Source organism: Brevibacillus sp. SIMBA_040 (genome assembly GCF_046535075.1).
Lineage (GTDB): Bacteria > Bacillota > Bacilli > Brevibacillales > Brevibacillaceae > Brevibacillus.
Genome location: NZ_JAWRXI010000004.1, coordinates 57,672 through 173,014, shown reverse-complemented (window position 1 = coordinate 173,014; position 115,343 = coordinate 57,672). Strand labels below are relative to the sequence as shown.

Sequence of the window (115,343 nt, the reverse complement as noted above, 5' to 3'; positions counted from 1 at the left end):
CATCGTGTACTTCCACGATTTTTTTGGCGATATCCTCAGGAGACACAGGATTGAACTGCAGAGCTGCTTCGCCCACAATTTCGGGGATACTGCCAGAATTGGAGCAGATGATGGGAAGCTCCGTCCGCATCGCCTCCACCAAAGGAATACCGAAGCCCTCAAAAAGGGAGGGGAAGCAGAGGAAGTAAGCGTTACGGAACACGTAGGGCATTTCATTTTGAGGAATGTAATCTAGCCACGTGATCTGATTTTCTAAATGATGCTCGGCAATGGAGCGCATCACTTGTCCGTGAGCTTCCTGAGGAGCGCCGGTGAAAACCATATGAATTCGTACCTGATGTACATCGCGCAAATGAGCGATGGCCGAAAGGAGGCTGACGTGATTTTTATGCCACCACGTATTGGCTGGATAAAAGCCGTAATGGTCTGGTAATGCGTACTTTTGCTTGACGCGTTGGTTCATCGCCGAATCATAAGGAAGAGAGAATTCGTGTGCGGAGTCGAGGTGGATGGCATGAACCTGATGGGCAGGTAGCCCGAATTTTTCGATCATGCTTGCCCGGGAAAACTCGGAAAGCGTCAGTACGGCATTGGTCCGCAGCGCTGATGCCTGATAGGTTGTTTTTCTCCATGACAATTGATTGGCATCAAAAAATTGCGGATAGTACTCGTGCTGAATATCCGGAATGTTAATCACACTCGGTATGGACACATCAAATGGATTGAGGACCAGCAAAGGACAGAACCAAAGGTCCAGACGCAGACTGCGAATCCAGCTATGAAACTGGGTCTGGGAATCGATATGTTCATGCATCATGACCTTTTGAATTTTGGGGTGGTTCGGAAACGTATGGTAATTGGTTTTGGTTAGAAAAAGAAACCACTGATTCTGATCATGGGTTTGAATGGAGTAGGAGAGCAAATTGCGTACATATTGCTCCATGCCCCCGATTTTGCCAGGGATGACAGCAAGCAAATTCACACCAATTCTCATGGAGTCTTCACCTCGTTGCCGAGCACATGCTGACAGTACCATTCAATGGTTTTTTGCAAGCCACTGAGCAGCGGAGTACTCGCCTCAAAGCCGAAAGCTGCTTTTGCTTTACGAGTATCGAGCTGCCTGCGTGGTTGGCCATCCGGCTTGCTTGAGTCCCATACGATCTGTCCCTTGTAGCCGCAGAGCTGTTGAATCGTTTCTGCCAGATGGCGAATGGTGGTCTCTTCGCCAGAGCCGATATTGATGGGATCGGAGGAGTTAAAGGATTCAGTCGCGTTTACAATGGCACGGGCTGCATCCTCTACGTAGATGAATTCACGTGTTACTTCTCCGGTTCCCCACAAAACAATCTCCTGTTCCTTTCTTTGCTTTGCTTCGATGCATTTTCGTATGATCGCCGGGATTACATGAGAGGTTTCCAGGTCGAAGTTGTCGTGTGGACCGTATAAATTAACGGGTAACAAGTAAATGGAGTTAAAGTCGTATTGCTCGCGGTAAGCCTGCGACTGAACCAGCATCATTTTTTTCGCCATACCATAAGGGGCATTCGTTTCTTCCGGGTAACCGCTCCACAAATCTTCCTCCATAAAAGGCACCGTTGCAAATTTGGGGTACGAGCAAATCGTCCCGATAGCTACAAACTTTTCGACGCCAAATAGTCGGGCTTGCTCAATCAACTGGGTGCCCATAATGAGGTTGTCATAAAAAAATTTGCCAGGATTCTTTTGGTTGGCGCCGATCCCGCCGACGACAGCAGCGAGATGGATAATGATTTCTGGTTCGAAGGCTTGCAGCATGTGGCGGATGTCGTTTTCTTTGCGTAGGTCAAAGTCGCGACTTCGGGGAACATACACGTGCTGGCATTGCTTTAAGTGAAGCTCTTCCACGACGTGTTTACCCAGAAATCCTGCTCCGCCGGTAACGACGATCCGTTTTTCCGACAGATTCATGTATGCAACACCTTCCTTTTTTAGGCTCATAACGCTGGCACAGGATGACGATTTTTCAGCAGCCAACCAGCCACTTGCTGGGGATTTTTCTTGAACTGCATATAAAATTGCTGCTCCTGTGCGGACAAGGGAAATACATGCTGGACCTGAAAGCTAACTGGTTGGCGGATCGACGCATCCTCCGGGGAAGAGATGAGCTGCTGGCGGCTGCATACGAGTTCAACTGTAGAATTGGGTTCGTGGACGGGGAGAGTGATACACGTCTCAAAATGACCGGCAGGAATGACGTGATAGGCAGCTGGGACATTGTTGATTAGTACATGCACGTGCATGGGTTGGTTGAACAGTGTATTTACACCCTTGATGAGCAGCGCCTGCATCGGGGTGAGTGGATCGACGAACAATGATAAACGGTAGCGCGGTGGAACCCAGGAGCTGGAATAACGATTGCTGTCAACCAAAATCGGCGTCTTTCCGAATACGTAGTGTGCCTTGAACAGATCGAGAAACCAGTGGACACCTTTTTGCGGATAGTGAGTTAAAAAGTGATAGAGCCAGTCGTTCGCCACCGTGCCGAAATGGCGTATGCTCGTCTTGAGAATTTCAGGGAGTCCCAGCTCGACCTCCAGAGCAATGGATTTGCAGGCTGCATGTAAGCGTGAAGCGGCAAGGAAATCGCCGATGTGCCCGACCTGATGGGCTTTGGAGATACGCATCCACAAATCGTAATCCATGCAATAATGAAGGCTCTCATCAACTCCGCCGACAGACTGGAAGACTTCTTTACGCACAAAAGCGGAAGGCTGACAGATGATGCAGAACAGAAAAAGGCTTTGGCGTGAAAACGGTTTGGTAGGATATACACCTATGAATTTATTTTGCTCGTTAATGTGGTAGGCGTTTCCATACACCATCGACCATGCAGGATTCATGGTTAGAGCGGATACGGCTTTGGAAACAGCACCAGGCAAATACGTATCATCCGAATTCAACCAGCCGATGATCTCGCCACTCGCCATGCTCAGCCCTTTGTTTATTGCATCGGATTGTCCGCGATCCTGTTCGGAAACAAAGCGAAAGCGCTCGCCTAAATAACGGTAGCTGTTCAAAATCTCAAGTGTCCCATCAGTAGATCCTCCATCGACCACAATATGCTCGATATGGGGGTAATCCTGCATGAGAACACTCTCGATTGTTTGCTTGATGAAGGTAGCCTGGTTAAAGGAGGGAGTAATGACGCTGATCAGAGGCAGTCCCGGATTCCTCATTTTTTGTCTCCCTCCCTTTGCTTCTTGCAGCGCAGGATGTTTCTCCAATATTCAAGCAGATCCTCCATCGTCTGGTGAAAGGGAATCTCCGGCTTCCATCCGGTTTTTTCCTGAAACAGACTGGAGTCTCCTAGTAGAATGTCTACATCGGATGGGCGAAGCCTTTTGGGATCAACGCGGATCTGGACATTGGCCGTCGTGAAGGTAAGGAGTGTCTGGAGAACTTCTTCGACGGTTCTCGTCGTCCCTGAGGAAATGTTATAGACGCTTCCCGGTTCTCCGCGCTCAAGAGAGAGCCAATATGCTTTGACCACATCTCTGACATCTGTAAAATCACGTCTGGCCTGCAGATTTCCCACATCGACATAAGGGGGCTGCAAGCCTAATTCAATTTGTGCGATTTGCTTGGCGAAATTGGAGGTGACGAAGTGTTCTCCCCGCCGTGGCCCTGTGTGATTAAAGGTTCGTGTACGGACGATTGAGAGACCGTAGCTCTGAAAGTACTGATAGCCGAGGAAATCCTGAGCGATTTTACTCACCGCATATGGACTGAGCGGGCGTAGAGGATTATTTTCTTGAACAGGGATTTCCCCGGGATAAACCATACCGTACTCTTCGCTGGAGCATGCTACCTGAATTTTGCAGTCCACATCCCATTTTCGTACCGCTTCAAAAAGATGCAGCTGGCTGACAATATTGTTCGTGAGTGTATCGGCAGGGGAGTTCCAAGAGGTTGGGACAAAGCTCTGCGCCGCAAGATGGTAAATCTGTTCTGGTCGGATGAGCTTAATCATCTGATCGACCGCATGGGGGTCCGTAAGTTCGCATTCGACCAGCGAAATGCGATCTACTAGATGCGAAATATGGTCCATCCGACTGCGTGTGCGGTATGTTCCATAGATTTCGATATTGCCGCGAGCGAGCAAATACTCAGCTAAATGACTGCCTGCAAAGCCGGTAATGCCCGTAATGAGTGCTTTCAAGAGGCGCCCCCCCTTGTTCATGATGTTCCTTACAAAGCGAGCTGGATAATCATTTGTCAAGGAAGCAGATGTTTTATATATAGTACAATCAAGCGCACACTGGCACGGCGAATGTCTTTTGACTTGCTGAGAACAGCCTTTTTCTGTAAAAAGTAGCAAACGAACACGCCTTTTGGCTATAGACAAAATACGAATATAGAAACGTGCATGAAAGGAAGGGAGGGGCTAGGTCGGATGGAGCGGATTAACAATTATGAAAAACGTATTTTCTCACAAAACGGCGAGGATGGTATCATCGAAGAGCTGTTTTCGCGGATCGGAACCACCAATCGTTATTTCGTTGAATTTGGCGTGCAGAGCGGTCTGGAATGCATGTCCAAAAATGTAGCATGCTCGCATCACTGGTCCGGGGTCATGATCGAGGGTCACCCACTAAACTACCAGCATTTGCGAGCAAACTATGCTGCATTTCCTAACGTCGTTACTCACTATTCTTTTATTACGAGAGAAAATATTGCTGCGATTTTCGCACAGCTGCATGTACCGATAGAATTTGACCTGCTTACTATCGATCTAGACGGTATTGATTACTGGGTGTGGCAAGCACTTGCTTCCTTCAAGCCGCGTGTCGTCATCATGGAGTACAATGCCTCTTTTCCGCCGCCGCAAAAAATGGTGGTCGCGTATGATCCGCAGTTTATGTGGAATGGAACCACCTATTTCGGTGCGAGTCTGACCTCATTGGCCGAATTGGGCAACCAGCTCGGCTATGATTTGATTGGAACAGATTCGAAGGGGGTAAATGCATTCTTTATCAGGCGTGACTTATGCAAGAAATCGGGCTTTCCTGCGCTGACTCCTGAACAAGCATATCATCCGCCGAGCTATGGGCTGAACCAAGGCGGACATCCACAAGGAAGCGGACCTATTGTAGAGATTTAGCTGGGCATAAGACGGCGCAGGAAATCAAGTACGTACTGCTTCAGCGCTGCAAGCTGAGTCTGAGCGGACTCTTCAGACTGCTCCTTGACGCCGAAATACAGCTTTAGCTTCGGTTCTGTGCCAGAAGGGCGGATGCAAAACCAGGCTTCCTTTTCCAAATGGAATTTCAACACGTCACTCGTGGGTAGGGAGTGGCCAATGGTTTCTCCTGACAAAAGGTCATGGCGTAATCCTGTCTTATAATCCTCGAATGTAGTTATGATGCGGCCGCTGAGTGCGTTTGGTGGAGCCTGGCGGATGGAAGTGAGGAGCGTTGTCATTTTTTCCATCCCGTCCCGACCTGTATACGTAATGGAGACTAAATCCTCCTGGTAGTAGCCGTACTTTTGATAAAGGAGTTGTAATCGCTGATAGAGGCTTGAGCCTTGGGAAAGCTGATAAGCACAAGCGTCGGCAAGTAAATAGGCGGCTTGCACACCATCCTTGTCACGGACGAAATCACCGTATAAATACCCGCAGCTTTCTTCCAGCCCAAACAGGAAATGATACTGCCTGGTTTGCTCAAATTCGTACATTTTTTCACCGATGTACTTAAAGCCGGTTAGGGTGTCCACTGTGCCGATATGGTAGGACGCTGCGATCGCACGGACCATTTCCGATGTAACAATGGTTTTTACTACCACGCTGTTAGCTGGGAGACTGCTCTCAGCTTTTTTGTGTGAGAGGAGATAGTCAAGCAGGAGTACTCCGACCTGATTACCGGTCAGGATGATGTGCTGATTGGGCTGTGTGCGAACGGCGACTCCCAGACGATCGCCATCAGGATCGGTACAAATAATCAGGTCTGCTCCCTTTTTTCGTGCATATTTCAAGGCGAGTCTGAATGCTTCGGGATTCTCCGGGTTGGGTGAGCTTGCATATGTGAATTCAGGATCAGGATTGGCCTGTTCGGGTACGACCCTTACTTGTTGGAACCCACGATCTACTAGACCATGCAAGATCGGGTCGTACGTAGTCCCATGCAATGGCGAAAAAACAATACGAGGCTGGTGCGCCTGCAAAACGAGACGCGCAGAGGAAAAGCGAAGCTGCTCCTGACAAGTCAAATACGCGTCAAAAATCTCATTCTCCAACATGCGTAGACGTCCAGATTCGAGCAGCTCGCTTTCATCGGTGACCTCGACAAGCAGCTCGTCTCCCACCTCGTCCATTTTTTCAAGGATGCGGGACGCAGTATGAGGAGGGATTTGTCCTCCGTCACTGCCATAAATTTTGTAGCCGTTGTATTCGGGAGGGTTATGACTGGCAGTAATTACGACTCCAGCACGAGCACCGAGATGGCGTACGGCAAAAGAGAGCAGGGGTGTCGGTGTCAGCTTGGAGAATAAACAAGAGGTGATGCCGTATTTTCCGAGAACCTTTGCTGTTTCCATGGCAAAAGCTTTGGAGTGCTGTCTGGAATCGTATGCGATCACGACTTTGATTGCCGCGACATCGATATTTTGCTCAAGTAAATAGCGGGCAAGACCAGCACTTGCTTTGCGAATGGTGTATATGTTTATTCGGTTAATTCCGGGCGCCATGACACCACGCATGCCCCCTGTTCCAAAATCAATCGGTTTATAAAAGCAATCCTCCAGATGCTTGCTATCCATTTGGATCAAATCTAATTGCTCCCGCAGCGCAGGATCGAGAGCTGCAAACTCATTCCAGCGAGTATAGTTTGTTTGCCAATCAGCTTTCATTGCTCGATTCACTCCTCATCGAAAAAAGTCCTTGTTATGTAAGGTATTACTGCTACCAGAAGGGAGTGAAGCGCAAGAGGTACTTCGACATGAATTGGCGACATGACGAGTATGATTGAAGTATAGAGGAAACCAGATTCTAGCATTGCCCTATCGCTCATGAGCCTTTGTCGTCTCCAGCATTATCCTTGGGCGTTGAACGCATTTGTATGGTTTGGCATATGCTTAAGAGATGATCAATGGAACTTGCGGGAGAGTAAATCTTGACAGAGCCTGAAGGAGGGGAAGTGCCTAATGAAAACGGCTTTCCTAACAGGAATCACCGGACAAGATGGCGCTTATCTGGCAAAGCTATTGTTGGAAAAAGGGTATCGAGTGGTTGGACTGGTTCCTCGTCGCGCTACCATCGACAGGTGGCGGCTGGAGTACTTGGGGATTGCCGATCAGGTGGAGTACAAAGACGGAGATCTGCTTGATGTTTCTTCGCTGACTCGTTCCATAAAAGCATGTAAACCAGATGAGGTTTATCATTTGGCCGCGCAGAGCTTTGTCGGCTCGTCCTGGGAGCAGCCGATTCTTACCGCACAAGTGACAGGGATGGGCGTCCTGCACGTATTGGAAGCGATCCGCGAAACGGACCCAGGCATAAAAATGTACCAAGCGTCTTCTAGTGAGCTGTATGGGCTGATTCAGGAACCGTTGCAGTCAGAAAATACCCCTTTTTATCCACGTAGTCCTTATGCTGTGTCAAAGCTGTTTGGATATTGGATGACAAAGAACTATCGGGAAAGCTTTCAAATGTATAGCTGTAACGGAATATTGTTTAATCATGAGTCACCGCTACGCGGGTTAGAATTTGTTACGAGAAAGGTGACACATGCTGTTGCCAGAATCGCGGGAAGAAAGCAAAAGGAGCTGCGCCTCGGCAACATTCAGGCCAAGCGAGATTGGGGCTTTGCCGGCGATTATGTGGAAGCGATGTGGCTTATGCTTCAGCAGGATAATCCGGATGATTTTGTCATTGCCACAGGAAAAACTTCTACAGTTGAGGAAATGTGCAAGATTGCATTCGACTATGTGGGATTAGACTACCAGGATTATGTAGTAATCGAACCTGAGCTGTATCGGCCAGCAGAAGTTGATCTATTGCTGGGTAATCCGGAAAAGGCAAGGCAGCAATTAGGATGGACGCCCAAAACGAATCTGGAGCAATTGATTCACATGATGGTGGAAGCGGATTTGCAGCGGGTTGCGAGTACCCCATAACCACAAGCATATGAGAAAAAACGAGGCTGCACATCACAGGTGCAACCTCGTTTTTCGTACGTGCTCCGTTCCAAGGAACAGGTGATTATCCGTTAAAATGCTTGCTTGCCGGCAAACCAAGCCACCATACGCTGATTGATTTGCTCCTCACTCAGCTCCTCGAACAGCTTAGCATCTACAATCATGTCGTACAGGCGCTCCATCGGCTCGCGGCCGTCAGCTTTCTTTGCCTTGGCATCATTTTTGAGCAGGTTCCAGGTATTTACTACGAACAGACGACGATCTACTTCGTGCTTGTGGAAAAAGAACTCCATACGTTCCACATGGTCGAGGAAGTCACTACCGAAGCGGCTCTCTACGTTACCGCGAAGCAAAGCGATCTCAGCCTCATACATCGGGCGCTCATTGCCTTTTTCCTTTGAAATCCATGGTGTCTCCAAAATGAGCGGCAAATGGCGAATCTTCTCGTGTTCGACGATGTATTTCATCGCATCAAACCCAATCAAGCCAGCACCTACAGGAGCATGGCGGTCCTTGCCCGCTGCACGGAAATTTTTGCTGTCATTCAGGTGGACGACGGACAGACGATCCAGACCGATGACCCGGTCGAATTGCTCGAGTACTCCATCGAAATCGTTGACAATATCGTAGCCGGCATCGTGAATATGGCAAGTATCCATGCATACGCGCAGCTTGCTGTTGTTTTCCACTTTTTCCATGATCCCCGCTAGCTCTTCGAAGCTGCGGCCAATTTCTGTCCCTTTGCCAGCCATCGTTTCCAGCGCAATGTTTACATTTGTGTCCTTAACGCCGCTAAGCACTTCATTAAGACCTTCGGCGATACGTGCAACGCCGTATTCCGCATCTTTATCGGTGTAGGCACCAGGGTGAAGCACGATGTTTTTCACACCGAGGTAGTCCGTACGGCGTATTTCTTCCTGTAAAAAGCGAACTGCCAGCTCGTAGGTGTCATCCTTATAAGAACCGAGGTTGATGATGTAAGGGGCATGGACGACGATCTCGTTTATATCGTGCTTGTCCATCACTTCTTTTCCTTCTGCGATGAACTGTTCTTCGATCGGCTTGCGACGCGTGTTTTGCGGAGCGCCCGTATAGATCATGAACGTGCTAGAGCCATACGCAGTTGCTTCTTGGGCAGCATTTAGAAGTCCTTTGCCAGAGAAAGATACATGTGAACCTATTTTCAACATAGATTGAGATCCCTCTTTCTATTCATATATATACGCTGTAAAACAAGTGAATGCTCTATACATAAAAGTAACGTAAGATGATCGTTTCGTCCAATAGGAAGAACATAAAAACCTGATTGGTACCCCTATTCCCAGAAATGATTGGGAAAAAGGGGTATTTCTATGCGCGTATCATTAAAAATAAACCTATTAACTGAATGAGATAACCTATTAACATAAGTAGGGTGACCTATTACGAATGGAAAGGTAACTATTCATGAGTCCAGATTATTGATAATAGGCAGAAGATTCGTTTTTGTGGGTGGATTTCATGAGTTGGCACGCCACTTGCTTAGATAGAAATGCACAAACATTCCATCATTCATTATCAAAGGAGACTTCTTATGAACGTGGTAGCCAACGTATACAGGGGAGAAAAGGTAGAAAGCTCCCATCTCGGTCACATCGCTGTCGTCAATTCAGAAGGTACATTACTTTATTCATACGGTGATCCGTATCGGCTGACGTATGCGCGCTCCAGCATGAAGCCGATGCAGGCAATCCCGGTCATCGAAACAGGGACTGCAGATCGCTATCAATTGGAGGCTGCGGACTTGTCTCTATGCTGTGCGTCCCATAGCGGAGAGCCTCGTCATCGCTCGCGTGCCATGTGGATGCTAGAGCGTGCTGGACAGCCAGAGGAAGTTTTGCAGTGCGGCACTCATGTACCACGTGATGAGGAGAGCTACAAGCAGTTGATCCGCGAGGGAAAACCACTCACGCCGATTTATAGCAATTGCTCTGGAAAACACTCCGGAATGATCGCGACTGCAACACATATGGGAGAGGACGTTGCTACGTATCACTTACCGGAGCATCCTGTCCAGCAGCGAATTCTCGACGTCGTAGAAGACATGACAGGATATCCAAAAGAAAAGATTTACATGGGAACAGATGGCTGTGGTGTCCCTGTTCATCAATTGCCTCTGGCGAATTACGCGTGGGCTTTTGCCAAGCTTGCGAAACCAGAGGTCATCTCGAATCCGACGCGTCAGCAAGCGGTTATTCGTGTTACGGATGCCATGACGGCACATCCAGAGATGGTAGGAGGAAACAATCGCTACTGTACCGATTTGATGACAGCCTTTAAAGGCAGAATCGTCGGAAAAGCAGGAGCAGAATCCGTGTACTGTCTGGGAGATCGTCAAACAGGGCTCGGAATTGCTGTGAAAATCGAAGACGGGGGACCACGTGCCATCAATTTGGTAGTCAACGAAGTCCTGCGTCAGCTCGGAATTGGCATCGATGGCCCGCTCAACGATCTTGCAGAATATACAAACCCTGCGATTACGAACATGAGTGGTACAGTTGTCGGTCGTATTGAGGCGGCCTTCACACTCAGCGCGACAGAGAAATCCTTACGTGCATAAATGGCATCTCATTCGGGAGCCGTTTATCTATAACCATTCCTTCACAAAGAAAAAGGGGGTCACATGACATGAAGTTGCAAAAAGGATGGAGGCTTCTCAGCACAGCTGCATTGGTAGCTGTACTGGCAGTGACTGGCTGTAGCCAACAGGCAGCGCCAGCACAGCCAGGAGGCACGGGAGGAGCTACAGGACAAGCACCACAGACAGATAGTGGACAAGCGGACATGACCGCGATGCTCAAGCTCAATTTGAAGACAGAGCCACCTTCTCTTGATCCGCCAAAGGGCTTCGACAGTACATCCAATGAAGTACTGAATGCGACGATGGAAGGCTTGGCGCGTCTCGACAAGGATCACAAGCCACAGCCTGCCATGGCAGAGAAGTGGACAGTAAGTGAAGACGGCAAGACGTATATCTTTACCCTGCGTGATAGCAAATGGTCAAATGGAGACCCGGTTACCGCCCAGGATTTCGAATTTGCCTTCAAGCGTATTCTCGATCCGAACAATGCATTCCCATCGGCTTTCCTCGCTTACTACATCGCTGGAGCGGAGGAGTTTAACAACGGAAAAGGAAATGCAGATGGAGTCAAGGTAAAAGCAGTAGACGACAAGACGCTGGAAGTACAGCTCAAGGCGCCAGCAGGTTATTTCCTGCATATTCTCACGCAGGCAACCTTTTTCCCTGTGAACAAAAAGGTAGCAGAGAGCAATCCGAAGTGGTCTGAGAACGCTTCCACTCTCGTGACAAACGGTCCTTTCAAAATGGAAGATTGGGTACATGATCAGTCTGTAAAGGTCGTGAAAAACGACGGGTATTGGGACAAGGATTCTGTGAAATATGCGGGAATTGATTGGGTCATGGTAAACGATGAAAATACGCAGTACCAAATGTATAAAACCGGCCAGCTCGACATGGTACAAACAGTTCCGAATGACATGAAAAAGAAGCTGATTGATTCGGGAGAGGCAAAGGTAGAATCCGAAGCATCCATCTATTACTACCGTATGAATACCAAGATGCCTCCTTTCACCAACGTCAACATCCGCAAAGCATTTGCGCTGGCAATCGATCGCCAAACTCTGATCGACAATGTGGTACAGGGTAAGCAGGCTCCAGCACTCGCCCACGTACCGTTCGGCTTCCCTGAGCCGACTGGCGGTGATTTCCGCGAAAAAGGCGGAGATTTCATCAAGGATAACGACATTGAACAAGCAAAAGCGCTTTTGAAAAAGGGAATGGAAGAGGAAGGCTGGACGACATTGCCGCCAGTAACCATGACCTACAATACAAGTGATGCTCACAAATCGGTTGCACAGGTTCTGCAAGAGATGTACAAGAAAAACCTCGGTGTCGATGTAAAGCTGGAGAACAAGGAATGGAAAGTATTCTTGTCCGATCAGCGCGCACGTAATTTGCAGTTCTCCCGTTCGACCATTCCAGCCGATTACGGCGACCCGGTCAACTATTTGGAGCTGTTCGTGACTGATCATCCAGGTAACCGGATCAATTACAGCAACAAAGAGTACGACGCACTGGTTGAAAAAATTCGCAACACCGTTGATGAGACAGAACGCTTCCAGCTGATGCATGATGCAGAGAAAATTTTCATGGATGACATGCCGCTCGTACCGATCTATTTCAATACGAAAGTATTCATGGATCAAGAGAATGTAAAAGGCATTATCCGCCACCCAGTAGGAACGCTCGACTACAAGTGGGTAGAGATCGGTAAAAAATAGTAAGATAGACGAAGACAAGAGCTACGTTTCTTTACAGCTCTTGTCTTCACTTTACATCCTGGAGCGAGTGAAATGGAGAAAAAAACAGTCACCTTTGTTGCAAAGATGGATGAGTTTTTGCAAAACGTTGTAAGTCAATGCCATGAGCTGGGCGTTTCTGAAGATATCCACATTGAGGCTATTCGGGTCGACCAGTTGCCGCTTCGGTCGATTAGCCCGGGAGCATTGGTGGTTATTTCGACCAATAGCATCATGCCACTTGTAGAGCCGTACGTACCACAGGGCTCGAAAATAATTGTGGCGATACGGATGCTGCCGTACAACAATTTGCGCGGCGTTCTGGAGATACCAAAGGGAGTCAAGGTGCTGCTCGTCAGCGACACAGAAGAAACGGCCTTTGAAAATGCTGAGCTGCTGCGTGCATCGGGAATGGACTTTGACATCTACCCGTACTATCCGGGTGCGGATTATCCGCCAGATATCGAAATCGCTGTAACTCCGGGCGAGCCTGAGCATGTTCCTGCGCACATACGCAAGGTAGTGGATATCGGTTCGCGCAGCATTGATTTGTCTACGTGGCTGGCAATCTACGCTCATTTTAACAGCGGCAATTTTCAACGAGTGACAGCTCGTGCCATGCAATCGCTCGTGTATATCACCAAGCAATTAAGTCACGAAATCCAGCATGCTCGCCTGCTTGGCCAGTATTTGGAGTCCATCGTCAATCGGATCGAGGATGCGGTCATCGCCTTTGATGAAAAAGAACTGATTCGATTCGTCAATCAAAAAGCGATCGACACTCTCAATCTCGGAGGAAGCCAAGTCGTGGGTGAGGCAGCGGTGAACTGCTTGCCGCAGGATTTCTACGAATGTATTTCGCAATGTGAAGAAAACGAGGATATTTTGGTAGATTGGGCGAACAAAACCTACTTTTTCCGCAAAATGCATATTGTCATGGAAGGCAGTTTTCTCGGGAGTTTGCTGTTGTTTCGCAAGGCGCAAGAGATTGAAAAGCTGGAGCATGATTATCGCATGCGTCTCTACAGCAAAGGATTGGTAGCCAAATACCAGTTTGAAGATATTTACGGGGAAAGCCCTTCCTTTCAAAAAGTAATCCAGATCGCCCGGAAAATTGCCCGTAGCAACTCTACGGTACTCCTTTTGGGTGAGACAGGGACGGGAAAGGAATTGCTCGCCCAGGCTATCCACAATGCCTCGCCGCGCAGACGAGAGCCATTCGTCGGTGTCAACTTTGCAGCGATCTCCGAGACGCTTTTGGAGAGTGAGCTGTTCGGCTATGAGGAGGGTGCTTTTACAGGAGCGAGAAAGGGCGGACACATGGGCTGGTTCGAGCTCGCTCACAAGGGCACGATCTTTCTCGACGAGATCGGAGACGCCAGCGGAGCGATTCAAAATCGTCTGCTTCGCGTACTACAGGAGCGCCAGATCATGCGAGTTGGGGGCAATAAGGTCATTCCGACTGATATACGCGTCATCGCAGCGACGAATCAGGATTTGCCGCGCATGATTCGCGAAGGCTCCTTTCGTGCTGATCTTTACTATCGGTTGAACATTTTGCCAATCCATCTGCCGCCACTGCGCAATCGTCGTGAGGACATCGGCTGGCTGGTTCAGCAATTTGTGAAAAAGTACTCGTTTGATTTGCGGCGGGCTCCCTTTACGTTGTCGGGTGAAGCGCTAAAGGCGATGGAGCAGTATGAGTGGCCAGGAAATATCCGCGAGCTGGAGAATGTCGTGGAATATTTGGCACACGTGGTCGAGGATGAAGCGTATGTGTACCAGCTGCCATTTCTCCGCGAGGTACTGGATTCACCTTTGCCTGCGGATTCTCTCTCAGACGAATGCGCTGCGATCTGTGAAGAATTCGAGAAGCGAGGGTTTCTGGAGGAAATGGTATCGATCCTCCGCAATCTGAAGCGAGGTGGGACGGGCAGATACGTGCTACAGGAGCAGTTGCAGGAGACGGGCCTTACGATGTCATCACAGCAGCTACGCTATCGGTTAAAGCTGTTGCAGCAGGAAGAGCTGATTCACGTCGGGAAAGGAAGACAAGGGAGTCAGATTTCATCCAAGGGAGAGGCGTTTCTTTCCTATTTTCAGATGAGGAAAATGGAGGCGAACTGACATGAAGGAGTACTGGGAGCAGCAAGTGTTATTGCAAAAAGAAGCTTATGTTGCTGATCTGAAAGCGTTTCTTGCGATCAACAGCATCGAAGACATGTCGACGGCAACGAAAGGGAAGCCTTTCGGCGAAGGGGTCGCACAGGCGCTGGAAGCGATGCTCGCACGCGGCGAAAATGACGGCTTTCAGACGAAAAATCTGGAGGGCTATGCAGGAACGATCGCGTACGGGGATGGAGAGGAGGAAGTCGGCGTCCTCGTGCATGTGGACGTCGTGACGGTGGGAGAAGGCTGGATTACCCCTCCATTTGAACCGAGCATACGTGATGGCAAAATTTATGCGCGTGGAGCCATCGACGACAAAGGTCCGGCACTTGCCGCCTATTATGCGCTGAAAATGGTAAAGGACTCGGGGCTGCCATTACAGAAGCGTGTTCGCTTTATCATCGGAACGGACGAGGAAAGCGGCTGGCTGTGCATGAAATATTTTGCCGAGCACGATCAGGTTCCGAGAATCGGCTTCTCTCCCGACTCTTCTTTTCCAATGACACATGCGGAAAAGGGTCAAATCAATCCGACATTGACAATCCCGCATCATGTACCTGCGGGGAAAGCCAATGGCTGGAGCTTGGTATCGTTCGTCTCAGGTGACCAGGGAAATAGTGTTCCGGACAAAGCGGTTGCCGTTATTAACTTCGATCATGAGGCAAAGGATGAAGCAGCCCTCCAGGAGATTGTCGGGCAGTGGAGGGAGTTTCTTCGCATGCATCACGCGACTGGCGAACTGGAGCAAACAGAAGCCGGGCAGCTGCAATTTTCGATAGCAGGCAAGCCTGCACACGGGATGGAGCCATTCCGAGGTGTGAATGCCGGAACACTACTCGCATCGTTTTTGAAAACGCTCTCGTTTGAAGCTTCTGAGTTTTCGTTTCTTTCGCTTCTCTCGGACATTTTGCATGAGGATCATTATGGCGAGCAGATGCACATGGCCTGCGAGGATGAGGTATCAGGCAAGCTGACCGTCAATGCAGGGATATTACGCTATAACCAAAGCGAGGGAGGCAGTGTCCGCCTGAATATCCGCTACCCAGCAACAATTTCCTGTCAGGAATACGTAGAAAAGTTGGAGCGGCGTGTGGACGAGCTAGGCTGGACAATCTCCAATCTGCGAACCTCCGAATCGCATTACGTACCAAAGGATCATCCCGTCATACAAACATTGTCTCGCGTCTATGAGGAGCATACTGGGCTACCTGCTCATCTGTTGTCCTCCGGGGGAGCTACCTACGCGAAAATCATGAGTGCTGGTGTTGCTTACGGACCGCTTTTCCCAGGAAAAGAATCCACCGCTCATTTGGCGAATGAGTACGCCGAAATCGATGATCTGCTGAAGGCGATGGCCATTTACGCCCATGCTATCTACGAGCTGGCGAAATAAAACGAGGAGGACTTCGATGTCAAACTATCTGGTAAAACGCGTTTTGATGATGATCGTCACGCTCTGGATCATTGTGACGCTGACGTTTTCCTTGATGCATGCGATCCCGGGCAATCCGTTTGCCTCTGAATCGGATCAGCTTCCAGAGCAAATTCTCAACAATCTGCGGGCGAAATACAATCTGGATCAGCCTCTGCCCGTGCAGTACGTGCTTTATTTGAAAAATTTGCTTATGTTTGATTTGGGTCCGTCTATTAAATCCGACTCGCGCGGGGTCAATGATATGATCTCCGATGGCTTTGGCGCTTCTGCCTGGCTTGGGGCTCAAGCGATTAGTGTAGCTCTCGTATTCGGCATCCTGTTTGGGATTATTGCTGCACTCAACCGCAATAAGTGGCTCGATTATGTGGCGATGGCACTGGCTGTTATGGGTGTTGCGATACCGAGCTTCATCATGGCGCCTCTTCTGATCAACTATCTTGCAATTAAAGTTACGATATTTCCAGTTGCAACATGGGGGACGTGGATGCATACCGTTTTGCCGTCTCTTGCCCTGGCATTCGGTCCTGTCGCGGTCATCACGCGATACATGCGTGCCAGCATGATTGAAGTCATGAATCAGAACTACATTCGTACAGCGGAGGCAAAAGGCATACCGATGTGGATCATTGTCATTCGCCATGGTATTCGCAATGCGATTTTGCCAGTCGTTACGTTTTTGGGACCATTGATTGCTTCTTTGATTACAGGAACATTTGTCGTGGAGAAAATCTTTGCGATTCCAGGGATCGGGAAGTACTTCGTAGATGGTATTTTCAACCGTGACTATCCGGTGATTTTGGGGACGACGATCTTTTACAGCGCGATTTTGATTGTCACGATCTTTTTGATCGATATCGCGTACACCCTGATTGACCCGCGGATCAAGCTGACCAATAAGGAGAGATAACCATTGGCAATGGAACAAAGAATAGAACCGTTATTTCGCCCTTTGACCAAAAACACGCAGGCCAATGTCATCTCACGGCCGAGTCTTAGCAATGCGCAGCAAGTGATTCGCAAGCTGATCAAAAACAAATTGGCAATGCTAGGACTGGTTATCATCGTATTGCTGGTGGGCATGGCGATTATTGGACCGAGCATGGTTCCTTACAGCTATTCGGATCAGAGCTTGTTGACAAAAAACCAGGAAATTTCCTCGGAGCATTGGTTTGGTACCGACGAGCTGGGACGCGACATGTTTGCCCGTACATGGTATGGAGCGAGGATTTCACTCACGATTGGTGTCGTAGCAGCGTTGATTGACCTTGCCATCGGGGTTACGGTTGGAGGTATTGCTGGCTACATGGCAGGGCGTGGAAAGCGCGGTGATCGCATCGATACGATTATCATGCGTGTCATTGAGGTGCTGTATGGGCTTCCGTACCTTTTGGTTGTCATTTTGCTGATGGTAGTCATGGAGCCAGGAATGCTTACGATTATTATCGCTTTGTCTGCGACTGGCTGGACCGGGATGGCGCGTCTGGTACGCGGTCAAATTTTGCAGCTGAAGAACCAGGAATTTATTTTGGCAGCTCAAGTACTGGGAGCCAAATTTACACGGATTTTATTGAAGCATTTGATTCCGAATACAATTGGTGTCATTATCGTGAATCTGACCTTTACGATTCCCTCTGCGATCTTTGCCGAGTCGTTCCTGAGCTTTTTGGGGCTTGGTGTACAAGCACCTGTAGCGAGCTGGGGAACGATGACAAACGATGGCCTTGGTGTTATTTTGACTGGCGATTGGTGGCGCCTGTTTTTCCCTGCCTTAATGATTTCATTGACGATGTTTGCCTTTAACGTATTTGGTGACGGCTTGCAGGACGCACTGGACCCGCGGTTGCGTGACTAGGGTCGTTTAATAGAGTGCCCACTGGGCGACCAGCAAAGGCGACTAGAGACGGGGGGAGTAATAACGATGAAGCAGCATTTGCTAGAAATCGAGAATTTAAAAGTGAACTTCAAGACGTACGGTGGGGAAGTCCAGGCTGTGCGCGGTGTTTCCTTTCATGTAGACAAAGGTGAAACGGTCGCGATTGTTGGCGAGAGCGGCTGTGGAAAAAGTGTAACAGCACAAGCAATTATGGGGCTGATCCCGAATCCTCCAGGTAAAATAGTGGGGGGCAAGGTGAATTTCGAAGGGAAAGAGATCACACATTTGCCGAAGAAGGAACTGCTTGGTATTCGGGGGACGCAGATCGGGATGGTCTTTCAAGACCCGATGACAGCACTGAATCCGACGATGAAGGTAGGAACCCAGATTGTAGAAGGCTTCGTTCGCAGTCAAAAGGTGACGAAGGAAGAAGCGCGAAAACGGGCAATTGAAATGCTCAGACTGGTCGGCATTCCTGACCCGGAAAAACGGATCGATCAATATCCACACCAATTCAGCGGAGGAATGCGTCAGCGTGTTGTCATCGCCATCGCACTCGCTTGTCAGCCAAAGCTGGTTATTGCAGATGAACCGACGACTGCACTCGACGTAACCATCCAGGCGCAAATTCTTGACCTGTTGAAGCGACTTCAGGAAGAGCAGGAGCTATCTGTTGTCATCATTACCCATGACCTGGGAGTGGTTGCGGAGGTTGCTCACCGCATGGTTGTCATGTATGCGGGAATAGTCGTAGAGACGGGAACTGTCGAAGAGGTGTTTGCCAATCCTCGCCATCCGTACACATGGGGACTGATGCGTTCACTGCCACGTCTGGATGAGGGTGAAAAGCAACGCTTGATACCGATTGAAGGAAGTCCGCCAGACTTATTCCAACCGCCAAAGGGCTGCCCATTTGCTGCGCGGTGTGATTTTGCTATGGAAATTTGCGATCAACAGATGCCGGTAACGAGTGAGTTTGCGAAGGGACATCAGGCAGCATGCTGGCTGCACGACCCGCGGGCGCCACGCATCGAAGAACTGGTTGCAGCAGGGAGGCAAGGAGTATGACGCAGGCACTTGTGGAAGTACGTAACTTGAAAAAGTACTTTTCGATTGGACAAGAGTTTGACCTCAAAGCCGTAGATGGTGTTTCCTTTACGATCAACAAGGGGGAAACGCTTGGTCTGGTAGGGGAGAGCGGCTGCGGAAAGTCCACACTGGGACGTACGATCATCAGACTCTATGAAAATACAGACGGAGAGGTCTTGTTTAAAGGAAAGAATGTGCACAAGCTGAGTGGAAAGGAAGCAGGTCAGTTTAATCGCGATGTGCAGATGATTTTTCAAGACCCACAGGCGAGTCTGAATCCGCGCATGACGGTGGAGGATATCATTGCAGAAGGACTAGATATTCACGGTCTCAACCGGGGAATGCGCCGGGAGCGTGTGGCAGAGCTGTTGCAGCTGGTAGGATTGCATCGTGATCACGCGCAGCGTTTCCCACATGAATTTAGTGGAGGTCAGAGACAGCGGATCGGGATTGCGAGAGCGCTGGCGGTAGAGCCGGAGTTTATTATTGCAGACGAGCCGATCTCCGCACTGGACGTCTCGATTCAAGCACAGGTCGTGAATTTGCTGGAAGACCTGCAGCAAGATCGCGGTCTGACCTATTTGTTCATCGCGCATGATTTGTCCATGGTTAAGCACATATCAAACCGGATTGGTGTCATGTACTTGGGCAAGCTGGTAGAACTGGCAACGAGTAACGAACTGTACGCTCGCCCGCTTCATCCGTATACGCAGGCCCTGCTCTCTTCCGTGCCAGTACCAGACCCGACTGTCAAGCGGGAGCGAATCGTTCTCCAGGGTGATTTGCCAAGTCCGGCGAACAAGCCGAGTGGCTGTGGCTTTCGCACTCGTTGCCCGCTGGCGACAGCACGCTGTGCAGAGGAAGAGCCTGTATGGCAAGAGGCCGAGGCTGGGCACTGGGTTGCTTGTCATATCATTTGAGGAATTTGACCCTGTGAGCATGATAAAAAGACGTTCCGATGCAGGAACGTCTTTTTTGCGTACAGCGTGGAAAAACGAGCCAACTTATTTCGTTTCTGCCCACGCTTCATAAATTTTGTCCGTATACGCACTGATCGCAGAATCGTACATCGGATATGTATACCCCAGGTCTTTTGCAACCGCTTTGGAATATTTTCGAAATAGCTCATAGCTGGTAAACAATGACTCCCACATGCTTTGATAGCTATTTCCGGAGTAGGTGGACAGCAGCACCTCCCAATCTTTCTTTGGAAGATAGCGATCTATAAATTTGTAGTTCTTTCCGACACTAAAGGAATAGCCGTGCTCCGAACCGATTTGCCAAGCCATCATGCGCAGCAAATTGGGCCTGGCGACCTCGTGTAGATGGTCAATCGCAAACAGGATCTCTTTTCTCGCTAATCCTTTGACGACATAAGTCCCGACATTCCAAAATTCATTGCAGCAATCATCAAATTCTCGTGCCGTCGGTTTTTTGATCCAATACTTGCGGTCGCTCGCAATCACTTCCCCTTTGATGCGACTATCTTTATCCAGCAAAACTTCTACTAAACCGTCACTACTGGCAAAATATTCGTCTACCTCGTCACAGGGAATGAGCGTCAGATCCAATTTGTTGCCATCTTCCAAAAAAATGATATAGGAAAACCAGTTGCCTAGTTCTGGCGGAAAAAGCTCCATGTCTTCGGGTTTTTGCATCATGATCCGTTTCCCGAATTGGTCAAGCCAGTGATCATTTTCCCTGAAAGAATCCATATCCGTTACGAAAAAAGAAACGTCATAATCTTGAAATTGGTCTGAGGGAATGTTTTTGTTTGTCCGAGATCCTTCCAGTGTGACCAGGCGGATTCGACCATCCTTCACAGCAAAATCTACAAATAGGCTCATCATTTCATGCTCTATTCTCAACGCGAGGAATCCTCCTTCTCTTTAAGTGTGTAAGTCTCGCAATATGCTTAAACATAGTAGAAGCAGGTAAGAATGAGAGAGAACAAAATCAGACAGGCACCTATCGTCAAAAGTAGATACGTTCCAAACCGTGCGATTGTTTCCTTTTTTTGTTCAAAGGCATGATCATTTGATTGAAACAAATCATTCTCAATCATGCGGGGCTTGCGGAAGAACATGCTTTTCAGCTGTTTGAAGCCTCGCAAGAAGACGACAAAGAAACCGGATCGAACGACAAGGGCAAGGCATCCGATCATCAAAAAGAACAGGCCGAATAAAAAGCTTTGATTAATGATGGATAACAAAAGAGTGGGTTGCAAAGTTATTCCGAGTAGAAGGCTGCTTATAACTGCCAATGCGAGTAGGAGGGTTATCCATTTTTTCACTTACAAAACACGTCCTTTTGAAAATTTGTAGCGATGCGCTCGGCCTCTCGCATAAAAGCGAGCAATGCAGGTGAGGCATTCGCCAGAGTAGGTACAGCTAATCCAATGTGACGGGTCACGGGTGGGGAGAGCTCCATGACTGTTACCTGGGGCAAGGAGGCTGGCAAGGTGAGGGCAGGTATGACTGAGACTCCGACTCCGGCTTCTACCATAGCAAGGATCGTAGCGTTGTCTGCTACCTCATATGCCGTTTGGGGCTCTAAGCCATTCTTTTTAAACTCGCTGCCGATCAATCGTTCACAGCCCGCCATTGGCATGATGAAGGGTTCATCTGCTAGCTGCTTCAATGTCACAGCGGACTTGGTAGCGAGAGGGTGGTGAGCTGGCAATACTGCTTGCAGGTTGTCACAAATCAGCATGGTTCCTTCCAATCCTGCTTCGGGCCAAGTATGAAAACCAACATCGACCACACCGGTCAGCAGCCATTGCTTGATTTCCTGGTAGGAGCCTTCGAACAGCCGTGTCTCCATCTGTGGATAAAGCTTTTGGATGGATTGCAGCAAAGCTGGCAAAAAGCTTTTTGTTACGCTGGGAAATGAGCCGATGCGGATTGTGGCTTGGTGAATGCCTGTAGCTTGGGCTGCGATTCTCTTGATGGCAGAGGTTTGTTCTAAAATGATTCGTGCACTCGCGTCTACCTGTGCACCTGCTGCGGTCAGCTTGACTCCACTGCGACTGCGGGTGAACAGGCTGATGCCCAGCTCCTTTTCCAGCGCATGGATGGTATGACTGACTCCTGATTGGCTCAAGCCGATTTTTTCACCTGCACGGGTGAAGCTGCCACTATCACTGACTGCGACGAGTACCTCCATTTGAAACAAAGTCATTCGACTTCTTCCTTCCATGAAGTTTTATTCATGCTAGATATGCGAAACCTTCAGTTTACTTGGAATCTTCTTGTATTTATGATGAAAGCAAGAACGATTCCATCGGTTCATGAAGGAGAGAAAACGATGAAAGCTGTGAAGGTATACCATGTAGACGCATTTACTAGGAAACCGTTTGCCGGAAATCCAGCAGGTGTCATACCGGATGCAAGTACTTTGACTTTACCGCAAATGCAGCAGATTGCCAATGAGCTGAACCTGCCTGAATCAGCATTTTTGCTGCCGTCTTCGCATCCAGAGGCAGATTATCGCATCCGCTATTTCTCGCCGACCGTCGAGATCCATTTTTGTGGGCATGCAACAGTAGCCTCAACATGGGTGTTAGCAACCGAGTTTGATTGGCTGGAAAAAGGAAAGCGCATCGTATTCGAAACCAATGTGGGATTGATTCCGGTCGAGCTCGAAGCACAGGATGGTCAATTGCAACGGGTAACGATGACACAGATCACTCCCTCCGTCAAGGAAATAGCTTTGGACCCTGCAGCAGTTGCAAGGATGGTAGGGATAGGCACAGATGATATCGATGATCGCTATCCGATGAAGCTGGCATCTACGGGAGGACTGCATCTGCTTGTCCCGGTGCAAACAAAAGAGGCCATTAATCAAGCGGTACCATCACTGGCTGAGCTGGCTGCGATGAACCAGGAGCATGGCATTACGACCACGCATTTGTTCTCCTGGGATGCTCCTGACGGCTACAATCTGTATACCCGTGACTTTGCACCTGCTATCGGGATTCCAGAAGATCCGGTAACAGGCGCTGCAAACGGGGCGCTAGCCGGGTATCTGGCCTTGGAGAATTTGCTCCCTGCAGGTGAGGAGCATCACCTCGTAGTCGGCCAAGGACACGCGATTAATCGACCAGGCACGCTTTATATTACAATCGATACATCAGCCCAAGAGCCGGTTATTCGTGTTGCCGGTGAGGCGCATATAACGATTGCAGGAGAATTACGATTGCCGTTGGAATAAAGCAGCGAGCCAGTCCCCCCTTGAGACCCAAACAAGCAGGTCTGGGGGGATTATTTCTTTTTTTGCCGTTTTACGAAATCAGGACGCGATTCTCATGGAAAAATGTCCGTATTTTTACGTTATAATAGGGGGCAGGAACAAGCAGAGAGAGGGATTTTTAGGTGGAACATCTTAGTGGTTCACATGACTCAGCACTCGTAGTATTATCGTATATCGTTGCAGTTGTGTCCTCCTATACCGTTCTTGATTTGGTTGGGAGAATCAGCACGCTCACAGGGGAAAAGCGATGGTTATGGATTTCATTTGGCGCGGTTGCCATGGGAATGGGGATATGGTCGATGCATTTTGTCGGCATGCTAGCCTTTTCCTTGCCAGTTCCAGTTGCATACGATCTGGTCATTATATTTCTCTCAGTGGTCGTTGCCATTATCGCATCCTTTATTGCTTTGCATATTGTTTGCCGTCAGCAGGTTACTTCGCGTCAGCTGCTAGGTAGTGGACTGTTACTTGCTGCTGGAATTGCCTCTATGCATTATATCGGGATGTCTGCGATGCTGATTAAAATCACGTACGATCCACTTTATTTTTCACTTTCGATCGTAAATGCAATCGTTGCCTCTCTGGCTGCACTATGGTTGGCTATTTCCTTTCGCAGGGGGGAAAAGCAAGGGGCTGTCTGGAGAAAGCTCGCCAGCGGACTCGTCATGGGTGCTGCGATTACAGGCATGCATTACACTGGGATGATGGCAGCGCATTTTTCGCTTGAGGACAGAACTGCGCTTTCCTCAGGAAAACTATTGGACCAGGAGTGGCTCGCTTATTTTATAGCAGCAGGTACCTTGATGACGTTAGGGTTATCGCTGATTGGTATCGTCATCTCCAAGCGTTTGTCCACGAAAGATTCAGAGATCGAAGCAAAGACGAATGAGATTTATCTTATGAATCAGGAATTGCGTGAGCTGAACGAGAATTTGGAGCAGCTGGTCAAGGAACGGACAGCCCAGCTAGAAAAAGCTCATGATGACGCGATACAGGCGAATCAGGTCAAAAGCCAGTTTTTAGCGAATATGAGCCATGAACTGCGTACCCCTTTGAATGCCATTATCGGGTATAGCGAGATGCTGATGGAGGACGCTGAAGATTTGGGAGAGCCTGTCTTTGTAGAAGACTTGGGGAAAATCAATAAAGCAGGGAAGCATCTGCTCTCGCTCATCAATGACATATTGGATATTTCCAAGATTGAAGCGGGGAAAATGGATGTCTTCTATGAAAGCTGCGACTTGGCCGTTTTGATTAGCGAGGTGCAAAACACAATCGCGCCACTGATCGAACGAAATCAAAACCAGTTAATTGTGTCAAAAGTTGAAGGTCAGCTCCGTACAGATGTCATGAAGCTGCGCCAAATTTTGATGAACCTGCTCAGTAACGCCAGCAAATTTACGACAGCGGGCACGATCCGTTTTGATATTTTTCCGCAGGCACGTGACAGTAAATCGGGCTATTGCTTTCGGATTCAAGATTCAGGTATCGGTATGACGCCCGAGCAGATGGACAAGCTATTTCAGCCTTTCATGCAAGCAGATTCGTCAACCACACGAAAATACGGTGGAACAGGTCTGGGGCTTGCGATCAGCAAGCACTTTTGTATCTTGGTGGGCGGTGTGATCGAGGTCGAGAGCGAGCTCGGCACTGGCAGTACTTTTACATGCTGGTTACCCAATCAGTAACACAGATCCACCCCCCCTCACCGGAAAACGGGATAATGGAGGGGTGCTTACATCTTCACCAAAATAATCAATGCGGCTCCCAGCGCAGCTTGCGAGCCTGCGTGTATCGTTCCATGACATACGGCCAGTTTACAATATTCCACCAGCCCTCTACATATTTGTCGCGCTGGTTTTGGTACAACAGAAAATAAGCATGTTCCCATACGTCGAGAACAAGGAGCGGTACGACGTCCCATTGTGAAAGGTTTTGATGCTTTTCAGCAGTGAGAATTTCCAGGTGCTGCGCTCGTGGGGACCAAACTAGGATTGCCCAGCCAGGTCCTTCCACTTTTTCGGCGGCTTGGCTAAATTGCTTTTGAAAAGCGTCGTAGTTACCAAAGTAACGATTAATCGCTTCTGCCAGCTCTCCGGACGGCTCTCCGCCGCCATTTGGACTCATCGAAGGCCAGAAAATGGTGTGCAAGTAATGACCGGCTCCGTTAAAAGCCAGCTCACGCGCCCAGTGGCGAATCAAATCAAAATTGCCGCTGTTTCGGGCTTCGGCCAGCTTGCGTTCAGCTGTATTGAGGTCATCTACGTACTTTTGATGCAGCTTGTCATGGTGAATGTGCATGGTTGCTTCATCAATGTAAGGTTCCAGGGCATTGTAAGCGTAGGGCAAGGGTGGAAGTGTATGTCGACCGACTCCGACAGGCCTGGCGACGCGCACGGGCTCACGAGCAGAAGGATAGGCGATCGGTGTGGGTATGGCGATTATTGCATCGGGTATGACCTCAGGAATAGGTTCTGGTTCCTGAATGCTGGGGACACTTTGAGCAGGCTGGGCCTCGGAGGCAGTGGTTGTCTCCTCGGGAGGCTCTTCCTCCTGCAGCTGGGCCAACCGTAAGAAGTGATGAAATTGTTTTTGCACCTCTTCTGCTTTAAAGAGAAGGGCAGGGAGTTCTTCTTCATTTTTATTTGCATCAAGTAAGGAAGCCTTTCTCCCGATTTGGGTGAACGTCTCCTCGAATTTATGCAAATGCCGTTCCAGCTCTCGGCCCAGCGGTTTGCTTTTTCTCAGATGTTCAATCCATTGGCGGCCCCACTGGCTCCAATCCAGTAAATGTTTTGTTTGCTCATCCAATTTAGGTCCCTCCTTCTTGTGGGCTATTCTCCTCTACAATCTATGGCAGGAGCCCAGAGAAGGTGCGGCATTCGCGGAGTACAAGAAATTTAGGCTCCGCATATGGTAGTAGCACAAATGCCATAGTGGTATGCTGTACTATATTCATTACAACAGGGGAGACACATTTGCATGAGTAGAGAATACGCGATAGCCGTAATTGATTCAGGAGTGGGAGGATTAACCGTAGCCAAGGAAGTCATGCGTCAGTTGCCCGAGGAACGGATCTTATATGTAGGAGATAACGCACGTTGTCCGTACGGCTCCAAGTCACCAGAGGAGATTCGCGCGTTCAGCTTTCAAATGATTGACTTTGTTCGGCAAACACCACTAAAAGCATTGGTCATTGCCTGTAATACAGCAACAGCTGTCGTCTTGGAAGAAGCGATGGCTTATTTACCGTTACCCGTGATCGGAGTAATTGAACCGGGCGCGCGTGCAGCTGTCCAAGCAACCAAAAGCGGACGAATCGGAGTCATCGGTACCGAAACAACGATTCGTACAAAAGCATATGAGCGTGCCTTGCTGCGTGCTCAGCCAGATTTGTTTGTGTCAGGCTTGGCCTGCCCCGATTTTGTGCCGCTTGTCGAAAATCATCAGGCCAGCTCAAATAAAGCGCTGGAAGTAGTAAAAGAGACGCTTGCGCCGCTGATCCGTGAAGAACTGGATACGCTGATTTTGGGCTGTACACATTACCCTCTACTGGCACCGATTATCCAGGAGGTCATGGGAGATCAGGTGCGCTTGATCAATTCCGCAGAGGAAACAGCCCGCGAGCTGTCAAGTCAAATTATTACGGAGGCGCAGAGCCGCAATAGCGTTCAGCCAGAGCATCTGTTCATCACGAGCGGTGACAGAAATCGCTTCCGTTCCATTGCAGAAGAGTGGCTGGATTGTCACGTCGAGGTACAGCACCACTCTCTGGAAAAATCGGTCGAGGCATAACTTTCAGATAGCAGCCGTCAGACAAACTTTCAACGCATAAACCCAAGCCCTGCTCGTATACATGGTAGTACAAAGTGTCTGGAGGAGGCTGGGGATATGAAGAAAAGACACATAGGCAAAATGACGGCTGTGCTGGGGGTCAGCGCCATGCTGTTGTCGGGCTGCGGTCTCTTTGGCCCGGAAAAAGAAACAATCAGTATTGATGCACCGCCGCAATCGGAGGTAGTCGCAGGTGTCGAAAATGGAACTCCGACTGCTGGTACAGCAACGGAAGGAACAGAAGGGACGGAGCCTGCAGTCCAAGCGACCTCAGAACATACTGTGTATCTCTTGGATGCGAATGGATATGTGGTACCCGTTTCGTTGGTTCTCCCTAAAGTGGAAGGCCCTGCCAAGCAAGTATTAAGCTACATGGTGAAAGGTGGGCCAGTAGAGGGAATGCTCCAAGGCGGATTCTCTGCCGTATTGCCACAGGGCACTGAAGTCAAAGGCTTACTCATTAAAAACGGAGTTGCGACAGTCGACTTTTCCAAGGAATTCAAAACCTATGACGAAAAGGACGAAAAGCGGATTCTCGACGCAGTTACCCGAGCAATGACAGAGTTTAGTACGGTAAAAAGCGTGCAAATCTGGGTGAATGGAACCCCGTTGACCGAGATGCCAGCAGCGAATACACCGATTACTCAGCTTGATCGCAATCAAGGGGTCAATCTGGAGCTGGCAGATGGCGCTACCCCTGGAAACACCTCAGCGGTTACGGTTTATTTCCAGGGACAGCTGGATGATGCACGCACCTACTATGTGCCAGTCACTCGTCTGGTTCCCGAAACCGCTGATGTAGCCAAGGCGACGGTGGAGGAGTTGATCAAGGGTCCAAAACAAGGCTCCCAACTGTTCAGCTCGCTGCTCCGTACTACCCGTGTGCTGGATGTCAAACAGGAAAAAGAATTGATTACCGTCAATCTGAGTAGTGATATCCTCAAATACGATGACGGAAAAGAAGCAAGTCCGGAAGCCTTGCAATCTCTCGTTCTTTCACTGACGGAAAGCACCGGGGCCAAAAAGGTACAGCTCCTGGTTGAGGGAAAACCACTTGCCAACACTGACTTTACGAAGCCTGTCAGTCGCCCAATCCAACTCAATTCGATGCAGTTCTAATCCACAAATGTTTCTGTGCCACGCCCGTCCACTCGGGCGTGGTTTTTTGCTTGATTCGCTTTTCCCATCTTCCAGATGGAGCGGCCGACCACGATCGAGAATACCGTAACAAAACATCCTGCGATAAAGCCTACCAAGCGAGGATCAGCTATGGTCAGTACCCAACCTCCGACCAGCATTGATAAGCCGATGAGTACGTTTGAGAGAGTCATCTCCAGTGCAAACACTCTCCCGTGATACTGCGGTCTGATATGACGCATCAACAGTGTGTTCAGGCTGGCATTTCCCATTCCGCCTGCAATCGTAGACAGCGCGTAAAAAAGGGCGGTGACGTAAATCGTCGGGGAGAAGCTGGTCAACAAAAATGCAAATCCTTCAACTGCAAGGCCGACTGAAGCAACCTCATACGGGTAGCGTTGGAGCCGTCCTGCAATCATTCCGCCAACAATAAAGCCAAGTCCGATCGCCCCGTACAGCAGCCCGATTCCCATTTTTCCTGCATCAAAAACTTGATAGGCATATACACTGATCAGCACATTGATAATTCCGCCGCCGATTGACCATAGAGTCGTAAGCAGCAAAACCGAATATACGATGGGAGTCTTTTGAATGAAATGAAGCACATCCTTGTAAGTGGTGGCTTGCTCGGATGCTGTTTGGTTTTGTACATCCTCCTGAATCTGACTCTTTGGGACGTTCAGTCTGACTAATAGGATTGCTGAAGCCAAAAACGACAGGGAGTTATAAAGAAAGGCGATATCGCTCCCCCACAAGGCGATAAACACACCACCGACAAGCGAGCCGATGGCCATGACGATCCCAAATACGCTTTGATCAAGTGCGTTAGCGGAAGCCAATTCATTTCGGGAAACGATTTGTGGGAGGATGGAGAGTCGGGACGGATTATACATCGCGGAAAAGGCAACGAGTAAAAATGTACCCGTGTACACAATCCATAAATCAGCTTCCTTGGAAACGAACAGAAAAGAAAGCGCAATGACAGCACGGGCCAAATCACAAGCAATGAGTACGCCTTTACGGTTGAAGCGATCGGCTAACCAGCCACCGAATGGGCCGAAAATGAGATGTGGCAAGGTTCGAAGTGCCAGTGTGATGCCGATGGCCATGGCGCTTCCGGTAATTTCGAGCAGTAGACTAAGTACAGCTACACTGTTGAACCAATCGCCAATACCGCTTAACAAATTTGCAGAGAGCAGCCTTCGTACATTCGGTTTTTGCAGGACGGAGTACAGTTTCACATGAATTCATCACCTTTTTATTAGTAATTTATCTAATTAGATATTATTCAAATTAAAATCGAGTGGCAAGCGTTTTTTGTGCGAAGGGGAATTGACGATGGTAAAGTCATGCGAATATTTGCAATTGATGTAAATAGAGGATCGGTGTTTGGGCAGTGGCAGATCGTTTCCTGCCTCTGGTATAATGAGCGGAGTGTATCAAAGTGATTTAGGAGGAACTTGGAATGAGAGTGGATGGCCGTGCCCATGACCAGTTGCGCCCCGTTACTATTACGCGCAACTACATTAAACACGCAGAAGGATCGTGCCTAATCGAAGTAGGAGATACCAAGGTGATTTGTACGGCGACTCTGGAAGATCGGGTTCCACCTTTTATGCGTGGTGGCGGGAAGGGCTGGATCACAGCCGAGTATTCCATGCTTCCCAGAGCAACAGCGACACGTAACGCCCGGGAGTCGTCCAAAGGAAAAGTTGGAGGACGTACCATGGAGATTCAGCGTCTGATCGGACGCGCACTTCGATCGGTCGTTCATTTAGAAGCGATGGGAGAGCGTACGATTTGGCTGGATTGTGACGTCATACAGGCAGATGGCGGAACGCGTACTGCTTCGATTACAGGAGCGTATGTAGCGATGGTGGATGCGATGCAAAAGCTGGTGGACAGCGGTACGTGGAAGCAATTGCCCTTGAACGATTTTCTTGCAGCTACTTCAGTCGGTGTCGTCGGTGAAGAAACCGTGCTTGACCTGAATTATAAGGAAGACTCGAGCGCGACTGTTGATATGAACGTTGTCATGACAGGCAAAGGAAAATTTGTTGAGCTGCAAGGAACTGGTGAAGATGCACCGTTTTCTCCCGAACAGCTTCAGGAAATGATCGCCCTTGCCAAAAGCGGTATCGATAATCTCATCCAAAGTCAAAAACAGGCCCTCGCAGGTGTGTCGCTTTCCTTTGCAGAAAACGTAGCGGAGCAAAGCCATGTCTGAGCGCAGAAGGGTCGTACTGGCCACACTCAACCAGGGTAAAGTAAAAGAGTTTAATCGTCTGTTTGCTGATCTCGGATGGGAAGGAATCAGTCTGGCCGAGTTTGAGGGCGTGCCAGAAGTGATAGAGGACGGCGAAACCTTTGAAGCCAACGCATTGAAAAAGGCGTTAGAGATTTCTACATACTTAAATCTACCTGCGCTTGGTGATGACTCCGGGCTGGAGGTAGACGCACTGGACGGTCGACCAGGGGTCTACTCCGCCAGATATGCTGGTGAGGATGCTACGGATGAAAAAAACTGGCACAAGCTGCTGGATGAGCTGGATGGTGTGCCGATGGAGAGGCGTACAGCGCGTTTCCGCTGTACGATTGCGCTCGTGGTGCCTGGCTCTGAGCCTGTAATAACGACAGGCTCATGTGAGGGCTTGATTGCAAAAGAGCCAAAAGGAACAAATGGCTTTGGATACGATCCTGTCTTCTACATTCCAGAAATGGATAAGATGATGGCGCAGCTCTTGCCTGAGGAAAAGAATCAGATCAGTCACAGAGCACGTGCGATGAATCATTTGCTAGAAGCACTCAAATAGGTTGGAGCAGGAACCCTTTAGAGTGAAGAGGAGGACACAAAAGCCTCCAAGGTGAGAGAGAACAGGGGAGTGAGTCGCGATGGGGATTCTCGTAATGAGTGACAGTCATGGACTGGTACGCGAGGTCAGACAGGTGACAGATAGGCATACAGTGGAGAAAATTTTGCACTGTGGAGACTTTTGTGTAGATCACGAGCGCGAGCCGTTTTCGGGTATGACTCTCGTTCGCGGAAACTGCGACACAACCAAGGCAGTGCCTACAGAGCAGCAAACCCATTGGCGTGACCTGAACATTCTCCAGACTCACGGACATTTGTATGGCGTCAAAAGCTCTCTCTTGCGTCTACATTACAGGGCGGAGGAGACAGGGGCCAATGTGGTTGTATTTGGTCATTCTCATGTCCCCGCCTGTGGTGTGGAGAGGGGAATCTTGTTTCTCAATCCGGGCAGCCTGCAAATGCCCCGCGGCTTCGATGTTCCGACGTACGCTATTTTGGAGGAGTCAGGGGTCACACCAAAGGCTGTGAATGTGACGGTTTCTTTCTATGATCATATGGGCAATCCGGTGCGGGATCTGGGCGGGAATTACTCGCTTCGGCGCTGATTCGGCGGCTTCTTGTAAAGTGAAAGATTTGTGCTATACTAGAATGGTTAAAATGGCTAGAATATTATCATCCGAGCCTGCGAAGATTTCACGGCGCGGCTGGCGATGTTCTGTTGATTCGATTTAGGAGGGGAAGTTTACGTGGCAGCAAATTGGGAAAAGGTAGAGAATAACCAGGGAGTCCTGACGGTTGAAGTAGATGCTTCGCAAGTAGACGCAGCATTGGATCAGGCGTTTAAAAAAGTGGTACAAAAAGTTCAGGTTCCAGGATTCCGTAAAGGAAAAATTCCACGCAAAATGTTCGAAGCTCGTTTTGGTGTAGAATCTTTGTACCAAGACGCTCTTGACATCCTGTTGCCAAATGCATACGGACAAGCTGTTCGTGAAGCTGGTATTGAGCCAGTAGATCGTCCAGAAGTAGACGTAGCGCAAATGGAGAAAGGTAAAAACCTGATCTTCAAGGCGACTGTAACTGTGAAGCCTGAAGTGAAGCTTGGCGACTACAAAAACCTCAGCATCGAAGAAAAAGAATTCACTGTAAGCGATGAGAGCGTAGACGCTGAACTGAAGCGTATGCAAGAGCGTCATGCAGAACTCGTAGCAGTAGAAGAAGGCGCAGCACAAAACACTGACCAGGCTGTAATCGACTTTGAAGGCTTCCAAGATGGTGTAGCTTTTGAAGGCGGTAAAGCGGAAGACTACTCCCTGGAGCTGGGTTCCGGTACTTTCATCGCTGGTTTCGAAGAGCAAGTAGTAGGAATGAACGTAGGCGAAGAAAAAGAAATCACGGTAACCTTCCCAGAAGAGTACCACTCTCCTAACCTTGCAGGTAAAGAAGCGGTATTCAAAGTAAAATTGATCAGCCTGAAGCGCAAAAATCTGCCGGTATTGGACGATGAGTTCGCAAAAGACGTGAGCGAGTTCGACACACTGGAAGAGCTGAAAGCTGACACCAAGAAAAAACTCGAAGATAAAACAGCACAAGAAAAAGATCAATATGTGCGTGAACAACTCGTGCTGAAAGCGGCTGAAAATGCTGAGATCGAACTGCCAGAAGTAATGGTTGAGCATGAGCTGGATCAAATGGTATCCGAATTTGGTCAACGCCTGCAATACCAAGGCATGACACTGGAGCTGTACTACCAGTTCTCCGGTATGGATGAGAGCCAATTGCGTGATCAATTGCGTGCAGACGCTACATCCCGTGTTCGCACGTCCCTGACTTTGGAAGCAATCGGCAAAGCAGAAAACATCGAAGCGACTGAAGAAGACGTAACAGCAGAGCTGGAAAAGCTGGCTGCAACCTATGGCCGCCCTGCAGACGAGCTGCGTAAAATCTTCTCCGCTCAAGACGGTATGGCAGCACTGTACCGCGATGTGCAAACTCGCAAAACCGTTGATTTCCTAGTTGCAGAAAGCAAGGTAAATGCATAAGCTTAGGAAGAACGCATGATTGGTCAGTGGGCAGGCTACGCCTGAATGCTGGCTGGAAGACTACAAGGCACGAGAAGATCGTGCCTTGTTTTTCCACCATTGGACTTTTTTTGCGCGATCCTTCTCAAATAAAGGGGAATCCCTTTTACCGGTAAAGGAGGAAGATACATATGCTAATACCTATGGTCATCGAGCAAACCAGCAGAGGCGAGCGCTCCTACGATATTTACTCGCGCCTCTTGAAAGACCGGATTATTCTACTGGGCACAGAGATTGACGACGAGATTGCCAATCTGGTAGTAGCCCAGCTGCTCTTTTTGCAGGCGGAGGATCCGGACAAAGACATATCCCTATACATAAACTCACCAGGTGGTTCTGTAACAGCAGGCATGGCTATCTACGACACGATGCAGTACATTAAGCCTGATGTGTCCACGATTTGTGTGGGCATGGCTGCAAGTATGGGTGCATTCCTACTCGCGGCTGGTGCAAAAGGGAAACGTTTTGCATTGCCGAACAGTGAAGTGATGATTCACCAACCGCTTGGCGGCGTGCGTGGCCAAGCTGAGGATATCCGTATTCATGCGGAGTGGATTCTCAAAACGAAACGCCAACTCAATCAGATTTTGTCCGAGCGCACGGGTCAGCCATACGAGAGAGTAGAGCAGGATACCGATCGCGACAATTTCATGAGCGCAGAAGACGCAAAGGCCTATGGATTGATTGACACGATTATTGAACGCAAAAACTGACCTGTTGTGAGGTGAAGCGCATGTTTAAGTTTAACGACGACAAAGGCCAACTGAAGTGTTCCTTCTGCGGCAAGTCCCAGGAACAGGTGCGCAAGCTGGTAGCTGGTCCTGGTGTATACATTTGTGACGAGTGTATCGAACTGTGCAACGAAATTGTACAGGAAGAGCTGGGCACTGAAGAAGAAATTGATATGAAAGAGATTCCAAAACCGGTAGATATTCGCAAAATCCTTGACGATTATGTAATCGGACAGGACATGGCGAAAAAATCTCTCTCGGTTGCGGTATACAATCACTACAAACGGATCAATTCCGGCGCCAAGATCGAGGATGTAGAGCTGCAAAAATCCAACATCATGCTGATCGGTCCAACTGGTAGCGGTAAAACGTTGCTCGCACAAACATTGGCGCGTATCCTGAACGTACCATTCGCAATCGCGGATGCAACCTCTTTGACTGAGGCGGGTTACGTGGGTGAAGATGTGGAAAACATCTTGCTCAAGCTGATTCAAGCGGCTGATTACGATGTAGAAAAAGCGGAAAAAGGCATAATCTATATCGATGAGATTGACAAAGTAGCACGTAAGTCTGAAAATCCATCCATCACTCGTGATGTTTCTGGTGAAGGCGTACAGCAAGCTTTGCTCAAAATCTTGGAAGGTACGGTCGCGAGTGTTCCACCACAAGGCGGACGCAAGCATCCGCATCAGGAGTTTATCCAGATCGATACCTCCAACATTTTGTTCATTTGTGGCGGTGCGTTTGACGGCGTAGAGCAAATCATCAAGCGTCGTTTGGGCAAAAAAGTCATCGGCTTTGGTTCAGACTTCGGCGATGGTGTCAAAGCAGATCTGAAAGCTGGCGAATACTTGAAGCATGTATTGCCAGAAGACCTGTTGAAGTTCGGTCTGATTCCAGAGTTTGTTGGTCGCTTGCCAGTTCTTGCGACGCTGGAGCCATTGGATGAAGAAACACTCATCCGCATCCTGACCGAACCGAAAAACTCCTTGGTCAAACAGTATCAAAAGCTGCTGAGCCTCGATGGAGTAGAGCTGGAGTTTGACGCTGGTGCTCTCTTGCAGATCGCGAAAGAAGCCATCAAGCGAAACACTGGTGCGCGCGGATTGCGTGCAATCATCGAGCAAATCATGCTGGATATGATGTATGAGCTGCCATCCCGCGAGGATGTCACCAAGTGCGTGATTACGGAAGAAACAGTACGCGACAAAGTGAAGCCGCAGCTTACTACCAAAGACGGCAGAGAGATGCGCGGCGAAACTGCTTAATCAACGAATATATACACACGATACCATCCCGTATATTGCGGGGTGGTTTTTTCTTATTCTGGTTGAATGATTTGGTAACTCCTGTGCTGCACTGGTTTATGGTTTATGACTTCGTTTGCGGGGCAATACTACTTGATATCGTTCAAGAGACGCTTTTACATATCGGTAAAAAGCATCCAGCCGCAATGGGAGGGATTCACATGAACTATACATTGGTCATTGCAGTTATAGAAGTAGTGGTTGGAATCATTATCGGCACCTACTTCTGGAACTTACTGCGAGCGCAGAGAAACAACAAGACCTCAACTGAAAAGGAATCGCGCAAGGACCTCGACACCATCCGAAAAATGAGAATGATTGCTTTGACAGAGCCGCTATCTGAAAAAACAAGACCGAGTACATTGGAAGAAATCGTAGGACAAGAGGATGGACTTCGTGCATTGCGCGCGGCTTTGTGTGGACCAAATCCACAGCATGTCATCATCTATGGCCCTCCAGGTGTGGGAAAAACCGCAGCAGCGAGGGTGGTACTCGAAGAAGCGAAAAAGAATCAGCTTTCCCCTTTTTCAGCTGATGCCAAGTTTATTGAGATTGACGCAACGATTGCACGTTTTGACGAGCGTGGAATTGCGGACCCGCTAATTGGATCTGTTCATGATCCGATTTACCAAGGGGCAGGCTCGCTCGGGCAAGCAGGAATTCCACAGCCCAAGCCAGGAGCGGTTACCAAAGCCCATGGCGGAATGCTCTTTCTCGATGAGATTGGTGAGCTGCACCCTGTTCAAATGAATAAGCTGCTCAAAGTGCTGGAGGATCGGAAAGTGATGCTGGAAAGCGCTTATTATAGCGAGGAAAACAACCAAATTCCTTCGCATATTCACGATGTCTTCAAGTACGGCTTGCCAGCAGATTTCAGATTGGTTGGCGCTACGACAAGACTGCCGGATGAATTGCCGGCTGCACTCCGATCGCGATGTCTGGAAATCTTTTTCCGTCCGTTAAAAGCGGGTGAGATTGGAAGCATCGTTCGCACTGCGATACCGAAAATGCAGATGACGATCGACGATGACGCTGTTTCGGTCATCGAGCGCTATGCCACCAATGGGCGGGAAGCGATAAATACACTTCAAATTGCTGCGGGGATTGCTCTGACCGAACAGCGTAAGGAAATTCATGCCTCTGACGTGGAATGGGTCATGCACAGCAGTCAAAAATCACCGCGCCCAGAGAAGCATGTACACGATACTCCCCAAGTCGGGCTGGTTAACGGACTGGCGGTATATGGGCCAAATATGGGCAGTGTCATGGAGCTGGAGGTCACAGCCTCACTTGCAGAGCTGCCAGGTCAAGGACGTATCGCCATGACGGGGATGGCTGAGGAAGAAGAAGTGGGTAGTCGCAGCCGGACGATTCGCCGCAAATCGATGGCCAAAGGCTCTATCGAAAATGTGATCACCGTTTTGCAGCGGATGGGAGTTCGTCCGTGCGATTACGATCTGCACATTAACTTTCCGGGGGGGATTCCGGTAGACGGTCCATCTGCGGGTATTACCATTGCCACAGCGATTTACTCTGCGATAAAGGAAAAGCCGGTTGACAATCTGCTCGCGATGACGGGAGAAGTCAGTATTCACGGGAAGGTAAAACCGGTGGGGGGAGTCGTAGCAAAAGTAGAGGCAGCCAGACAAGCGGGAGCTACGCGCGTGTTAATCCCGGAGGAAAACTGGCAGAGCATTTTTAACGATATCCAAGGGATCGAGATCATTCCGGTTACCACTGTCTCACAGGTCATTGAGCTAGCATTGCCGGAAGCAACTCAGCAGGAAACCGAAGAGCCAGGGTTCACGCTCCAGCTGCCTGCAGACGATTTGGCTTCCTCGCCTATGTCCCTGTAACAGTCCAGAGCGCCCGTGGATTAGACATCGGATTGTGTTTGCGCTACAATGGAAAAAAGCTTCTGCTTGCAAAGAGCCTTAAGGCCCGTCCGGCTATTGAAATGGGTCCCCAAAAAGTGCTTGGAATGGGCAGGAATGACTCATGAACCTTCACTTTTTGGGGTGTTTTCAATTCTGCCGGCTGGACTTAAAAACGGCTTCAAAAGCCGTTTTTGTCTGTTAACAAGGCTCTTTGTAAGAGGGATAGATCAACAAGGAGAGGTGCATCCGCTTGGGCGAACGTTCCGGTAAAAGAGAACTACCCCTTCTCCCGTTGCGAGGATTGCTTGTATATCCGACCATGGTACTCCATTTGGACGTTGGACGGGAAAAGTCCATCCGCGCATTGGAGCAGGCAATGGTAGACGATAACAAGATCTTACTTGCTACGCAGGAAGAGGTCCACATAGAAGAACCAGATGCTGAGCAAATCTACAGCATCGGTACCGTTGCGCGTGTCAAACAAATGCTGAAGCTGCCAAACGGTACGATTCGTGTATTAGTTGAGGGCTTGCAACGGGCAAAGATTGATGAATATCTGCAACAAGATGATTACTTCGTCGTTTCCATTACATATCTGCAAGAGGAAAAGGCCGATGAAAACGAAGTAGAAGCGTTGATGCGGTCGCTCTTAAACCACTTCGAGCAATACATCAAGCTGTCGAAAAAGGTTTCCCCAGAGACACTGACCTCTGTGACTGACATCGAAGAACCAGGACGTTTGGCAGATGTAATTGCCTCCCACCTTCCACTAAAAATGAAGGACAAACAGGAAATTTTGGAGACGACCAACATCCAGGAGCGTCTTGAAATCCTCCTAACCATCTTGAACAACGAGCGCGAAGTGTTGGAGTTGGAGCGCAAGATCGGCAACCGTGTCAAAAAACAGATGGAACGGACGCAAAAAGAATATTACTTGCGTGAGCAAATGAAAGCGATCCAAAAAGAGCTGGGTGACAAAGACGGGCGCCAGGGCGAGGTCGATGAGCTCAGATCACAGCTGGAGAACTCCGATGCTCCCGAGCGTATCAAGACCAAGATCGAGAAAGAGCTGGAGCGCCTGGAAAAAATGCCGGCAACCTCTGCAGAAGGCTCGGTCATTCGTACCTATATCGATACCTTGCTCGCACTCCCTTGGACTCGTACAACGGTGGATAACCTCGATATTCACAATGCGAAAAAGGTTCTCGATGAGGACCACTACGGCTTGGAAAAACCAAAAGAGCGTGTGCTCGAGTATTTGGCTGTGCAAAAGCTCGTAAACGCCATGCGTGGTCCAATTCTTTGTCTGGTAGGCCCTCCTGGTGTGGGTAAGACATCTCTCGCTCGCTCAGTTGCACGGGCGCTGGAGCGTGAATTTGTACGCATTTCCCTTGGCGGGGTGCGGGACGAAGCAGAAATTCGCGGTCATCGTCGTACGTATGTAGGAGCATTGCCAGGGCGTATTATCCAAGGCATGAAGCAGGCTGGAACGATTAACCCTGTCTTCTTGCTTGACGAAATTGACAAGCTGGCTTCGGACTTCCGCGGCGACCCGGCGTCTGCATTACTCGAAGTGCTCGACCCTAACCAGAACGACAAATTCAGCGATCACTATATAGAAGAAACGTACGACCTGACGAACGTGATGTTCATCACGACAGCGAACAGCCTAGATACGATTCCTCGCCCGCTATTGGACCGGATGGAGGTCATCTCGATCTCTGGCTACACCGAGCTGGAAAAGCTGAATATTTTGCGCGGATATCTTTTGCCTAAGCAAATGGAGGATCATGGACTGGGTAAAGATAAGCTGCAAATGAACGAGGATGCCATGCTCAAGCTGGTGCGTCTTTACACACGCGAAGCAGGGGTTCGCAATCTCAACCGCGAAGCAGCCAATGTATGCCGCAAAGCAGCGAAGCTGATCGTGGGCGGTGAGAAAAAGCGGGTAGTGGTTACTGCTAACACATTGGAAGCATTGCTCGGCAAGCCTCGCTTCCGCTACGGATTGGCTGAGAAAAGCAACCAGATTGGCTCTGTTACTGGTCTTGCATGGACTCAGGCTGGTGGCGATACGCTGAATGTCGAAGTCAGCATTTTGCCAGGGAAAGGCAAGCTGACCTTGACTGGTAAGCTGGGTGACGTCATGAAGGAATCTGCCCAGGCTGCCTTCAGCTATATTCGTTCACGTGCGGATCAATGGGGAATTGACCCATCCTTCCACGAGAAAAATGATATTCACATCCACTTCCCGGAAGGCGCTATTCCAAAAGACGGTCCATCTGCCGGTATCACTATGGCTACCGCTCTCGTATCTGCGCTCACCCAAATTCCAGTTAAAAAGGAAGTGGGGATGACAGGCGAGATCACCCTGCGTGGTCGCGTGCTGCCAATCGGAGGACTGAAAGAAAAATGCATGTCCGCTCATCGCGCGGGCCTCACGACCATCATCTTGCCGAAAGACAACGAGAAGGACATTGAGGATATTCCAGAGACCGTCCGCAATGAACTGACGTTCCACCCAGTAGAGCATTTGGACGAAGTGCTGCGCATTGCATTAACGAAACAGCCAGTAGGTGACAAATCATGAAAGTAACCTCTTCAGAGTTTGTCATCAGTGCTGTAGGACCTAAACAATACCCGGAGGACGGCCTGCATGAGATCGCGTTGGTAGGCCGTTCCAACGTCGGTAAATCATCCTTGCTGAACAAAATGATGAATCGCAAGGGCTTGGCTCGGATCAGCTCACGGCCTGGAAAGACACAGACCCTGAACTATTTCCGCGTAAACCAGATGCTCTATTTTGTAGACTTTCCTGGTTACGGCTATGCCAAGGTTGCGAAAACGATCAAAGAGCAATGGGGCAAAATGATCGAGGGCTATTTGAAAAATCGTGAGGAATTGCGATTTGTCATCCAGCTCGTGGATATTCGCCACGCTCCAAGCAAGGACGATATTGCCATGTACGATTGGTGCAAGCAGATCGGTATTCCGACCGTCGTTGTTGCTACCAAAGGAGATAAGATTGCGCGCGGCCGTTGGCTGCAGCATATTAAAGTCATCCGTCAAAGCCTGAGGCTTCGCGGTGATGATACGATCATCATCTTCTCCTCGGAGACAGGACAAGGCAAGGATGAGCTGTGGGGAGAAATCATGCGACGCTTGCGTGCTGGAGACGAAGCCAGGAAAGAAGCAGCAGCACCTTCAACTGAGCAGTCTGGCGTCAAAACTACGGAACCATCCTAGCAGTCTGACCCCAAACCGGAGGGGAGAAGGGGAGGCAGCTTTCGTGAGCGAGCTGGCGGGCTTTGCCGTTCGCGGTGTGATTGAAGGCTTCTACGGAACGCCCTGGACGCATGCGGAGCGGCTAGACATGATCGACTTTTTGCAACGCTATGGTTACAATGCGTATTTTTACTCTCCAAAGGACGATTTGTACCTGCGAGAGAGATGGATGAAGCCACACCCGGGGTCAGCGCTCGTGCAAATAGAAGAGCTGATCGCAAGGGCAAACAAAGGCTGCATGCATTTTGTATATTGCCTCAGTCCAGGCCTTAGCATGGAGTACAGCAGCGCAGAGCATTTGGAGCAGCTGATAAAGAAATACTCAGAAATGTATCAGCGTGGCGTACGGCAATTTGGCTTGTTCTTTGATGACATCCCGATGCACCTTTTGCACGATGCTGATATTGACCGCTTTAATCATCTCGCTGATGCTCATGTGCAAGTTACCTTGCGTGTATGGGAGCGAATGTGCAGCTGGCCGGAGCAGGTCAAGCTGGTCGTTTGTCCGACGCAGTACAACGGCATCGGCAAGGAGCCTTATGTGATGTATCTGGGGCGCCATTTGCCCCAAGAGATTGACCTCTTTTGGACAGGGCGCTTTGTTTGCTCGCCGTATTTAACTGATGGGGACGCGATTCGCTTTCAGGAGTTTACAGGCCATAAGCCTCTTTACTGGGATAACTATCCTGTTAACGATTTGGCTATGGCGAATGAACTGCATATCGGACCACTGAGGCATCGTGATCCGGACTTGTGGAATCATTCAGCAGGCTATGTGGCGAATGCGATGTCCAGACCAGAGTGCTCGAAGATTCCTTTGATTACGACGGCAGCGTATTTGAGTGATCCGCTAGGATATGAGCCAGAAGATGCGTGGGAGCTTGCGGTGAAGGACATCGTAGGCAAAGAGGACGCTGATGCGTTTTTGTCGTTTGCCGATAATGTCCAGGGCTCGTTTTTGTGTGAGATGGAGTCGCCTCGCCTGCTTGAAGCGTTTCTGACATTTCGCTTTCAATTCCTTCAGGGAGATCGTCAAAAAGCCGTCCAGGAGCTTACACGTTTGTTCCATGAGATGGAGCAAAATGCGCACCAGCTCTTGGGTGGCATGACGAATCAAAAGCTGGCACAGGAAGCGCGGTCGTGGATTGAGAAGTATCGGCACTGGGCGAAGGTAGGCCAATCGGCTGTAGCTCTGATTGAGAACGGAACGAGTGGCCGGATTCCACAGGCGGCCTTTCATTTGCTTAAATTAAAGCAGTGGCTCAAGCGGACGGAGCGTCTGCCAGAAAAAGTGTGCGGCCAGGTCATGAAGCTGTTTGTAGATGCTGTCATGCAGGAAGTTAAGAAGCCGACGTGAAAAACGGATATGAAAAAGGTTCCTAACCCCGCGAGGGAGTAGGAACCTTTTTCTACGCTGATTTGCTGCCGCCGTCTGCCCTTCGTTTGCGGGCGGTTTCGAGCCATTCCTTAATAGGCAGCTCTGCCAATATCATTCCTGTGAAAATCATCAGGCAGCCCGTTAGCTGTCTGCCGTTTAATACCTCGTGAATGAACACGTATGAAGTCAGTGCGGCAAACACAGGCTCTAAAGCAAAAATTAGAGCGACGCGGGTAGAGCTGGTTTGCTTTTGCAGGGCGGTCTGAGCCAGGAAAGCGAGCGCTGTTGCAAAAATAGACGTCACGACCAGTCCTGTGGCGACCTCCGGCAGGAATATGATGGCGGGGTCAAAAGCACGGCTCCAATCCTCGAAGAAAAAGGCGTAAATCCAGCTCATCACAGCAACTGTACCAAGCTGTACAATCGCGAGTGGAAGTGCTGAGAACCGTGGAGCGTATTTACCCGTAAATACAATTTGCATGGCAAAACAGATTGCACAGCCAAAGACGAGAATATCACCCAGATTAAAGGAGAACTCCTGGTTTTGTGTCAACAGGTACAGTCCGGCGGCAGCCAGAATGACTCCGATGACAGCTACCGGCTTGACACGCTCGCGCATCAGCATAAACGAGAACAGTGGTACGAGGACAACAGACAGGCCAGTGATGAAGCCGGCTTTAGATGGTGTTGTGTACAGGAGACCAACTGTTTGCAGCGCATATCCGAGACAGAGCCAAAAACCGAGTATGATCCCTGCTTTGAGTAGTGGGCCGCGCCACTGTTTGAGCTGTTGAGGTGATTTGATCACTAAAATAAGTAAGAGAAACAAGGCCGCAACGGTAAAGCGCACTGCATTAAACGTATTGGGTGGCAACGAAGCGATTGCTTGCTGAACAATGAGAAACGTCGTCCCCCATATAAAAGCGATTAGAAGCAGAGTGATATCTGCCATCCATGGTTTTCTCAATTCCTTCCTCTCTCCTCCCGACGTTTTCCGAATCTTTTACGTAGTTTCTTTGTCTAGTCTGCATGATACGGTATTCGCTGGGGGATGGCAAGATGATTTACATTGCCTTCGACCTTTCTAATTCGACAGGAAATATCGCGCCTATTTTTGACAAATTACACTTGCGTTAATAAACTTTTCACAATTACTCGTGGCTGATTCTGGACATAATGTTATAATGATAGTGCATTTTACATATTGCGATAGCAGGAAAGACAATCTGGGAGGATGTTATGGATATTCTTTTGTTGGGCCTTAACTACAAAACGGCACCTGTCGAAATTCGCGAAAAGTTTACATTCAGCGATGATGGGACCTCCCGCGCTCTTCATCTTCTCTCCCAGACGAAGAGCATTGCGGAATGTATCATTCTTGGAACGTGCAACCGCACAGAAATCTATGTCGTTTGCGATCAGGCTAATGTCGGTCGCGACTATACTCGCCGTTTTTTGGCAGAGTGGTTCGGTGTGGAGAAAGAGCAATTTAAGGATCATCTCTATATAAAAGAAAACGATCAGGCGATTGATCATTTGTTCCGTGTTTCGTCTGGTCTGGATTCAATGGTCATGGGAGAGACGCAGATTCTGGGACAAGTGCGTGATGCGTTTTTGCTTGCCCAAGAACACAAGACGACAGGTACCGTATTCAATATGCTGTTCAAACAGGCTATTACATTTGCCAAACGGGCGCATACCGAAACAGCAATCGGACAAAACGCCGTTTCCGTCAGCTATGCGGCAGTTGAGCTTGGGAAAAAGATTTTTGGCTCTTTCGCAGGCAAGTCTGTATTGATCGTTGGCGCGGGCAAAATGAGCGAGCTGACAGCGAAGCATCTGCACGCAAATGGCTCGGAGCATGTGGTGGTAGCAAACCGGACTTTGGAGCGGGCACAGCTGCTGGCTGAAAAGTTCAAAGGAGACTCCTGTACGATGGAGCAGCTGCCTGAGGCGCTGCTCGTGGCAGACATCGTTATCAGCTCCACTGGGGCAAACGGCTATGTCCTGGGCAAAAAAGAGCTGGCTCCGATCATGAAGCAGCGGAAGCATCGCCCGTTGTTCATGGTAGATATTGCTGTGCCGCGAGACTTGAATCCAGACCTGCACGATCTTGATAACGTCTTTTTGTACGATATCGACGACCTGGAAGGAATCGTTGCCAGCAACGTTGCCGAGCGTTCGCGTGAAGCAGAAAGACTGGATGTCATGATTGCAGAAGAGATCGTAGCTTTCACGACATGGTACCAAACATTGGGAGTAGCGCCGTTGATCGCTGCCTTGCGTGAAAAAGCGCTGACCATTCAAGGGGAAGCCATGCGGAAGATCGAAAACAAGCTACCAAATCTGTCCGAAAGAGAAATTCATATTATCCGGAAGACAACCAAAGGAATTGTGAATCAACTGATGCATGATCCTGTCGTTCGTCTGAAGGAAATGGCGGCAACCAAGCACGGGGAAGAGGTACTCGACGTTTTCTCCAAAATGTTTGCGCTGGAAGAAATTCTGGAACGCACAGAGCAGGAAGCGATCTGGGCAGATGACAAAAAAAAACAGCTGTCCACTCGTGAGCAAACACTGGTATCAAGAATCAGAGAGTAAGCCATTCATATCATTCATATTTGCGACGAATAGATATCGATAGAGAAAGAGGGGAGAATGCATGGCCGAGGTGAGATGGATCTACGACCTGACGATCTTTCTCTACGCTGCAAGTGTTCTCTTCTATTTTAACGACTTCTTGCAGAGCAACCAGAAAGTCAATCGTCTGGCTTTCGGGTTGCTTGTTGTCGTTTGGGCCTTGCAAACCACTTTTTTCGTCTCACAAACTGTCATGAAAGCCTATTTTCCTGTCATTACCCTTTTTGAGACGCTCTTTTTTTATTCCTGGGTGTTAGTGAGCCTGTCGCTTGCTATTCACTATTTTTTTCGAATAGATTTGCTGGTATTTTTTACAAATATTATCGGGTTTGTTGTGCTGGTTATGTCTATGTTTATGCCAGAGACACCGATTGTAGCCGTATCCAGTGTGCTTACCTCAGAGCTGCTATTGACGCATGTAACGCTCGCGATGTTCAGCTACGGGGCGTTTTCACTCTCAATGATTTTTTCGTCGATGTATCTGCTGCAGCACAAGATGCTGAAGGAACGGCGCTGGTCGCCGCTATTGCGCCGCTTACCCAGTCTCGATCAGCTGGAAGGCTACGCGTATCGCATGAACATGCTGGGGGTGCCGATGCTACTGCTCTCCATCGTTTTGGGGATTATTTGGGGAAAAATGGTGTTACCCGAAAAATTCCTGCTCGATACCAAAGTCGTTCTTTCGGTCACAGTGCTCGCCAGCTACTCCTTGTGGCTGTATCAAAGGTACCGGGATACGATGCAAAGGCGTAGGCTGGCACAATGGAACCTACTGGCGTTTTTACTTCTGCTCATTAACTTTTTGGGCGCAAATACTTATACATTTCACAGCTGGTGGTAACCGCTGTTTGAGGAGGCTGTCATGGGAAACTGGAAAGTAGGAACACGCCGCAGCAATCTGGCGCTTACCCAGACAAATTGGGTCGTCGATCAACTGAAAGGCATTGTGCCTGAGGCTAATTTTGAATTGCATGAAATCGTGACAAAAGGAGACCGCATCCTGGATGTAACGTTGTCCAAGGTAGGTGGAAAAGGGCTGTTCGTAAAAGAAATCGAGCAATCTCTTTTTGACAAGGAGACAGATTTTGCCGTTCACAGCTGTAAGGACATGCCATCAGAGCTGCCGGAAGGCTTGGTCATCGGGGCGATTCCAAAGCGTGTAGATCCACGTGATGTACTGCTGTCCAAGGACGGCAAAACGCTGGATGAATTACCGAAGGGAGCACTCGTGGGCACAAGCAGCCTGCGTCGCTCCGCACAGATTTTGGCGCATCGCCCGGACATTCAAATCGAATCTCTGCGAGGAAATATCGATACACGCATGCGTAAACTGCAAGAAGGCAATTTCGATGCGATCATCCTGGCTGCAGCTGGACTTGAGCGTGTGAATTTCGAAGGAAAGATCTCGCAATTTTTGCCGGTAGAGATCAGCTTGCCTGCTGTAGGTCAAGGTGCGCTCGCGATCGAATGTCGCTCAGATGATGAAGAGACGTTGGCTCTTTTGAATCGTCTTGACCATGAGCCGACCCGCAGAGCGGTAACAGCAGAACGCAGCTTCCTGCACAAGCTCCAGGGCGGCTGTCAGGTACCGATTGGTGCCTATGCCACGGTGGCAGAAGACAATCTGATTACTTTGACGGGCATGGTTGGTTCGCCTGATGGCATGCAGATGTTTAAAAATACAGCTACTGGCCACGATCCGCTGGCACTTGGTATTCAGGTAGCCGAAGCACTGCTCGCACAAGGTGCAGGGGAAGTTCTGGAGCAAGTACTGCGGGACAATCAGCAATGACAATCACTGGGTCCCGCGGGGCATTATCCGGCAAGCGCATTATGGTGACGCGAGCAAAAAGCCAGGTGCGGGGGCTGGTAGAGCAAATCGAGTATTTGGGTGGAGAGGCGTATGCCTTCCCCCTTTTAAAAATGGTGCCGCCTGTCGATTACAGCAAGCTGGATGAAGCAATTGCGCAGCTTGGCACTTACGACTGGCTGATTTTCACCAGTGTGAATGGTGTGCGCTTCTTTTTCGAGCGCATGAAGGCATTGGGTGTTGGCGTAGACGCAATCACAAGTCAGCTTGCTGCAGTGGGTCCTAAGACAGCGGAGGTACTGATCGCATATGGACTGAGCGTAGCAGTCATCCCATCGGATTACGTAGCTGAAGGGCTCTTCACCAGTCTGCATGATCAGCTTCTTCCAAGGCAGCGGGTACTTCTGCCGCGAGCAGATATTGCACGCAAGATGCTGCCAAGAGAGCTTGCACAGCTTGGGATGGACGTCACGGAGGTAGATGTTTATCAAACCATCATTGACGCTGAGCTGGCTCCAGAAGCAGCTTCGCAAATCCAGCAGGGCAAGATCGATGTTATTTTGTTTACAAGCTCTTCAACGGTGAATCACTTTGTTTCTGCCATGGCTCCGTTCCAGACTCCGGGCTGGCTGGACCAGGTACGGATTGCTTGCATCGGGCCGATAACAGCAGAAACAGCGCGACAACATGGACTAGTCGTTCAGGTGGTGGCGAGCGAGTACACCGTAGAAGGTTTACTAGAGGCTTTGATAGAGAATCTGGGAGGGAACCCATATGGCACAAACATTTGATCGTCATCGCCGCCTGCGTTCCAGTGCGGCAATGCGCAACCTCGTTCGGGAAAATCATATTCGCATGGAAGATCTGATTTATCCGTTGTTCGTAGTAGAAGGAACTGACATCAAGAATGAAATTTCTTCAATGCCAGGTGTATATCAGTTTTCACTGGACCGCTTAGCTGAAGAGATGAAAGAAATCGCAGAGGCAGGAATCCAGTCTGTGCTGATGTTTGGAATTCCGGATCACAAGGATGCTTGCGGATCAGAAGCCTACAACGACGATGCGATTACACAGCAGGCGATTCGCCAGATCAAGGAAGCTTACCCGGAAATGATCGTAATCGCTGATACTTGTCTGTGTGAATACACGGATCATGGGCATTGCGGGGTTTTGCACGGAAACAATGTGAATAATGACGAGACATTGAAGCTACTCGGCATGACCGCGGTTTCCCAAGCAAAAGCAGGGGCAGATATTATCGCGCCTTCCAATATGATGGACGGGTTTGTCATTGCGATTCGTGAAGCACTGGATGAAGCGGGATATCAGCATATTCCGATCATGTCTTATGCAGTGAAGTACGCGTCTTCCTTCTACGGCCCATTCCGTGAAGCTGCGTGCTCCACTCCACAGTTTGGCGATCGCAAAAGCTACCAAATGGATGCTGCCAATGCGCGTGAAGGACTGCGCGAAGCCGCTTCGGATGTAAAAGAGGGCGCAGACTTTTTGATCGTGAAGCCAGGTCTTGCTTTCATGGATATGGTTCTGCGTCTGCGTGAAAGCTTTAACCTGCCGATCGTGGCGTACAATGTTAGCGCAGAGTATTCCATGGTGAAGGCAGCGGCACAAAATGGCTGGATCGATGAACAGCGCATCGTGATGGAAACATTAGTTGGGTTCAAGCGTGCAGGTGCCGATTTGATCATTACGTATCATGCCAAAGATGTTGCAAAATGGCTGCGAGGTGAGTAGAAGATGAATCGAGAAAAATCCACTCAATATTTTGCAGAAGCACAAGAGTATATACCTGGTGGTGTAAACAGTCCGGTTCGTGCATTCAAAAGTGTAGGCGGCAACCCTGTTTATATTTCCAAAGGGGAAGGCTCTCGCATTTTCGATGTGGATGGAAACAGCTACATCGATTACATCGGCTCCTGGGGTCCGTTGATCCTCGGTCATGCCCATCCGAAGGTGCTGGCTGCCATCACGGAAGTGGCTGCACTCGGTACGAGCTTCGGTGCTCCTACTTACCGGGAAACAGAAATGGCAAAGCTCGTCTGTGAGATCGTGCCATCTGTTGAAGTGGTGCGGATGGTCAACTCGGGAACCGAAGCGACCATGAGCGCACTGCGCTTGGCTCGTGGCTACACGAAGCGCAATAAAATCATGAAATTCGAAGGATGCTACCACGGACATGCAGACAGTCTTTTGATTAAGGCAGGATCTGGCGTAGCGACACTGGGTCTGCCGGATAGCCCCGGCGTACCAGAGGGAACTGCACTGAATACAATTACTGTTCCATACAACGATCTGGAGAGCGTAAAGCTCGCCTTTGAAAGCTACGGCGACGATCTGGCAGCAGTGATTGTAGAGCCAATCGGTGGCAATATGGGGGTTGTCCCTCCACAGCCAGGCTTCCTGGAAGGCTTGCGAGCAATCACTGAGCAGTACGGAGCATTGCTCATTTTTGACGAGGTCATGACAGGCTTCCGTGTGGCTTTGGGCGGGGCACAACAGCTGTTTGGCATCACACCTGATTTGACAACGATGGGTAAAGTCATCGGTGGCGGCTTGCCTGTAGGCGCATACGGCGGCAAACGGGAAATCATGCAGCAAATCGCTCCGGCTGGTCCGATCTACCAGGCAGGAACACTATCAGGCAACCCGCTGGCAATGGCTGCTGGTTTGACTACGCTGCAAGAGCTCAGCAAGCCAGGTGCATACGAACAGCTGGAAAGGCTGTCGGCAAGACTCGGAGAAGGCTTAGCTGATAATGCAAGCAAGCTCGGAATCCCGCACACCTTGAACCGTATTGGCTCCATGGTTTGTCTGTTCTTCACAGATACACCGGTCATCAACTACGAAACAGCAAAATCAGCTGATTTAGAGCGCTTTTCCGCGTACTTCAGCCATTTGCTGGACGAAGGCATCATGATTCCGCCATCTCAGTTTGAAGGCATGTTTGTTTCCCTGGCGCACACAGAGGAAGACATCGAGCGGACGATTGAAGCAAGCTACAACGCGATGAAAAAGCTGTAATAGAAGACGAACACCTCCTGGAACTTGATTCAGGAGGTGTTTTTGCTTATTTGGCTGTATGACTGCCTATTTAGAATGACCGTTTGCTCTGATGATGACGTCAGGAATGACGAGCAGTAGGACGAAAGAGCCGTAAATGCCAATGGTATAGCTGGTAGCGTAAACGAGACCGAATCCCTGATGAAAAAGAGCAGTGATGAGATGAATAAACAGGTTTGTAAAACAAAAGGCGTAGCTTCGAATCATCCAGTTGCGGTGGGAAGTCACTCGTTTCTTTTTGATTTGAACCAGCGCGGTAATGGTAAATGCCGGCCAAACAATATTGAGCGCATTGAACCCCATACTGCTAATTTTTCCTCCGGTGGAGTAAGGAGCCATATATCCGGAAGTGACCACGACAACAAGTACAGACACGAAATATAGGTAGCCGTTTATACGATGAAATGTACGGTTATTTTCAAAAATACGAGTGGAAAAGTTGAGCAGACCCGATGCCATGGCGATGCATGCAAATGCAACATGAACATACATGACATTCAACCAGACGGGGAGATTCAGCTCTCGCTTGACTTCTGTTTTATGACTTAAAAATTCCGTCGCGCCGGGATCGAGCATAAAATTTTTCACCAATGCGTACAGGATGAAAAGCATAGTGACACAGGTCAATATGCCGAAAAACCATTTCTTCTTAATCACGATCGGACACCTCTGTAATCCCCAATAGTCAAATTCCGGATGAGAAAACCCTTTTTCCCGCTAGTTTGGATGCTGGAAGAATGCCTGCCCTGGCAATTCCAGTCATGTGGTCGCCTCTGGCTGTCACTTCGAAATGTAGCTGCAAGCGAATTGGTTTCGAAATTTGAAGAGACCAGCTAAGCTTGTTGTCTTGAAGCAAAGGATTCAAAAACGAAACCGTTTCATCTCCCTGAGTTGCTGTCCCTTGAATCAGACCGTTACTTGTCGATATCGAGAGCTTGACCTTCAGATTGCCAACTGGTGTAGCGATCGAAGTATCCCAATCGCCTTCGTAGACGGATGCCTGCGTGATTTCGTAATCTAGGGTGTCGTAAGTCATTTTTTCTGAGTCTACAAGGACGTTCGGTTCGTCGCTTTTCAATGCTTGATCGGTGACAGGTGCCATTCCTGTCTCTCTCCAAACCGTTCCCCTTCGTTCAAATTCAAACAGCTGTTCCACTGCGACAGCGAGACGTGGCCCTAGCTCACGTTCCACCAGGTACAATGCTACATCGAGTCCCGAAGTTACGCCGCCACCTGTAACCAAATTACCGTCATCAACGACACGAGCTGAGATGGGAATTGCCCCGGTTGCGCCAAGTAAACCCATGCCCAGATGGTTCGTTACCGCTGGTCTGCCTTCCAAAAGACCACCCATGGCTAGCAACAGAGAACCACCACATACCGTGGCGACGATCGTGTCATTTCTTTCGAGTGCTCGTCCAATCAGACCCGTTACTTCTGTTTTCAGGGCGCGACTCAAAATAGCGGGGATGGAATCGGGGCCATCTCCTTCAACGTCACCGGACGCTCCAGGTATGAGAATGATGCTCGCGCTCTCTGGATTCAGTCTGCCGGTTGCCTCCATTTTTACCCCATTGATACCGCTCATCACAGACCGTGGTCCTTCGGCTGTGACGAATTCTACTCGTATAGACCCTGGAGCCTGCATCGCAGCTGCACAAAAAACCTCATAAGGTGCGACGGCATCCAGCAGGTCGAAGCTGTCAAAAAGTACGACTTGGACTGATAACATGACAATTTCCTCCTTCACCAGTAGCTTGGCTGAACGTGCTGTTTATGGCGGGCCTTGTTATCCGCGTTCACAATAGCATCATAACAAGCGAATATCTCAAAGGAGGGTGTCAAATAGTCACAAAACAATAAACAAACCATCACAATACGGAGAGCTTTATTTGAGAGTAGTGGAAAAATGGTAAACTAGGCTGTGAAGGTGGGATATTTATGAGTGCAATTCATACGATACTCGTTGTGGACGATGACCACAGTATTGTTGAACTATTGCGGGACTTTTTGGAAAACGAAAATTTTCAGGTATTAACTGCTTGTGATGCCGCTTACGCCTGGGCCTTGTTCCAACAAAGCGCTATTCATTGCATCGTTCTTGATGTCATGATGCCTGGACAAAATGGATTTGAACTATGTCGCCAAATTCGGAAGGAAAGCAACGTTCCGATACTTTTCTTGAGTGCCCGCAGCGATGATGTGGACAAGATCAGGGGGCTGACGCTCGGAGGAGATGACTATATAGTCAAGACTGCTTCGCCGGGAGAGATTGTTGCTCGGGTAAAAGCTGTATTGCGGCGTTTCGGTACTGAGCAGCAAATAGATAGAAGAATCATGGATTATGGTCGTATTAAAATTAACTTGTCGACGAGAGAAGTGATCGTGGAAGGGAAAAACGTAGTACTCACACCGAAAGAATATGAATTGCTGCGATTGTTAGCAGAGCACCCCAGACATGTTTTTTCCTATGAGCAATTACTTGAGAAATTTTGGGATGGCGTGGGCGATAAGCATACGATTCGCGTCCACCTCAGCAGGCTTCGCGAGAAAATCGAATCCGATCCGAACCATCCGCAGTTTCTGCTCAACGTATGGGGAGTAGGGTATCGCTTCGAGGGAGGATAAGATGAGGACGATTCGCATTCGGACATTTACTTTGCTTTGCTTCTTCTTCCTACTTTCATTGCCATGGATCTTCTACGTTACGGCTCACTTTATGGAAAACCAAACGTTTAGCTTATCAAAAAGTCAGAAGCAAAATGAGACGCTGCAAAGAAATTTGGCTGAGACGATTCACTTGATCGAAACCAGCACAGGCAAATGGATGGACCCAAATTGGCATAATGAATTGGATAGCCTCTTGCAGAAAACGAAGCTGGATGTGGTTATTTTATCAGCCTCAGATCGAGAAATTTATCGCTCTGACCCGGGGCGTCGCAGCGCTTTGTCGTCGACTGAAAAATTTTCAGTCATAGAAGACGGTCGTTTAGTAGGAAGGGTTATCATTTCTTTGCCGAAGTCAAATATTGTCCAAATCATTTCGATGGTTTCTGGACTGATTCTCGCATTTATTATAATCGGTGTCGTAATGCGCAGGCTTCTTTTGCGTCCCCTGGAAAAGATGAGCATTGCAGCTAGACAGATAGCAACAGGGGATTGGGATGTGAAGTTACCTATGTCTGGGATCACGGAAATCGCTGAAGTACGAGATGGATTTGACGTAATGGTAAAAGGGCTTCAACAATCTCATCTGAGACAAGTGGAGCTGGAAGAAGAACGCCGATTCGTAATTGCTGCTGTCGCGCATGATCTACGGACCCCGTTGTTTGCACTACGAGGCTACTTGGATGGGTTGGAACAAGGAATTGCTCAATCACCGGAGAAAATAACGAAATATTTGGCGGTTTGTAGGGATAAATCGGCACAATTGGATCGATTGGTTGAGGATCTTCTCACCTATACAAAGATGGAATATGTAGAGACAAAACGTAACAACAAGCCTGTTGATCTTACCTTCATCCTCTGTAATTCTATTGATAGTCTAAGTCCGCTGGCTCGACAAAAACAGATCTCTATCTCAACTAAGTTCACAGGTTCATGCATGATCAAGGGAGACACGCACTTATTGGAACGTGCCATGAACAATCTTTTGGAGAATGCCGTCAGACACACTCCCTCAGATGGTGAGATTGTTGTTCACTGCTTTACGGATGGGAATAAAGTAAAGCTTTCGATACGTGATACAGGGCCGGGCTTCTCTGCGGAAGAGTTGAACCGGGCTTTTGAACCCCTATATCGTGGTGAAGTATCCAGAAATCGTTCAACCGGTGGCAGCGGCCTAGGGTTAACCATTTCACAAAGAATTGTTAGGCAACATGGAGGTGAACTGTGCGTAAGCAATCATCCCGATGGGGGAGCACTTCTCGCAGGTTGGATACCAGCAGCCGCCTCGATCATTTTGTAGTTGACCAATTTATAGATTTCCTTGACAATTGGATATAAATACCAAGTTGCTTCATTAGATATATTTCGGACAAGCACTATCTCTAAATTGGGGTGAGCGAAAATGGAAGGGACGATTGTAACAGTTCCGCAAAAGCATTTTATCGGTCTCAGTTTTTCAGGCACTTTTCCGATGCTCGTAGAATTCATGCCGAAACAATGGAAAACGTTTTTGCAGCGTCAGGAAGAAATTCCTCACGTGATCCAACCAAACATACGCTATGACATCAGTGACGAAAATCATGCCCATCGCATGTATACCGAGTACCTCGTAGTCGAGGTGGAGAGGTTTGAGCACATTCCTTTGGGCATGGTCGGTTTTACTGTCCCGGAAAGAACGTACGCTCGTTTTACTCACACAGGACCGATGGAGCAGGTGCAAGCAACTTATCAAAATCTATTTTCATGGCTGAGTGAAAACGGTCATCAACCAAATGAGAAGAATGTGCGATTGGAACGCTACGACGAACGCTACGTACCGACTGTTCATGCAGCGACTCGCGCTGAAAATGCTTATGAAATCTTTATTCCACTCTGATAGTCGTCTACGTGATAAGCACCTCTTTTATTAGAAAAAGAGGTGCTCTTTTCGCTGGTTCTCACCCTTTTCCCCCCTCTCCATATACTATATAAAAACAAGGGAGGAGATGGACAAGGGTGGGCAGAAGGCGATGGAGATATCGCAAGCTTTTTCGCAAACGATATGGTCGCATTATTTGGCTCGTCATCAAGCGCAACGGAAAAAAAGGATTCTTTAAGTTCCCTGCTCAAAAGAAGCAGCGTAGGGAGCACCGTATCCTCGTTGCGAATGAGTTTATAGCGGCAGCCCTTGCGAAAAGCGTCGGACTTCCCGCGGCAAAGGTAAAACAAGTAACGGTTAGAGGACCTAGAAGAATTCGACGAAAAGGACTGCTGTCGCAAAAAGCCAGTGCAAACAAGGTAATCCCGTGGAAAAAGGCGAAAAAGAGAGTATACCGCAAGCCACATAAAAAAGTGAAAAAAGCAGATTTGCTGGCAAGAATCGTCGCCTTTGACGCATGGATTATGAACCCCGACCGAAACAATCGCAATTTGATCTTATACCGCAAAAGAAAAGCCAAGCGTTACAAATGGTATCTCATTGACCATGGGATCGCAGTGTTTGGAAAGCCTAGCAGGTGGAGCCTGCGAAGGGCCAAAAGAAAATTCCGGAAAAAGAGAGCTTACAAGTTTACGATGCACTCTGGCAGTAAGAAGAAGCAACGGATTCCCAAGGGACTCAAGCGCTTCACACTCGACAATCGAAAATCTTTAAACAAGATGGTCAAAAAAATAAAGCGGCTGTCGAATTCAGTCATTCGAAAAGCGGTGAGGAAAGTACCAAAGGGCTGTCTGAGGAAGTCGGAAAGGAGATTTATTACAAAGGTATTGATTCACCGCAAGAAGCAAATTAAGAAAATTGTGAAGCGAATCTCCAAGAAATTCAGGTAAGAAGTGTGATAAAGGAGGAGGCCGCGTCTTTTTGTTTGAGATGCAGCTCTTTACAAAGAAACACTTCGATCGCTGTCGTGGTGCCTGTGGGAGCTTCGAGAGACTCGCTTACTGAAAGATCAATCGCCAGCCATACATGATGTTCGCAGGAAAGCAGTCGCGCTGCGAGCAGTTCTTCTGAGGCTAGTATAAGCCTGTAGGGATTTCTCTTACGACTGCCTGTCTTACTTCCTTTACAGCAGCCATGTAAAGCACCATTTTTACGAAGAAAATGTAAGCCTTCCGATGCTTGCAGATTTTCCAATCATGCCAGTATCCTGTTTTTAGACAAGCTTGGGGCCAGGCAAACAGACAGGTTTAATGGCTGGCATCAGAGGGCACCATTTTGAACAAAGACCAAGAAAGGAAGATGGACAGATGATGAAATTCGCGGAACTCAAGAATGGACAGAAAATTGCCTATGTGGAGGAAGGCTCAAAAGGCGAGGTTGTTATTTTGCTGCATGGCTTTTGTGGCAGCTCCGGGTATTGGAAAAAAGTAATCCCGATGCTTTCCGAGACGAATCACGTGATTGCAGTGGACTTGCGTGGACATGGAGCGAGCTTTGCCCCTGATGAGCCATATACGATGGAGCGTTTTGCCGAAGACCTGGCGCAATTCATTGATGAGCTTGGTCTGTCACGGATCCATTTGTTCGGTCATTCTCTCGGAGGTTACGTGACGCTAGCCTTTGCAGAAAACTATGCGGACAAGCTGGCGGGCTTCGGCTTGATTCACTCGACAGCGTATCCTGATGACGAGGAAGCCAAGGCCAATCGTGACAAAGGTGCGACCAGTATTCGCGAAAACGGAATCGAGCCGTTTATTAAAGCGTTGGTACCCAAGTTATTTGCCAAAGGCCATGTAGCAACTATGCCAGATGAAGTACAACTGGCGAAGGAAATTGGTCTTTCCACTATCCCGATTGGTGCCATCAATACTCTGCGAGGGATGCGTGATCGTGCAGATCGTACACATGTCCTCAGAGAGACCAGCCTTCCTGTGCTATTGGTCGCAGGTACGGAGGATCAGGTCATTCCGGCGGAAAAGACATTTACCGTGGAAGGCGATAACACCCGACAGGTGCTGCTGCCTGACGTAGGACATATGGGGATGCTGGAGGCACCGCAGGAATTGGCGGCAGCGATCCGTGCTTTTTTGACGAAGAGTTAATGAAAACCACACCATAGTCCTAGAAATATTTGCTATAATAGACGAGGTATTCTATCAATTTTTACATAATAGAGAGGGGAAATTCTATATGAAAAAGGCTCGTCGCATTACGATGACGGCGTTTGCATCGGTTGTCTTTGCCTCCCTGATGGCAGGCTCTGCATTTGCTGCACCGCTTCACCCAGTAAACCACGCTGACTGGATGGTAAAAAAATCCATTATTTCTGCTGGTCAAAACGGTGATCTGGCATTGGATCGCTCAGTAAACCTGGCTGAGGTTGCAGTTGTATTCTCTAAATTGAAAGATGCGAAAGTCGGCGCTGCAGCAGCTGGTGCACACTGGTCGACTCCTTATTTTGATTGGGCAAAATCCCAAGGGGTTCTGACTCAAGACGATTATAAAAATCCTACACAAGCAGTATCCTCTGCAAAATTGACGCAAATGGCTGCGAAGCTGGGCTACAAGCTTGCTTTGGAAAACAAAGCAACCGTAACCCGCGGGGAGTTCTTTCAGGCATTGGGCGATGCTGCGACTACACATGTAACGATTGCTCATACAAACGATACACATGGACATATCCAAGAAGATAAAGGCCAAAAAGAATTCGGCTTTGCGAAAATTGCTACCTTGCTCAAGGAATGGCGTGCTGAGAACGACAATTTCCTCTTACTGGATGCAGGTGACACTTTCCAAGGAACTGTGTTCGTAAACCAATTCAAGGGTGAATCTGTTGTACCGATCCTCAATAGCCTGAACTACAACGTAATGGCAGCTGGAAACCATGAGTTCGATTTCGGCTTCGAGCAGCTGCTCAAGCTGCGCGACATGCTGAAGCATCCAGTGATTTCTGCTAACGTATTCAAAGCGGATGGCAAAGAACTGCTGGTACCTACCTTCAAAGCTGAAATTGGCGGCAAAAAGTTTGCATTCGTTGGCTTCGTAGCAGAAGATACACCAGTTTTGACTCACCCTGACAACGTAAAAGGCCTTACTTTCAAAAGTCCAGTTGAAGTAGCGAAAACGGTTGTTCCTGAGCTGAAAAAAGAAGTGGATCACGTGATCGTCGTTTCCCACATTGGTGTTGACGTAGACCGTGAAATTGCGAAAAACGTACCAGGCATCGATCTGATCGTGGGCGGACACTCCCATACTCCACTGACAACACCTGAGCTGGTAAACGGAACCTACATCGTTCAAGACTGGGAGTACGGTAAGTCTTTGGGACGTGCTGATCTGTACTACCTCGGCAAAGAGCTGGTTGCATTCAGCGGCGGTCTGAAAGAGTACGACGAAAACGTTGTGGCTGATCCAGACGTAGACAAAATGGTTCAAGAGATCGTGAAGCAGATCGACTCTGTGATGAACGTCGTCATCGCAAAGTCTGAGGTTCCACTTGATGGTGATCGTACACTGGTTCGTGCGAAAGAAACAAACATTGGTAACCTGATTACTGACATCATGCTTGAGCGCACTCAGTCCATCAAAGGCTATGAAGCTGATGTAGCACTGGCAAACGGTGGCGGAATCCGCACACAGCTGGAAGCAGGCGATATCACGAAGAAAAACCTGTACACCTTGCTGCCTTTTGAAAACAATACACTTTCCGTAGTAGAAGTAACCGGTGAAGAGCTGAAGCAAGCACTCGAAAACGGTGTGAGCCAAGTGGGAACAGGTGCTGGTCGCTTCCCGCAAATCAGCGGCATGAGCTTTACGTACAACGCTTCGAAACCAGTAGGTGAGCGCGTACTGGAAGTAAAAGTAGGCGGGCAGTCACTTGATTTGACCAAAAAATACAAAGTGGCAACGATCGACTTCCTGGCTGCAGGTGGAGACGGTTATGAATCCTTCAAAAAACCATTCTTCAACACTGGCTTGTCCATGTACAGTATTGTCGAGGAAGGCCTGATCAAGCGCAAGGTAGTAAATCCAAAAGTAGAGGGCCGCATCGTAGAAGTAAAATAGGAATTGCACTTAAAGGACAGGGGCGTGTCAGATCCGGCTCCTGTCCTTTCATTTCTTAAAGTACCTTGCAATATACAGTAGCTGTTTGGTAAGCTTTTACATGGGTGATGCAATTTGAATGTTCAGTTTAAAAAAGGTGTGCTGGAGCTGTGTGTGCTCGTTCTGGCAGCAAACCATGACCGCTATGGTTATGAATTAGTTGATAGTATTTCGGAGAAGTTTCATATCGCCGAAGGTACCGTTTACCCCTTACTCCGACGCTTGACTCAGGAAGGCTTTTTTACAACTTACCTGAAAGAATCGCAAGAAGGACCACCACGCAAGTATTACCAGTTAACTGAGCAAGGACGCCGATATATGAACGATCTGATTTTGGAATGGCGAATTTTCAATCGCGGTGTCAATCAGATCATTAAGGAGGGGCTCGGGTATGACGAGGCGTGAGTTTATGGATGAATTGGGTGCTCTGCTTGGTGGCTTGCCCGACAAGGAACGGCTAGACATTTTAGCTGACTATACCGAGCATTTCCTTATGGGAGTCAAGCAGGGAAAAAGTGAGCACGAGATTGCTGAGAGCTTGGGCAATCCCAGATTGCTGGCGAAAGAGCTGTTGGCTGGTTACCGCATTGACCAGGCCGAATCCAATGTAAGCGTCGGCAACATGACAAGGGCGGTTATTGCAACCATCAGTCTAGGGTTTTTCAATGTGGTTTTTGTGCTCGGACCGTTTATGGCGCTAATGGGTATACTCATGGCATGCTATGCCATTTCGGTTTCTTTGCTGGTTGCTCCGTTCGGGATCTACCTGCAATACGGGGTTCCTGCTCCCTCACATGAACGTTTGTTACTCCTGTTTGGCAGTCTGACTTCTTTGGGGCTTGGTGGCATGCTTGGAGTGGGTTTGCTGCGTCTGACAAAGTGGCTATACCGTCAATTTATACGGTACCTCCAATTCAATGTGCAGCTAATCAGGGGGAAATAAGATGAAACATTGGGGAAAAAAGATTTTTGGAATCAGTTTGCTGCTGTTTTTGCTAGGTGCTTCAGGACTCGTTTGGATGTTTACAAAACAGGACTATTTTTCTTTTTCATTAGCTCAAGTGGATGAAGTGCGAACCATTCAGGAGCCGTTTACGTCACTCGAAATCGCTACAGGCATGGCGGATGTGGTCATCACCCCAAGTCAATCGTCCACCGCCAGTGTGCGACTAATTGGTGAAGCGAGCGACCAGCAGAGGGAGCGTATACAGTTTACAAGTTCAGTGCTGTCAGATGGTACACTTAAAGTAGACGTCCAAGAAAAGTTTCATGTCAATCTGTTCTTACCGGTGAATGGCAAGCTTCAAGTAGAGTTGTCATTGCCTGAGAAAGAGTATGAAAAATTAGACCTGAGCACGGCGACAGGTGATATTAAAGCGACAAAGCTGAGTGTAAAGAAGACGAATATTGTATCCAGCACGGGAGATGTAGAGCTGGATGGTTTTACGGGAGATTCGCTGGATATTCAAACGGATACGGGTGATATGAAGCTTTCTGGAATTCGCTCTACCGTGCAGATTCAAACGACTACCGGTGAGATTGATTCACTACTACTCCCTGAGCTTGTACATGATGTTTCCATTGCAAGTGAAACCGGTGATATTCGTATTAAGGTCGATAAAGAGCCAGTGGCAGCGAGTCTCGATTTGTCGACAGAAACCGGCTCTATCAAGACTTCATGGAAGTCACTTTCTTATGAGCAGAAAAGCGAAAACAAGGTAAATGGCTCCATCGGCTCTGGCGGCCCAGCTGTGAATGTCCGGTCAACTACAGGTGATATCCGCATTCAATAGGAGAAGTTTGGAAAGACTGATGGTTAGGATTGGAAACTAAAGAAACGAAAAGATTTTGACACAATAGGGCCCGTTTTAGGGGAGGGGCCAATGGTATCATAATTATTGGGAAAGATTATTGTGCAAGGAGAGGTTTATTTCATGACCGCAAAACCATTTAACGATACTTTTTTGAAAGCGTGTAGAGGGGAAGCAACGGAACATGTGCCGGTGTGGTACATGCGCCAAGCCGGTCGCTATCAACCGGAGTACCGTGCTATCCGCGCGAAGCATAGCTTTTTTGAAATGAATTACATACCAGAAGTTTGCGCGGAAGTAACTCGCCTGCCTGTTGAACAGCTTGGCGTGGATGCAGCGATTCTGTTCGCGGATATCATGACACCATTAAAGCCAATTGGCGTGGACGTTAATATCGAGTCTGGCATTGGCCCAGTCATCGCGAATCCGATCGAATCCTTGGCTGATGTACAAAAGCTGGATGATCTGGACCCGGAGACACATGTTCCGTACATTTTGGAATCGATCAAAATCTTGCGTGAGACGCTTTCTGTTCCACTGATCGGTTTTGCTGGTGCACCGTTTACCCTCGCGAGCTACTTGATTGAGGGTGGACCTTCCAAGCATTATCACAAGACAAAAGCGTTTATGTATACCGAACCTGAAGCATGGCAAGCGCTGATGGATAAACTGGGTGACATGACGATTACGTATCTGAAAGCCCAGATTAAAGCAGGGGCACAGGCTGTACAGGTGTTTGATTCTTGGGTAGGGGCACTCAATGATGAAGACTACCGCGAGTTTATCACGCCAGTCATGACCCGCATTTTCAATGCTTTGAAGGAAACAGATGTACCGACGATCTATTTCGGAATCGGCGCTGGCCATTTGCTCATGGACTGGAACCGTTTACCTGTAGATGTAGTCGGACTGGATTGGCGCACATCCATTACGACAGCAAGAGAAATGGGCGTAACCAAAACGTTGCAAGGAAACCTCGACCCGACTTTGCTGCTCGCTCCATGGGAAAAGCTCGAATCCAAAGCAAAAGAGATTTTGGACGAAGGAACGAAGCAGCCAGGCTTCATTTTCAACCTCGGTCATGGGGTATTCCCGGATGCAAGGGTAGAAACGCTGCAAAAGCTTACCTCGTTCATCCACAGCTACAAGTCCAACGCGTAATTTCGGAGGTGCAAGAAAAATGTCCAAGCAAAAGACAGGGCTCTTGTTGATGGCGTACGGCACGCCGCGAAGTCGTGAAGAGATCGAGCCTTATTATACTCACATTCGTAGAGGACGCAAGCCTCCACAGGAACTGTTGGATGATTTGACTGAGCGCTACGAAGCAGTAGGTGGAGTGAATCGTTTTGCCGAAATTACGGACGAGCAGGTAAGCGCGTTGGAGCGGGAAATGAATGAGCGTTACCCTGATCGCGAGTTTGTCTGTTATTTGGGACTCAAGCACATCGCTCCGTTTGTCGAGGATGCAGTCGATCAGATGAAAAAAGACGGGATCACAGAAGCAATCAGTTTAGTGCTTGCGCCACATTACTCTAGCTATAGTGTCAAGGAATACAATGGCCGCGCCAAGGAGCATTCGGAATCCGTGAATGGCCCGCTCATCCACAGCATTGAAAGCTGGTACAAAGAGCCAGGCTTCATCTCGTATTGGGTCAAAGCGATCCAGGATACGTTTGCTTCGATGTCCGCAGAGGATCGTGAGCACGCTGTTGTTATTTTTTCTGCGCATAGCCTGCCTGAAAAAATTCTGAAGTCAGGTGATCCATACCCGACGCAGCTGGAGGAAACGGCAAAGCTGATTGCGGAAGAGACGGGTATTGCTCATTTCGCAATTGGCTGGCAAAGTGCCGGAAATACACCAGAGCCGTGGATCGGACCCGATGTGCAGGATTTGACCAGAGAGCTTCATGCCAAGCATGGCTACAGAGCCTATGTCTATTGCCCGGTCGGTTTTATTGCTGAGCATTTAGAGGTCCTATACGATAATGATATGGAATGCAAAGCAGTGACGGATGAGCTGGGCGTCCATTACTATCGCCCTCCGATGCCAAATGCCAGACCTGCCTTTATCTCCTGTCTGGCTGATGCTGTCGAGAAGAAGCTGGCGAACTAGGGGATCGAATCAGATGAATGAGAAAACCTACCATATTACGATTGTTGGCGGCGGTATCACCGGATTGACCGCCGCTTTTTACTTACAACGGGAGATCGAGGCAAAAGGTCTTCCGATTCGGTTTCAGTTGATTGAGGAGCAGGATCGTCTGGGAGGAAAGATCAAGACGTGGCGGCACGAAGGCTTTGTCATCGAGCAAGGGCCAGACTCTTTTTTGGAGCGAAAAACAAGTGCGGCGCAGCTGGCAACCGATCTAGGTCTCAAGGATGATTTGGTCCGCAACAGCACAGGTCAAGCGTACATTTGGCACAAGGACAAGCTCGTAGCTATCCCTGAGGGGGCGGTGATGGGCGTTCCTACAAGACTCATGCCGTTTGTGAGCACGGACCTGATATCATGGACTGGTAAAATTCGTGCTGCAGCCGATCTGATTCTTCCTGCAACTGAAGGGAATGGAGACATCTCCGTCGGTGATTTTTTTCGTCGTCGTTTGGGGGATGAGGTTATTGAGAACCTGATTCAACCGCTTCTCTCTGGCGTCTATTCAGGTGACATCGACAAGCTCAGTCTGCTCGCGAGTTTTCCACAATTCGCCCAGCTCGAAAAACAACATCGAAGCCTGATTCTGGCCATGAAGCACTCCCGTCCGCAATCAAGCGGTCAAGGGAAGCCAAAGGGCATTTTTCTGACGCTAAAAAATGGCTTGGAGTCGCTGGTGGAGGGAATCGAAAAAAGCTTGCCGGCTTCGAGCATACTAAAAGGAACAGGTGTCCAGGAGCTGCAGACGAAAGAGAATGGCGGCTACACTCTCATTCTTAAAAATGGACAGCAGCTCGAGACAGATGCTGTCCTGTTTACGGTGCCGCATGCTGTAGCAGAACCACTTTTGCGTCCTTATGCATCTGTACCATCCTTGCCACAGGCTAAACCGCATATGGTTGCAACCATCGCCATGGCATTTGGTGAGAGCGCGGTCGATGTAGGAATGGAAGGGACCGGATTTATTGTGCCCCGTCATTCTGGGGCCAAAATTACGGCATGCACGTGGGCACACCGAAAATGGCCGCATACGACACCCGGGAACAAAGTGCTTCTGCGCAGCTTTGTTGGCAAGGCAGGCGAGCAGTCATTTATGCAGCAGACGGATGAAGAGGTGCTGGGGGTAGTGCTCCACGATTTGCGCAAGATCATGAGCATTCCGAAGCAACCGGATTTTTATAAAGTAACGCGCCTCCAGAATGCCATTCCGTATGTGGTCGGTCATCTGGATTGGGTGCAGGAGGTAAAGGGTAAAATTCAGTCGAGCTTGCCAGGGGTCTTGCTTGCAGGCGCCTCGTACAGTGGTGTCGGCGTGCCGGATTGTATTGATCAAGGAAAAAAAGCCGTATCAGAACTAATCGCTTCAGTCGAACCGGGGAGATAAACCCCGGTTTTTCCTTTTTCGGGTGCTAAACGACTTGTCCTGTCCATATAGTATAGGGAAATGTCCTGCACCTGAAAGGAGGAGCACGAATGGCGTTACAGGATGGACTGCTCTCGTTTGCCATCAAGGAGACCATTTTCCTCTCATCCGATAAAGCTGGAATAGGCGAATTGCAAGAGCTGGAATTGGTTCCTGATGTAGAGGTATTGGAAAATGAAACCTACATCTCCATTACCGGTTGTTTGCAATTATTCGGGAAGTACGAGCCAATCAGAGAGGCCGCGGAGGCAAATAGCGGCGGAACGGAAACTCTGGTTGAAGCGATGACGTTTTCGCCGTTTCGCCAAGAGGCTACAGAGGAAGGTTTTTACGGCTGGGAGGAGCAGATTGGACATCGTATTCCGCTAAACATCACAATTCCGTTGGAGAGAATCGCGGAAATCGGCGACATTTATGCCATTGTGGACAGCTTTGATTACAAGCTGGAATCACCGTATCAAATGCTTATTGATGCCGAGCTGAAGATTATGGGCATTGCTTTTGCAGAACAAGCCCAAGCGCAAGTACAGGAGCCAGAGCAGCAGATGCATCCGCAGTTCTATGATCAAAATGAAGAGACGGTCCAGGCAAGCCAGGAAGAAGCGTGGGAATTTGCTCATGTAGCATCTGAAGAACAGGAAAACGAGGTTCAACCCGTTTCATTAGACGAGATTGAACAAAAGCTGAACGAGCTGGAAAACGAGATGGAGCGCCAGGCAATGCCAGCCTCATATGACTCCGCTGAATCTCCTTCTTTGTATGACGCTCCTGCCCTCTCCACGTCCTATCAGGGCGAATATGTGGTACAAAGCTATGGTGAAGTCACGGAAGAAGTCCATAGAGAGTCACAGGAGGTGTGGGGAGCAGAATCTACGGCATATGAATCGGCAGCGTATGATTCGGCTTCCTATAATACCCAGGCAATCGAAGCAGAGTATGATGAGCGATGGACAGATGTGAGGTCCCAGGAAGAGGAGCAAGATGAGCCTGTGCTCGCGATTCATGAACAGGAACCTCCCGATTACACACCTGTTGCCAGTGAACAGCATGAATCTCCAGCGGTAGCCGAAGTGGCTGAGGTGGTAGATTCGGTGGAGGCAGCTGAGGTCCATGAGGATGCGCAAATTGCGGCAGAGCCGGTTATTGCCGAGCAGGAAGAGGACGAGGAAGTCGAACTGCGTGTAGCTATATCAGGAAAAGCTTCGCGGGAAGAGCCGGGGAATGTGAACATAACTTCGATCTTCTCCCAAGCAAGCCGTGCGAAGCAGGAGGCTTTGGCACAAGAAGCAGAATCGTCATCCAGCTCATCCCGCAAAGGAATGGCTTCTTCCGCAGCGCCAACGACAACTGAAGCAATGCAAAATCTCACATCGTTTGTCAAAAGAAAGGAAGAACGCTCCAGCCAGCTAAAAATGTGCATTATTCAACGTGATGAAACTCTGGAGCATATAGCTCAACGCTATTCGTTGCCGGTTTCCAAGATCGTGGAAGTAAACAGGTTGGCTACCGAGCAACTTGTCGCCGGGCAAATCCTGTACATTCCACAGTAAGGAGTGTGGGACCGTGGACAAGATCGACATTTCTGATGTGTGTCAGCATTATCGAGCGCGCGTGATTCGAGTCACGCCGCTCGATGACTGCTATTTACTTGAGACAAACCGCGGTCCGAAAGAATTGCATGTTTGGCCGCGTGTCGATGTCATGCGCTGGTCATTTGCATGGCGAGAACGCTTGGCACGTCATGGGTTCCGCGAGCTGGAACGATTTATACGAACGCGGGAAGCCAAGCCGTTTCTGATTGTAGGCAAACGTGGAGTGACCATGACAGATCATCTCAGACACATTGAAGCATGCTTGCCTGGAGAGGAATTTGCCAGACAAAGTGGCCGTGTTGTGGGAATGATGCATCTGTCACAGCAGGAGAGTCCTATACTTGCCGGTGCAGATTATTTAAAGCAAGAGCAGATGAATGCCGAATCAAAATGGGCACAAGCCAAGGCTGTAGTCGAATCGTATCGAGCGACCTACGGGAAGCAGAAGGGGGAAAAGCGCTGGGTAGCCGAATTAATGTCCCCGCTTCTGCAACGGATGGAGCGATCGGCAATGATGCTTTCCCATGATAGTATTGCGCCAGACACCGTCACTGTCGCCCATCGGGACTTGCTGCGCGACAACTGGGGGATCGTGAATGGCAAGCTGTACTTGAGAGGGTTTTTTCGCCCCACACTCTCCATTCAGCAACGGGATGTAGCAAATTATCTTCGAGACATGTATTTGATGCATATGGACATACGGCAGATTGATGCCTTTTTGGACGGATATGAGGAAGTCAAACCGCTTCAATACTCGGATTATACGCTAATGCTTGCTTTCATGGCCAGGCCACGAGAAGTCTGGAAGAGTGTGGAGACGTATGTAAAACGAGTCTCGCGCAATAAGGAGGTGTCAGCAGCGAGTATTGAACAGGCCTTGCAAAGCCAGCAGGCAGTCGATCAACTGCTGCGTCATATTGCCGATCGGGCCGAGCGATCAAGGGGTGAGGGAGTAGATGAGCCGCTTTGATGACATTTTTCCATTGTTTCAGGAGTATGACATGTTTGCACAATCGATCGATGTCATAAAAGAACCGAATGTATTTAAAGCAGCAACTCCATATGGCTCGTACGTTTGCAAGCGATCAAAGGCTTCCGGCCAACGTCTGCTGTTTGTAAGTGATGTGCTCCGTGAATTGCAGCATCGTGGATGGGATGGGGCTGTACCCTTTCTTTATACGAAGTTTGATGATCCATACATTGAAATCGGAAATCAAGCCTATTATTTGACAGCTTGGCAGCCAGGCAGCGAGCAGTGGGCGAATGAGCCGTTGGCATGGGCGACGCCCATGCTGGAGCGATTGGCCGAAATGCATCACCTAACCCAAAACTACAAATTTGATGACCCCAGACAAGTGGAGCCGTTGATCGACTCTTTATTGAATCGGTGGCAGTACTGGCAAAACCAAATGGAGAAAGCAGGAGAAGTCGCACAAGAGCGTCCATATCAATCGCCGTTTGACCTTGTGTTTCTAGCAAATAAGGCATTCATTGCGGAAATGGCGGAGTCGGCTACCGCCCTCTTAATCGATTGGAGAGAGAGGCATGAGACGCACGCCCATTTTCGGTTGGCTCTGGTACACGGTTATCCGCATCCCGCCCACATCGTGCCGGATCGATCGGGCAAAGGAAAGCTGCTTAACTTTGAGCGTGCTGGCTTCGATACACCGATTCGCGATCTGACCTTGTTTTATCGGACTTACTTTCAGATGGCAGGGGATGAGGTCGGTGCATCTCAATTGTTTCACCGTTATGCGGCAATCTTTCCTTTGCGTCCCGAAGAGATCGAGCTACTCGCAGCATTCCTCTCCTATCCGGAGCGAATCATGCGGGATACGGACATATATTACAACAATCGTCGAGAGTGGAGTGAGCTATACGCAGTGAAACGGTTTGAAAAAAATATGGACCGCTTGATGCGCCTGCATCGCTGGGTCCAGCAAGCTTTTTAGATAGCAACGTCTCACCGCGTGGGGCGTTGTTTTTTTGTTCATAACCATTCCAAGACGATGGCAACGTACACTACGGCGAGAAGTCCAAGCAATACGACATCAAAGGAAGTGGGAAAAAGGATGGTTCTTACAAATTGAAATCCAATTAATGGTAGCAGCACTTGTTTGCAGCCATATTTGATGCGCAAATAAGTGGGATTGTACTTCCAACGGAAATTCATTTAGATCACCTCATTTCAGTCTATGCGTAGCAACCTAGGACAGTGCCTATAACGTCAGTGGGTGTCGTGACATTTCTTTTGGAAAGGTTTGAAGGCACGTGCAAAAGGGAAGGTAAATGGGCAGATAGGCCAGGACTTATATATAAAGGTGATACAAATGATCTGGGAAGTGCTGTTATACGGATTGGGGAGCGGTTGCGGTGTTTATATCGCTCTCTTATCGAAAAAATGGAATGGAGCGAAACGGTGGGAAAACGTTTCTTTTTTGCAAGGAATCGGACTCATTGCTTGGTGCACCGGTAGTTTGCTGGCACTATCATCTGTATGGTGGATCCAGAAGTTGAGCCTGCCTATTTCTTTGCTTACGTATGTTTTATTTCTCAGGTCACTGCACGTATTTCCACTCGCTTCACATGCTACCTATGAGCGGTGGAAAATGGTTCTAGACACGCTTGCTTTGATTGTCACTTTCTTGCTGCTGGTTATTTTTCATGATCTTACCAACCATGAAAATAGGCATACACCCAGGATGATCTATTGGCAAGGTGGATTTTACTTGCTGTTGCCGGCAATCAGTCTGCTTCTCCTCATCCGGCAATTGCAGGGAGCGGCTCGGTTAAAACGAGGAAGACTGCTCTTGTCAACGATCATGTTTATCGCAGTTATGATGATGACACCGATGGTTCCGCCCTTTGTCATGATCTGGTGCGTACTGATTACGTTTGGATGCTTGTTTTTCGCTCATGATAGGCTTGGCGAACAGCGAACGGTTTATATAGCCCACACCGAGTATCGTTATTTGTTTGAAAGACAGAAGCTCGGGAAGCAGGATGCGATTATGGTGCAGATCATACTACTTTCGATCCTAGGAATGCTAGTCGCCATACCAGATATCCCTTTTTATGGAAGAGTAGGGCTTGGAGCGGGTATCTTGTTTGGACTGGTTCGCGTCTATCTGACAAGTCGTGAAAATCGTAATTTGATGAATGAGACATTAGTCGCAGCCAGTCTTCTCGAGCAAAAATATGAGAATCAATTGGAACAAATTCAGTTGCAGAACGAGCAATTGTCCCGGGTTCTAGGTCTCAAGCAAAATTATGAATACCTACTTCTGGCAAGCAATGAGCAGAGCCTGCGGGAAGTTAACTATGAGTCGCTTCAGCAGGTGATAGAAGAGCTGGTAGATACGTGGTTTGCCAAAATGGATACGCTCACTTTTTTGCAGCTATCTCTGGTGTCGGAGAGCGGAGAGGTCTACTACCGCCTGGAGCGTGGAACAATAGATAATGCAGGCAACCCGCATATGGTCAACCAGCGGATGATTGTTTCAGAACAGCGGGATACCGCTTTGATCCCGAGGTATGTTTGCCTAGTTGCGCAAATATCGGTAGCTGATCAAGGGCATGCAGAGCTGGAGCAATCCTTTTTTCAAGTGCTGCTGGTAAATGTGAGAGGGCTCATCCTGCGCTGCCTGCATGAGCATCAAGCGCTGGAGCTTGGGGTGATGGAAACAGAAATGGGGCTCGCCAGACGCATTCAATCGATGCTCATTCCTAAAGAAGAATGGATTATCAAAGGCCTCAGAGCTCGTACTGTCTATGCACCGATTACTTATGTTGGCGGCGATTATGTTGATTATATTCGGATTGATGATCGATATGTTTGTTTTATCGTGGCCGATGTGTCAGGTCACGGATTGCCGGCTAGCTTACTAGCAACGGGCATCTCAAGTGCAGCAAGAGCTGTTTTGCAGACGAGCTGGTCCCCAGACGAGATCCTTGAAAGACTGAATCAGCTGCTGTACGAAAATTTATCGAAGACCCGATCTTTCATCACGATGATGGTTACCGTCTATGACAGCTATGAGCATAAATTGCTTCTCAGTCGTGCAGGTCATCCTCAACCACTGTATCTCTCCAAAAGCAGACAATCCGTCCTGAATTGCAGTGGAGGTGTCGGACTGGGGCTTTTGCCTGATAGCACTTATCCGCTTGAGGAAGTACTCTTAAAAGAGGAGGCCATTCTCCTCATTTATACAGATGGATTGGTCAACACGGGAAGAAAAGATGCATTTCGTTGCTTGCAGCAATGGCTGGTGGAATTATCTGCTTTATTGGACGAGACTGAAAGCACAAATGATGAGGTTATCGATCGGGTCGAATCGCATGTATGGGGAATGACGCGAAGAGAAAAGCAATTGGATGATATGTCTGTGCTGATCCTTCACTTTCAGTCTGCACCTCCGATATAGTCCAATAGCTAACGGAATGTTATGATACAAAATAGTAATCCAGCAAAAAAACGCCAATGAACAGGAGGATGAACCGTGATTCTGTGTGAGCAGTGTCCGGACAATCCTGATTGTCGTAATTGCCTGGATGCTCTGCGCTCAGGGGGGTCTGCGCAAAAAGTACTTCCACCTAGGTCGGTACAGGTAACCAATCTTGCGACGATGGAGACAACGGTAGCGCAGCTGCATGCAGTGAGTCGGACGGCAATCGGGTTGTACAGTAAAGAGCATTCTTTGCATGGACGTATGGAGGTAGAGCTGGCAGCAGATTTCCGGATTATTGGCGGTGGACTTCGAGGAATTGCCGGTGTACCCTACTACGTCATTGATATAGAAAAAGTATTGCGTCGAGAGGAAGTTTTGGAACGGCTTCTGCTCGATGAATTTCATAATTGGCACATGAGTGACGAGTTGAACCCGATCGACGTTATATCAGATTGGAAAGAACGGGATGATAAACGTGGACGTTTGATCAAGCAAGAGCTGCAAAAGCTATCGATCTTGCGGCGGATCGAGACAATCTTTCTGTATCTCTACGATAATGGAAGCTTGCGTTCTATCGGTTCTAGCCGTGCAGATCGTGATATTGAGCGTGAGATGAGGCGCTTGGTGGAGTCCGCTGCGGGTGCTGGTGCATCTGTGAGAGAACAAATCATGTCCTCTGATGGGCAAAAGGTGTTTGAATTATATGCATCTCTACTGCCTGATCAAAGCTGTGGAATTGCGCTCATCGATGTTACGGCGGCGATTCTGGAAGAGCGTAAACGCAAGCAGCGGGAATGGGAAATCTACAGGGACATTTTGGCGGTCGTTACCAAAGAAAAGCTTCTTCTGTTAAGTGACGAGGAATTGTTTTTCTTGCTACGGGAAGGTCATAAGTCTCTGGCAATGGATTTACGGGCACCTGAGCAACTGGCAGAGCTGCGACGTTCTTTTAAACGTGCATTAGAACCGGTCGGTCTTTCTGATAAACGATTACTGCAGTTTATGGTAGCGGTCAATGAGGCAGCCTCTAATACGCTTAAGCATGGCAGTGGGGGAACAATCACCTTGCACATTTCAACAGACAAAACCTTGTGCAGAGCTGTTATTCACGACACAGGTCAAGGAATCGTTTTGGAGGATTTGCCGCGCGTGACGCTGCAGCACGGATTTTCTACACGGCATTCCCTTGGGGCAGGGTTTCAGGTGATGCTGCAATATTGTGATCGGGTGTATCTTGGTAGCTCGCTGGCAGGCACCAAATTGATTTTGGAATGTGTCATTGCCACATAAAGGGAATTTCAAGAATGTGTCAAATGTTTGTAAATGAGTGAGAGCGGGTACTATAGTACATAGAGAAGGAAGTCGTCAGTAGTACCGATACCTTTTGAGAGGAGTTAGAGCATGGACTACCGAGCAACAGAGACAAACGGGCAGGCTACGTTGTTTTTCGCCGGAGAGTTGGACATGGCTGTCGGTGATCAAGTAGGTGAATTGATCCAACAGTATGGAGGGCGAAATCAAACCGTTACTGTCGATTTTCAAGGTGTATCCTTCGTAGATTCTTCCGGTATTGGCAGTCTTTTTTTTACAACGAAAGAATTGCTTGCTTTGGGCAAACAAGTGGAAATTGTTAATGTTCGCGAAGAAATACTGGACATACTAAGTGTACTTGGCTTTACCGATGCACTGGGCATCAGCGTTTGCAAGGCCGAAAAAACCGGGTGAAACCGGGTTTGACGCATAACGGGCTGATTGTATATAATAACGTAGAGCTAATTGTCAATTACATATCTAATCAACGATGATCGGGAAGAGTAGGTCAGGATGCCTTAGCAGAGAGGAGAATCAGTTGCTGCGAGATTCTCTAGGGAAAAATGACTGAAGGTCGCCCGGGAGTTATTCCAGTGAAGGTAATAAAGTAGCTGGAAACGGATCGCAACCGTTATCTTGTCAGAGGGAACATGCATGGTCGATTTGCGCGATGCTTGTTAACAAAGGTGGTACCGCGAAATAATCCTTTCGTCCTTTGGATGAGGGGTTTTTTTTATTTTTTTCAAGGAGGAGTCACATATGTCAACACAGCCAACACAAGACATTGACCAGCTGCTGCCGAAAAATTATGATCCAAAGGCAGCAGAGAACAAATGGTATCCGTACTGGATTCAAAAAGAGTTTTTTAAAGCACACCGCGACCCGAATAAAAAGCCCTACACCATTGTGATCCCGCCTCCGAACGTCACAGGGAAGCTCCATCTGGGGCACGCACTGGATACGACACTCCAAGATATCATCACCCGTACCAAGCGGATGCAAGGATATAGCACGTTGTTTTTACCAGGGATGGACCACGCGGGTATCGCTACACAGGCTCGCGTAGAAGCAACTCTGCGTGAGGAAGGCATCTCCCGTCATGATCTTGGACGCGAAAAATTCGTGGAAAAGATATGGGAATGGAAGCATATTTACGCTTCACACATCCGTGAGCAGTGGGAAAAGCTAGGTCTGGCTCTGGATTATTCCCGTGAGCGCTTTACGATGGATGAGGGCTTGTCTCGTGCAGTACGTGAGGTTTTCGTTCGCCTCTATGAAAAAGGTCTGATCTACCGCGGCAACCGCATCATCAACTGGGACCCGGCAGCGCGCACAGCCTTGTCCGATATCGAGGTTATTTACAAAGAAGTAAAAGGTGCTATGCACCACATGCGCTACCCGCTGGCTGATGGAAGTGGACATATCGAAGTGGCTACGACACGTCCAGAGACGATGCTGGGGGATACAGCCGTAGCTGTCCATCCAGAAGACGAGCGCTACAAGCATTTGATTGGGAAAACCGTTATTTTGCCGGTAGTTGGACGTGAAATTCCAATTGTGGCTGATGACTATGTTGATCCTGAATTTGGTTCAGGTGCTGTAAAAATTACGCCAGCACATGATCCTAACGACTTTGAGCTCGGTCTGCGCCATCAACTGCCGCAAATCGTTGTTATGGATGAAACAGGTACGATGAACGACGAAGCAGGTATTTACAAAGGTCTTGATCGTTTTGCCTGCCGTAAACAAATCATCAAGGACCTCACCGAACAAGGCATCATGTTCAAGGTGGAGGAGCACATTCACCAGGTTGGACACAGCGAACGCAGCGATGCAGTAGTTGAGCCGTATTTGTCTACGCAATGGTTCGTAAAAATGCAGCCGCTCGCAGATAAGGCGCTGGAGAACGCTGCGAGTGAAGACAGTGTTAAATTTGTACCAGAGCGCTTCAAAACAAATTATTTGCGCTGGATCGAAAATATTCGCGACTGGTGCATTTCGCGTCAGCTTTGGTGGGGACATCGCATTCCTGCATGGTATTGCTCCGATTGTGGGGAAACCATCGTATCACGTGATGACGTGACAGAGTGCCCAAGCTGCCACAGCCACCAGCTCACGCAAGACAATGACGTTCTCGATACATGGTTCTCTTCGGGCTTGTGGCCATTCTCTACGCTTGGCTGGCCGGAAGAATCCGAAGACATGAAGTACTTCTATCCAACAAACGTACTCGTAACAGGTTACGATATCATCTTCTTCTGGGTTGCACGTATGATGTTTAGTGGGTTGGAATTTACTGGAAAAAACCCGTTTGAGACCGTTTTGATCCATGGTATCATCCGCGACTCGGAAGGACGCAAAATGTCCAAGTCGCTCGGCAACGGTGTCGATCCGATGGAAGTGATTGAAAAATACGGTGCTGACGCGCTGCGCTTCACATTGGCAACGGGTAACTCACCTGGTAACGACCAACGCTTCTATTGGGAAAAGGTTGAGGCAAACCGCAACTTTGCCAACAAGATCTGGAATGCGTCCCGTTTTGCTTTGATGAACCTGACTGACTTCAGCTACGACGATATTGATCTGAGCGGAGAGCTGTCTACACCAGACAAGTGGATTCTGTCCCGCCTGCAAAGAACGATTGCGGATGTAACACGCCTCTCTGATGCCTTTGAATTCGGAGAAGTAGGCCGTGTCCTATACAACTTTATCTGGGATGATCTGTGCGACTGGTACATCGAGATGGCGAAGCTGCCACTGTACGGTACAGATGCAGCAGCGAAAAAGACAACGCAATCCGTGCTCGTAACGGTGCTCGATCAGACTCTCAAGCTTCTGCATCCGTTCATGCCGTTTATGACAGAGGAAATTTGGCAGGCATTGCCGCACCAAGGAGAGAGCATTACGGTAGCTCCTTGGCCAGTTGTAAACGAAAATTGGGTATTTGCTGAGGCAGAGAGCGAAATGTCTCTACTCATGGAAGTTATCCGCAACGTACGTAACATCCGTGCAGAAGTAAACGTACCGATGTCCAAAAAGATCGAGCTTCTGATCAAGCCAAGCGACGCGACTGCAGCAGAGCGTCTGACGCGTGGTGAAGAGTATATTGCTCGTTTCTGTAATCCGGAGAGACTGGAAATCAATCAGCAGCTAGCGACGCCAGATAAGGCAATGTCTGCTGTTGTGACCGGAGCAGAGCTGTTCTTGCCATTGGCTGGATTGCTTGATTTGGATCAAGAGCTGAAGCGTTTGGAAAAAGAACTGTCCGGCTTGCACGGCGAAGTAGAGCGGATCGAAAAGAAGCTAAACAATGCAGGCTTTATGGCAAAGGCACCAGAAAAAGTGGTTGCAGAAGAAAAAGCCAAAATGGCCGACTACATGGAAAAGCGGGATAAAGTGATTGCAAGACTTGCTGAATTGAAGGGCGAATGATCCTTTAGCTAACCGCATATTTTTGAGAATGGAGCATTGTGGTATGCATGCAGAAGAATTTGTCGAATATACACAAGCGCTTGACTGGTTGCATGGCCTACTAGCTTTTGGTCAACGGCCAGGGCTGGAAAGAATGCAATGGGTGTTGGAAGAACTGGGGCACCCCGAGCGTAGAGTGCCGTTCATCCATGTAGCAGGCACGAATGGTAAAGGCTCTACCTGCGCATATCTTACGCAGATGCTGATGGAAGCTGGCTACAGTGTTGGTACGTTTACTTCTCCCTATATGATCGATTTTCGGGAGCGTATTCGTTTTAATGGGAATATGATTCCAGAGGAAGACCTGCTGCAGTTGGTGAACGAGGTAAAGGCCCTGGTGAATCGCTGCGAACAGGAAACAGAGTTTGGATCGCCTACAGAGTTTGAGGTGATTACGCTGATTGCCATTCTGTATTATGCAAGAGTGGCAAGACCTGCGGTAGTCGTATGGGAAACGGGACTTGGCGGACGTTTGGATTCTACAAACGTCGTCATCCCGCTCGTTTCCGTCATTACCAACATTGGACTCGATCATACACATGTTTTGGGTGACAATCTGGTAGACATCGCTTGGGAAAAGGCAGGGATTATCAAGCCTGGCGTGCCTGTCGTAACAGGAGAGACCAGACCTGAAGTACTCGCGGTTTTCCAGAAGCGTGCCAATCAGACACGTAGTACACTCTATCAATTCGGTAAGGATTTTCATGGAGAACAGATGTCGGAACAGCTGGGTGAACAACAGTTTCGTTATCACAGTATTCACCGGCGCCATGAGTCCTCCTACCGTTTGACTATGAACGGAAGTCATCAGACACATAACGCTTCGGTAGCTCTGATGACCATCGATGTTTTGCGCAACTATTTCTCTTTTTTGCTGGAAGAGGAGGAATTGTTTCGAGGTTTGCAACAAACGCGCTGGCCTGGTCGTCTAGAAGTAGTCTCCCCAAGACCTTTGGTACTCTTGGACGGGGCACACAACCAAGAGGGGATGGAAGCGCTCGTAAGCAGTTTGGATCGTTTGTTGCCACAGGGCAAGCGCTTGCATCTGCTCTTTTCAGGGCTTTCGGATAAGCCGCTTGTGAAAATGGCAGAAACGCTCGCACCGCTCAGATCTCGCATTGAGACTATTCATGTGACGACGTTCGACTTTCCACGTGCAGCTGAAGCTACAGCGCTGCACGATGCATTTCAATCAGGCGGATGGGAAGAGAAGCATCTCGATACCGTTCCTGACTGGCGAGCATTTCTACTTGCTTGGACGAAGGAGAAGCAAGCAGCGAAATCAGATGACTGCTTAGTTGTCTGCGGCTCGCTCTACTTCATCGCCCAAGTGCGCGCATTCTTTCCCACTACAGTAGAAGAGGCAGGTGAATAGGGTGGATCAGGCTAGGCACGTCCACTTTGTGGGCATAGGCGGATATGGCATGAGTGCCATTGCCCGCGTCTTGATCGACCTTGGATACAAGGTAACCGGCTCTGATGTCGCCATGAACGATTTGGCGAAAAAGCTGGAAGCAAGAGGGGCGGTCGTTCATATCGGCCATCATGCTGCCCACGTGGAGGGAGCAGACATCATCGTATACTCCACCAGCATTCCCAAAGACAATCCCGAGGTAGTTGCTGCTGAGGCAAAAGGGATTGTGGTCATGCATCGCTCGCAGATGCTCGCCCGCATTTTAAACGAACGGACAGGTGTGGCGGTAGCAGGAGCGCACGGCAAAACCACGACCACTTCTATGATTTCGCATGTAATGGAAGAGTGCGGAGTTGACCCGACCTTTATTATCGGCGGAGAGCTGATGAATGCTGGAACCAATGCAAAGGCAGGAACAAGTGATTATGTCATTGCAGAGGCAGATGAAAGCGACGGTTCATTCCTGGAATACAGACCGATGTATGAGATTGTAACCAGTATTGAACCGGATCATCTGGAGCATTTCGACGGTGATTTTAACAATTTGAAGCAGGCGTACGTAAAGTTTCTCAGTCATTTAAAGCCAGGAGGAAAAGCGGTCTTGTGCATCGATGATTCGCATGTGCGGGAAGTGCTTCCTTCGGTAACAGAGACTGTTATTTCGTATTCGATTGACCCGGTGATCAGTGGGGGGGCAGATTTCCGTGCGGAAGAAATTCAGTGCGGCGACCGTTGCAGCACCTGCAAGATCTATCACAAGGATCAGCTGTTGGGAGAGTTGACGCTCACTGTACCTGGCAATCACAATATCGCGAATGCACTCGCCGCAATTATCGTTTGTCTGGATACCGGCTTGTCATTTGAGCAGATTGCAGCTGCACTGACTACCTTCCGTGGAGCGAAAAGACGCTTCCAGATTATTGGTGAAGCACGTGATATTCTGGTCGTGGATGACTACGCTCACCATCCGACAGAAATCATTGCGACGCTAAGCGGGGCAAGAGCTTCTGGTAGAAGAGTCATTGCTGTCTTCCAGCCTCAGCGCTATACTCGCACATTCTTCCTCATGGATGAGTTCAGTCGTGCTTTTGGGGAAGCAGATGAGGTGATTGTCACAGACATTTATTCGCCTGCTGGGGAACCAAAGATTGAGGGAGTCACCTCTGAGGCATTGGTGGAAAAAATCCGGATCAATAGCCATCCGCGCGCACAATACATCCCGACAAAAGAGCAGATGCAGGAGCAGGTTTTCAAAGATTTGCAGCCTGGTGACCTCGTATTGACGATGGGGGCAGGAGATATTTGGAAATCGGCTTATTGGCTTGCAGAAAAGCTGGAAAAATAAGCGTACGTAGCATATGAAGACTTGGACCGTTTGGTTCAGGTCTTTTTTAAAATAAAATTAGTACCAGATACTAATAGTTAGTGTTATAATAAGGTCATTAAATACATGAGGTGATAATCGTATGGTGATGAATTCTACTCAAAATACAGCACGTATTACCGCAATTGGCACCTACGTTCCGACACGTATATTGACCAACAACGACCTTGAGAAAATGGTTGATACCTCCGATGAATGGATTTTTCAGAGAACAGGGATTCGTGAGCGAAGAATTGCCGCAGATAAGGAATTTACAAGCGATCTTGCAATCGCCTCTGTTGAAAAGCTGATCGAAACGTATCAAAAAAGCGTAACCGATGTAGATATGATTCTCGTCGCCACAAGCACGCCCGATTATCCTTTCCCGAGCGTTGCTACCCAAATCCAAGCTCACTTTGGAATCGAGCAGGCAGGGGCGATGGACCTATCAGCGACCTGCGCAGGGTTTACGTATGCCTTGCACGTTGCAAACACGATGATCTCCTCAGGCTTGCATCAAAAAGTATTGGTAGTGGCTGCAGAAACCCTGTCCAAAGTGACCGATTACACGGATCGTACGACATGCATCTTATTTGGAGACGGTGCCGGGGCTGTTTTGGTAGAAAGAGATGAGAAGGCTCCGGGCTTTCATTCCTTCTACTCAGGCTCAAAAGGAGACGGAGGCATACATGTCTACCGCTCTGGCATGTCAGAGAAAATGTTCGGGCGCGATTTGACACCAACTGGCTGCATCGTCCAAAACGGCAGAGAAGTGTACAAATGGGCGGCTACCACGATTCCCAAAGGGATGGAGCAGGTGGTTAACCGAGCAGGTAAAAGCTTGGAGGATGTTGACTGGTTCATTCCTCACAGCGCCAACCTGCGGATGATTGAGTCCATTTGTGAGAAGAGCGATTTCCCGATCGAAAAGACTCTTGTCAGCATGACGCACTACGGCAATACATCGGCGGCCAGCATCCCTTTGGCGCTTGATCTGGGGATTCAGCAGGGGAGGGTAAAATCAGGCGACACACTCCTTTTATACGGCTTTGGTGGTGGACTCGTCCACGCAGGCCTGATGCTCACCTGGGATTTGGATGGAGAAAAATAAGAAGAAGCACCGACCGATCATGATTACGGGTCGGTGTTTTTTTGTGCCAGATTAAAGGAGTAAGCTCTCTTTCAGGGAGGTGTAGTAATGTGGTCGTACCCATAGCTTTTGGACAGTCTGATACCGGTCACGTCGTGTTGTACTTCTGTTTACTAACGGTGTGCTTGTATGTAGCTCGGACGGATACTTACGAGAGGAGAATTCCGAACCGTGCGCTTTTATTCGGGCTGCTCTTTTCGGTGATAGTGGCTTTCCTCTTTATCAAGGATTATCTCTGGTCCATGCATGCTTTATCCGGGGCCGTTTTCTTCCTGGGATTTGCCCTGTTCAGTTTCTGCTTACCTTTTGCGATGGGGATGGGAGATGCCAAGCTGCTTGGTTTTATGGCCTTTGCACTCGGCTTTCAGGAGTTCCTGTCTATGCTTACGATTACATGCGTGACAGCTTTCCTGGCGGCACTCTTTTTATCTCTCGCGAAAAAAGTCAGTACGAGACATACTCTGCCTTTTGCACCTTTTGTGGCGATAGGTATGCTCTGGCAGCTGCTTTCTCTTGTGCTAGATTTTGTTTGATAGAATTACTAGTATGTGTCATAACCCGTCCAGAGGCAACGTAAGCTAGTACAAAGAGCCTGTTGCTGGGAGGGCATGAGTATGAGCGGAGAAAAACGAAATAATGTCACCGTTAAAATGAACGGGAAGTTTTGGGAAGAAAAACGCGAGGACAGCGCAGATAAGCAAATACCAAAGAAAGAATTGCCGCCGCGCGTGCGAATTCAAGCACCCCCGATTTCCATTCCAGGTCCGATTCATGTGAAAAATGGAAATGATGCTATGGATCGGATGAAGCAGCTGCGAGAGATGGGAGAGCGTGAGGCACCAAGAGAGGCAGAGATGCCGGATTTCGTCGAGCAGCATGAAGAGATTCACCATGAGGTTTTTGAAGAGAAGAGGTTTGGTAATACGAAGGTCAGTCAGCTCTTCTCCTACTTTCCAAAGGGACCAGTCTTACAAACGGTTTTGACTACTGGGGGAGCAATCTCTGTCGGGTTGTTGTTCGGCTTTTTGGTACTGACGGTTTTTACAAAGGAAGAGTTCCCGGAGTCTTATCGTACAGTGTTAGAGGATACAGTGCAGACGCTGACGGCTGCAAGTCCAGCTACAGATAATCAGAAGCTCGCAGGTCCTGTTTTGCCAGGGGAGGCAGGCAGCGTAGGAGGGGCAACTCCGGCCACTTCTTCGTCAGCCGGTAGCGAGAGTGAAATTACGCTTCAGCTGCCACAGATCAATATGTTTGTAGCGCAAGCAGGCGTCTTTCAAAAGGATGCTGCTCCAGATACAGTTGCTCAGCCGCTCGATAAAATGGGCATACCTCATCTAGTGTACAAGGACAGTGCCAAGCAATACATGTTTGCAGCGGCTGCGCCTACAAGAGATGCTGTTCTCGGATTTGCGACCAGTCTGAAGAACAAAGGAATGGATGTTTACGTCAAAGAATTTGCCTTCCCCACTTTTCAAGGCACGCTTCCGGTTGTCCAGACATCAGGAGCCGCACCGGATGTGAGTGGCTTTTTCAGCAAAGGAGCAAAGCTGATCCAAACCCTGTCATCCCACTCTGGACTGATCATTACCACAGGTCAGCTCTCCTCTTCACCCCAAGAGACAGCAACGCTCAAGGAACAGCATCGCCAATTCTTGGAATCAAGCCGAATGGTGCAAGTTCCCGAAGCCATGAAGCCGCAGTATACAGCGATGGTAAATGGCATCAATCAGGCGATGGCAGCCAGAGAAAAAATGGCAGAAGCGAGTGCAGGTAAAAAAGTAGAAAGCGCCGAATCCTATGCATGGCAAGTACAGGCGGGTGTACTAGAGTATTTGGAGGGGTACGCGGGTCTGCTCCAGCAGGCACAGAAAAAAGAATAGGTTCGCCTTTGAGCACGAGACTTCCGCAATGTTTTCTTGCAGGAGGTCTTTTCTTTATATACAGTAACTACCAAGAGCAATCAGGGATTGTTTCACACTCCCCCATTTGCTAAACTTATTGATGGCAAAAAGAGAATCCCTTCTAGAAAGGGAGTTGGGGAAGCTATGGGAAAAGATACGCTTATACTGTTGTTATTGTTGGTCAGTGGACTCTTGTTCGGCAGCATTGTAGGGGAGATTTTGGGTCCCTGGGTCCCTTTTCTGGCCAAGAGCAAAATGATAACATGGTCACCTGCGGCAGATTTAGAAATTTTGAAGTACGACCTGAACTTCCAGGTAAAACTAAATCTAGCCAGTATCGGAGGGCTTGCCCTCGCATTTTGGATACATCGACGCATAAAGTAGGGTGAAAAATGACGGAAACAAAAGAATCTCTCATTCTTGCTTCATCCTCGCCTCGTCGCAGAGAGCTACTGAAAAATCTCGGTATTGCCTTTGAGATTTTGACCAGCGATGTGGATGAGACTACGGCACCAGGGCTTTCACCGGAAGATGTAGTGAAAGAGCTGTCTCTACGTAAAGCCGCGGCTATCGCTGATCGGTTGACGGAAGGGATTGTCTTGGGCTCTGATACCATTGTTGTCTTAAACGGACAAATTTTAGGGAAGCCAGTGGACGAGAGTGACGCATTCCGAATGCTGTCCATGCTGCAAGGTCAGGAACACACTGTATACAGTGGCGTCGCGCTGATTGATGCTGCAACTAAGCGTTCGGAAGTATCGTTTAGCCATACCCAGGTAAAGATTCGTCCGCTTTCAAAAGTGGAGATTGAATCTTACATTGCAACGAGGGAGCCGATGGACAAGGCAGGTTCCTATGCAATTCAGGGTATTGGTGCTACGATCGTGGAAGGGATTAAAGGCGATTATTTTACAGTTGTCGGTCTTCCGCTATGTTTGACTGCCAATATGCTCTCTCGTTTTGGTATTGTGATTTTATAGTTGTCTAGCTTGGCTTCAAGTGGCAACGGCCATACTTCTAATGATCGCCCTCCATGCCAGCCGTTCCGATAAAAGTGAAAATGGCTGGAGGCGGTAGAAAAATGGCAACAAATACCTGTAACAAAATAACCGTGAAAAACGTCCCTTACTATGAACGTCCTCGGGAGCGGTTGCTTCGAGAAGGAGCAGACCATTTGTCTGATACAGAGCTTCTTGCCATTTTACTGCGGACAGGCAGGGAACAAGAGACTGCCTATGAGCTTGCTCAGAGGTTGTTAGTCAGGTTTGGCGATTTACGAGGGGTGGCTGATGCCTCCCATGCAGAGCTGACAGAGCTAAAAGGAATTGGTCCGGTCAAGGCGATAGAGCTGCATGCTGCGTTTGAATTAGGCCGCAGATTAGTTGCCGTTCCTCGTCAAAGTCGGGCTTCTATCCGACTACCTCGCGATGTGGCCGAATTGATGTCAACAGAGCTGGCTCATTTGACACAGGAGCATTTTGTGTGTCTCTTTCTCAATACCAAGAACCACGTGATTGGCAAGCAGACGATTTTTGTAGGCAGTCTGGACGCTTCCATCGTGCACCCTAGAGAAGTCTTCAAAGAAGCGATCCGTCGCAGCAGCGCATCAGTGATTTGCCTACATAACCATCCGAGTGGTGATCCCACGCCAAGCAGGGAAGACATCGCGATCACGCATACGCTGCGTGAAGCGGGTGAGTTGGTGGGAATCTCCTTGTTGGATCATGTGATCATAGGGGATGGCAAGTACATCAGCTTAAAAGAGCAGGGGTACTTATAAATGCTTGCAATTGTAAAATAGCGGAGGGAGTTTTTTTATGTTTGGAGGATTTACACGTGACTTGGGGATTGACCTCGGCACTGCTAATACATTGGTTTTTGTGAAAGGGAAGGGAATTGTTGTGCGAGAGCCGTCTGTTGTGGCGATTCGTACGAACAACAATTCAATTGAAGCGGTAGGAAACGCGGCGAAAAGCATGATTGGCCGTACGCCTGGAAACATCGTCGCTGTTCGACCGATGAAAGACGGTGTTATCGCCGACTTCGATACGACAGCAACAATGATGCGCTATTTCATTAATCAGGCGCAAAAAAACCAAGGCTTATTCAGCCGTCGTCCTAATGTAATGGTATGCGTGCCATCTGGGATTACTGCTGTAGAAAAGCGCGCCGTTGAAGACGCGACCAAGCAGGCAGGCGCCAAAGAAGCACATACGATCGAGGAGCCGTTTGCCGCAGCGATCGGAGCGGATTTGCCAGTTTGGGAGCCGACAGGAAGTATGGTTGTCGATATCGGTGGCGGTACGACTGAGGTTGCGATCATTTCCTTAGGCGGGATTGTTACATCCCGCTCCATTCGTGTGGGCGGAGATGAAATGGACGGGGCTATCATGCAATACATCAAGCGCCGCTACAATCTGATGATCGGGGAGCGCACAGCTGAAACACTGAAGCTGGAGATCGGTTCTGCGATTGCACCAGAAGAGGCAGAGAATGTAGATATTCGCGGACGCGATCTCGTGTCAGGCCTGCCAAAAACCTTGTCGGTAAGCAGTACGGAAATTGCTGAGGCATTGGCCGAAACAGTGGCAGCGATTGTGGAAGCGGTGAAGGTAACTTTGGAGAAAAGTCCGCCGGAGCTTGCTGCAGATATTATGGATCGGGGTATCGTATTGACTGGCGGGGGAGCGCTTCTGCGTAATATGGATCGCTTGTTGGCCAAAGAAACGGGGATGCCTGTGCATGTAGCGGAGAATGCACTGGACTGTGTAGCCATCGGTACAGGGCGTGCACTGGATAACATTCATCTGTTCAAGTCGAAGCATGGGATCACCTCTTCCCGACAAAAACGGGGTAAATAAACGGAGGTCAGGGCATGTCGTTTTTCGGGAACAAGCGGCTTATTATCGTACTAGTTGGCCTGGTTTTGCTCATTTCAGTCGTAGGCTACACATCTCGAGAACGAGTCAATCTGACATGGCCAGAAATGTTTTTCAAAGATACCTTCAGCGTGGTGCAGGGCTTGTTTTATCGCCCTGCTCAGGCTGTTTCTGGCTTTTTTAAGGAAATTGATGATGCGTACAGCGTTTACGAAGAAAATAAAGTACTCAAGGCCGGGCTTGATCAATATGCGCAAATGAGCGCAGAGTTGCATGAGTTGAAAGCAGAGAATGAGCGTCTTCGGAAAATAGTAGGGGCACAAGGCTCTCTCAAATCGTATAACCTTATTTTTGCTGAAGTTGTAGCGCGCAATCCAGATACGTGGAACAACGTAATTACCATTGACCAAGGCTTAAAGCAAGGAATCAAAAAGGATATGGCCGTGATTACCTCCAATGGAATGATTGGTCGCGTACAAAGCGTCGCCAATTTCTCTGCCACAGTGGAATTGTTGACCAGCTACGAAAGACGTGACCACATTTCTGCAGATATTCAGGCGAAACAAATCGTAAACGGTGTAGAGGTTTATCAAAACATCAGCGGTGTCGTAGAAGAATATGACTCCCAACAGCGTATGCTCGTCATGCGAAAAATTCCATGGGGCCTGAAAATTGAAGCAAAACAACAAGTGATCAGCTCGGGTCTTGGTGGGGTCGTTCCGCGTAACTTGCCGATCGGCTATATCGTGCGCGTCGAACCAGATGACTATGGCTTGACTCAAACGGCGTACATCCAGCCGAGCGCCGATTTCTCACAATTGAACGAGGTTATGGTTGTGGAACGCAATTTTTCCATTTCAGCAAATGGTGAAGTCATTCCGCAGCAGCCAGTAAATCAAACATCAGCACCTGGGGCAAATGGTAAAGCGGTACCGCCCGCTTCAACTGGGACAACACCGCCTCCAGCTGGGGGTGGACAGTAATGGCTCGCTTTCTGCTGACAGTGACTGTAGTGGTGTTGTTTGTCCTCGAAGGAACTGTTATGCCAGTCTTCTCACCAGAGACATGGGGTCTGTCATGGACGACAGTACCCCGCTTTGCGCTTGTATGCTGCATTTTTATCTCGGCGTTTTTGGGGCGAAGAGAAGGTCTTTACTACGGGCTTGCCTTTGGCTTTCTCCAAGACGTCCTGTTTGGTCAAGTCATTGGCATTTACATGATGTCTATGATGGTAGCCAGCTACTTTGCGGGGATGATCGTGCTTTTGTTCCAACGCGGGTTCGGGATGATGCTCGTGACAACCATCCTCATCCTGTTTGGCCACGAGTGGCTGCTGTACAGCCTGTTTCGCTTGTTTTCGGCTGCCCCTTATGACGTTCAATGGATTCTCACTAGACAAATCTTGCCGAGTGTGGTCTTTAATTTCGCGTTTGCCTTGATTATGTACGTTCCTATTATGAGAATGTGCAATAAAATTTTGGCAAAACGAGATTTGCTCATGGAATAAGGGACCCGGAAAGGAGGGAGAAGCTCGTGGAAGAGGCCAAAGAACCGAAATCTCACATACCTGTGAGACTGAATATATTGTTCTTGATCGTATTTTTGTTCTTCGCAGCGATTATTTTACGGCTTGCCTTTGTGCAGTTGGTAGAAGGAGAGCAGTATCGACACGAGCTGGAAAAGTTCAGCATTCGTGAGCTGCCTATTTCTGCTCCGCGCGGCCGAATTCTTGATAAAAATGGCGTTGTTCTCGTCTCCAATAAGCCCGTTTACACCGTTCAGTACGTCGAAGAACAGGGCAAAGATATTGATGAAGAAAAGGTAGCGGATCGATTAGCAAAAATATTAATTCCGGATATCACGAAATTCGGGACGGATAAAGAGCTCCTGAAAAAGACGATCGAGCTGCGCTCTACACTGCCTGTCGCGTTTGACAGGGAGAAAACGAGTAAGCTGAAGGAACAGATTGCAGCCAAATTAAAAGCTGTTCCGAGGCAGGAAGATGTGGACAAGATGTCTGACTTCCAACTCGTAAAAACGGCTATGTATGTAGGACTGCGTGTACGGTCTCCGTTTGATGATCGTGAGCGCAATGAAGTCATTAAAAAACTGACTACCCATTTAAAAGGAACAGGTCAGCAGCTTCCGGATTTTAATAACATGTCCGATACAGATCTGTTGAAATATACAATTACTGCAAATCTGGACATAAGCCTTACCTTGGACAAAGAAGATAGAACCGATTTGGCCAAAGAGGTAAAGACACAAATTCGGTTGCTACCGTCTCCAACCGGACTCTCAGATAAATCGGATATGGATCTCCTCCGGTTAGTTAACTTATTCGGTATGGATATTCCTTTGCCATTGAACGAACAACAACGGCAATTCCAGTGGCACAAGCTTTCCCTGCTACAGGAGTTGCGCTCTCCACAGTTGGCTAGTTATATCCCGCGTCGTGTCAAGGTGAATATTACACAATCTGAGATGTTTCAAATCGAAGAAAGACGGACAGAGCTGCCAGGGATTAGTGTAGAGCTGGAGCCAGTCAGACAAATTTTTGAGGATCCGGATGGGTCAGCATTTGGAACCCATTTTCTGGGCTATATCAACGCCATTAAGCCCGAAATTTTAAAGGAATACGTAGCGCAGGGCTATAATGCGATCGACCGGATTGGTGTCACGGGACTGGAAAGCTCCTACGAGCGTTTTTTACGAGGCAAGGATGGGATCATGGATGTCCATGTTAACAAAAATTCCGAGACGGTTGAAAAGACGTTGCGTAGGGCGCCTGAGCCAGGTAATGATCTCGTGCTTGCATTAGACTGGCGTTTTCAAAGTAGGGTCGAAGCGATCTTAAAAGAGGAATTTGAAGCATTTAAGAAAAAGCCGACCACGCCAAAAGAATTCAAAGATACCCATGTTCTCGTGATGAATCCCAATACGGGAGAAATTTTGGCGATGGCTAGCTACCCTGATTACGATTTGAATTTGTATTATGATCGCAAGAAATTCAACGAGAATTACTCGTCGTTGATCCTTCCAAACGAGGCAAACCGGTTCATTTATACACCGTATCCACCTGCTTCCACCTATAAGCCATTGTCCGTTATGATTGCTCTACAGGAAGGCTTGACTACGCCTAATGAAACGATCAATGACCGCGGTGGGTTGAAGATCGGAACTTCGACGTATAAACGGAACTGGAAGCCAGGAGGGCATGGGATTGTTAATGCTCGCCGTGCCCTGCAGGTGTCAAACAATACGTATATGTATGAAATGGCGGTTCGTCTTTTGAGAAGAGGTGGCGAAAATTGGATCAGACAGTTTTCTGTTCTCGATTACTACAACGCTCAGTTTGGTTTAGGAGTAAAAACAGGAGTTGATTTGCCAGGTGAAAGTACTGGCAGACCGAACCCTTACAATTATTACGGCAACCTTGCAGATGCCATGATCGGTCAGTACGACCTGTTTACACCGATGCAAATCGGACAGTATGTATCGACGATTGCCAACGGAGGCTACCGAATTCGTCCACATCTCGTCAAAGAGATTCGTCGTGGTACAACCGATCCGAAAAAGCCGGGACAGACCCTTACGCTGATCGAACCTGAGGTGCTCAACCGCGTCGAGATCGATCCAAAGTACATCCAAGTGGTCAGAGAGGGTATGCGCATGGTTACGCAGCCAGGCGGTACCGTTTCCAGAGCGTTCGCCGGGTTGCCGTTTGCAGTCGCTGCCAAGTCAGGTACAGCCCAAACTGGACAAAAAGCAGAAAACGCCTTGGTCGTCGGCTTTGCTCCTTATGAAAACCCGCAAGTCGTTTTCGTCGTTATTGCTCCAAACAGCTTGCGCGATGGAACGTCGAGTTCTGATGCAACAGGACCGATCGCACGCCGATTGCTGGAAGCGTACAACGAGTTGAACCCGGGAGTACTCACCCACGGAGTAGTTCCCCCGTCGTCTGAAACAACCCAACCGTAATGAGCCCGCTAGGAATTGACCCGATTCGGCAAATTTTTCATGTGGAGCAGGAAAAATCTTTCTATGTGGCGAAAGATATCGGTCGAGGTGAAACCGGTGACGACTGTGAAAAGCAAGGTCACAATCAAAGGAACGAAAGACGGTCTCGTCTTCTTTATGGACGATACTTGTTCCTTCGACGAACTGCTGGCCGACTTGCGTGAAAAAATAGAGCATAGCCACCAACAGATTTTGTCGGGGCCGCTGATTCGGGTATCGATTAAATTGGGAAAACGTTACTGCTCACCTGAGCACCAAGAGCAGTTGACTCAAATTATCCGGCAAAAGGGGAACCTCGTTATTCACACGATTGAAGCCGATGTGATTACACGGGAAGAAGCTTTTGCTGAACGTCTTAAAACCCATTTCTCTGTGCAGGTGAATACCGTTCGCTCTGGTCAAGTACTGGAGTTCGATGGTGATTTGCTCTTGCTAGGAGACGTCAATCCAGGCGGAACAATTCGCAGTACAGGAAATATATATGTGCTGGGCCATCTCCGAGGATATGCCCACGCTGGTATTTCTGGAGACAATCAAGTCATCATTGCCGCAGCTGTCATGAGTCCTACCCAATTGCGGATTGCCGACGTGATCAGCAAGCCGGGTGAAGAGTGGACGAACAATTCCGGGGGCACCGAGTTTGCTTATCTGGAAGATGACACAATGCTGGTGGCAAAAATGAATTACTTGCCGCGAATTCGCCCCGAGCTGGGTGAAAAAAAGCATGAGGGTTGAGGGAAGAGGAGGAACGGACGTGGGGATAGGAATTGTCGTAACTTCAGGCAAAGGCGGCGTGGGAAAGACGACCACATCCGCAAATTTAGGAACTGCGCTAGCGTTATTAGGTCAAAAGGTATGCATGGTAGATACGGACATTGGACTTAGAAATTTGGATGTGGTGATGGGACTGGAAAACCGGATCATCTATGATCTGGTCGATGTGGCAGAGGGCTCATGTCGCCTCCCGCAAGCACTCATCAAGGACAAGCGATTTGAAAATCTGTCGCTTTTGCCTGCTGCCCAGACAAAGGACAAGTCTGCAGTAAGTCCCGAGCAAATGAATGAAATCGTGACGCAGTTAAAGCGCGAATTTGATTATGTGATTATTGACTGCCCGGCTGGAATCGAACAAGGCTTCCGTAATGCTGTGGCAGGAGCAGATCAGGCCATCGTCGTAACGACGCCCGAAAAGGCTGCCGTGCGCGACGCTGACCGAATTATAGGCCTTTTGGAGCGAGAAAAAGTAGGCATGCCGAAGCTTGTCATCAACCGGGTTCGCTCTCATATGGTGAAAAACGGAGATATGCTCGATGTCGAGGATATTTTGGATTTATTAGCCATTGACTTAATCGGAGTAGTACCAGATGATGATCACGTGATTAAATCAGCCAATAATGGTGAGCCTGCTGTGATGAATCACGAATCACGTGCTGCAATCGCTTATCGCAATGTTGCTCGCAGATTGTTAGGGGAAGCAGTTCCGCTGCAGCCTCTTCAGGAAAAAGCGGGTGTATTTCACAAGATGCGCAAATTCTTTGGGTTAAAATAGGTAAGGCAGGGCTCCCTTCTGAAAAAGAGGGGAGTCACGTTTTCTAGGAGGAAAAGTATGGACCTGGAAAAACGTTATTTAAAGACGCTGGACTGGACCATTATTTTGATTTTGGCAGGGCTTGGCGTGTTCAGCTATCTGGGCATCTCAGGATCTGCTGCCGGGGTTGACAAAGCTCATCAGCAGGTAACGTGGTATATAATCGGATTTAGCGTACTAGCTGTTATGTTGCTTTTTGACTACCAGTTATTTCACAACACCGCTTATATCTTGTACGCTTTTGGGCTCATATTGCTGATTGGTGTATTTGAAACGAAACCGATCAACAATACGACCAGCTGGTATGACCTTGGACCAGTACTATTCCAGCCATCCGAGCCGATGAAGCTATTCACCATATTGACCGTTGCCCGGTTTATGGCAAAGCGTGCAGAAGATCCGGATCGATTTTACTACTTTTACAAATTGATTCCAGTGGCTTCGCTCGTAGGAGTCCCCCTGCTGCTGATCCTTCTACAGCCTGACTTGGGAACGTCATTGGTATTTATGGCGATGCTGACTACCATGCTCATTGTCGGTGGGCTTCGTTTGAAGCATGCCGTGTATTTGCTTGGATTAATTGGGAGTTTCTTTGGGACAATGACCCTGCTGTACGAGTACAGGCAAGATATTTTCTTTAAAATCGTCAAGCCCTACCAATGGGATCGGGTCGTCTACTGGATGGACCCGGATATTGACGCGATGGGGAAAGGCTTTCAGCTCAAGCAGGCGCTGATTGCGATTGGCTCGGGTCAGCTGTTCGGAAAAGGAATAGACACCCCAACACAAGCCAGCTTCGGCTGGGTGCCAGTCGGTGAAAGTGACTTCATTTTCACAGTCATCGCAGAGAAGCTCGGTTTTGTTGGTGCAGGCTTCCTGATGATTTTGTTTTTCTTTTTGATTTACAGGATGATTCGGATCGCCATGGAAGCTAAAGATCCATTCGGCTCCTATGTCGTTGCCGGAGTCGTGGGGATGCTTACCTTCCAAGTTTTTGAAAACATTGGAATGACGATCCAGCTGATGCCGATCACGGGTATTCCGCTTCCGTTTATCAGTTATGGGGGTAGCTCACTCGTTACCAACTTTATGATTATGGGTGTTGTCCTCAATATCGGCATGCGCAAAGACAAGCTGCGCTTCGACTAAATTGCGTGACAAAAGGAAAATCATATGATAAAATCATCCTAAGTTAACCATTTTTACAAGTTATAGTGATTTGATGGATTGGTTATGGAGTCGTACGGATGTGAGAGACGTCACCATTTGTCAATCGCGATTCGTATGGCTTTTTTTCCTTGACGCAAAAGGCTTATCTGTAAAAAAGAGGTTAACGCTACACTCTTTCGCCTTATGGGGCGTAATGTTCAGGGAGGTTTTGTTTCATGCAACAAGGTATCGTAAAATGGTTTAATGCAGAAAAAGGATACGGTTTCATCCAAGTTGAGGGTGGAGACGACGTATTCGTACATTACAGCGCGATCCAGACAGAAGGTTTCAAATCTCTGGACGAAGGCCAAAAGGTTGAGTTCGAAATCGTCCAAGGAAGCCGTGGACCACAAGCTGCTAGCGTAACTAAACTGTAAAATTCGACAGATTCGAAGGCAGTCTCTCAATGGGGAGACTGTCTTTTTTGCGTGTTTTCGTATCATACGTTGTCCACAGTGAATCATGCGTTAAGCAGCCGAGGTACGTCATAAAGCAGGTAGACAAGTCATAGGATAGTACAAAGCTTGGCCTGCGGAGGGATGTACATGTTCGGTGAAGTAGATCGGGTAAAAGAAAGACGGCGGGAGAGGTTGGAGCGAATCCGTACGCAGTCACGTGACAGTTTTTCACCCTTTGTGGATGATTGGAAAGATCCTATCGAGCCGACACCAGACCCCTTTGGCTTTCCACTTCGAGATGACGATTCGATGAACCAGCGGCCTTCTCATGAAAAATGGGGCTTGCAAATACTGGCGTCTGTGATTTTGATCGGAATGGCGTATCTATTGTTTCAAACGACATTGATTCCGGCTACATGGAAAAACCAGGCGCGCGAAGTGATGACGCGTGATTTTAATTTTGCAGGTGTGGCAGACTGGTATGAAGCCAAATTTGGTACGATGCCTACACTATTGCCTTCGATAACAGGACCAAACGCAGTCCCGGCTACGGGTACAGGCAAAAAAGAAGCCGTCTGGAAGCTGCCGACCAGCTGGAAGGTGGTCAAAGCGTTTGAAGCTAAGAGTGCCAAGGTCGTTCTGGATACGGGAATGGCAAATAAGGTGACCATCGGCGAAATGGGCTGGGTCGCTTTTGTCGGGGAGCAGCCAGGCTTTGGTACCACTGTTGTTGTCCGCTTGACCGAGGGACGCGAGGTCTGGTTCGGCAATTTGGATGAGGTCAAGGTAACCAAAGACGAGGTTCTGCAGCCAGGCCAAGAAGTGGGTACCGCACGTGCTGTGAACAATACCTCCAGGCACTTATATCTGGGAGTAAAAGCGGACGAACAGTTTGTGAATCCTCTGGAAGTGATCCCCTTTGAATAGGGGAGGATGGCTTGGGATAAAAGTTCGGGTACACTTGCTCTTCTGGGCGGTGATTGGCCTGTCCGTTGTGACAGGTCATTTTTTAGAGGTCATTACCTTATTTGCAATCGTGCTGATTCATGAAATCGGTCATGTGGCAATGGCGAAGGAATTGGGGTGGACGGTGACGGAAGTGCAGCTTCTTCCGTTTGGCGGTGTCGCTACCATGGAAGACGCTTATGCAACAGATCCGCTTGACGAGATTGTCGTGGCGCTTGCAGGTCCGTTTTTAAATGTCGTAATGATGGGTGTTTCCTACTTGTTTTGGTACGGGGAGTTGTGGACTGAGGAATGGGCCCACTTTTTTCTGGTCAGCAATGCGACGATCGCCCTATTTAATCTGCTGCCCATTTGGCCACTGGATGGCGGGCGTATTCTGCAAGCGATTTTTTGCTGGTTATTGCCTTACCGAAAAGCCGCGCTCCTCTCGTTGACGAGTAGTACCCTGCTTGCCGGGATTATGGTTGGCTTTTCAGGGCTGGATATGAGAGTGAACCTGCTCGTTATCGGTTTGTATTTGCTCGCGGTAAACATTCAATCGTTTTTGCGCTTTCCCTATCAGTTTTTCCGATTTTTGATGGAAAAGTATGTGCGAGAGCCTGATGAGCATGCTGTACAAGCTCTGACGGTTGCCCCTCATGAAACCGTGTTGACAGTCGCTCATAAGCTGCACAGAGGGTCCTCGCACTTATTTTACGTACAGGGCGCGGGCCTATTGCCTGAAGAAAAGCTTTTGCACGCGCTGCTTTTTGAACAGAAGCATGATGCAAAGGTCGAAACGCTCCTCTAAAGATGAGTGCCAGTGGAGGGCAGCTCGCTAATCAGTAATTCCCTTGCTTGTATCATCGTTAGTCACTCCTCCCGTTATGCATCGCCTTTTCTTTTCCAGGTGCCTATGTTAGATTACTTCGTATGAGTCCGATAGTCCTTCTGTTGGACAAATTTTTGTGCGGGAATATAGGGAGTGACAGTAGTGAGACAGATTGCAATCAGTGGTACGGGAGGAAAGGTGCGCGCTGCCTTGCTGGAGGGAGGTCGGCTGAGGGAGTGGCGAACAGCGCATGAGGGCTCAGAAGTCGTGGTAGGCGAGCTTTTTGTCGGACGCGTCGCGGATGTTAAGCCAGGAATTCAGTCCGCCTTTGTGGATATTGGAGCTGAAAAAAATGCGTATCTGTATGTAGACGACGCTCTGCCAAGAGACGGGGTGCAAGCGCAAAAGCAAGCGATCAACGAGCGAATTCACGTCGGAGAAACTATTTTATTGCAAGTGAGTAAAGAAGGATCTGAGCTGAAAGCACCCAAGCTCTCGATGCGAGTCAGCCTGCAAGGCCGATTTCTGGTCTTTCTGCCAAAAGAAGAGGGAATTTCTCTTTCTCGTAAAATCGGCGACAAAGAAAAGCGCCAACGTCTTGAACAGACTTTAGTCCCGTTGCTCGAAAAAAGCGAGGGCATTATTGCTCGGACAGAGGCGGCAGAAGCAAGCCAGCAACAGCTGATTGATGAGCTGACTTACTTGCGAAAAAACTGGCAAGAGATTTTGCAGCAAGTAGCTGGAATGAAAGGGCCAGGGCGTGTGAGTCGCTCGGGCGAATGGCTGGAAAAAATCGTGCAGGATTTTTCTTCGCGAGGCTTTGATGAGGTGATTGTTGAGCACGCGCCGACTTATCAGCAGGTCAAAGCGGTTATGACTGTTTTTGCTTCCGATCGGTTGCAAGCAGTGCGCTGGTATCAGGGAAATCAGCCGTTATTTGAGCAGCTTGGTGTCGAGGCAGGTGTAGAGCGCGCGTTGCAACGACAAGTCTTTTTGAAAAGTGGCGGACATTTGGTCATCGACAGAACAGAAGCCATGACTGTCATTGATGTAAATACAGGCTCATTCACTGGTGGGGGCGGGCAGCAGCGAGAGCAAGCAGTCACCGCGACGAATTTGGAGGCTGCGGAAGAAATAGCACATCAGCTGCGCCTTCGAGATATCGGTGGAATCATTTTGATCGATTTCATTGATATGAAGGAGCAAGCAAACAAGGAGCGACTCTTGGCGGTTTTAAAGCGTGAACTGGCACGTGACGATGTGTCGTCGATAGTGCTTGGAATGACGGCTCTAGGTTTAGTGGAGATGACGCGCAAAAGAGTTCGACCAAGTCTCGTAGAACGAATGACGGAGCCGTGCACTGCCTGTGGAGGTCACGGTCGTGTACAGTCGATTGAGGAAATGTATCTGAGGCTGCAAAATGAAGTGGCAGCTCTGAAACGCGGACAGGAAGCAGAGGCGCTGCTGGTACAATTGCCGACTCGTTTGTATCAGTGGATCACAGCAGGGCAGCACGAGCAAGACAAAAGCAACTGGCACGCTGGTGTATACAAACTGCACGAGCCATTGCTAAAACCAGATGAATATCGCATCATGTACGTCGGCAGTGAAAAAGAAGCGGCGCGCCTATATCAAAAGCATAAGCAAATGTCTTGACTGGGCGATTGAAACTATGATAATCTAATGGTTGTCATGCAGCTATGCCTCGTGCATACTGTAACCGCACGAACCAGGTCCAAAGCCGTCATCCTTTGACGCACCTGTGTAGGCGAGTCTGAGTATAGGAGGTGCACACAGTGTACGCAATTATCGAAACCGGTGGAAAGCAATACAAAGTTGAAGAGGGAGCAGTTCTCTTCATCGAGAAGTTGGCTGATGTTGAAGGTGAAGTAGTTACTTTTGACAAGGTTCTTCTCGTGAGCAAAGACGGTTCAGTTACAGCAGGTACTCCTACTGTAGCTGGTGCAACGGTAACTGGGAAAGTAGAAAAACACGGTAAAGCAAAAAAAATTATCGTGTACAAATACAAATCCAAGAAAAACTACCGTCGCAAGCAAGGTCACCGTCAACCATTCACTAAAGTAGTGATCGAAAAGATCAACGCTTAATTGGTGACTTGTTATGATTGAAGTGATCGTGAACCGTGCCTCGCACGGGATCCATGAAATTAGTATTTCCGGACATGCCAATGCGGGTGCCTATGGGGCGGACATCGTTTGTTCTGCTGTATCTGGCATCAGCTTTGGTATATTAAACGCCATTCGGCCTTTGACGGGCATCACTCCTGATGTCTCTGTCGCACAAGAAGGCGGTGGATTCTTGAAATGGATTCTTTCTTCTTCGGAGGATAAGGCCATACTAGAGAAACAGCAGCTTTTGGCGGAGAGCATGATTATTGCTCTTTTGTCGGTTGAGGCGCAGTACGGTAAATACGTAAAAGTGAAAGATGATAAATGGCAAGGAGGTGTCTGATATGAATATGCTGTTTAATTTGGACCTTCAGTTTTTCGCTTCGAAAAAAGGGGTAGGTTCCACAAAGAACGGTCGCGACTCCATTTCCAAACGTCTGGGTGTGAAGCGTGGTGATGGTCAATTCGTTACTGCTGGTAACATCCTCGTTCGCCAACGCGGAACAAAGATTTATCCAGGAGCTAACGTAATGAAAGGCGGAGACGACACTCTGTTTGCAACTGCAGATGGCGTTGTTCGTTTCAAACGTCTGGGCCGTGATCGCAAGCAAGTTGTGATCGAGCCAGTAGCTTCCGAAGCATAAATATCTGGAAAGAAAAAACCCAGCTACTTAGCTGGGTTTTCTTTACTTTCAAGTGTTTTATGCTTGAAAACATTGTCAAGGATGAAAGTATAAGGACAACATAGCGAGACTGTGCCCTTTGGGTACGAAGGCTGCACCAAAAGTCATGGTGCAACCAAGTTTTCTAATTGCCCCGCTTTTTTTTGTGATACAATAGGTAGGAAAGAAATTCTTATCGACTTGGGTGAATGAGATGGGGTACGAGCGGAGACTGTTTACACAGCAGACCGACCAGCTGCTGGATGTTTTGAACAGGCAGCGGCATGACTGGTTGAACCACGTTCAGGTTCTGCTCGGCTATTTGCATTTGAACCGTACTGAACAGGGAGAAGCACACTTAAAACGCATTGCCCAGATGGCCATGCAGGAGTCCATGGTGGCTCGTCTGAATAGCTCCCTATTGTCCGTCTTCTTCTTGACATTTAATGCACTGAACAAGGACATGCTTTTAGAAGTAGACGTGTGCAACCATGTGGATCTCACGCGAATAGCTTTGGACGAAAAGCTTTTGTTTCAGTTGGTGTCAGAGATATTATGCACAGCGAACGATCACGTAGACCAAAGCGGGTACGAGCCTGCGAACATGCAAGTAACTCTATCTACTGGCGAGAGTGGCGTTCATTTTCGTTTTGACCTGGCCGGAGGGCTTCGTGCATCCGGATTGGAAGAATTGGAAAAACTGATACGTAAAAGCGAACAGAGTACGGTGGAGGTCACCGAGTGGATACATACCGAGAATGAATGGGTCCTGGATTTGGTGGTTCCATTCGCGTAAAGGAAAGAAGGTGACACCATGTTTGTCGATCAGGTAAAAATTTATGTAAAAGGTGGGGACGGAGGAAACGGAGCCGTCTCTTTTCGCCGGGAAAAGTACGTGCCGCTCGGAGGTCCAGCGGGTGGTGACGGTGGACGCGGTGGAGATGTTATTTTTGTCGTAGATGAGGGCTTGCGGACATTGGTAGATTTCCGCTATCAAAAGCACTTCAAAGCACCTCGTGGAGAGCATGGGCGCAACAAATCCCAGCACGGTGCAGGAGCAGAAGACATGTATGTTCGTGTGCCTCCGGGAACGACCGTTATTGACGATGATACCAAAGAAGTCATTGTTGATTTGATAGAGCATGGTCAAAGTGCGGTGATTTCCAAAGGCGGCCGTGGTGGACGGGGAAATATTCGTTTTGCTAATGCATCCAATCCAGCTCCTCACATCTCGGAGAACGGTGAACCTGGACAAGAGCGGTACATCATGATGGAGCTGAAGCTGATTGCCGATGTAGGTCTTGTTGGATACCCAAGTGTAGGGAAATCGACGCTGTTGTCCAGTGTGACCGCTGCTAAACCGAAAATTGCGGCGTACCATTTTACAACCCTGACGCCTAATCTGGGTGTGGTTGATTTGGGGGAGAACAGCTTTGTCATGGCGGACTTGCCTGGATTGATCGAGGGTGCTCATGAAGGGGTAGGTCTGGGACATCAATTCCTGCGTCATGTAGAGCGTACCCGTCTGATCGTGCATGTCATCGATATGGCAGGAGTTGACGGTCGTGATCCGTATGAGGATTATTTGCAAATCAATCGTGAGCTGGTCCTGTACAACCTCAAGCTGGAGGATCGCCCACAGATCGTGGTAGCAAACAAGATGGATCTGCCTGAAGCTGCAGAAAACCTGAAGCGCTTCAAAGAAAAATTGCCGGATGTACAAGTATACGAGATTTCCTCTGCGACCAGACAAGGTGTGCAGGAATTGATGTATGCAATAGGTGATTTGCTGGCGACCATCCCGGAAAAAACAACCGTCGAGGAAGTTGTGGAAGTGGAAGAACGCGTGGTCTTCCGCGCAGAAAAAGAACCAGATGGATTCGAAATCACAAAAGACAACGAAGTGTTTGTTGTCAGTGGTGAGAAGATCGAAAGACTGGTGCGCATGACTAACCTGAACAGCTATGACTCTGCTCAGCGCTTTGCTCGTCAAATGAGGGGCATGGGTGTGGACGAGGCATTGCGCAAGCATGGAGCGAAAGACGGAGATACCGTTCGGATTGGTAAACTAGAGTTTGATTTCGTGGAGTGATGACAAAGACAATGATTGATATCCCATCCCTCACCCCATTTATGGCGGATAAACGGCTCCAACGAGGCGCTGTTTTGCAGATGCTCATCTCTAAGCAGGTAAAAACCCCGATTCAAGTAATGATCGAACATGTAAAGGGCGGCTATCTCGTTGTGTCCCATGAGATGAAGTCTGAAGCGATACCGGATCTGCTAGGATCGACAGTTCGTGTTCGATGGGAAACGGATGCGGCGGTCAATACCATTGATTTGGAAGTAGTTTCAGAACAGACCGTATGGCCAATTAGGCTCCTCGCTATGGTCCCGATCAGTGTCGGGGTAGAAATATCGCTCAAAGGCAAGCAAGATGTGCTTCCACCTGATAACGTCATTTCTGTTCCTTACAAAGTGATGGGAGCAAGACCGATCGAAGAAAAGGGCCAAGCGCTCCTGCTCAAGCTTTCTCCTACGCGTCTTGTATTGGCGACGGATGGTTATGTATCCAAAGGGGAATTTCTTCACTTGTCGTTTAACGTCCCTTCCTTCAATCAGGAAATTGTCGGCATGGCGAAAGTGGTGGAAAAGAACTTTCAGGATACACAGACAGTCATTGAATTGATATTCACAGATATTAGTGAAAAGCATCATCAAATCATCAAAGATTACTATAAAAAGCTCGTTACTGCCGCTTCTTCCTAATGAAGCGGTTTTTTTCCTTTGCTGTTCCTCGTAAGAAGGTATATAGTAGAGTACATAGAGTTCTAAATCGAGCCTGTTCAACATCACACTTGAAGTATCGTTTTCCTATATTTGTTTGTGAAATCATGCACTACTTGAATAGTTCGTTAACATGCATACTTCACTTTGTGAAAAATATAACAAACAAGCTGAATTGGGAGAATGGCGGCCTTACTCGTATGAACAGGCATCGAGAATAAAAGGCCTCTATTTCAAAGCAAAGGAGGACGTTTTCCTATGTCTCAAACAACTACGCAACAAGCTGCTGCTGAAGTAGCAAGCACTGCTACATTGGCACCTGAGCAACAACTGGATGTGCTCGATCAGTTGATGAAACCGGAAATTCAAGAGTCGCTTACAGTATTGGTGGCAAATCTGCCGAAACTGGCTGAAATGACAACAATTCTGACCAAAACGTATGATCTGGTACAAACGGTAGCGACAGACAAAGTGCTGATCGACGACCTCAAAGGCGGAATGGAAGAATTCGTGAAACCGATTTCCGACAAAGCAAAGGGCATCGCGCAAGCCGCTATCGAGGCGAACGACCGTGCCCATGTGGAAGCATCCACCGTTGGCTTGTTTGGTATGCTCAAAATGCTGAAGGATCCGCAAGTTCAAAAAACATTGCGTTTTGCTCAAGCATTCCTGGAAGTTCTGGCTGAACGTCAACAAGAAAAACGCTAAATCAATTACCATTGAAAGACAAGGACGGAGGATTGGGCATGGCGAAGCATATTCTGATTCTAGGCGGCGGTTATGGCGGATTGCTCTCCGCATTGACTGCACGCAAATATATGACAGCTGAAGAAGCAACGATCACTGTAGTAAACCGTTTTCCTTCTCACCAAATCATCACTGAGCTACACCGTTTGGCAGTAGGAAACCTTTCGGAGCAAAACGTGGCACTACCTTTGGACAGACTGCTGCGTGGCAAAGATATCGACCTCGTGGTTGATAGCGTAGAAAAAATCGGATTGGATTCCCAACGCGTTACACTGGCTAGCGGCGAATCTATCAAGTACGATGCACTGGTTATCGCATTGGGCAGTGAGACAGCATTCTTTGGGATCCCTGGCTTGCAGGAATACAGCTTCACACTGAAATCCGTTGAAGAAGCGAACAAGCTCCGTGCTCACCTCGAAGAGCGCGTAATCGAATTCGGAAAAAGCAAAAACAAAGCAGACGCAACCTTCGTGGTTGGTGGCGGCGGTTTGACTGGTATCGAGCTCGTTGGTGAATTCGCTGACATGCTGCCAGGACTGTGCCACAAGCATGGAGTTGATTTTGCAGACGTTTCCATCTATTGCGTAGAAGCAGGTCCTTCCATCCTGGCGGGCTTTGCTCCTGAGCTGGTTGAGCGTGCAAAAACGAGCTTGGAAAAACGCGGTGTGCAGTTCCTGACAGGGGTACCTGTAACCGAAATGAAAGAAACCACTGTATGCCTGAAAGACGGCGGCACCATCGAAACGAAAACAATGGTTTGGACAGGTGGCGTTCAAGGAAATCATGTAGTAGCTGAGTCCGGTATCGAAGTAAACCGCGGCCGTGCTACTGTAACTGAATTCCTGCAATCCACTTCCCACCCTGATGTATTCCTGGCGGGTGACAGTGCGGTAGTAATGGGCCCAGAAGGTCGTCCATTCCCACCAACTGCTCAATTGGCATGGCAAATGGGCGAATTGGTTGGTTACAACCTGTTCGCACACTTCAAAGGCACAAAAATGAACAGCTTCACGCCAGTATTCTCTGGTACTCTGGGCAGCCTGGGTCGCAAAGATGCGATCGGTACAATTGGTGCTAGCCAGATCAAGCTGAAAGGCTTGCCAGCTTCCTTGATGAAAGAAGCAAGTAATGTACGTTACCTGGCTCACATCAACGGATTGTCTTCGTTGGCATACTAATCCAAACCCACGTGAAAACCCGGGGCTTACACGCTCCCGGGTTTTTTGCTGTAAGCGGGATCTATCCGTTTCCGCTAGGGTCCTCAATAATGTTAGGAGATTGGGCCATTTTTTTACCCTTTGTATTGTCGCCAAATTGATCAAGACTGCTTGGTTTCCCTGCCGGATGATTGTTGCGGCGCTCCGACTTATCTGATTTTCCACGTCCTGCCATTGTCTGTCACCTCCTCTTGCTCACGATCATCTCTAGTCTGTACGAAGGGCAGCCCCCTCATGTAAGCAGAAGTGAACTGAATACGATTCTGTGAAAAAAGTTAGCGGTAAGGATTGTCATAGGGGGGGTAATCCGTTATAATGTCCTCTATGAAGAAACAACTGTTTTTCTCAGGAGGACACTACAGGTGAAACGGGAAGAAAAATTTTACTTGATTCGAGCCGACATCCTGCCTGAATCGATTGCGAAGACGATTGAAGCGAAAAAAATGCTGGAGTCTGGTGAAGTGGATACCGTCAACGAAGCTGTTGATCGTGTAGGGTTGAGCCGGAGTGCTTTTTACAAGTACAAGGATGGGATTTACCCTTTTAACGCCATGATGAGTGAAAAAATCATGACGATCACTTTTTTACTGGAGCATACATCCGGTTATCTGTCCAAGGTACTGACCTTTGTAGCAGATCAGGGTGGAAACGTACTTACGATTAACCAGACCATTCCGCTGCAGGGGATTGCGACGATTTCCATGTCTGTTGATATGGCACAACTGCGCGTGTCCAGCACGGAATTTTTGGAAAGCTTACAACAAATACCTGGCGTTCGCAAAGCGATGATCGTCGGCAGAGGGTAGAAGGGTAGGAGGAGAGAGACGATGGAAAAGCAAAAGATTAAACTAGGCTTGATGGGGTTTGGAACAGTAGGTACAGGTGTTGTGCGAATCATTTCGGCGCACCAGGAGGATTTGCAAAAACAGACCGGACTCGGAATTGAAGTTACAAAAATCCTCGTGCAGGATGCCGAAAAGTCCCGCAATATTTTGTCCGTAGACAGCTTGCTTACAACCGATCCAACAGAGCTTTTGCATGACCCTGAAATCGAAGTCATCGTAGAAGTCATTGGCGGAATCAACCCAGCCAAGGAGTACATCCTTGAAGCGTTGGAGCGTGGCAAGCATGTTGTAACGGCAAATAAAGATTTGATGGCCTTGCATGGTGCCGAGATTTTGAACAAGGCGCAAGAAAAAGGCTGCGACGTGTTCTATGAAGCAAGCGTAGCGGGCGGCATTCCGATCCTTCGGGCGCTGGTCGAAGGCTTTTCGTCTGATCGCATTACGAAGATGATGGGAATCGTAAACGGGACAACTAACTATATTCTGACCAAAATGAGTCAGGAAGGTGCAGAATACGCAGAGGTATTAAAAGAGGCGCAAGCATTGGGCTACGCTGAAGCGAACCCGACATCTGATGTTGAAGGCTTTGACGCTGCTCGCAAAATGGCCATTTTGGCTACCTTGGGCTTCAGAGTGCCGATGAAGCTGGAAGATGTCGATGTCAAAGGAATCAGTCAAGTAAGCAAGGAAGATATCGCGTATGGCAAGCAATTGGGCTATGAAGTAAAACTTCTTGGTCTTGCTCGTCGTGATGGAGAAGCAATTGAAGTAAGTGTACAGCCAACTCTGGTTCCTAAATCGCATCCACTCGCTTCTGTAAATGGTGTTTTCAACGCTGTCTATGTACATGGCGAGGCGGTAGGAGAAACCATGTTCTACGGTCCGGGTGCAGGTGAATTGCCGACAGCAACGGCTGTTGTTTCTGACTTGGTTACCGTTGTGAAAAACAGAAAGCTCGGAGTAAACGGGCGCGGCATGGTGGCACCTTACAAAGAGAAAATTCTCAAGGAAGATAGCCAAAAGCTATCCAAGTATTTCCTGCGCATCGTCGTAGCAGACAAACGAGGCGTGCTCGCCCAGATTACACAGCTTTTGGCTGACAAGAACATCTCGCTGGAGCAAGTCATTCAGCAGCCGTACAATAACGGCGGGGAAGCTGAGATTATCATGGTGACACACATGTCCTCCAAGAGCGATATGGACGGCGTATTAGCGTACATGGAACAAATGGAAATCGTATCGAAAATCAAAAGCTGCTATCGCGTGGAAGGTGGAGACAAATAATGAGTGCAGATCGTAATTCCGGCATCATCGCACGTTACCGGGAATTCCTCCCGGTCACAGACAAAACGCCACTCGTTAGCTTGCATGAAGGAAACACCCCACTGATTCATGCACCGAACCTGTCCAAGCAATTGGACGTTGAGTTGTATGTAAAATACGAAGGCTTGAATCCGACAGGCTCGTTTAAGGACCGCGGAATGGTCATGGCTGTAGCCAAAGCAGTAGAGGAAGGTAGCACAACTATCATGTGCGCGTCGACTGGGAATACATCAGCAGCTGCGGCTGCCTATGCAGCTCGTTGCGGCTTGCGTTGTATCGTTTTGATACCAAGCGGAAACATCGCTTTGGGAAAACTGGCCCAAGCAATTGCGTACGGGGCAGAGGTCATCGCCATCGATGGCAATTTTGATGAAGCACTCCATATTGTTCGGGAAATAACTGCCAAAGAACCAATCACGCTTGTAAACTCTGTAAATCCATACCGGATTGAAGGACAAAAGACAGGAGCGTTCGAAGTATGCGATGCCTTGTCCGACGCACCGGACATTTTGGCTATACCTGTAGGGAATGCCGGAAACATTACGGCGTATTGGAAAGGCTTCAAGGAATACAAGGCGGCTGGAAAATCGAGCAAGCTGCCAAAAATGTATGGATTCCAAGCAGCTGGTGCAGCTCCGCTCGTAATCGGCGAGCCGGTGGCGAATCCGGAAACCATTGCCACAGCAATCCGTATCGGCAATCCTGCAAGCAAAGAGGGAGCGCTTGGCGCTATCAGTGAATCAGATGGTCTCGTAGATAGCGTGACAGATGAAGAAATTTTGCATGCGTATCAGCTGCTGGCAAAGAGTGAGGGCGTTTTCTGCGAACCGGCTTCGGCTGCGTCCTTGGCTGGAATCATCAAGCTCCATCAGGCAGGAAAGCTTCCACAAGGGGCAAAAATCGCATGCGTACTGACCGGAAATGGATTGAAGGATCCAAATATCGCCTTGAAGCTGGTTGGTGAAGAACCACGTTCGGTTCCAGCGACGTATGAGGCCGTAATGGATCTCGTTCGCCAAAAAGGGAGAGAAGTATTGTCATGAACAAAAGCGTCGTTAAGGTAACCATCCCAGCCAGTACAGCCAATCTTGGCCCTGGGTTCGATGCCTTGGGAATGGCGTTTCAGCTATATTCGGTCGTGGAGATGGCCATCAGTGATGTGACGACGATTGAACTAGTAGGCAAGGAGCTGCAGGGGACACCAGCTGATAAAAGCAATCTGCTTTATCAGGTTGCGGCAGGGTTATTTCAGGAAGCGGGGCTCTGCGTACCTGAGCTCTTTATCCGTGCCGCAAGTGATGCTCCACTGACACGAGGACTCGGAAGCAGTGCTGCTGCTATCGTAGGGGCTTTGGTCGCTGCGAACCAATTAGCGGGGGAGCCATTTACCCGTGATCAATTGTTTGCGAAAGCTTCCCAAATGGAGGGTCATCCTGATAACGTCGGAGCCTCCATGTTCGGTGGAATCGTAGTTGCTACCATGCCTGATCAGGCGGGTACCCCTGTCCCTTATGTAAAGCTTCCGGTTCCGCAAGGCTTGCAGACACTTGTGATGATCCCAGAGTTCCCACTCTCAACAGAAAAGGCGCGGAAAGTACTGCCGCAGGTGTACAGTAAGCAGGATGTTGTATATAATGTTGGTCATAGCAGTTTGCTCGTTGCCGCGTTAGCGCAAGGCAGACTCGACCTGATGGGACAAGCGATGGCGGATCGGCTGCATCAGCCATATCGCGCCGAGCTTGTACCTGGCTTAAAAGACATCCTGGACAATGCTACGGAACACGGGGCGGCAGGTGCTGCTCTGAGCGGAGCAGGACCGACGATTCTCTGCTTTTTCCAAACGGAGGATGAGCAGGCTAGACTTCGTGAGTTTGTGGACAGGGTGATGAAAGGGCACGACATATCGTACCGCGTCATGATACTACTGCCGGACGAACATGGCGTACAGGTAGAAATCCATCAGAGATAGAGTAAGTGGATAGGAGTAACGCCATGGAGAAGAAACTCGCTTTTCTCGGACCACGAGGAACATTTACCGAAGAAGCGGCTCGCGCTTTAACCGTAGGACAGAAGCTTACACACGTGCCGTATCCGGGTATTATCGAAGTGCTAAACGCTGTTGCCAAGGAAGAGGTGGCCTTTGGAGTCGTTCCAATGGAAAATTCCATCGAGGGGACAGTCAATTCAACACTGGACTGGCTTATTCATGAAGTCGATTTGCCGATTCTGGCTGAGCTGGCTTTGCCAATCACACAAAATCTGTTGGTTGCAAAAAGAGAAGAGCCACTCCCTTTTTCAGAAATTACGAGAGTACTGTCTCACCCGCAAGCTATTGCCCAAAGTCACAATTTTCTACGAGAAAACTTGCCGAACGCAGGTATTGAGTATGTAAACAGTACTGCCTTGGCAGCGCAGATGGTGAGTGAGAACCCACAGGAACCATGGGCAGCGGTTGGGACGAGACTGAATGTAGAGATTTATCCACTGGAATTTGCGAAGGAACAAATTCAAGATTATTCGAATAACTATACACGATTTGTTCTGGTAGGGCGGGAGCCTTTAGATATGCCTGCATCCCAAAAAGAAAAAACAACGATCTTGGTGACATTGCCAGAAGATTTTCCAGGAGCGCTCTATCAAGTATTGGCTGCTTTTGCATGGCGGAAAATCAATCTGTCGAGAATTGAATCTCGTCCAACCAAGAAAGCATTGGGAAATTATTATTTCGTAATTGATATCGAGCAAAAAATGGATGACGTGTTGCTTCCGGGCGCTTTTGCCGAGATTGAAGCGATCGGCTGTCAGGTGCGTCAGCTCGGCACTTATCCATTTTACCTGCTACAAGCCAATTCCTAGGGATTGGCTTTTTTCTTTTTTCCTCCACGTTCTAACAAGGAATAGCCTCCAAGGAGCAAAACGCCCATGGGTGCATACCATGGTAGGGAGTTTTACGCAAGGGAGGAGAAATAGTGAGGATTCACGTAGTCCAAAAAGGCGACACCTTGTGGAAGATCGCCAAAAAATATGGTGTCGATTACAAGGAACTGTTACGCCTGAATAACCAACTCAAGACTCCCGATACGATCTATCCAGGAGCGAGAATCAAAATTCCGGCGAAACGTGTACCCGTACGACCTCAAGACAGACAAACACCTCACCCAATGAGTGAGGCCCCTTATGTAAAAGAACGGCCTATTACGGAAGAGGAAGGGCCAGAAGTGCCAGAGCAAATTGAACGCAGGCCGATTGAACCAGAAGAAGAAGAAGAAGTGCAGATCGAATCCGAGCATGAGATGCGTCCGGCACTACCACCAACCACACCACCACCACCAACTACTCCACCACCGACTTCGCCACCAAAAGAGCCGGAACCTGTTAAACCTGCGCCAACCGTCTCACCAGAATCTCTACCACCGCCTGTTCCATTGCCTCAACCAACAAGACCGATTGCACCACTACCAACAGCGCCGTATGTTCCACCGAATGCCAACCTGCGTCAACAACCATTTTTACCACCAATGCCACCAGCGTTGCAACCGATGCCACCGGCGTTGCCACCAATTCCACCTACTCGGGTGAGTCCTTATATTTATCAACAGCCAATGCCACCCAACATACCGAATGTATCACCGATGCCACCGACACAAATCCGTCCCTTGCAACCAATGAGGCCACCAGGTGTGTATTGTCCGCCATGCCAGCCACAAATCCAGCCGACAAGACCACCAAGTCAGGTGCTACCATGGCAGCAGATCCAGCCACCGCCACAAGTGCGTCCAATGCCACCAATGAAGCCGCCGCAGCAAGTACTTCCGTGGCAGCAAACCACACCGCCGCAGCAGATACGCCCTTTGCCGTTGCCACCAATGAAGCCACCGCAGCAAGTACTTCCGTGGCAGCAAACCACACCGCCACAACAGATACGCCCTTTGCCGTTGCCACCTATGAAGCCACCATCGCAGCCACGTCCATGCCCGCCATGCAATGGGCCACAGGTACGCCCAACCTACTCACCGCCACAGGTAAGTCCATCTCAAAAGACTAGACCAAGTCGACCAACTCCGTGCCCGCCAGGTACAGCGCCGTTGAGGAGGCCTTCGTTTCCAAGAGAACCAATAGTGTCACCGGAATTCATGCCGCCACCTAGAATAGCGCCCATGTTGCCATTTCCACCACCATTTCCGCCACTGTTTCCACCGCCAATGCCATTTCCACCACCATTTCCACCACCAATGCCGTTTCCGGCGATGCCAATGCCATGCCCACCAATGCCAATGCCATGCCCGCCAATGCCACTGAAACGACATCGTATAAAAAGACCGATTTGCCCAGAGCGTGTAGAATCGTCATCTTCATCGTCATGCGATTGTTCTCCGGAAGAATCCGTTAGAAAATACAAGACTAGCAGAGGTCCGCAGCCATTTCGCAACAACATGATGTTTCCACCTTCCCCGTGTGTGTCCTCCATGCCTGAAAAAGGGGTATGGCCGAATTGGGGAGATGGACATGATGAATCCTCTGCTTATTGAAAGGGACGGGTATGAACAAGGGACTCATATCTTCACTTGAAAAAGCGTTTCGCTGTCAGATTCACGGGGTAAAACCAAAGCGAAATGTGAATCTGCTGAAGACGGACCGGGGCCATTGGATCATCAAAGGATATAAACAGATGGAAAAGGCAGTTTGGGTAACCGAGCTTGCGGATGCGCTTCGACAAAAAGGATTTATGCACACGGTTCATTATGTTTCGGACGTAGCAGGAGCGAAAATTTTTCCTTATGAGGATCGCTATTACACAATAATGAAAATGATTGACGGTCAGGAAGCCGATAACGGCTCGTTGTTTGATGTGAAAAAAACTGCCGAGACTCTGGCACGCTTTCATGTGGCTGCACAGGGCTTTCCTGTCGTACAATCATATGCTTATGAAGGCAAACTTGCTTTATTGGACAAATGGGAGAGTCGGTTAGAGTATTTCGAGAGGCTCACGTGGTCTATCGAGCAAAACGGTCCGCAAAACAAGCTGGAGCAGATTATTCAGCAAATGTCAGAACCTGTGATCCGCGATGGGCAAGAAATTCTCCAGTCTGCCTACAAGCTGCCGCTTACACCGGAATTGTTTGCGGCTATGGAGCGGGGAACCTTGGCTCATCGGGATGTAGCAAGTCATAATTTCCTGATCACACAAAAAGGGAACTGCTACTTAATTGATCTGGACACAGTGGGTCATGACCTGCAACTGGTAGATCTCGTTCAGTTGATGTCGCGAATGCTGTTGATGCAAGACTATCGCATGGATTCATTCGTGGAGGCGATGGAGGCTTATAGCAAAATCAATTACTTGAGCGATACGCAAATATGGGCTGTGCATCAGCTGCTCCGTTATCCCGACAATTTCTTGCGTGAAGTCACAGGTCTATACAGCAATCGCCCCGGCTATCACTCACGAGGAGTAATGCAGCTGCTACAAATGGAGGGCAAACTGCACCAAAACCGACAAAGCTTTTTAAATGCAGGTGAACGAATTTTTCAACGGTCGCCATGGGGTCATTACCACTTTGTGGGATGAAGCAAGAGTCTTTCATACAGCGCAAAAAGAAAAACATCCCTCATTTTTTTCGAGGGATGTTTTTTTGTAGGGCTTACTTGGCAGCTGGCTTGGACAGGTCGATTTGGAACTTCGCAAAGCCATTTTCCAGTACATTGATGAATTTCATGTTGGACATTTTTTCAGCGAATGGTTTTGCATCTGGTGAAGAAGTAAACGTTACATTTACTTTTTCCTTCACTGGGGTAAATGACCAGTTGTTGTCCGCAGCTGGATTGATATCTTTTTGGCTAAGGATGTAGTCGATAACAACTTGGCGGTTTTCGTCTGGAGAGTCGATGACGATGTTTGTGCCATCCAGACCTGGGAAGGAGCCGCCACCGCTTGCACGGTAGTTGTTCGTTACGACGATGAATTTATCTTCTGCTTTCACAGGCTTGCCATTGAAGGACAGATTTTTGATGCGGTTCGCATCTTTGTTAGCAATTGTGCCGTCGATCGCGTATTTGGACGGCACTGTTACGTCGATTTGATAGGTAACACCGTCAATCACGTCAAAGTTGTACGTAGGGAACGCGTCGTTTACAAGCAGCTGCTCTTCTGATTTTTTCACATCGATTTGATTGAATTGACCAGCGGAGCGCTCCAGCCACTCTTGCAAAGTAGTACCGTTGATCAATACTGCTTTGAGTGTGTTTGGATAGATGTACAGGTCAGATACGTTTTTGATTGCGATTGTACCTGCAGGAATGTTGGTGTAATAGCTTGCGCCGTTACGTCCGCCTGCTTTGAATGGTGCACCTGCAGAGAGAACAGGGATTCCATCATATTCGGTACCTTTGATATTTTTTTCTACGAACCATTTTTGTGCATTGGTCACGATTTGGATGGATGGATCATCCTGAACCAGTGCGAAGTAGCTGAAGATTGGCGAAGCTGTTTTTCCTACTGCGGAGCGTACCCACTCGACGGTGTGATCATGAACTTCTTTAACAGCATCGAGAATGGATTTATCTGCGTCAGCGAGGGAAGCTTTATTCGCTTTATCGTAGATTGGAATTGCTTTGGAAGTAGATTCAGCTACTTTCCATTTTCCGTTTTCTTGTGTCAGCGTGAGGTCAATCACGCCGAGATTGTTGCCCCAGTAGCCAGGCATTACAGCTGGTTTACCATTAATGGTTCCTTTTTCGCCATCAACGCCAGCGATGTTTTCAAAGCCAGGACCTGGGAATACAAGGTGGGAGTGACCAAACAGGATAGCGTCAATCCCATCAATTTTGCTCAATTGATAGCTAGCATTTTCCAGATTGGTAGCGTTTTCAACAGGGCCGAGACCAGAGTGAGGTACGGCAACAATAATGTCTGCGCCTTTTTGCTTCATCTCAGGGATGAATTTTTTAGCTGTTTCTACGATATCTTTAGCGATAACCTTGCCTTCCAGATTCGCTTTGTCCCACTGCATGATTTGAGGAGGAACAAAACCGATTACGCCAACCTTCAACGTTACTTCCTTGCCGCTTTCGTCCTTGAATTTACGCTCGAGAATTTGGTAAGGAGTGAACAGGTTTTTGTCGTTGCTCGGGTTGTTGTCTTTGTCATCAACATAGACATTGGAGTTTACATACGGGAATTTAGCACCTTTTAGGCTGCGGTCCAGATGCTCCAAACCAAAGTTGAATTCATGGTTTCCGATGTTGCCGAGGTCGTAGTTCAAGAGGTTCATCGCTTTGTAAACGGGGTGAGTTTCACCGTCTTTCAAAGGATCGATTTTAGCAACATAGTCACCGAGCGGGTTACCCTGGAGCAAGTCGCCGTTGTCAATGAGGATGCTGTTTTTTGCTTCTTCACGAGCTTTTTTAATCAGGGTAGCTGTTTTGGCAAGACCGAATTCGTCAGTAGACTTGTCTTGATAGTAGTCATAGTTGACGATGTTCGTGTGGATGTCAGTAGTTTCCAAGAGGCGGAGCTTAAGAGTGGAGCTGGCTGCAGCGCTTACAGGAGTAAGTGGAAAAGAGATGGCGCTAACAACCAAAGAGCTGCTGAGTAAAAACGCAGCCAGGATTTGCTTGTTTTTCTTTGTCATGTTTTACATAACCTCCATAAGTTTAACAATAATGCCATGCAAAATAAGTTTATCACTAGAATTGTATAATTGGTAGATAGTCCCTTGAAATATGTCGTAAATTACGAATCTTGAGAGAGCAGGGTATGGCCCCCTTTTTTACTGGCGAGAATAGGAAAAAAGACAGAGAAGGGGTTCATTGTGATATGGAAAAAAATAGAAAATGGATGGTGTATGCTTCGTGGACAATAGCGCTCCTGACAGGCCTTGTGGCGGGTTTCTTTCTAGCGGATAGCGGAAAGGATGCAGGAGGGCTGCGTCAGTGGTTTACCACGGTATCGAATAGGTCTGTAGACGCCGTCGGAAAGCCTTATAAGCTTGTTCTCACCCGGACATATCTGTGCGGTGTGAGGGATGAGGAGCATAAGCCGACAAGTCTTAATCACCTGGCAGAGACGATGGTAGATTACAAGGGCTGGGAAATTGTATCAGCCGACTCGGCAAAAATGATATTAATGAAACGCGAGCAGGATATCTCCCCACGCTGCAAGGAAAACGGTCATTTTGGGATATCACCTGACGGCATGCTGACCCTATTTCACGGAGTGCCGTCGGAGCAAGAGGTCGTCCAAACCTTTTATCGAATCAATACAGCCAAAATGGAAGCGAGTCTTTCCAAAGAGGAAGTGGAGAACCTGAAGCGCGGTATTCGCGTTCGAGACTTGGCTGAATACAACAGTATCTTGTCCACGTATGGCGAATTTCAATTAAATGACGACTACTAGGCTGCCCCGATGAAGGGCAGCCTTTATTCTTTCATGTCGATCGCTGTAATACGCCAGCGTTCTCCGGGAGAGGAGCGCCGAAGGGTGAATTTCCAGCGTTCTTTTTGATCGTGACTATTTTTAGTGAAGATATCGATTTGAACAGGTACCTCCACCAAAAAAGGCCCTCGTTCGTCAGATGGGATCACGACCTCCGACTTTTTAACGGATACAATTTCATGCAGCTTGGATGGTAGATGAAACCCATCAGTAGTCATCCGCATTGTATGCTCATCGTGCTCATGCAAGGCCGTGAGAAAATACTCGATTAGCTCTTCCGGCAGTGCCCCGCTAATTGTGCTGGGCAAGGCACCAGACGCTTTGAGGATCATGAGGCTGTGACTAGGGTCAGGTTCTGTGCGCCGATGAGTTGAGCTGCCAAAAAAGTGAATACAAAAATGCCCAGGAAAATCATTTCCTCGAATCGCACCAGCCCCATGTGGCATACCATGCATGGATGCAGCGTAGTATAGTCCATCTACTTCGACGAGAATTGCCCGCCTTTTCCAGCTCCATTTTCCCTGATAAATATTTTTCATAATCATGGTATCTTCTCGGGTCAACGGCTGTACGTCAGCATGACGACTACCTGCCCTGCGCTGGACTTCAAACCTTTCGCCTGTCTCCATATCAATAACGGTGCCGTAATCCATCCGTGCGAAAGACTTTTTTACTTGCTCCCAAGGCACTGCTTGCCCATAATGTACCTTTTCCACGGCCATTACCAACTCATTCAGCCGTTGTTTCATTTTTGTGCCTAACAAATATTGACGAGGCTTTTCTTTATCAAAGAGGCGGCCGTCGTGATCATACAAAAAGGTGCGCTTGTGTACTGTTAGAATTGCTCGCTGCCAATGCGGCTGAGGAGTTGCGGGAACTGATTTCACGTGTAGAAGCTGCGTTGCAAAATGCTTATCGTGAAAGGTGAGAGTAGAAATAAACAGGGAAGAAGGCGATACGGAAACGGATATCCTCACTTCGTCTTTTGAATTGGCATAGGTGATTTGTGCAAACGACAACAAGGTTATGATCAAACAGGAGCAGTATATAAGCAGTAAAGCACGCCGCAAGTAAAAACACCTCCACTGTTATATTTTTGCCCAATAAAGGGGAGGAATGAGGAGCAAATCTTGGTATCATAAGCACCTCGCCGTTTTGCCATACTGTTTTCATACGGCGATCATAAGGAGGAGTCTTTTAGCATGTCTTCGATGCCAAGGGGTAGCTATAAAGACCAGTTCCACCAGCGTTTGTACGTTCAATTGAACCAAGGACACAACAAGCTCAATTATCGCCAGATCAATATGATTAATGAGCAGATGCAGAGCGGCGTTGATGAATACGCCCATATGCAGCATGATGTGTCAGAGTCACTCGGGATGAACAAACACTAAATGAGATGACGCCGTGTAACCCGTTCCCTCTTTTGGGAGCGGGTTTATTTATTTTCTTCTTGGACTGCTCTGTTTTTTCGTATGGAAATACACGTTCGCTTTTTTGACGCTTTGTGTTACAGTAGAGGATAGAATCGTAGCCAAGCGGAGAGTGAATTATGCGTATTTTAGGAATCGATCCTGGCATTGCAATTGTCGGATTCGGAATTTTGGATAAGCAGGGCAGCCAGTTGCGTCCTGTCCAGTATGGGAGTATCCAGACCGAAGCGGGCTTGCCGGTGCCGCTGCGGCTCAAACAGATTTTTGAAGCGATGCAGAGTCTTTTGGAGACATATCGTCCCGATGAAATGTCGGTGGAAAAATTATTTTTCAATAAAAACGTGACGACGGCCTTTACGGTAAGCCAAGCGAGAGGAGTTATCCTTTTGGCGGCTGAGCTCGCTGGTGTGCCTATCCATGAGTATACGCCGATGCAGGTCAAGCAAGCGGTGACAGGCTATGGTGGCGCTGAGAAAAAGCAGATTCAGGAAATGACCAGGAAGCTATTGAAGCTTAAAGAAGTACCAAAGCCTGACGACGTGGCGGATGCGCTGGGAATTGCAATTACGCACGCACAGTTCCGGGCGTACATTTCCATTTCGGAAGGAGTCCAAAAATGATTGATTTTGTGGAAGGCACGTTGTGCTATCTGGATTCGGAATACATAGTGCTGGAGACGGGAGGCATCGGATATCGGCTTTTTTGCCCGAACCCATACCAATTTGTTCGCTACGAAGGCAGCAAGACCAAGCTGTACACGCACCATCATGTCCGCGAAGATGCGATTTTGCTCTATGGCTTCGCTACCCGGGATGAGCGTGATTTGTTCCGCAAGCTGCTCGATGTAAGCGGGATCGGTCCAAAAGGCGGCTTGGCTATTTTGGCAGCAGCGACACCAGAGCAGCTCGTTATGGCTGTTCAACAGGAGAATGTTACGTATTTAACGAAGTTTCCGGGTATTGGGAAAAAGACAGCACAGCGCATCATTCTCGATTTGAAGGATAAATTGGTAGGATACACACCATCTGCTATTTTGACGGTAGCTGCTGGGGATTTGACAGCAGGTGAACAGGCAGTTTCTGCTTTGAACGAAGCGCTTGATGCACTGACAGCACTCGGCTATTCAGATGGAGAGCTGCAAAAAATCAGAAACGCCCTAGCGGAAAAATCAAAAGAGGGCGATGGAGTGGAAAAGCTCATCAAACAAGGGCTTGCTTTGCTCATGAGGGGGTAGGATTTTGGATCAGCGGATCATCACGACGCATATGAATTGGGAAGAAGATGCGGCGGAGCTGAGCCTCCGTCCTCGCTATTTAAACGAATATATTGGACAGCAGCACGTAAAGGAAAACCTGAAGATCTTTATCGAAGCAGCCAAAATGAGAAAAGAATCGCTGGACCATGTATTGCTGTATGGTCCGCCAGGTTTAGGAAAAACAACGCTGTCGCAAATTATTGCGAACGAGCTCGGAGTGAACATCCGTACGACGTCAGGGCCTGCGATTGAGCGTCCTGGAGATTTGGCTGCCATCCTGACGAACCTGCAGGAAGGCGACGTCCTTTTTATCGATGAGATACACAGGCTCAACAGAAGCGTCGAGGAGGTATTGTATCCGGCGATGGAGGACTTTGCGCTGGATATTATCATCGGGAAAGGGCCGAGCGCACGCAGTGTCCGCTTGGATCTGCCTCCGTTTACACTAGTTGGGGCAACGACACGGGCAGGTATGCTCTCTGCGCCTCTACGTGACCGTTTTGGCGTAGTGAATCGACTGGAGTTTTACACCGTGCCAGAGCTGACCTTTATCGTTTCTCGCGCTGCTGACATACTCCAGGTTATCATTCGTGAGAGCGGAGCAGAAGAAATTGCCCGACGCTCGCGTGGAACCCCGCGTGTGGCGAATCGCCTGTTGAAGCGGGTGCGGGATTTTGCCCAAGTAAAAGGCGAGGGTGTCATCACGACCGAGATCGCAAAGGAAGCTCTGGAGCGATTGCAGGTCGATGCGTGCGGGCTGGATCATATTGATCACAAGCTGCTGCTCGCAATTATCGACCGATTCGACGGTGGGCCTGTGGGGCTTGACACGATTGCTGCTACCATCGGGGAAGAATCACAAACGGTAGAAGATGTTTGCGAACCCTATCTCATGCAAATCGGCTTTATGCAGCGGACGCCGCGGGGGCGTGTCCTTACCCCGAGCGCGTATCAGCATTTTGGGCGGGAGATGAAATCGTGAATCCTGTAGCTAAGCTGCTTATATTTGGTGGAGCTGCTTTGATCGTGATCGGTATCCTGTGGCAGATAGGCGGGCGATTCTTGCCGCTTGGCCGCTTGCCGGGAGATATTGTGGTCGAGAAGGAAAACGTCAAGTTTTACTTTCCTGTTGTGACCTGTATCGTAATTAGTATTGTCCTGTCTCTTGGGATGTACCTGTTCCGTTTGTTTAAATAGAAAAATCCAATCAAAGCCATCGGAGCCGCTAGTTCCGATGGCTTTTTGTTGTAGGCGGAAATAGCAGTGGTGCAGCCGCGCTCTAAAGAATAGACATGGCGCAAACAGGCTCTCTTGTGTGAGTGTGTTTGGTCCCAAATTGAGAAAAAGGGCAGGAGATTGAATTGTGATTGTCGAAAAACATGGGAGTACATGCCAATTTTCGACGAATGAATTCAGGTGAAAGGAAGGACGATGGACGACATGAAGAAGAAATGGATGGGAACTGTCCTTTCGGTGGGCCTGATCACTGCTGCTCTTGTGGGGGGACAAGTACCGGCAAATGCAGCTGGTGACAACATCCGGGTTGCGCTCTTTGTGGATACAGGACAAGGATACAGAGGCGTAGTCCCTTCGATTACGTTAACCACTGAAAAAGGAATGGAAGTGACACTGGCTGGCCCGGGAGGCAAGACAGCGTTACCTGATTTAAAAGGAGACGCAGCCCGCTATCGGGTTGACGAATATCATTTGGTCGTCGCGGAAACGAATGACTGGAATCGTGCGCAACAGGTAGCGCAGCAAATGAGTCAGCGCAAATACGAGGGCTCGATTCAGGTTGCGAGCCGCAACGGACAGATCGTCTATCAAGTAGTCAGCGGCTCGTATGACAACTATCAGGCGGCGGCTACTCAGGCAAAGACCGTAGCCCAAGCGATCGGTCAAAATCCGCTAGTAAAAGGTCCGTTCCGTATGGAAGCAGGGCAGTTCAAGAGCTTGAATGAAGCGCAGAAATGGCAGGCAGCTTTTGAACAAAAAGGAATTCCAGCCTATCCTGTGCTGCTCGCAGATGACGGAAAAGTTAACTACGCCGTATGGATTGGTGATGAGATCAGCTATGATGCAGCATCAGCATTGGCAGCCAAAGCAAGTGGCGCTGTGCCTGGCCTCACCTATCATGTACCTTCCAGTCAGTCGTATGTTGTGCTGAAGCAGGATGTATACGGCTCTCCAGATGAAACGATCTGGAAGTACGTATTTTCCCCACAAGCCAAGCTGACGGTTGAAAACAAAGCAGGCTCAGAATCCATGATCGGTGTAGTGGAGCGGGATCAACGCACTTATCGAGGTGAGATGGAGCTGTCAGAATACAACGGTCACCTGACGCTAGTCAATGAATTGCCGATGGAGGAGTATTTGTATGGTGTTGTAGGCTCCGAGATGGCTCCAGACTGGCCACTCGAAGCATTGAAAACACAAGCGGTATTGTCCAGAACACGTGCAGTATGGCAAGGCAATAAATACGGGGTCGCGAATGTATCGGATACGGTCATCGAACAGGCCTATTACGGCTTCGCCAAAGAATCCGAGGCTGTTCGTGAGGCTGTTGACGAAACCAAAAATGAAGTTATTTACTACCA

General features: G+C 48.6%; 111 protein-coding genes, 1 pseudogene and 2 other annotated features (2 of these 114 cut by a window edge). Of the genes and pseudogenes, 90 read left to right on the top strand and 22 right to left on the bottom strand.

All coding sequences use genetic code 11. The features are described from left to right. The 4 genes in view from SB752_RS08730 to SB752_RS08715 are tightly spaced (at most 26 nt apart) and all read right to left on the bottom strand, a layout consistent with a single transcriptional unit that may run on beyond the window. Positions 1-994 carry the 5' portion of a glycosyltransferase family 4 protein gene (locus tag SB752_RS08730; protein ID WP_410715283.1) on the bottom strand. Its footprint begins 122 nt before the window's first position, so the window shows 994 of its 1,116 coding nt (coding positions 1-994); its start codon is at positions 992-994; the stop codon falls past the left edge of the window. Then, the gene (locus SB752_RS08725; protein WP_410715282.1) at positions 991-1,947 is read right to left on the bottom strand and encodes a GDP-L-fucose synthase family protein; all 957 of its coding nucleotides are present in this window, start codon (positions 1,945-1,947) and stop codon (positions 991-993) included. Before SB752_RS08725 ends, SB752_RS08730 begins: the two co-directional genes overlap by 4 nt. Positions 1,948-1,973: 26 nt before the next feature. Beyond that, positions 1,974-3,215, bottom strand: coding sequence for a glycosyltransferase family 2 protein (locus tag SB752_RS08720; RefSeq protein WP_410715281.1), 1,242 nt, complete (start codon positions 3,213-3,215; stop codon positions 1,974-1,976). After that, the gene (locus SB752_RS08715; RefSeq protein WP_410715280.1) at positions 3,212-4,198 is read right to left on the bottom strand and encodes a GDP-mannose 4,6-dehydratase; all 987 of its coding nucleotides are present in this window, start codon (positions 4,196-4,198) and stop codon (positions 3,212-3,214) included. The genes SB752_RS08720 and SB752_RS08715 overlap by 4 nt, the downstream gene beginning before the upstream one ends. 234 nt (positions 4,199-4,432) lie before the next feature. Here SB752_RS08715 and SB752_RS08710 point away from each other — a divergent pair, with 234 nt between their 5' ends. Next, positions 4,433-5,140 (top strand): hypothetical protein, encoded by a 708-nt coding sequence (locus SB752_RS08710; protein ID WP_410715279.1) that lies wholly within the window; start codon positions 4,433-4,435, stop codon positions 5,138-5,140. Here the strand turns inward: SB752_RS08710 and SB752_RS08705 are convergent. Then, positions 5,137-6,885, bottom strand: coding sequence for a phospho-sugar mutase (locus tag SB752_RS08705; protein WP_410715278.1), 1,749 nt, complete (start codon positions 6,883-6,885; stop codon positions 5,137-5,139). The genes SB752_RS08710 and SB752_RS08705 overlap by 4 nt on opposite strands. Before the next feature lie 294 nt (positions 6,886-7,179). On the opposite strand from SB752_RS08705, the gene SB752_RS08700 reads away from it, so the two are divergent. Further along, positions 7,180-8,151 (top strand): GDP-mannose 4,6-dehydratase, encoded by a 972-nt coding sequence (locus SB752_RS08700; RefSeq protein ID WP_410715277.1) that lies wholly within the window; start codon positions 7,180-7,182, stop codon positions 8,149-8,151. Positions 8,152-8,243: 92 nt separating this feature from the next. On the opposite strand, the gene SB752_RS08695 is transcribed toward SB752_RS08700, so the two are convergent. After that, entirely contained in the window at positions 8,244-9,362 is a 1,119-nt protein-coding gene (locus SB752_RS08695; RefSeq protein ID WP_410715276.1) for a deoxyribonuclease IV, read from the bottom strand. 383 nt (positions 9,363-9,745) lie between these two features. Between SB752_RS08695 and SB752_RS08690 the strand changes: the two genes are divergently transcribed. The 8 genes from SB752_RS08690 to SB752_RS08655 all read left to right on the top strand — a co-directional run bounded on the left by SB752_RS08690 (position 9,746) and on the right by SB752_RS08655 (position 20,017). Beyond that, positions 9,746-10,771 carry an asparaginase gene (locus SB752_RS08690; protein ID WP_410715275.1) on the top strand — a complete coding sequence of 342 codons (1,026 nt, stop codon included), beginning with the start codon at positions 9,746-9,748 and terminating at the stop codon, positions 10,769-10,771. A gap of 68 nt (positions 10,772-10,839) precedes the next feature. Continuing rightward, positions 10,840-12,513: a peptide ABC transporter substrate-binding protein gene (locus SB752_RS08685; protein ID WP_410715274.1), complete on the top strand. Its 1,674-nt coding sequence runs from the start codon at positions 10,840-10,842 to the stop codon at positions 12,511-12,513. A gap of 72 nt (positions 12,514-12,585) precedes the next feature. After that, positions 12,586-14,658, top strand: a complete 2,073-nt coding sequence (locus SB752_RS08680) for a sigma-54 interaction domain-containing protein (protein WP_410715273.1) — start codon at positions 12,586-12,588, stop codon at positions 14,656-14,658. 1 nt (position 14,659) lies between these two features. After that, a complete protein-coding gene (gene pepV / locus SB752_RS08675; RefSeq protein WP_410715272.1) occupies positions 14,660-16,093 on the top strand; it encodes a dipeptidase PepV in 1,434 nt (477 codons plus the stop codon). A gap of 16 nt (positions 16,094-16,109) precedes the next feature. Further along, positions 16,110-17,042: an ABC transporter permease gene (locus tag SB752_RS08670; protein WP_410715271.1), complete on the top strand. Its 933-nt coding sequence runs from the start codon at positions 16,110-16,112 to the stop codon at positions 17,040-17,042. Positions 17,043-17,051: 9 nt separating this feature from the next. After that, positions 17,052-17,987, top strand: a complete 936-nt coding sequence (locus SB752_RS08665) for an ABC transporter permease (protein WP_410715455.1) — start codon at positions 17,052-17,054, stop codon at positions 17,985-17,987. A 66-nt stretch (positions 17,988-18,053) separates the two neighbouring features. Next, positions 18,054-19,076 carry an ABC transporter ATP-binding protein gene (locus SB752_RS08660; protein WP_410715270.1) on the top strand — a complete coding sequence of 341 codons (1,023 nt, stop codon included), beginning with the start codon at positions 18,054-18,056 and terminating at the stop codon, positions 19,074-19,076. Next, the gene (locus tag SB752_RS08655) at positions 19,073-20,017 is read left to right on the top strand and encodes an ABC transporter ATP-binding protein (RefSeq protein WP_410715269.1); all 945 of its coding nucleotides are present in this window, start codon (positions 19,073-19,075) and stop codon (positions 20,015-20,017) included. Before SB752_RS08660 ends, SB752_RS08655 begins: the two co-directional genes overlap by 4 nt. Positions 20,018-20,101: 84 nt before the next feature. On the opposite strand, the gene ant(6) is transcribed toward SB752_RS08655, so the two are convergent. Genes ant(6) through SB752_RS08640 form a run of 3 tightly spaced genes read right to left on the bottom strand, consistent with a single transcriptional unit; the run spans position 20,102 to position 22,277 of the window. Further along, entirely contained in the window at positions 20,102-20,965 is an 864-nt protein-coding gene (gene ant(6) / locus SB752_RS08650; RefSeq protein ID WP_410715268.1) for an aminoglycoside 6-adenylyltransferase, read from the bottom strand. Positions 20,966-21,012: 47 nt separating this feature from the next. Further along, on the bottom strand, positions 21,013-21,390 hold the full coding sequence (locus tag SB752_RS08645) for a DUF3899 domain-containing protein (RefSeq protein ID WP_410715267.1): 378 nt from the start codon (positions 21,388-21,390) through the stop codon (positions 21,013-21,015). Further along, entirely contained in the window at positions 21,387-22,277 is an 891-nt protein-coding gene (locus tag SB752_RS08640) for a LysR family transcriptional regulator (RefSeq protein ID WP_410715266.1), read from the bottom strand. Before SB752_RS08640 ends, SB752_RS08645 begins: the two co-directional genes overlap by 4 nt. Positions 22,278-22,403: 126 nt before the next feature. On the opposite strand from SB752_RS08640, the gene SB752_RS08635 reads away from it, so the two are divergent. After that, the gene (locus SB752_RS08635; RefSeq protein WP_410715265.1) at positions 22,404-23,309 is read left to right on the top strand and encodes a PhzF family phenazine biosynthesis protein; all 906 of its coding nucleotides are present in this window, start codon (positions 22,404-22,406) and stop codon (positions 23,307-23,309) included. A 161-nt stretch (positions 23,310-23,470) separates the two neighbouring features. After that, positions 23,471-25,036: an MHYT domain-containing protein gene (locus SB752_RS08630; RefSeq protein ID WP_410715264.1), complete on the top strand. Its 1,566-nt coding sequence runs from the start codon at positions 23,471-23,473 to the stop codon at positions 25,034-25,036. Between the two features lie 67 nt (positions 25,037-25,103). Here SB752_RS08630 and SB752_RS08625 read toward each other — a convergent pair whose 3' ends face one another. After that, the gene (locus SB752_RS08625) at positions 25,104-26,159 is read right to left on the bottom strand and encodes a superoxide dismutase (RefSeq protein ID WP_410715263.1); all 1,056 of its coding nucleotides are present in this window, start codon (positions 26,157-26,159) and stop codon (positions 25,104-25,106) included. A gap of 171 nt (positions 26,160-26,330) precedes the next feature. Here SB752_RS08625 and racE point away from each other — a divergent pair, with 171 nt between their 5' ends. Both racE and SB752_RS08615 read left to right on the top strand, forming a co-directional pair. Next, positions 26,331-27,143: a glutamate racemase gene (gene racE / locus SB752_RS08620; RefSeq protein WP_410715262.1), complete on the top strand. Its 813-nt coding sequence runs from the start codon at positions 26,331-26,333 to the stop codon at positions 27,141-27,143. A 96-nt stretch (positions 27,144-27,239) separates the two neighbouring features. Continuing rightward, positions 27,240-28,301 carry a GerMN domain-containing protein gene (locus SB752_RS08615; protein WP_410715261.1) on the top strand — a complete coding sequence of 354 codons (1,062 nt, stop codon included), beginning with the start codon at positions 27,240-27,242 and terminating at the stop codon, positions 28,299-28,301. Here the strand turns inward: SB752_RS08615 and SB752_RS08610 are convergent. After that, positions 28,298-29,560, bottom strand: a complete 1,263-nt coding sequence (locus tag SB752_RS08610; RefSeq protein WP_410715260.1) for an MFS transporter — start codon at positions 29,558-29,560, stop codon at positions 28,298-28,300. The two genes, SB752_RS08615 and SB752_RS08610, sit on opposite strands and share 4 nt — an antisense overlap. Before the next feature lie 224 nt (positions 29,561-29,784). Here SB752_RS08610 and rph point away from each other — a divergent pair, with 224 nt between their 5' ends. The 10 genes from rph to SB752_RS08560 all read left to right on the top strand — a co-directional run bounded on the left by rph (position 29,785) and on the right by SB752_RS08560 (position 41,766). Further along, positions 29,785-30,546 (top strand): ribonuclease PH, encoded by a 762-nt coding sequence (rph, locus tag SB752_RS08605; protein ID WP_410715259.1) that lies wholly within the window; start codon positions 29,785-29,787, stop codon positions 30,544-30,546. Next, positions 30,539-31,132 carry an XTP/dITP diphosphatase gene (locus tag SB752_RS08600; protein WP_410715258.1) on the top strand — a complete coding sequence of 198 codons (594 nt, stop codon included), beginning with the start codon at positions 30,539-30,541 and terminating at the stop codon, positions 31,130-31,132. The genes rph and SB752_RS08600 overlap by 8 nt, the downstream gene beginning before the upstream one ends. 79 nt (positions 31,133-31,211) lie before the next feature. After that, positions 31,212-31,736 carry a metallophosphoesterase family protein gene (locus SB752_RS08595; RefSeq protein ID WP_410715257.1) on the top strand — a complete coding sequence of 175 codons (525 nt, stop codon included), beginning with the start codon at positions 31,212-31,214 and terminating at the stop codon, positions 31,734-31,736. Positions 31,737-31,877: 141 nt separating this feature from the next. Then, complete coding sequence (gene tig / locus SB752_RS08590; RefSeq protein WP_410715256.1) at positions 31,878-33,170, top strand: trigger factor; 1,293 nt, start codon at positions 31,878-31,880, stop codon at positions 33,168-33,170. Between the two features lie 170 nt (positions 33,171-33,340). Continuing rightward, positions 33,341-33,922: an ATP-dependent Clp endopeptidase proteolytic subunit ClpP gene (clpP, locus tag SB752_RS08585; protein ID WP_049737870.1), complete on the top strand. Its 582-nt coding sequence runs from the start codon at positions 33,341-33,343 to the stop codon at positions 33,920-33,922. Between the two features lie 20 nt (positions 33,923-33,942). After that, on the top strand, positions 33,943-35,208 hold the full coding sequence (gene clpX, locus SB752_RS08580; protein WP_410715255.1) for an ATP-dependent protease ATP-binding subunit ClpX: 1,266 nt from the start codon (positions 33,943-33,945) through the stop codon (positions 35,206-35,208). 200 nt (positions 35,209-35,408) lie between these two features. Next, positions 35,409-37,103, top strand: a complete 1,695-nt coding sequence (gene lonB, locus SB752_RS08575) for an ATP-dependent protease LonB (RefSeq protein ID WP_410715254.1) — start codon at positions 35,409-35,411, stop codon at positions 37,101-37,103. A gap of 271 nt (positions 37,104-37,374) precedes the next feature. Next, positions 37,375-39,714, top strand: coding sequence for an endopeptidase La (gene lon / locus SB752_RS08570; RefSeq protein WP_410715253.1), 2,340 nt, complete (start codon positions 37,375-37,377; stop codon positions 39,712-39,714). Beyond that, positions 39,711-40,370, top strand: coding sequence for a ribosome biogenesis GTP-binding protein YihA/YsxC (gene yihA / locus SB752_RS08565; RefSeq protein WP_410715252.1), 660 nt, complete (start codon positions 39,711-39,713; stop codon positions 40,368-40,370). Before lon ends, yihA begins: the two co-directional genes overlap by 4 nt. A 43-nt stretch (positions 40,371-40,413) precedes the next feature. After that, entirely contained in the window at positions 40,414-41,766 is a 1,353-nt protein-coding gene (locus SB752_RS08560) for a protein O-GlcNAcase (RefSeq protein WP_410715251.1), read from the top strand. A 52-nt stretch (positions 41,767-41,818) separates the two neighbouring features. Here SB752_RS08560 and SB752_RS08555 read toward each other — a convergent pair whose 3' ends face one another. After that, entirely contained in the window at positions 41,819-42,754 is a 936-nt protein-coding gene (locus tag SB752_RS08555) for a DMT family transporter (RefSeq protein ID WP_410715250.1), read from the bottom strand. A gap of 272 nt (positions 42,755-43,026) precedes the next feature. Here SB752_RS08555 and hemA point away from each other — a divergent pair, with 272 nt between their 5' ends. The 6 genes from hemA to hemL all read left to right on the top strand — a co-directional run bounded on the left by hemA (position 43,027) and on the right by hemL (position 49,276). Then, on the top strand, positions 43,027-44,388 hold the full coding sequence (hemA, locus tag SB752_RS08550; RefSeq protein ID WP_410715249.1) for a glutamyl-tRNA reductase: 1,362 nt from the start codon (positions 43,027-43,029) through the stop codon (positions 44,386-44,388). Between the two features lie 61 nt (positions 44,389-44,449). Then, entirely contained in the window at positions 44,450-45,268 is an 819-nt protein-coding gene (locus tag SB752_RS08545) for a cytochrome C assembly family protein (RefSeq protein WP_103108233.1), read from the top strand. A gap of 21 nt (positions 45,269-45,289) precedes the next feature. Further along, a complete protein-coding gene (gene hemC, locus SB752_RS08540; protein WP_410715248.1) occupies positions 45,290-46,219 on the top strand; it encodes a hydroxymethylbilane synthase in 930 nt (309 codons plus the stop codon). Further along, the gene (locus tag SB752_RS08535; protein WP_410715247.1) at positions 46,216-47,028 is read left to right on the top strand and encodes a uroporphyrinogen-III synthase; all 813 of its coding nucleotides are present in this window, start codon (positions 46,216-46,218) and stop codon (positions 47,026-47,028) included. Before hemC ends, SB752_RS08535 begins: the two co-directional genes overlap by 4 nt. Then, the gene (gene hemB, locus SB752_RS08530; RefSeq protein ID WP_410715246.1) at positions 47,012-47,989 is read left to right on the top strand and encodes a porphobilinogen synthase; all 978 of its coding nucleotides are present in this window, start codon (positions 47,012-47,014) and stop codon (positions 47,987-47,989) included. The genes SB752_RS08535 and hemB overlap by 17 nt, the downstream gene beginning before the upstream one ends. Before the next feature lie 3 nt (positions 47,990-47,992). Further along, positions 47,993-49,276 carry a glutamate-1-semialdehyde 2,1-aminomutase gene (hemL, locus tag SB752_RS08525; protein ID WP_410715245.1) on the top strand — a complete coding sequence of 428 codons (1,284 nt, stop codon included), beginning with the start codon at positions 47,993-47,995 and terminating at the stop codon, positions 49,274-49,276. 66 nt (positions 49,277-49,342) lie between these two features. Here hemL and SB752_RS08520 read toward each other — a convergent pair whose 3' ends face one another. Next, a complete protein-coding gene (locus SB752_RS08520) occupies positions 49,343-49,927 on the bottom strand; it encodes a DUF2306 domain-containing protein (RefSeq protein ID WP_410715454.1) in 585 nt (194 codons plus the stop codon). Between the two features lie 73 nt (positions 49,928-50,000). Then, positions 50,001-51,047: a DJ-1/PfpI family protein gene (locus tag SB752_RS08515; RefSeq protein ID WP_410715244.1), complete on the bottom strand. Its 1,047-nt coding sequence runs from the start codon at positions 51,045-51,047 to the stop codon at positions 50,001-50,003. A gap of 209 nt (positions 51,048-51,256) precedes the next feature. Between SB752_RS08515 and SB752_RS08510 the strand changes: the two genes are divergently transcribed. From SB752_RS08510 to SB752_RS08495, 4 genes are all read left to right on the top strand, one after another. Beyond that, positions 51,257-51,943 (top strand): response regulator transcription factor, encoded by a 687-nt coding sequence (locus SB752_RS08510; RefSeq protein ID WP_410715243.1) that lies wholly within the window; start codon positions 51,257-51,259, stop codon positions 51,941-51,943. A gap of 1 nt (position 51,944) precedes the next feature. Further along, positions 51,945-53,282: a sensor histidine kinase gene (locus SB752_RS08505; RefSeq protein WP_410715242.1), complete on the top strand. Its 1,338-nt coding sequence runs from the start codon at positions 51,945-51,947 to the stop codon at positions 53,280-53,282. 102 nt (positions 53,283-53,384) lie between these two features. Then, complete coding sequence (locus SB752_RS08500; protein WP_410715241.1) at positions 53,385-53,858, top strand: GyrI-like domain-containing protein; 474 nt, start codon at positions 53,385-53,387, stop codon at positions 53,856-53,858. A 119-nt stretch (positions 53,859-53,977) separates the two neighbouring features. Then, positions 53,978-54,790, top strand: a complete 813-nt coding sequence (locus SB752_RS08495) for a HipA family kinase (protein ID WP_410715240.1) — start codon at positions 53,978-53,980, stop codon at positions 54,788-54,790. Here SB752_RS08495 and SB752_RS08490 read toward each other — a convergent pair. After that, the gene (locus SB752_RS08490; RefSeq protein ID WP_410715239.1) at positions 54,783-55,094 is read right to left on the bottom strand and encodes a hypothetical protein; all 312 of its coding nucleotides are present in this window, start codon (positions 55,092-55,094) and stop codon (positions 54,783-54,785) included. The two genes, SB752_RS08495 and SB752_RS08490, sit on opposite strands and share 8 nt — an antisense overlap. 113 nt (positions 55,095-55,207) lie before the next feature. Here SB752_RS08490 and SB752_RS08485 point away from each other — a divergent pair, with 113 nt between their 5' ends. The 11 genes from SB752_RS08485 to SB752_RS08435 all read left to right on the top strand — a co-directional run bounded on the left by SB752_RS08485 (position 55,208) and on the right by SB752_RS08435 (position 66,934). Beyond that, positions 55,208-56,002, top strand: a complete 795-nt coding sequence (locus SB752_RS08485) for an alpha/beta fold hydrolase (protein ID WP_410715238.1) — start codon at positions 55,208-55,210, stop codon at positions 56,000-56,002. 88 nt (positions 56,003-56,090) lie between these two features. After that, a complete protein-coding gene (locus SB752_RS08480) occupies positions 56,091-57,965 on the top strand; it encodes a bifunctional metallophosphatase/5'-nucleotidase (protein ID WP_410715237.1) in 1,875 nt (624 codons plus the stop codon). Between the two features lie 114 nt (positions 57,966-58,079). Next, positions 58,080-58,409 carry a PadR family transcriptional regulator gene (locus tag SB752_RS08475; protein WP_049737886.1) on the top strand — a complete coding sequence of 110 codons (330 nt, stop codon included), beginning with the start codon at positions 58,080-58,082 and terminating at the stop codon, positions 58,407-58,409. Beyond that, entirely contained in the window at positions 58,396-58,947 is a 552-nt protein-coding gene (locus SB752_RS08470) for an HAAS signaling domain-containing protein (protein ID WP_410715236.1), read from the top strand. Before SB752_RS08475 ends, SB752_RS08470 begins: the two co-directional genes overlap by 14 nt. Before the next feature lies 1 nt (position 58,948). Continuing rightward, positions 58,949-59,797, top strand: a complete 849-nt coding sequence (locus SB752_RS08465; protein WP_410715235.1) for a DUF4097 family beta strand repeat-containing protein — start codon at positions 58,949-58,951, stop codon at positions 59,795-59,797. Between the two features lie 141 nt (positions 59,798-59,938). Then, positions 59,939-60,976, top strand: a complete 1,038-nt coding sequence (hemE, locus tag SB752_RS08460; RefSeq protein ID WP_410715234.1) for a uroporphyrinogen decarboxylase — start codon at positions 59,939-59,941, stop codon at positions 60,974-60,976. Positions 60,977-60,995: 19 nt separating this feature from the next. Continuing rightward, positions 60,996-61,928 carry a ferrochelatase gene (hemH, locus tag SB752_RS08455; protein WP_410715233.1) on the top strand — a complete coding sequence of 311 codons (933 nt, stop codon included), beginning with the start codon at positions 60,996-60,998 and terminating at the stop codon, positions 61,926-61,928. 13 nt (positions 61,929-61,941) lie between these two features. Beyond that, positions 61,942-63,351, top strand: coding sequence for a protoporphyrinogen oxidase (gene hemY, locus SB752_RS08450; RefSeq protein ID WP_410715232.1), 1,410 nt, complete (start codon positions 61,942-61,944; stop codon positions 63,349-63,351). Positions 63,352-63,440: 89 nt separating this feature from the next. Beyond that, on the top strand, positions 63,441-64,940 hold the full coding sequence (locus SB752_RS08445) for a LysM peptidoglycan-binding domain-containing protein (RefSeq protein ID WP_410715231.1): 1,500 nt from the start codon (positions 63,441-63,443) through the stop codon (positions 64,938-64,940). Between the two features lie 13 nt (positions 64,941-64,953). Further along, complete coding sequence (locus tag SB752_RS08440; RefSeq protein ID WP_410715230.1) at positions 64,954-65,952, top strand: phosphotransferase; 999 nt, start codon at positions 64,954-64,956, stop codon at positions 65,950-65,952. Then, positions 65,939-66,934: a hypothetical protein gene (locus SB752_RS08435; RefSeq protein WP_410715229.1), complete on the top strand. Its 996-nt coding sequence runs from the start codon at positions 65,939-65,941 to the stop codon at positions 66,932-66,934. Before SB752_RS08440 ends, SB752_RS08435 begins: the two co-directional genes overlap by 14 nt. A gap of 38 nt (positions 66,935-66,972) precedes the next feature. On the opposite strand, the gene SB752_RS08430 is transcribed toward SB752_RS08435, so the two are convergent. Continuing rightward, entirely contained in the window at positions 66,973-67,155 is a 183-nt protein-coding gene (locus SB752_RS08430; protein ID WP_103108255.1) for a hypothetical protein, read from the bottom strand. Between the two features lie 157 nt (positions 67,156-67,312). Here SB752_RS08430 and SB752_RS08425 point away from each other — a divergent pair, with 157 nt between their 5' ends. The 31 genes from SB752_RS08425 (at position 67,313) to SB752_RS08275 (ending at position 99,417) form a co-directional block, all read left to right on the top strand. Then, the gene (locus SB752_RS08425; protein WP_410715228.1) at positions 67,313-69,406 is read left to right on the top strand and encodes a PP2C family protein-serine/threonine phosphatase; all 2,094 of its coding nucleotides are present in this window, start codon (positions 67,313-67,315) and stop codon (positions 69,404-69,406) included. A 75-nt stretch (positions 69,407-69,481) separates the two neighbouring features. Then, positions 69,482-70,720, top strand: a complete 1,239-nt coding sequence (locus SB752_RS08420; RefSeq protein ID WP_410715227.1) for an ATP-binding protein — start codon at positions 69,482-69,484, stop codon at positions 70,718-70,720. 111 nt (positions 70,721-70,831) lie between these two features. Beyond that, positions 70,832-71,155 carry an STAS domain-containing protein gene (locus SB752_RS08415; RefSeq protein WP_410715226.1) on the top strand — a complete coding sequence of 108 codons (324 nt, stop codon included), beginning with the start codon at positions 70,832-70,834 and terminating at the stop codon, positions 71,153-71,155. Positions 71,156-71,222: 67 nt separating this feature from the next. Then, positions 71,223-71,460 (top strand) — a binding site (T-box leader). 40 nt (positions 71,461-71,500) lie between these two features. Next, positions 71,501-74,173, top strand: coding sequence for a valine--tRNA ligase (locus SB752_RS08410; protein ID WP_410715225.1), 2,673 nt, complete (start codon positions 71,501-71,503; stop codon positions 74,171-74,173). Positions 74,174-74,216: 43 nt separating this feature from the next. Beyond that, a complete protein-coding gene (locus tag SB752_RS08405; RefSeq protein WP_410715224.1) occupies positions 74,217-75,587 on the top strand; it encodes a bifunctional folylpolyglutamate synthase/dihydrofolate synthase in 1,371 nt (456 codons plus the stop codon). A gap of 1 nt (position 75,588) precedes the next feature. Beyond that, positions 75,589-76,971 carry a UDP-N-acetylmuramate--L-alanine ligase gene (gene murC, locus SB752_RS08400; RefSeq protein ID WP_410715223.1) on the top strand — a complete coding sequence of 461 codons (1,383 nt, stop codon included), beginning with the start codon at positions 75,589-75,591 and terminating at the stop codon, positions 76,969-76,971. A gap of 121 nt (positions 76,972-77,092) precedes the next feature. Next, positions 77,093-78,100, top strand: a complete 1,008-nt coding sequence (locus tag SB752_RS08395; RefSeq protein ID WP_410715222.1) for a ketoacyl-ACP synthase III — start codon at positions 77,093-77,095, stop codon at positions 78,098-78,100. Positions 78,101-78,189: 89 nt separating this feature from the next. Beyond that, positions 78,190-78,672: a prepilin peptidase gene (locus SB752_RS08390; protein ID WP_410715221.1), complete on the top strand. Its 483-nt coding sequence runs from the start codon at positions 78,190-78,192 to the stop codon at positions 78,670-78,672. 81 nt (positions 78,673-78,753) lie between these two features. Continuing rightward, positions 78,754-80,022, top strand: a complete 1,269-nt coding sequence (locus tag SB752_RS08385) for a hypothetical protein (RefSeq protein ID WP_410715220.1) — start codon at positions 78,754-78,756, stop codon at positions 80,020-80,022. A gap of 165 nt (positions 80,023-80,187) precedes the next feature. Further along, a complete protein-coding gene (locus SB752_RS08380) occupies positions 80,188-80,427 on the top strand; it encodes a DUF4321 domain-containing protein (RefSeq protein WP_103108325.1) in 240 nt (79 codons plus the stop codon). An 8-nt stretch (positions 80,428-80,435) separates the two neighbouring features. Continuing rightward, entirely contained in the window at positions 80,436-81,023 is a 588-nt protein-coding gene (locus tag SB752_RS08375; protein WP_410715219.1) for a Maf family protein, read from the top strand. A gap of 101 nt (positions 81,024-81,124) precedes the next feature. Next, complete coding sequence (radC, locus tag SB752_RS08370) at positions 81,125-81,823, top strand: RadC family protein (protein WP_410715218.1); 699 nt, start codon at positions 81,125-81,127, stop codon at positions 81,821-81,823. 37 nt (positions 81,824-81,860) lie between these two features. Next, the gene (locus SB752_RS08365; RefSeq protein ID WP_103108266.1) at positions 81,861-82,904 is read left to right on the top strand and encodes a rod shape-determining protein; all 1,044 of its coding nucleotides are present in this window, start codon (positions 81,861-81,863) and stop codon (positions 82,902-82,904) included. Positions 82,905-82,918: 14 nt separating this feature from the next. Beyond that, positions 82,919-83,905 carry a rod shape-determining protein MreC gene (gene mreC / locus SB752_RS08360; RefSeq protein WP_410715217.1) on the top strand — a complete coding sequence of 329 codons (987 nt, stop codon included), beginning with the start codon at positions 82,919-82,921 and terminating at the stop codon, positions 83,903-83,905. Further along, the gene (gene mreD / locus SB752_RS08355) at positions 83,905-84,429 is read left to right on the top strand and encodes a rod shape-determining protein MreD (protein WP_410715216.1); all 525 of its coding nucleotides are present in this window, start codon (positions 83,905-83,907) and stop codon (positions 84,427-84,429) included. The genes mreC and mreD overlap by 1 nt, the downstream gene beginning before the upstream one ends. 26 nt (positions 84,430-84,455) lie before the next feature. Beyond that, on the top strand, positions 84,456-86,903 hold the full coding sequence (locus SB752_RS08350) for a peptidoglycan D,D-transpeptidase FtsI family protein (protein ID WP_410715215.1): 2,448 nt from the start codon (positions 84,456-84,458) through the stop codon (positions 86,901-86,903). Positions 86,904-86,999: 96 nt separating this feature from the next. After that, positions 87,000-87,677 carry a septum site-determining protein MinC gene (gene minC / locus SB752_RS08345; RefSeq protein WP_410715453.1) on the top strand — a complete coding sequence of 226 codons (678 nt, stop codon included), beginning with the start codon at positions 87,000-87,002 and terminating at the stop codon, positions 87,675-87,677. Between the two features lie 19 nt (positions 87,678-87,696). After that, the gene (gene minD / locus SB752_RS08340; RefSeq protein WP_410715214.1) at positions 87,697-88,491 is read left to right on the top strand and encodes a septum site-determining protein MinD; all 795 of its coding nucleotides are present in this window, start codon (positions 87,697-87,699) and stop codon (positions 88,489-88,491) included. Positions 88,492-88,548: 57 nt separating this feature from the next. After that, a complete protein-coding gene (gene rodA, locus SB752_RS08335; RefSeq protein WP_410715213.1) occupies positions 88,549-89,679 on the top strand; it encodes a rod shape-determining protein RodA in 1,131 nt (376 codons plus the stop codon). A gap of 236 nt (positions 89,680-89,915) precedes the next feature. After that, positions 89,916-90,116, top strand: coding sequence for a cold-shock protein (locus SB752_RS08330; RefSeq protein ID WP_103108272.1), 201 nt, complete (start codon positions 89,916-89,918; stop codon positions 90,114-90,116). Positions 90,117-90,284: 168 nt separating this feature from the next. Continuing rightward, on the top strand, positions 90,285-91,064 hold the full coding sequence (locus tag SB752_RS08325) for a peptidoglycan DD-metalloendopeptidase family protein (protein ID WP_410715212.1): 780 nt from the start codon (positions 90,285-90,287) through the stop codon (positions 91,062-91,064). Beyond that, positions 91,057-91,893, top strand: coding sequence for a M50 family metallopeptidase (locus SB752_RS08320; RefSeq protein ID WP_410715211.1), 837 nt, complete (start codon positions 91,057-91,059; stop codon positions 91,891-91,893). The genes SB752_RS08325 and SB752_RS08320 overlap by 8 nt, the downstream gene beginning before the upstream one ends. Before the next feature lie 183 nt (positions 91,894-92,076). Then, complete coding sequence (locus SB752_RS08315) at positions 92,077-93,570, top strand: Rne/Rng family ribonuclease (protein ID WP_410715210.1); 1,494 nt, start codon at positions 92,077-92,079, stop codon at positions 93,568-93,570. A 52-nt stretch (positions 93,571-93,622) separates the two neighbouring features. Further along, positions 93,623-93,700 (top strand) — a sequence feature (ribosomal protein L21 leader region). A 10-nt stretch (positions 93,701-93,710) separates the two neighbouring features. Further along, complete coding sequence (gene rplU, locus SB752_RS08310) at positions 93,711-94,022, top strand: 50S ribosomal protein L21 (RefSeq protein WP_212964772.1); 312 nt, start codon at positions 93,711-93,713, stop codon at positions 94,020-94,022. 13 nt (positions 94,023-94,035) lie between these two features. Continuing rightward, positions 94,036-94,386, top strand: coding sequence for a ribosomal-processing cysteine protease Prp (locus tag SB752_RS08305; protein ID WP_410715209.1), 351 nt, complete (start codon positions 94,036-94,038; stop codon positions 94,384-94,386). A gap of 7 nt (positions 94,387-94,393) precedes the next feature. Beyond that, a complete protein-coding gene (gene rpmA / locus SB752_RS08300) occupies positions 94,394-94,687 on the top strand; it encodes a 50S ribosomal protein L27 (protein WP_005832382.1) in 294 nt (97 codons plus the stop codon). 232 nt (positions 94,688-94,919) lie between these two features. After that, complete coding sequence (locus SB752_RS08295) at positions 94,920-95,501, top strand: Spo0B C-terminal domain-containing protein (RefSeq protein ID WP_410715208.1); 582 nt, start codon at positions 94,920-94,922, stop codon at positions 95,499-95,501. 18 nt (positions 95,502-95,519) lie between these two features. Further along, a complete protein-coding gene (obgE, locus tag SB752_RS08290; RefSeq protein ID WP_410715207.1) occupies positions 95,520-96,797 on the top strand; it encodes a GTPase ObgE in 1,278 nt (425 codons plus the stop codon). Continuing rightward, positions 96,797-97,474, top strand: coding sequence for a PilZ domain-containing protein (locus SB752_RS08285; RefSeq protein ID WP_289135323.1), 678 nt, complete (start codon positions 96,797-96,799; stop codon positions 97,472-97,474). The genes obgE and SB752_RS08285 overlap by 1 nt, the downstream gene beginning before the upstream one ends. A gap of 276 nt (positions 97,475-97,750) precedes the next feature. After that, positions 97,751-98,200, top strand: a complete 450-nt coding sequence (locus SB752_RS08280) for a DUF1641 domain-containing protein (RefSeq protein ID WP_049737924.1) — start codon at positions 97,751-97,753, stop codon at positions 98,198-98,200. Between the two features lie 38 nt (positions 98,201-98,238). Next, positions 98,239-99,417 (top strand): NAD(P)/FAD-dependent oxidoreductase, encoded by a 1,179-nt coding sequence (locus SB752_RS08275; protein ID WP_410715206.1) that lies wholly within the window; start codon positions 98,239-98,241, stop codon positions 99,415-99,417. Positions 99,418-99,478: 61 nt separating this feature from the next. Here the strand turns inward: SB752_RS08275 and SB752_RS08270 are convergent, their stop codons facing one another. Further along, complete coding sequence (locus SB752_RS08270) at positions 99,479-99,631, bottom strand: hypothetical protein (protein ID WP_164684841.1); 153 nt, start codon at positions 99,629-99,631, stop codon at positions 99,479-99,481. 187 nt (positions 99,632-99,818) lie between these two features. Between SB752_RS08270 and SB752_RS08265 the strand changes: the two genes are divergently transcribed. The 6 genes and pseudogenes from SB752_RS08265 to SB752_RS08240 all read left to right on the top strand — a co-directional run. Further along, positions 99,819-100,262, top strand: a complete 444-nt coding sequence (locus SB752_RS08265) for an ACT domain-containing protein (protein WP_103108279.1) — start codon at positions 99,819-99,821, stop codon at positions 100,260-100,262. A 21-nt stretch (positions 100,263-100,283) separates the two neighbouring features. After that, on the top strand, positions 100,284-101,585 hold the full coding sequence (locus SB752_RS08260; RefSeq protein ID WP_410715205.1) for a homoserine dehydrogenase: 1,302 nt from the start codon (positions 100,284-100,286) through the stop codon (positions 101,583-101,585). Continuing rightward, positions 101,585-102,667, top strand: coding sequence for a threonine synthase (gene thrC / locus SB752_RS08255; RefSeq protein ID WP_410715204.1), 1,083 nt, complete (start codon positions 101,585-101,587; stop codon positions 102,665-102,667). The genes SB752_RS08260 and thrC overlap by 1 nt, the downstream gene beginning before the upstream one ends. Continuing rightward, a complete protein-coding gene (gene thrB, locus SB752_RS08250; RefSeq protein WP_410715203.1) occupies positions 102,664-103,593 on the top strand; it encodes a homoserine kinase in 930 nt (309 codons plus the stop codon). The genes thrC and thrB overlap by 4 nt, the downstream gene beginning before the upstream one ends. Positions 103,594-103,616: 23 nt before the next feature. After that, positions 103,617-104,480, top strand: a complete 864-nt coding sequence (gene pheA, locus SB752_RS08245; protein WP_410715202.1) for a prephenate dehydratase — start codon at positions 103,617-103,619, stop codon at positions 104,478-104,480. A gap of 113 nt (positions 104,481-104,593) precedes the next feature. Continuing rightward, positions 104,594-104,680 (top strand): annotated as a pseudogene (locus SB752_RS08240) (LysM peptidoglycan-binding domain-containing protein); the annotation flags it as partial. 319 nt (positions 104,681-104,999) lie between these two features. Here SB752_RS08240 and SB752_RS08235 read toward each other — a convergent pair. The 3 genes from SB752_RS08235 to SB752_RS08225 form a co-directional block, all read right to left on the bottom strand. Further along, positions 105,000-105,182 (bottom strand): hypothetical protein, encoded by a 183-nt coding sequence (locus tag SB752_RS08235; RefSeq protein WP_410715469.1) that lies wholly within the window; start codon positions 105,180-105,182, stop codon positions 105,000-105,002. Positions 105,183-105,191: 9 nt separating this feature from the next. Beyond that, positions 105,192-105,566: a hypothetical protein gene (locus SB752_RS08230; protein ID WP_410715468.1), complete on the bottom strand. Its 375-nt coding sequence runs from the start codon at positions 105,564-105,566 to the stop codon at positions 105,192-105,194. A gap of 91 nt (positions 105,567-105,657) precedes the next feature. Beyond that, positions 105,658-106,059, bottom strand: coding sequence for a hypothetical protein (locus SB752_RS08225; protein WP_410715467.1), 402 nt, complete (start codon positions 106,057-106,059; stop codon positions 105,658-105,660). Between the two features lie 105 nt (positions 106,060-106,164). On the opposite strand from SB752_RS08225, the gene SB752_RS08220 reads away from it, so the two are divergent. Continuing rightward, positions 106,165-107,193: a phosphotransferase gene (locus tag SB752_RS08220; RefSeq protein ID WP_410715201.1), complete on the top strand. Its 1,029-nt coding sequence runs from the start codon at positions 106,165-106,167 to the stop codon at positions 107,191-107,193. A 73-nt stretch (positions 107,194-107,266) separates the two neighbouring features. Here the strand turns inward: SB752_RS08220 and SB752_RS08215 are convergent, their stop codons facing one another. Continuing rightward, positions 107,267-109,255 carry a bifunctional 2',3'-cyclic-nucleotide 2'-phosphodiesterase/3'-nucleotidase gene (locus SB752_RS08215; RefSeq protein WP_410715200.1) on the bottom strand — a complete coding sequence of 663 codons (1,989 nt, stop codon included), beginning with the start codon at positions 109,253-109,255 and terminating at the stop codon, positions 107,267-107,269. Positions 109,256-109,440: 185 nt separating this feature from the next. Between SB752_RS08215 and SB752_RS08210 the strand changes: the two genes are divergently transcribed. Then, positions 109,441-110,019, top strand: a complete 579-nt coding sequence (locus tag SB752_RS08210) for a BofC C-terminal domain-containing protein (RefSeq protein ID WP_410715199.1) — start codon at positions 109,441-109,443, stop codon at positions 110,017-110,019. A 23-nt stretch (positions 110,020-110,042) separates the two neighbouring features. Here SB752_RS08210 and SB752_RS08205 read toward each other — a convergent pair whose 3' ends face one another. Continuing rightward, positions 110,043-111,128, bottom strand: coding sequence for a hypothetical protein (locus SB752_RS08205; protein ID WP_410715198.1), 1,086 nt, complete (start codon positions 111,126-111,128; stop codon positions 110,043-110,045). A gap of 132 nt (positions 111,129-111,260) precedes the next feature. Here SB752_RS08205 and SB752_RS08200 point away from each other — a divergent pair, with 132 nt between their 5' ends. From SB752_RS08200 to SB752_RS08175, 6 genes are all read left to right on the top strand, one after another. Then, positions 111,261-111,452, top strand: coding sequence for a hypothetical protein (locus SB752_RS08200; RefSeq protein ID WP_103108286.1), 192 nt, complete (start codon positions 111,261-111,263; stop codon positions 111,450-111,452). Positions 111,453-111,610: 158 nt separating this feature from the next. Next, on the top strand, positions 111,611-112,111 hold the full coding sequence (gene ruvC, locus SB752_RS08195) for a crossover junction endodeoxyribonuclease RuvC (protein ID WP_410715197.1): 501 nt from the start codon (positions 111,611-111,613) through the stop codon (positions 112,109-112,111). Further along, complete coding sequence (gene ruvA, locus SB752_RS08190; RefSeq protein WP_410715196.1) at positions 112,108-112,725, top strand: Holliday junction branch migration protein RuvA; 618 nt, start codon at positions 112,108-112,110, stop codon at positions 112,723-112,725. The genes ruvC and ruvA overlap by 4 nt, the downstream gene beginning before the upstream one ends. Positions 112,726-112,729: 4 nt before the next feature. After that, positions 112,730-113,728: a Holliday junction branch migration DNA helicase RuvB gene (gene ruvB / locus SB752_RS08185; protein ID WP_410715195.1), complete on the top strand. Its 999-nt coding sequence runs from the start codon at positions 112,730-112,732 to the stop codon at positions 113,726-113,728. Further along, positions 113,725-113,943, top strand: a complete 219-nt coding sequence (locus SB752_RS08180; RefSeq protein ID WP_410715194.1) for a DUF2905 domain-containing protein — start codon at positions 113,725-113,727, stop codon at positions 113,941-113,943. Before ruvB ends, SB752_RS08180 begins: the two co-directional genes overlap by 4 nt. Positions 113,944-114,177: 234 nt before the next feature. Then, on the top strand, positions 114,178-115,343 hold the 5' portion of the coding sequence (locus tag SB752_RS08175) for a SpoIID/LytB domain-containing protein (RefSeq protein WP_410715193.1). 781 nt of this gene lie beyond the right edge of the window; the window shows 1,166 of its 1,947 coding nt (coding positions 1-1,166); the start codon lies at positions 114,178-114,180; its stop codon lies off the right edge, out of view.

Bases quoted from the DNA above. Each gene is read 5' to 3' on its own strand.
- SB752_RS08505 (WP_410715242.1), top strand. From the start codon at position 51,945: ATGAGGACGATTCGCATTCGGACATTTACTTTGCTTTGCTTCTTCTTC.
- hemC (WP_410715248.1), top strand. From the start codon at position 45,290: ATGGGAAACTGGAAAGTAGGAACACGCCGCAGCAATCTGGCGCTTACC.
- SB752_RS08415 (WP_410715226.1), top strand. From the start codon at position 70,832: ATGGACTACCGAGCAACAGAGACAAACGGGCAGGCTACGTTGTTTTTC.
- SB752_RS08365 (WP_103108266.1), top strand. From the start codon at position 81,861: ATGTTTGGAGGATTTACACGTGACTTGGGGATTGACCTCGGCACTGCT.
- SB752_RS08545 (WP_103108233.1), top strand. From the start codon at position 44,450: ATGGCCGAGGTGAGATGGATCTACGACCTGACGATCTTTCTCTACGCT.
- radC (WP_410715218.1), top strand. From the start codon at position 81,125: ATGGCAACAAATACCTGTAACAAAATAACCGTGAAAAACGTCCCTTAC.
- obgE (WP_410715207.1), top strand. From the start codon at position 95,520: ATGTTTGTCGATCAGGTAAAAATTTATGTAAAAGGTGGGGACGGAGGA.
- SB752_RS08660 (WP_410715270.1), top strand. From the start codon at position 18,054: ATGAAGCAGCATTTGCTAGAAATCGAGAATTTAAAAGTGAACTTCAAG.
- rpmA (WP_005832382.1), top strand. From the start codon at position 94,394: ATGCTGTTTAATTTGGACCTTCAGTTTTTCGCTTCGAAAAAAGGGGTA.
- SB752_RS08535 (WP_410715247.1), top strand. From the start codon at position 46,216: ATGACAATCACTGGGTCCCGCGGGGCATTATCCGGCAAGCGCATTATG.
- rph (WP_410715259.1), top strand. From the start codon at position 29,785: ATGAGAGTGGATGGCCGTGCCCATGACCAGTTGCGCCCCGTTACTATT.
- SB752_RS08220 (WP_410715201.1), top strand. From the start codon at position 106,165: ATGAACAAGGGACTCATATCTTCACTTGAAAAAGCGTTTCGCTGTCAG.
- SB752_RS08500 (WP_410715241.1), top strand. From the start codon at position 53,385: ATGGAAGGGACGATTGTAACAGTTCCGCAAAAGCATTTTATCGGTCTC.
- SB752_RS08635 (WP_410715265.1), top strand. From the start codon at position 22,404: ATGAAAGCTGTGAAGGTATACCATGTAGACGCATTTACTAGGAAACCG.
- SB752_RS08285 (WP_289135323.1), top strand. From the start codon at position 96,797: ATGACAAAGACAATGATTGATATCCCATCCCTCACCCCATTTATGGCG.
- SB752_RS08375 (WP_410715219.1), top strand. From the start codon at position 80,436: ATGACGGAAACAAAAGAATCTCTCATTCTTGCTTCATCCTCGCCTCGT.
- SB752_RS08510 (WP_410715243.1), top strand. From the start codon at position 51,257: ATGAGTGCAATTCATACGATACTCGTTGTGGACGATGACCACAGTATT.
- SB752_RS08425 (WP_410715228.1), top strand. From the start codon at position 67,313: ATGATCTGGGAAGTGCTGTTATACGGATTGGGGAGCGGTTGCGGTGTT.
- clpX (WP_410715255.1), top strand. From the start codon at position 33,943: ATGTTTAAGTTTAACGACGACAAAGGCCAACTGAAGTGTTCCTTCTGC.
- SB752_RS08520 (WP_410715454.1), bottom strand. From the start codon at position 49,927: ATGCTTTTCATCCTGTACGCATTGGTGAAAAATTTTATGCTCGATCCC.
- yihA (WP_410715252.1), top strand. From the start codon at position 39,711: ATGAAAGTAACCTCTTCAGAGTTTGTCATCAGTGCTGTAGGACCTAAA.
- SB752_RS08305 (WP_410715209.1), top strand. From the start codon at position 94,036: ATGATTGAAGTGATCGTGAACCGTGCCTCGCACGGGATCCATGAAATT.
- SB752_RS08685 (WP_410715274.1), top strand. From the start codon at position 10,840: ATGAAGTTGCAAAAAGGATGGAGGCTTCTCAGCACAGCTGCATTGGTA.
- SB752_RS08200 (WP_103108286.1), top strand. From the start codon at position 111,261: ATGTCTTCGATGCCAAGGGGTAGCTATAAAGACCAGTTCCACCAGCGT.
- SB752_RS08270 (WP_164684841.1), bottom strand. From the start codon at position 99,631: ATGGCAGGACGTGGAAAATCAGATAAGTCGGAGCGCCGCAACAATCAT.
- SB752_RS08330 (WP_103108272.1), top strand. From the start codon at position 89,916: ATGCAACAAGGTATCGTAAAATGGTTTAATGCAGAAAAAGGATACGGT.
- SB752_RS08595 (WP_410715257.1), top strand. From the start codon at position 31,212: ATGGGGATTCTCGTAATGAGTGACAGTCATGGACTGGTACGCGAGGTC.
- SB752_RS08705 (WP_410715278.1), bottom strand. From the start codon at position 6,885: ATGAAAGCTGATTGGCAAACAAACTATACTCGCTGGAATGAGTTTGCA.
- SB752_RS08600 (WP_410715258.1), top strand. From the start codon at position 30,539: ATGTCTGAGCGCAGAAGGGTCGTACTGGCCACACTCAACCAGGGTAAA.
- thrB (WP_410715203.1), top strand. From the start codon at position 102,664: ATGAACAAAAGCGTCGTTAAGGTAACCATCCCAGCCAGTACAGCCAAT.
- SB752_RS08485 (WP_410715238.1), top strand. From the start codon at position 55,208: ATGATGAAATTCGCGGAACTCAAGAATGGACAGAAAATTGCCTATGTG.
- ruvC (WP_410715197.1), top strand. From the start codon at position 111,611: ATGCGTATTTTAGGAATCGATCCTGGCATTGCAATTGTCGGATTCGGA.
- SB752_RS08465 (WP_410715235.1), top strand. From the start codon at position 58,949: ATGAAACATTGGGGAAAAAAGATTTTTGGAATCAGTTTGCTGCTGTTT.
- mreC (WP_410715217.1), top strand. From the start codon at position 82,919: ATGTCGTTTTTCGGGAACAAGCGGCTTATTATCGTACTAGTTGGCCTG.
- SB752_RS08725 (WP_410715282.1), bottom strand. From the start codon at position 1,947: ATGAATCTGTCGGAAAAACGGATCGTCGTTACCGGCGGAGCAGGATTT.
- SB752_RS08720 (WP_410715281.1), bottom strand. From the start codon at position 3,215: ATGAGGAATCCGGGACTGCCTCTGATCAGCGTCATTACTCCCTCCTTT.
- SB752_RS08215 (WP_410715200.1), bottom strand. From the start codon at position 109,255: ATGACAAAGAAAAACAAGCAAATCCTGGCTGCGTTTTTACTCAGCAGC.
- SB752_RS08385 (WP_410715220.1), top strand. From the start codon at position 78,754: ATGAGCGGAGAAAAACGAAATAATGTCACCGTTAAAATGAACGGGAAG.
- SB752_RS08515 (WP_410715244.1), bottom strand. From the start codon at position 51,047: ATGTTATCAGTCCAAGTCGTACTTTTTGACAGCTTCGACCTGCTGGAT.
- ruvA (WP_410715196.1), top strand. From the start codon at position 112,108: ATGATTGATTTTGTGGAAGGCACGTTGTGCTATCTGGATTCGGAATAC.
- SB752_RS08695 (WP_410715276.1), bottom strand. From the start codon at position 9,362: ATGTTGAAAATAGGTTCACATGTATCTTTCTCTGGCAAAGGACTTCTA.
- SB752_RS08430 (WP_103108255.1), bottom strand. From the start codon at position 67,155: ATGAATTTCCGTTGGAAGTACAATCCCACTTATTTGCGCATCAAATAT.
- SB752_RS08640 (WP_410715266.1), bottom strand. From the start codon at position 22,277: ATGACTTTGTTTCAAATGGAGGTACTCGTCGCAGTCAGTGATAGTGGC.
- hemY (WP_410715232.1), top strand. From the start codon at position 61,942: ATGAATGAGAAAACCTACCATATTACGATTGTTGGCGGCGGTATCACC.
- SB752_RS08670 (WP_410715271.1), top strand. From the start codon at position 16,110: ATGTCAAACTATCTGGTAAAACGCGTTTTGATGATGATCGTCACGCTC.
- SB752_RS08295 (WP_410715208.1), top strand. From the start codon at position 94,920: ATGGGGTACGAGCGGAGACTGTTTACACAGCAGACCGACCAGCTGCTG.
- clpP (WP_049737870.1), top strand. From the start codon at position 33,341: ATGCTAATACCTATGGTCATCGAGCAAACCAGCAGAGGCGAGCGCTCC.
- SB752_RS08395 (WP_410715222.1), top strand. From the start codon at position 77,093: ATGGTGATGAATTCTACTCAAAATACAGCACGTATTACCGCAATTGGC.
- SB752_RS08445 (WP_410715231.1), top strand. From the start codon at position 63,441: ATGGCGTTACAGGATGGACTGCTCTCGTTTGCCATCAAGGAGACCATT.
- hemB (WP_410715246.1), top strand. From the start codon at position 47,012: ATGGCACAAACATTTGATCGTCATCGCCGCCTGCGTTCCAGTGCGGCA.
- hemH (WP_410715233.1), top strand. From the start codon at position 60,996: ATGTCCAAGCAAAAGACAGGGCTCTTGTTGATGGCGTACGGCACGCCG.
- thrC (WP_410715204.1), top strand. From the start codon at position 101,585: ATGAGTGCAGATCGTAATTCCGGCATCATCGCACGTTACCGGGAATTC.
- SB752_RS08405 (WP_410715224.1), top strand. From the start codon at position 74,217: ATGCATGCAGAAGAATTTGTCGAATATACACAAGCGCTTGACTGGTTG.
- SB752_RS08410 (WP_410715225.1), top strand. From the start codon at position 71,501: ATGTCAACACAGCCAACACAAGACATTGACCAGCTGCTGCCGAAAAAT.
- rodA (WP_410715213.1), top strand. From the start codon at position 88,549: ATGGACCTGGAAAAACGTTATTTAAAGACGCTGGACTGGACCATTATT.
- SB752_RS08225 (WP_410715467.1), bottom strand. From the start codon at position 106,059: ATGTTGTTGCGAAATGGCTGCGGACCTCTGCTAGTCTTGTATTTTCTA.
- SB752_RS08690 (WP_410715275.1), top strand. From the start codon at position 9,746: ATGAACGTGGTAGCCAACGTATACAGGGGAGAAAAGGTAGAAAGCTCC.
- SB752_RS08380 (WP_103108325.1), top strand. From the start codon at position 80,188: ATGGGAAAAGATACGCTTATACTGTTGTTATTGTTGGTCAGTGGACTC.
- SB752_RS08615 (WP_410715261.1), top strand. From the start codon at position 27,240: ATGAAGAAAAGACACATAGGCAAAATGACGGCTGTGCTGGGGGTCAGC.
- SB752_RS08700 (WP_410715277.1), top strand. From the start codon at position 7,180: ATGAAAACGGCTTTCCTAACAGGAATCACCGGACAAGATGGCGCTTAT.
- SB752_RS08435 (WP_410715229.1), top strand. From the start codon at position 65,939: ATGAGCCGCTTTGATGACATTTTTCCATTGTTTCAGGAGTATGACATG.
- lonB (WP_410715254.1), top strand. From the start codon at position 35,409: ATGAACTATACATTGGTCATTGCAGTTATAGAAGTAGTGGTTGGAATC.
- pheA (WP_410715202.1), top strand. From the start codon at position 103,617: ATGGAGAAGAAACTCGCTTTTCTCGGACCACGAGGAACATTTACCGAA.
- SB752_RS08480 (WP_410715237.1), top strand. From the start codon at position 56,091: ATGAAAAAGGCTCGTCGCATTACGATGACGGCGTTTGCATCGGTTGTC.
- SB752_RS08260 (WP_410715205.1), top strand. From the start codon at position 100,284: ATGGAAAAGCAAAAGATTAAACTAGGCTTGATGGGGTTTGGAACAGTA.
- SB752_RS08665 (WP_410715455.1), top strand. From the start codon at position 17,052: ATGGAACAAAGAATAGAACCGTTATTTCGCCCTTTGACCAAAAACACG.
- SB752_RS08680 (WP_410715273.1), top strand. From the start codon at position 12,586: ATGGAGAAAAAAACAGTCACCTTTGTTGCAAAGATGGATGAGTTTTTG.
- hemA (WP_410715249.1), top strand. From the start codon at position 43,027: ATGGATATTCTTTTGTTGGGCCTTAACTACAAAACGGCACCTGTCGAA.
- hemE (WP_410715234.1), top strand. From the start codon at position 59,939: ATGACCGCAAAACCATTTAACGATACTTTTTTGAAAGCGTGTAGAGGG.
- pepV (WP_410715272.1), top strand. From the start codon at position 14,660: ATGAAGGAGTACTGGGAGCAGCAAGTGTTATTGCAAAAAGAAGCTTAT.
- SB752_RS08210 (WP_410715199.1), top strand. From the start codon at position 109,441: ATGGAAAAAAATAGAAAATGGATGGTGTATGCTTCGTGGACAATAGCG.
- SB752_RS08325 (WP_410715212.1), top strand. From the start codon at position 90,285: ATGTTCGGTGAAGTAGATCGGGTAAAAGAAAGACGGCGGGAGAGGTTG.
- mreD (WP_410715216.1), top strand. From the start codon at position 83,905: ATGGCTCGCTTTCTGCTGACAGTGACTGTAGTGGTGTTGTTTGTCCTC.
- SB752_RS08655 (WP_410715269.1), top strand. From the start codon at position 19,073: ATGACGCAGGCACTTGTGGAAGTACGTAACTTGAAAAAGTACTTTTCG.
- racE (WP_410715262.1), top strand. From the start codon at position 26,331: ATGAGTAGAGAATACGCGATAGCCGTAATTGATTCAGGAGTGGGAGGA.
- SB752_RS08275 (WP_410715206.1), top strand. From the start codon at position 98,239: ATGGCGAAGCATATTCTGATTCTAGGCGGCGGTTATGGCGGATTGCTC.
- SB752_RS08470 (WP_410715236.1), top strand. From the start codon at position 58,396: ATGACGAGGCGTGAGTTTATGGATGAATTGGGTGCTCTGCTTGGTGGC.
- SB752_RS08710 (WP_410715279.1), top strand. From the start codon at position 4,433: ATGGAGCGGATTAACAATTATGAAAAACGTATTTTCTCACAAAACGGC.
- hemL (WP_410715245.1), top strand. From the start codon at position 47,993: ATGAATCGAGAAAAATCCACTCAATATTTTGCAGAAGCACAAGAGTAT.
- SB752_RS08280 (WP_049737924.1), top strand. From the start codon at position 97,751: ATGTCTCAAACAACTACGCAACAAGCTGCTGCTGAAGTAGCAAGCACT.